Genomic DNA, 110,832 nt, shown 5'->3' on the forward strand with positions numbered 1-110,832 from the left:
GATGCGCAACCATATCAAGACGCTGGGAGACAAGAGCTACCAGAGCCAGTTCGAGAACGCGCCGGACTACGTCATCATGTTCGTGCCGGGCGAGCATTTCATCGCGGCCGCACTCGAACACGATTCGGGTCTTTGGGACTATGCCTTCGACCGGCGCGTGCTGCTGGCCAGCCCGACCAATCTTGTCGCGATCTGCCGCACGATCGCGCAAGTCTGGCAGCAGGAAGGCCTCGCCAAGGAGGCGCGCGAGATCGGCAAGCTGGGCAGCGATCTTTACGACAGTCTCGCCAAGACGCAGGACGATCTCGGCAAGGTCGGTGTTCACCTTGGGCGGGCGGTCAACAGTTTCAACGACTTCGCGCGAACTTATGAGGGCAATGTGATGAGCCGGGCGCGCCGCCTCTCGGACAAGCACATCAAGATCGGCAAGCGCGAGATTACCGATGAGGTCCCGATGGTCGAGACCGCGCCCCGTTTCGCCGATCCTGCGCTTCCCGGTGCGGTGGAGGAAACGCTCGAGAGTTGAGCGCGGCGCGCGACTGCCGGATGGCCCGACCGTTCATTCGTCCGCGCGGACGAGTTCGGCGGAGTGCCCGCCCGACTGGAGAATGAGGCGTTCCTTCTCGAGCCGCATGCGCGGAGCGGCGGCGAGGAGCGAGCTCACGGCTTTTTCCTGGTCCCAGGCGGGAGCCGGGCAGGCCAGTTCGGTCTGGACGAGGGGGCCGGCCAGGAGGCGGCTTTCGAAGATGCGCCAGGGGCCGGAGATCCGGTTGCAGCCGACGAGGACCGAGATCTGGCCATTGTCGAAGCGCATGTCGGCTGCGTCGGAGAAAGGGCGCTGGCCATCGATCAGTGCGAATTCCCAGCGCGTCGCGCTGAGCCGGGCCCCGTGGCTGGCAGGAGCGCAATCGGCGAGGGCGAGCATCAGCAGCGCGGCGGCCATCGCCCGGGGGATGGGAATCAATCCAGGCATGGACGCCACGATGCACTGGGTTGGATGAGACCTCGATGAACGAAGCCTCGGGTAAAACGCTGTTTTGTCAGGCGTCGAGGTGCGCCAGAGCCTCGTAGGCCAGCACCGCGCCCGCGACGGCAGCGTTAAGGCTGTCGGCCCTTCCGCGCATCGGGATGGTCACGCGCAGATCGCATTCGGCTTCGTATTCGGCAGGAAGCCCTTGCGATTCGTTGCCGACCATCAGGAAGCAGGGCGCGGCGTAAGGCGCGCGGCGGTAGTCGGTCGGGTCGCGCAGTGAAGCGGCCACGAGCTGGCCGTCGCCGGAACGCAGCCAGGGAAGGAATTCATCCCAACGTGCCAGCGCCAGCTTCTGGGTGAAGATCGCGCCCATGCTTGCGCGCACGGCTTCGACCGAGAAGGGATCGGCGCAATCATCGATGAGGATGAGGCCGCCCGCGCCCACGGCATCGCCAGTGCGCAGCATGGTGCCCAGGTTGCCAGGGTCGCGCAGCGCCTGCGCTACCAGCCAGATCGGGGCCGCCCCGCGATCGAGCCCGGCGAGGCGCGTGTCGAACTCGGCAAAAACCCCGGCCACGGCCTGGGGGTTGTCCTTGCCGGTGACCTTGGCGAGAATTTCCTCGTCCATCTCGATGACTTCGCCGCCTGCGGCGATCACCGCGTCTTCGAGCTCGTCGAGTAGTGGATGTGGTGCACGGCCGATCGCCATGACGAGCATTTCAGGCAGAATGCCCGACTCGCGCGCATCGGTCAGCAGGCGCAGGCCCTCGGCGAGGAAGCGTTGCTCGCGCTTGCGGTACTTCTTGTCCCGCAGCGAGCGCAGGAACTTGACGAGCGGATTGGAGAAGCCGGTAATCGTGCGGCGCTGGGTCACGGCGGTGTGCCTCTTCAGCCCTGGTCTTCGCCGAAGCCGTCGCGCACGAGCTCGGTCAGACGCAGCAGGGCCGCGTCAGCGCCATCGCCCGCGCAGGCGATCTCGATGGAATCGCCCTTGGCCGCGCCGAGCATCATCAGGCCCAGGATCGAGTTGCCGACCGCGCTCGTCCCGTCCTTGGTGACGGTGACGGCGACGCTGTCGGGAAGTTCGGTGACGTAGTTGACGAATTTGGCGCTGGCTCTTGCGTGCAGTCCGCGCTTGTTGACGATGATCACCGTCTCACGGCATTCATTCATGCATCCTGCCCCAGGTACTCGCTTGCAATGGTTATGTAGTTGCGCCCGGCTTCGCGCGCGGCCGCGGCGGCTTCGCGCACGGACATGCACGAGCGGGCCTTGGCGAGACGGATCAGCATCGGAAGATTGATCCCGGCGATGACTTCGACGGTACCGGCCTCCATCAGCGAAATCGCCAGGTTCGACGGCGTTCCCCCGAACAGGTCGGTGAGAATGATCACACCTTCGCCGCTGTTGACCTTCACGATCGCCTCGGCGATCTCGGCACGCCGGCGTTCCATGTCGTCGTTGGGACCGATGCACACGGTTTCCACCGCAGTCTGATCCCCGACGACGTGCTCCATCGCGTGTACGAACTCTTCGGCCAGATTGCCGTGAGTGACCAGAATCATCCCGATCATCTTGAGGAAACGCTCCGAAATCCCTGCGGTTGCACCTGGTGGTTAGTGCTTGTCGTCACGCCGCGGCTCTCCTTCAAGAAGATCGGCTGCTCGTGAGCCCAGGTTGCGGTGCAGCAATGTGGGGGAAAATCCCGAGTGGCGCAAGGCCGATGCCATCTGTTCGGCGGTAAATACCGAGCGGTGGCGCCCGCCGGTGCAGCCAAATGCGATGTGCACATAGCTTTTCCCCTGGGCCCTGTAGCGCGGGAGCAACAGCAAGATGAGGTCGCGCATGCGCGCGAAGGCCTCGGCAAAGGCCGGATCCTTGCGGATATAGTCGCCCACCGGAGCATCCTGGCCGGTCTGTGGGCGCAAGTCCGGATCCCAATGCGGGTTGTCGAGAAAGCGCATGTCGAACACGAGGTCGGCGAGCGGGGGCGTGCCGCGGGCGAACCCGAAACTCGAGATCGTGAGGGTAAGATCCTCGGGGGCACTCTCGGCGAATCGCTCGCGAATCGCACGCTGGAGATCGTTGGCGGTGAATTCGCTGGTGTCGATCAACAGGTCCGCCCAGCGCCGCAGCGGGGCAAGCAGTTCGCGCTCGGCGCGAATGCCGGTGGCGACCGGTGCGTCGCTGGCCAGCGCATGGCGCCGTCGCGTCTCGTTGTAGCGGCGTTCCAGCTCGCTGCTGTTGCAGTCGAGAAACAGCGTCGAAAGCGCGATCTCGTGGCGTTCGCCAAGCGCCTTCACTTGCGCGATGACGCGCTCGGGGTCGAAGCCACGGGTGCGCGAGTCGAAACCGATCGCGAGCGGCGTGTCGACGTCGCGTTCGGCTTCGGGGGTGCCTTCGAGCAGGCCTTCGAGCATGCGAATCGGGAAATTGTCGATGCTTTCCCATCCCAGGTCCTCGAGGACGCGCAGGGCGGTGGTCTTTCCGGCGCCAAGCATGCCCGTGACCAGAAGCACCTTCTGGCGCTTCTGCGCGGGGAGCGAAGCCGTGTCGGAGTGGGTGTCGTCCACGCCAGCCGGTTCCGGTGACTGGAAGATTGCGTTCATCGCGCCTGTTTGCGCGCGCTGAACGCGAAAGGAAAGGGAGAGATAAGTCTTATTCGACCGATTTTCCCGGGTTCGACTCGAGTCCCGATCAGGGATCGTGCGGTTCGGGCAGACCATATGCGGTGAGTGCACGCTCGACCTTGATCGCGAGCGGGCCGGCATGGGGCCAAAGACGGACCCGGGGAATCGCGTGACCAAACAGGAGGCACCGGTCCGGTGCCTCGATGTACCGCGGTGCCTCGGTGTCGAGGGTGACGAGCAGGCTGACCGTGGCGATCGCGCGGAACGGCTCGGGCAGGAGCCCGAGGTTGCGGACCTCGATCAGGCCTTGCGTGCGCGGATGCGGTCGAACGATCAGGGTTTTACCCGTCCCGTCGAGGACAACGCCGTCGTCGCCCACGAGCACCGCGCCGCGATCGATGAGTTCGAGAGCGAGCGAGGTCTTGCCGCTTCCGGAAGGACCTTCGATCAGCACCGCGCGCGGGCCCAGTGCCACGCAGGTGGCCTGATGGGTGCGCGCGGGGGGCATGGTCAGCTTGGCCATTGGGGCAGGGTCATGACGAAACAGCCCCCGGCCTGCGCGTCGTCACGGTCGGTGGCGAAGAGCGTCCCCGAATGGGCCTCGACAATGGTGCGCGCGATCGACAGGCCGAGGCCCGAATGGCGCCCGAATTCCTCCGAAGCCGGGCGCAGCGAGTGGAAGCGCTCGAAGATGCGTTCGCGTGCGGCGCGGGGTATTCCCGGGCCATGATCGGCGACACTGATGCGCACCTTGCCGCGCGTGCTCTCGAGCGTGACTTCGATCGCAGCGCCTTCGGGCGAGAACGAGACGGCGTTGTCGAGCAGGTTCTGCAGGACGCGCTCCAGTCGGGGTGCGTCGCCCGGAACGACGAGGGGGCCCGCGCCGGTCTGGTGCACGCTCGTCTCGTTCGATCCGTTCACGCCGCGCTGCTGGCGTTCGGCGACGAGCGCACGCACGAGGCTGGTCATGTCGACCGGCTCGAACGTGGTCCGGCTGAGCTGGGCGTCGATCCGGCTGGCATCGGCGATTTCGGTGACCAGGAAGTCGATGCGGCGCACGTCGTCGTTGGCGACGGCGAGCAACTGGCGGTGGAGCGCAGGGTCCTCGACACGGTCGAGGTTTTCCAGTGCGCTGCGCAGCGAGGTCAGGGGGTTCTTGAGCTCGTGTGCAACGTCGGCCGCGAAGCGCTCGACGGCGTCGATGCGCTGGCGCAGCGCACCGGTCATGTCCGAGACCGCGCGGGCGAGCAGGCCGATCTCGTCGCGCCGGTCGGGCAGGCGGGGGACGACCACGGCGCGCTCGCGGCCAAGGCGCACGCGCACGGTCGCGCGCACCAGCTTGCGCAGCGGTTCGACGATGGTGCGGGCAAGGAACAGCGACAGCAGGATCGAGATGACCAGCGCGCCGCCCACGATGATCGCCAGCGTCTGGCGCGCCATGCGCACGTTCTCGGTGATGTCGCGCGCGTTGCGGGTGGCGAGAAGTGCCTCGCCGCTGTTGTCGAGCGCGGTGGCGGCGATGATCACCGGCGTCTGGTCGGGCGCTTCCTTGAGACCGATCACGGTCGCGTGCGAGGACAGCGCCTGCATGACTTCGGGCCAGGCGCGGGCGTTGTGCTGGGCGGGGTCGCGGTAGGGGGGGATGCGCGGAGCCCCGAGCAGGAGGTCCATGCCCCGGTCGAGCAGGCGTGCGGCATCCTGGTACCAGGGTTCGGTCGACGGATCGACGAAGCGGAACGAGGGCGGAGCGAGGTCGAAGCTGTCGGCCGTGAGGCGCCCGTCGGATCCGTAGAGGCGCAAGCGCAGGTTTTGGGCCGTGCCGATCCGGGCGAGCAGCTTCGCGCGCCGCGATGCGCTCTCTCCGGCGAGCGCGTGGGCGAGAATCTCGACTTCGCTTCGTGCGAGGCGATAGCGCTCGTCCAGCAGTTCGCGGCGATAGCTGTCGATGTAGAAAAGGCTGCCCGCGAGGAGGGCGAGTGCGATGATGTTGACCGCAAGAATGCGCGCGGTCAGCGAGACCCGCCAGGACAATCCGAGGCGAACCGAGAGTGGCGCGGCGATCCGGGCGTGCGAACGCTCGGCCATGGTCTCAGTCTTCCTCTCGGGCCAGCGCGGGCGGTTTGCTCACGTCTCGATGCCGGAATGATCGTCGGAGTACGAGTAGCCCGCCCCGTAAAGCGTGTCGATGGCGTTGAAATAGGGGTCGACCGTACGGAACTTGCGGCGCAGGCGCTTGATGTGGCTGTCGATCGTGCGGTCGTCGACGTAGATGTCGTCGTTGTAGGCCGCGTCCATCAACTGGTTGCGGCTTTTCACCACGCCCGGGCGCAGCGCCATCGCCTCGAGGATAAGGAACTCGGTCACCGTCAGCGAAACCGGGCGACCGTCCCATTCGACCTGGTGGCGCGCGGGATCGAGGCGCAGGCGCCCGCGCACGACCGGGTCGGGCAGGTGCTCCTGCGAGGGCTGCTCGGGTCCGGTGCGCACCAGTTCGCTGCGGCGCAGGATGGCGCGGATGCGCGCGGCGAGCAGGCGCTGGCTGAAGGGCTTGGTGATGTAGTCGTCCGCCCCCATCGCAAGGCCGAGCGCCTCGTCGGGCTCTTCGTCCTTCGAGGTCAGGAAGATGACCGGAAGGCTCGACTTCTCGCGCAAGTGGCGCAGCAGTTCGAGGCCGTCCATGCGCGGCATCTTTACATCGAAGATGGCAAGATCGGGCGGGTTGTCGAGGATGGCCTTGAGGGCGGTTTCCCCGTCGGTATAGACGCGCGTGGCAAAACCCTCGGCCTGAAGACCGATCGAGACGGTGGTGAGGATGTTGCGGTCGTCATCAACCAGCGCGATCGAGTGGCGCCGGGTTTCGCCGGCTTCGGGCGTTGGGCCCGCAGGGGATGACGGTGACGATGGCTCGGGCATCGCGGGCGTCCAGGTCCTTTCCATCGCAAGTCGCGAAAGGGGTGCCTAGCCGTTGGCGAAGCCTCTGGCAACGCACTGGTAGTTCATCCCGTTTCTTTCGCTTTTTGGCCCTTTGCGGTTCCATTTGTTCTCAAATTGACGGAAAAGATGTGGTCGATTATCCGCGGCGCGATTCCTGAGGAGGAATTGCTGACACAGTCGCTGGATAAACCGGCAGACATGTCACGTTGGAGGAGATGACATTGACCGCTTCCCTAAGCTACCCGCTCGCCAAACAAGGGATCGCCACCAAGGCGGAGATTTTTGCGAACCTGGGCACCGCGCCCCTGGTTGAGCATGCCATCCGGAACGAGGAGGGGACGCTCGCGGCGGATGGACCTTTCGTCGTCGCGACGGGCAAGCACACCGGCCGTTCGGCGAAGGACAAGTTCATCGTGCGCGATGCCCAGACCGAGGACTCGATCTGGTGGGGAAGCACCAATGTTCCCATGACGCCCGAGCATTTTGCGGCGCTTAAGGAAGACTTCCTGGCGGCGCTCGCCGACAAGGACAAGCTCTACGTTGCCGATCTCTTCGGGGGCTCGCAAAGCGAGCACCGCGTCAACGTGCGCGTGATCAACGAGTTCGCCTGGCACAACCTGTTCATCCGCACCCTGCTGGTGCGTCCGGACGCGGCGCAGCTCGAAAGCTTTGCGCCCGAGTACACGATCATCGACCTGCCCAGCTTCAAGGCCGATCCGGCCCGTCACGGCTCGCGCAGTGAAACCGTTATCGCGGTGAACTTCACCGAAAAGCTGATCCTGATCGGCGGCACCGCCTATGCGGGCGAGATGAAGAAGTCGGTCTTCGGCATCCTCAACTACCTGCTGCCGGTCAAGGGCGTGATGCCGATGCACTGCTCGGCCAACATCGGCCCCGAGGGCGACACGGCCGTGTTCTTCGGCCTTTCGGGCACGGGCAAGACGACGCTTTCGGCCGACGCCTCGCGCACGCTCATCGGCGATGACGAGCACGGCTGGTCGGACACCGCGGTGTTCAACTTCGAGGGCGGCTGTTACGCCAAGATGATTCGCCTTTCGGCCGAAGCGGAACCGGAAATCTTCGCCACCACCAAGCGCTTCGGCACGGTGCTCGAGAACGTCGTGATCGACCCCGAAACGCGCCAGATCGACCTTGACGACAACTCGCTGGCCGAGAACAGCCGCGGTTCGTACCCGATCGACTTCATCCCCAACGCCTCGAAGGACAACCTCGGGCCGGTGCCGAAGAACGTGATCTTCCTCACGGCCGATGCCTATGGCGTGCTGCCTCCGATCGCGCGACTGACGCCCGACCAGGCGATGTACCACTTCCTCTCGGGCTACACCGCGCGCGTCGCGGGCACCGAGATCGGGGTTACCGAGCCTGAGGCTACCTTCTCGACCTGCTTTGGCGCGCCGTTCATGCCGCGTCACCCTTCCGTCTACGGCAACCTCCTCAAGGAGCGCATCGCCAAGGGCGGTGTGAAGTGCTGGCTGGTCAACACCGGCTGGTCGGGCGGCAAGGCGACCATGGAAGGTATCAAGCGCATGCCGATCAAGGCGACCCGTGCGCTGCTCAACGCCGCGCTCGACGGCAGCCTCAACAACGCGGAGTTCAAGGAAGATCCGAACTTCGGCTTCGAGGTTCCGGTCGCGGTGGCCGGTGTCGACAGCGCGCTGCTCGATCCGCGCGGTGCCTGGGCCGATGGCGCCGAATACGACGCCACGGCGCAGGTCCTGGTCAAGAAGTTCATCGACAACTTCACCCAGTTCGAGGCCCACGTCGACGAGGGCGTGCGCCAGGCAGCTCCCGCTTTGGTGTGATGCCTGCGCCCGGTCTCCTGACCGGATGACGCCATCAAAAGGAAAGGGCCCCGGAACCGGCTTGGTTTCGGGGCCCTTTCGTGTCGACAGTCCGCGCGATCAGGCCGGTGGCCGTGGTGGAGTAAAGCGCGCGCGTGCCTCCTGCGCGCTGGCGAAGGCGTGGCATTCGCGCGCGTGGTCGTTGATGAGGCCGGCGGCCTGCAGGAAAGCGTGCACGGTGGTCGGGCCGACGAATTTCCAACCACGCTTGCGCAGGGCCTTGGACAGCGCAACCGAGGCGGGCGAGGTCGACAGGCCACGATGGGCCTCATGTTCGGCTGGCGAAGGCGCAAAGCTCCAGAAGTAGGCGGCAAGGCTCGCGTGGGTTTCCACCAGTTCGCAGGCGCACCGGCCGTTGGCGATCGTCGCCTCGATCTTGCCGCGGTGGCGCACGATGCCCGTATCGCCCAGCAGGCGCGCGACGTCCGCCGCGTCGAAACGGGCGACTTTGGTGAAATCGAAGCCGGCGAAGGCGGCGCGAAAATTCTCCCGCTTGGCAAGGATCGTGCGCCAGCTCAGGCCGGACTGGAAGCTCTCGAGGCACAGCTTTTCGAACAGGCGCGTGTCGTCGGCGACGGGAAAGCCCCATTCCGCGTCGTGATAGGGAATGAAGGCATCAACCGTGGTCGCCCATTGGCAGCGCGGCAAACCATCGGGTCCGGGGGCGGTTGTGGGCATGGCGGGCAATCCTTGGGGCAAGGTCGGTCGTGCCGGGGCATCGCGAACTGGACGTGGGCAGGGGATGCGCCATCGCAGCCTGCGGGGCAAGACCTGTGAAGGGCCAGATGGGCCGTGTCCTCGCCTCGCCGGGCAGTGCGGCTGGACGCTTGTCCTGCCCCGCGCATACGCGCATAAGGCGTGGCGAACACAGGAGAGACGGACATGGGACTTTTGGACGGCATTCTCGGCGGGCAGGTGGACATTGCCAATATGGCGAGCCAGATCGGGATCGACCCCGCGATGGCGGAAAAGGCCGTGGCAGCGCTGGGGCAAGCGCATCAGGAGCCTGGTGATACCGCGAGCCTTGCGGCGCAGAAGACCGGTCTTGATCTGGGCACGATCCAGCAGGTGATCGCCGCCATCGGAGGCGAGGGCTCACTGGCGCAGTTCGCCGGGGAGATCGCCTCCAACCCGCAGATCATGGGCCTGCTCGACCGCGACGGGGACGGTGATCTGAGCGACGAGCTGACGGGGTTGGCCTCGGCGTTCTTCGGCAAGAAATAAGCGCTCTTTTCGCATGAAGAAGGGCCCCGGAAGGTTTGCTTCCGGGGCCCTTCTTCATGGATGAGATCAGGCCTTCGCGGTCTTGATGTAGCGCGTGATGTTGTCGGCCAGCACGTCGAGCGGCACATTGCCGCCATCGACCACGGCCTGGTCGAAATCGCGCAAGTCGTAGGCGCTGCCCAGCTCGGCGATGGCCCGCGTGCGCTGGCGGTTGATCTGGTTGTGGCCCATCTTGTAGCCACAGGCCTGGCCCGCCCACGAGCAGTAACGGTCGACCTCGTTGACCACTTCCTCGCGCTTGTTGCCGTTGCGTTCCATGAAGAAGCGGATCGCGTCCTCGCGGCTCCAGCCCTTGGAGTGGAGCCCGGTGTCGACCACCATGCGGCAGGCCCTGAAGGCGATCGACTGGAGGTAGCCCAGGCGTCCCACCGGGTCCTCGTCGTAGGCGCCCAGTTCGTCGCCGAGCTGCTCGCCATAGAGTGCCCAGCCTTCGGAATAGGCGTTGAAGGCGAGGATCGAGCGGATCAGCGGCAGGCGGTTGGCGTATTCGCCCTGCCAGACGTGCCCGGGGATCGATTCGTGGTGGACCAGCGTGGGCAGGTCGTACTTGCGGTGGAGGTCCGTCGTGCGCAAGTTGATCCACATCTTGCCCGGGATCGAGCCGTCCTTCGAACCCGCGCCGCCATAGGCGGTCGGCGCGCCCGGCTCCTCGGCGAGAGGCAGGCGGCGCACCTCGACATTGCCGGGAACGAGCTGGCGGAAGGCGCGCGGCATCTGCGCCTTGATCCAGTCGATCCGGTGGCGAATGAAGGCGAGAATCTCGTCGCGGCCCTTGTCGCCCTTGGAGAACATGAAGCGCGGGTCGGTGGAGAGCGCGGTCATGCGCTCGCCCACGGTGCCTTGCGTGTAGCCCAGGCTCTTGAGGATCGGGTCCATCCGGCCATGGAGCTCCTCGAGCTGGGCGTGGCCGAGCGCGTGGATTTCCTCGGCGGGCACGCTTGTCGTGGTGCTGGCCTTGAGCGCCCAGGCGTAGAACTGCGCGCCGTCGGGCCGCTCGCGAAGGCCCGGCGCGGAGCTGGCGAGGCCGCGCTGGCGCTGGAGTTCGGCAAGCTGGCGCTGGAGTGCGGGGAGCACCTCACCGGCCACGATGGTGCGAGCCTGCTTGCCCCACGCGCCCTTGAAGCCGGTGGTGCGGCTCTCGACGGAGGCAACGAGGCCGCCGCCGTCCTTGCCGGCCTCGGCGATCGTGCTTTGCATCTGCGCGATCGCTCGGTCGAGCAGGAAGTCGGGTGCGACGAGACCCTTGTCGGTCGCGCTCTTCATCCGCGCGAGCTCACCGTCGAGCTGGTCGTCCATCTGGCCCAGCCGCGCAATGTAGGCGTCGGCGTCCTCGGGGGACTTGATCGGGTGCTCGGCGTCGAGGAAGCGCGGTGTGTCGAGATAGGCGCCCACGTTCTGGATCACCACGTAGGGCGTGTTGCGCCAGCCACCCACCGCGACATCGCCGTAGGGCTGGGCGAACCCTTCGAGCGAGGTCGAGTAGGCGCTCTTGACCACTTCGAGACTGGTGCGGGTGGCGGCATCGAGGTCGGCTTCGGGCACGGCCGAGACACGGGCGAGGTCAGTGCGCAGCGTTTCGGCGAGGCGCGCCACGCCTTCGGGCGAACGGTCCTCCATACGGCTGCGCAGCGCGGCGTGGACGCCGGTGTCGACACCCAGGCTGGTGGCGTTGCCGGGGTTCTGTTCGAGCAGGTTCCAGGCGACCTGGTCGAGCAGGGCACCGGCGGATGCGGAGGGCCCCGTGGCTGGCGTGGCGGCCAGGGCGCGTCCGGCGCCCGGCAGCGCAAGGGCGGCGACGCCGGTGGACAGGACCTGGAGGGCGGTGCGGCGGGAAAGTGGCATCCTTGCCATCGTATCTTGTGTCATGGCTGCGAAACTGGCTCCGCCAGTCGGACAAGTCAAACGTCCCCGGGGATAGTGATCCCCAGTTTCGTGGCTCGCCAGACCTTGCGCCCTGCGCTAGGCAGAGCGGCATGGATGCCGTGCTCTCCCTTCTCGTCCTGACCGCGATCGCCCTCGTCGTGGGGGCCGTGGTCCTGTGGCGGCGTGCGGGCTATCGCAAGCAGGCGGTGCTGATGCTGGTGCTCGCGGCGGTGATGGCGGCCAACGTCACGATCCTCACCGTCCCGACCCGTTCGGGCGAGACGCTGGCCGCGGGCGCCCCAAAGGAAAGGGCGCCGCAGTAGACCTGCGACGCCCTTGGAAAATCCTGACCGGTCCGATCGCTTACTTGATCGGGCAGTCCGGCGCGAGGCGCATGTCGAGGTAGTTGTTGACCGACTTCATGAGGTCGTCGGTCTCGTTCTCGAAGAAGTGGTTCGCACGGCGGATTTCGTCGTGGTGGATGGTGATGTGCTTTTGCGTGCGCAGCTTGTCGACGAGCTTTTGCACCGCGTTGGGCGTCACCACGGTGTCGCCTTCGCCCTGGATGATGATGCCCGAGGCCGGGCAGGGAGCCAGGAAGCTGAAGTCGTACATGTTGGCCGGCGGCGCGATCGAGATGAAGCCGCGGATCTCGGGGCGGCGCATCAGAAGCTGCATGCCGATCAGCGCGCCGAACGAATAGCCCGCAATCCAGGTGGTCGAGCTTTCGGGGTGGATCTGCTGCACCCAGTCGAGCGCTGCGGCCGCGTCCGAAAGTTCGCCGATGCCGTTGTCGAAGCTGCCCTGGCTGCGGCCCACGCCGCGGAAGTTGAAGCGCAGCGTCGCGAAGCCGCGCGCCACGAAGGTCTTGTAGAGGTGCTGCGTGATGCGGTCGTTCATCGTGCCGCCGGCCTGCGGGTGGGGATGCAGGATCATGGCGACCGGTGCGCGCGGGCGCGGTGCCGGCTGGAAGCGGCCTTCGAGACGGCCTTCGGGTCCGGGGAAAATGACTGCGGGCATGGAGCTGGCAAACCTGACTTGTTGAAACTCCCGCAAAAGCGGTGGCGCGAAGCATGGCCAACCAATGCGGGAGTGGAAATAGGAAGGTTCGCTATATAGAAACATTTGTGCCAAAAACAATCATCACGACATTACCGGAGCTGGCCGATTTCCTCCCCCGTCTACCTCGATCACGCCGCAACGAGCCCGCTGCGGCCGGAGGCCCGCGATGCCTGGCTCGAGGGCGCGGCCCTCTGGGCCAATCCGTCCAGTCCCCACAAGGCCGGCCGCGCCGCGCGCGCGGCGCTCGAACAGGCGCGCGAACGGGTGAAGGCCGCGCTCGGCTGGAGCGGCGAACTGATCTTCACCTCGGGGGCGAGCGAGGCGCTGGCGCTGGGGCTTGGCCGTGCGAAGGCGACGCGCAAGCTGGTTTCGGCGGTCGAGCACGACGCCGTCTTTCGCGCGGCCCCCGATGCCCAGGAGATCGCCATGCGCGACGGCGTGCCCGACGCCGAGGCATTGGCGGGGCTGCTGAAGGCGGAGGAGCGCGCCGTCGTGGCGGTCCAGTCGATCAATTCGGAAACGGGCACGGTGCTGTTGCCCTTCGGGGCCAATCCGCTGGCGGAGCAGGTCCGCGCGGCGGGAGGGTTGTTCCTGGCCGATTGCTCGCAGTCGGCGGGTAAGGTCGCGCTGCCTGAGGCGGACATGGTCGTCGTCTCCGGGCACAAGCTGGGCGGTCCCGTCGGCATCGGCGCGTTGCTCGTGCGCGATTATGCGATGCTTGCCCCGACGGGGGGGCAGGAGCGCGGCTACCGCGCGGGGACCGAAAACCTGCCGGGCGCACTGGCGCTGGCTGCGGCGCTCGAGGCGGGCGGGCTGGAGAGCTGGGCAACGAGCGCGGAGCAGCGCATGGCGTTTCGAGAGGCATTGGCCAGGCACGGGGCATTGGTTCAGCCGGGCGAGGCGTGCTCGCACATCTTCGCGCTGGCCGCGCCGAAACTGGCGGCCACGGCCACGCTGATCCGTCTCGATGCAATGGGCTTCGCGATCTCGGCGGGGAGCGCCTGCTCCTCGGGCACGCTCAAGCAGAGCCGCGTGCTCAGGGGCTTCGGCATCGACGAGGACACCGCGCGGCGCACGGTTCGGGTCAGCGTCGGCTGGAACACCACCCCGGCCGATCTCACGGCCTTCCGCGAGGCCTGGGCCGGGATCCACGCATGATCTATCTCGACCACCAGGCAACCACCCCGCTCGCGCCCGAAGCGCGCGAGGCGATGCTGCATTGGCTGGGTGGTCCGGAGACGAGTGGCTTCGGCAATCCGCATAGCCCGCACCGCATGGGCCGTATGGCCGCCGCCGCCGTCGAAGTGGCGCGCGAGCAGGTGGCGGGTCTTTTGCCGCGCGGCGGCCGGGTGATCTTCACTTCGGGCGCCACCGAGGCAATCAACCTCGCGCTCGTGGGAAGCGGCGCGAAGCGGCTCGCGGTCTCGGCGATCGAACATGTCGCCGTGCTCGACACCGCGCGCTGGATCGATCCCGATCTTCAGGTGATCCCGGTCGATGGAGAGGGGCTCGTCTCACCCGATGCGGCGTTTGGGGAAGGCTGTGAACTCGTCTCGGTCATGCAGGTCAACAACGAGATCGGTACCGTCCAGCCGGTCGGGGAACTGGCCGTGCGGGCGAGGGCCCAGGGCGCGCTGTTCCTGTGCGACGCGGTGCAGGGCGCGGGCAAGCTCGCGCCCGTCGAAGGTGCGGACATGATCGCGATCAGCGCGCACAAGCTTTACGGGCCCAAGGGCATCGGCGCGCTGTGGCTGCGCGATGGCCTCGACCTCGAACCGCTGATACGCGGCGGGGGGCAGGAGCAGGGCTTGCGTTCGGGCACGTTGAGCCCGGCCCTGTGCGCCGGTTTCGGGGCAGCGGCCGCGCTCGCGCGGGTTCGTGCGCAAGAGGAAGCGGACCATGTCGCGAAGCTGTGGGACGTGGCGCGGGCCGGACTTGCGGATTGGGAGCTGAACGGGTCGGCCCAGACGCGCTGGAAGGGCAATCTCAACCTGCGGCGCGAGGGCGTGGACGTGGCGCGGCTGATGTCCGATCTTCGCACAGTGGCTTTTTCGGCGGGTTCGGCTTGCGCGAGTGGATCAGGCCGGCCCAGTCACGTGCTGCGCGCGATCGGCCTTTCGGACAGCGGAGCCAAAGCCTCTATCCGTCTGGGATTAGGGCGATATAGTACGCAACGGGAAGTCGAGGATGCCTGCGCTCAAATAGAAGCCGCTGCGGCGGCGCAGGGAGTCTGAACGTGGTAAACGTGCAATTCGTCACGACCGATGGAAACAAGGTCTCGGTGGAGGCCGAGACGGGAGTGCGGCTGCTTGAAGTCGCCCAGGCGGCCGGCATGCCGCTGGAAGGGACGTGCGAGGGCCAGATGGCCTGCTCGACCTGCCATGTCTATCTGTCCGACGAATGGTTCGACAAGGTCGAGCCGGCCTCGATGGACGAAGAGGACATGCTTGATCTCGCCGCAGGGGTCGCGCGCACCAGCCGCCTTGCCTGCCAGATCGAACTCACCGAGGCGCTCGATGGCCTCGAAGTGCGGATCCCGGGCGTTGCGCGCGACATGCAGATCGGCTGACGTCAAGCTTCAACGCGAAACGCCCGCGCGGCCTCGAGGGGCCGGGCGGGCGCTTGCCGAACACCGTGACGGCGGCGTGCTCAGGCCGCTTCGGCGGGCGCGCGCACGGCCGCGATCATGGCTGCGGCAAAGGCCGGGATGTCGTCCGGCTTGCGGCTGGTGATCAGGTTGCCGTCGACGACGACTTCCTTGTCGACCACTTGCGCGCCGGCATTGGCAAGGTCGGTGCGGATCGAGGGCCAGCCGGTGACGGTGCGTCCACGCACGACGTCGGCTTCGACCAGAAGCCAGGGTGCGTGGCAGATCGCGGCCACCGGCTTGCCGGACTGGGCGAAGGCCTGCACCAGCTCGACGGCCGTGGTGTTGTTGCGAAGGATGTCGGGGTTCATCTGGCCGCCGGGCAGGACGAGGCCGTCGAAGGCGCTCACGCGCACGTCGTCGAGCGCCATGTCGACGGGGACGCTGTCGCCCCAGTCGGTGTGCTGCCAGCCCTTGATCTCGCCGGTCTCGGGGCTGGCGACGACGACCTCCATGCCCGCCTCGCGCAGCGCGTCGCGCGGGCCGGTCAATTCGGATTGTTCAAAGCCGTTGGTGGCCAGGATGAGGATGCGCTGGGTCATGGGACCTCCTTTTTCTGTGCGTTCACCTCAAGCAACACGGCTCGGCGGTCTTGCGTTCCCGGCGCGGCCACGCCCCAGCTCGCGCGCAGCACGGACCGGGGAAGGGCGGTCTGGCGCGCTCAGTCCGGGGACGCGTCCGCTTGCGACCGGCGCAGCCGAACGACGGCAAGGCGCACAGCCCAGATCGCAAGCCCAATCGGAATGCCGACCGCCGCGATCAGGATGAAGATCGCGATGAGCGTTCCCAGGATCGTGTCGAGGCTGCCGATGGCCTCGCGGATCGGGGAGAGGAAGCCGCTTTGGGAAGGCGCCTGCGAAACATAGCTGAGGTTCACCGTGCTGTAGTCGACACGACCGTTCATTTCGGCCAGCCAGTTCCGTGCCTGGTCGATTTCCTCGTTGACCTTGGCGACGCCGCGTTCGGCTTCGACCAGTTCGGCCACGGTCCCCTTGCGCGTGGCGAGGATCTCCATCAGCCGGTCGCGCAACACCGTGCGGGCCTTGAGGCGCGCAGTTGTGTCGACGATCGCCTTGGAGAGGTCTTCGCCCGCAATCGAGCTGGAGATCGGCTTGCCTTGCGCGCCGGTGACGATCGCGGCCAGTTCGGCCCCGAAGGCGCGCGCGCGCGGGGCGGCGACGGCGAGCGTCATCGAGCCGCTCGCATAGTCGCCATCGCCGGTGTCCTGCTTCATGTCGATCACGCGGCACACGGCCACCCCCTGCTTTTCGCACAGGTTTGCCTGCCTGTTCTGGACTGTGGCGATCTGGTCGGCCGCCAGCCGGTATTCGTAGCTGTAGGTATAGGCGATCCTGGGGACGCTGACGGCAATCTCCCCGCTGCCTCCGGCATCGCCAGGGGCTTCTTCCTTTACGTCGACCGAGGTGACCTTTTCAGAGGCGTGGTAGCTCTGCCCGCAACCGGCAAGAAGGCTGGACAATATGGCGGCGGAGAAGGCGGCGGGCAGGGCGCTGCGGATGGTTCGTTTCGAGAAGCGCATGAAATCCCCCAATTGATTCGCTGGCGAGCCTAGAGGGAGACGCAAGTTCTGGAAAACGGTGAATTGTCGCTTTGGTGCGAGGGGCGCGGCTGCTAGTCCTTGTGCACCATGGTGACTACTCTCGACGACGATTCCGATCCCTTCGACGCCATTGTCGATGCGCCCTTCGATGCCGCGCTGTCCGAGCGCTACCTCGTCTACGCGCTCTCGACGATCACCGCGCGCTCGCTGCCGGACCTTCGCGACGGACTGAAGCCCGTGCACCGGCGCCTGCTCTGGGCGATGCGCCAGCTGAAGCTCGATCCGGCGAGCGCCTACAAGAAGTCGGCGCGCGTGGTCGGCGACGTCATCGGTAAGTACCACCCCCATGGCGACGCCTCGGTCTACGATGCCATGGTGCGCCTCGCGCAGGACTTCTCGCTGCGCTATCCGCTGGTCCAAGGCCAGGGCAACTTCGGCAACATCGACGGCGACAACGCGGCGGCCTACCGCTACACCGAAGCGCGCCTGACCAAGACCGCGATCCAGCTCATGGCGGGCCTCGACGAAGGCACGGTCGACTTCGTCCCCACGTATAACGGCGAGGACAGCGAACCGGACCTGTTCCCGGGCCTGTTCCCCAATCTCCTCGCCAATGGCGCCACCGGCATCGCGGTCGGCATGGCGACCTCGATCCCCAGCCACAACGTCGCCGAGGTCATCGATGCGACGATGCTGCTGATCGACAATCCGCAAGTCGAGCATGCCGAGCTCATGGAGGTCTTCCATGGCCCCGATTTCGCGACTGGCGGCCTCGTGGTCGACAGTGCCGCGGCGATCAGCCTGGCCTACGAGACCGGCAAGGGCGCCTTCCGCATGCGCGGGCGTTTCTCGAACGGGCGCGACGAGGCGGGCAACTGGGAGGAGACGGGGATCGAGAAGCTGGGCGGCGGCCAGTGGCAGCTCGTCGTTTCGGAAATCCCCTATATGCTCGCCAAGGGCAAGCTGATCGAACAGATCGCCCAGCTGATCGCCGACAAGAAGCTGCCGATCCTCGAGGACGTGCGCGACGAAAGCGACGAGCAGATCCGCATCGTGCTCGTGCCCAAGAGCCGCAACGTCGATCCCGAACTCCTGAAGGAAAGTCTCTATCGGCTGACCGACCTGGAGAGCCGCTTCTCGCTCAACCTCAACGTGCTCGATGCCGAGCGGACGCCGGGCGTGGTGGGCCTCAAGGACCTCCTGCGCCAGTGGGTGGTCAACCAGATCGACATTCTCCAGCGCCGCACCCAGCACCGCCTCGACAAGATCGCGGCGCGCCTGGAACTGGTCGCAGGCTACATCATCGCCTACCTCAACCTCGACCGGATCATCGAGATCATCCGCACCGAGGACGAGCCCAAGTCGGTGATGATGGCCGAGTTCAACCTGACCGACCGCCAGGCCGAGGCGATCCTCAACATGCGCCTGCGCTCCTTGCGCAAGCTCGAGGAAATGGAGCTGCGCCAGGAGCACGAGGAACTGCTCAAGGAGCAGGATGAGCTCACCAAGCTGCTCGAGAGCCCGGCGCGCCAGCGCACCCGCCTCAAGCGCGACCTGACGACGCTGCGCAAGGACTACGCCGAGACGACCGAACTGGGACGCCGGCGCACGACGATCGCCGAGGCCAGGCCCACGGTCGAATTCTCGATGGACGCGATGATCGAGAAGGAGCCGATCACGGTGATCCTCTCGCAGCGCGGCTGGATCCGTGCGGCGCGCGGCCACGTCGCGCTCGACGGTGACTTCAAGTACAAGGAAGGTGACGGCCCGGCCTTCGCATTCCACGCGCAGACGACCGACAAGTTGCTGATCGCGCTCGACAATGGCCGCTTCTACACATTGGGGGGCGACAAGCTTCCGGGTGCGCGCGGCTTTGGCGAGCCGATCCGCACGATGGTCGATCTCGACGCCGATGCGCAGATCATCGCGGCCTTCGCGCACAAGCCCAAGGGGCAACTGCTATTGGCCTCCAGCCTCGGTCGCGGTTTCGCGGTGGAGACGGGCGAAATTCTCGCCGAAACCCGCAAGGGCAAGGCGGTGATGTCGACCAAGCCCGGAGTCAAGCTTGCCGTGGTGCGTGAGATCCCGCCCGAGCACGACCACGTCGCGGTGGTCGGCGACAACCGCAAGCTGGTCGTCTTCAGCCTGGAAGAGCTTCCCTTGATGGCCAAGGGACAGGGCGTCACGCTCCAGCGCTACCGCGATGGCGGCATGGCGGACGTGACCACGCTGAGGCTCGAGGACGGCCTGTCCTGGACGATGGGTGGCGACAGCGGTCGCACGCGCACCGAGAAGGACATCGCGATGTGGAAGGTTGCGCGCGGCGCGGCCGGGCGTCTGCCACCCAACGGTTTCCCGCGCGACAACAAGTTCTGATCCGCGCTTTCCGGCGGTCCTGGGGGGCGGCTTAGACTTCCGCGTCGGGTTGGGGGTGGTTGGGCACGAGGATCAGCGTGCGCCCCTCGACCCGCCAGCTGGCGAGGCGCGAGAGGAAGTTCATCCCGATCACGTTCTGCTCGCCAAGGCCTGGCGCGACGAGCGCGTCGAGATCGCGTGCGACGATGTTGCCAAAGCGCATCTCGTCGATGGTGACGAGATCGGCGGCGACCGTGCCGTTGGCGGTGCGCATGGCGACCGAGCGGCGAACGCTGGGCGGTTCGATGTGGGCGGCGTCGGCCGTGGCGGGGGCGAGTGCGGTGAGGGTCGCGCCGGTGTCGACGAGGAAGTCGCGCTCCACGCCGTTGATCTTCGCGGTGATCCAGAAGTGCCCGTCGCGCGCCATGGGCACGCGGGTCTCGCGTCCCTCGACGCTCTGGCGCTCCATGCCGAGCTGCGGGATGTCGAGATCGAAGCCGGTGTTGAAGCGGGCAAACTGGGCGAGCGTCAGCAGGAAGGCCGCGAGCAGGCCGAGGTTGCCCAGCCCCTTGATGAATCCGCCGAGCAGAGGCAGGGGGGCGCGCAGCAGTCCGCCCAGGATGCTGACGAAAAGCGCGGCGAGCGCGAGCGCGAGCAAGGGCTGGCCGGCGAGAAGCCGGGTCACTTCGTCGAGCTGGGAAGGGATGGCGATGTCCATGCGTTTCCTTCTACACGCGAAGGGCTTGCCGGTTCCTGACCGGCCTCGGTGCTGGCACGGGCGCGTTCACGAGGCATTCGAAGCCGGGCGAGGCGCGAGGATCAGGCGCTGGTCCTCCACCCGCCAACTGGCCAGTTGCGAAAGCAGGTTCATGCCGATGACGGCGGTGTCGTTCTGGGCATCGGGCAGGACGGCCAGCGCCAGACCGCGCGTTTCGATATTGCCGAAGTCGAGCGAACGTGCGCTTGCCATGCGCGCGACGACGGTGCCGTTGGCGGTGTCGAGCAGGCGGCCTTCGCCGTTTTCGGCGAGCGTCAGGCCCGCACGTTCGGCGATCGTCTGGGGCACGGTGGTGTAGGTTGCCCCGGTGTCGATCAGGAATTCGACCGGCTCGCCGTTGAGCGCGGCCTTGACCCAGAAGTGGCCATCCGCGCGCATCGCGACAACGGTCTCGCCGCCCTCTATGAGGGCGGCCTGGGTATGATCGAGCCACAGCGCGGCGTCCGAAGTGCGGTTGTGGCTGGCAAAGCCGACCACGGTCAACAGCCCGGCGACGAGCATGCCAAGGTAGGCTGCGTTGCGCATGCCCACGCCAAGCCCGGGGTGGCGCCGGGCCACCATCTGCGCGGCGACGGCCAGCACGATCGCGCCGATGGTGAGGGCCAGCAGCGGTTGCTGGCCCAGCGTCGAGCCGAGTTCGTCGGCGCTCACGCGCGGACTTCGGCGATGACGGCGTCGAGCAATTCGTGCACGCGGGCTTCTGCAGGAAAGCCTTCGTCGATCCAGAGCGTTTCGACCCGGCGCAAGATGCGCGCGACTTCGGGGCCCGCGCCGATACCCCTGGCGACGATCTGGCCGCCCTTTAGCGGAAAGGTGGGCGGAGTCCAGCCCTCGAGCTCGGACACGTCTGCGCCTGCGATCAGCAGCCGGTCGAGCGCGGCTTCGACGCCGAGGCGGAAGGCGAGGGCGCGCGGCGAGCCGGGTTCGCCATCGCGCGCGGCCGCGAGCGCGAGGCGCTTCTTCTGGGCGCCCGAGAGGCGGAAGCGCGCAGCGATCTGTTCGGCCAGTGCCGGGTCTGCGGGGAGCAGCGCGGCCAGGCGGCGCACCGGATCGGGCGCTACTCCATGCGCCCGTTCGCGGGCGACGAGCGCGGCGAGGGCTGCGGGATCGGCTTCGGGCAGGATGACCGGCAGCACGCCGAGTTCGGCCATGCGGGCAATTGTCGGGGCAGGATCGGCCAGGCCCAGGAGGTTCATCGTCTCCATCCCCACCCGCTCGCGCGAAAGGCCCTTCAGCGTGGCGGCGAGTTCGCGGCAGGCCTGTTCGGCCACAGGATCGGCCGGTTGCGAACCGAAGCGGGCCTGGAAGCGGAAGTAGCGCAAGATGCGCAAGTGATCCTCGCGGATGCGCTGGTGCGCGTCACCGATGAAACGCACGGCGCGCCTGGCAAGGTCGGCCTTGCCGCCGAAATAGTCGAACAAGGTGCCGTCGAGCGGGTCGGCGTAGAGCGCGTTGATGGTGAAATCGCGCCGCGCCGCGTCCTCCTGCCAGTCGCTGGCGAAGGCGACCGTTGCGCGTCGCCCGTCGGTCGAGACATCGTGGCGCACGGTCGTGATCTCGACCGGGCCACCGGCGAGGACGGCGGTAACGGTGCCGTGCTCGATCCCGGTCGGCACGTGGCGGATACCGGCATCGCTCAGGCGCGCGATCACCTCCTCGGGGCGAAGCAGCGTCGCCATGTCGATGTCCTTGACGGGCAGGGCAAGGAGGCTGTCGCGCACCGCGCCGCCCACGTAGCGCGCGTTGTCGCGGCCCAGTGTTCGAACCAGCGCGGCGAGATCCTCGCGGCGCATCCAGTCGGCCTCGAGCCGTTCAGTCATGCCAGTTGAGCCTGTGCGAAAGGGTGGAGATGATGGCGCCGGTGACGCCCCAGATGCGGTGGCCCTGCCAGAGGATCTCGACGTATTCGCGCAGCGCCCCCTCCCATTCCAGGGTCTTGGTGACGTGGTTGGCGCGATCCAGCACGAAATCGACCGGGGCTTCGAACCAGCGCGCGACTTCGGCGGGGTTGGGCACGATCTCGAGGTCGGGCGGGACCACGCCGAGCACGGGGGTGATCTCGTAGCCGCTGCCGGTGCGGTAGAGATCGCCGGTACCGACGACGCGCACCGCCTGCGGGTCGATGCCCAGTTCTTCCTGCGCCTCGCGCAATGCGGCCTCGATGGGCGTTTCACCCGGATCGATGCGGCCACCGGGAAAGGCGACCTGACCCGGATGGGCGCGCATCGAGGACGGTCGGTGCAGCAGGAGCATGCCCGGTTCGGTGCGCTCGGTGAAGGCGACAAGAACGGCGGCAGGAGTGAACTCGGTGATTTGCGCGGTGCGCGGATCGGTGAAGCGGTACGGCACCTCGGCCGCCATGCCGTCCCGGAAGCGGCGGCGGACGTCTTCGAACAGTGGGCTCATGCCGGACGCAGCGAGAAGGTGGCGCCCTGGCTCGTCACGCGAAGCTCTTCGTCTTCGAGCGCGATCTCGGCGAGTTGGGCATAAGTGCTGCGGTTGAGCCGTGCACGGGTGCCGTGGCGCACCTCGAGATAGAGCGCAGGGGTATCGGGATCGCCCTCGGCGAGGATCGCGTGGTCGGGGCCGGCGATGACGAGATCGTCGGTGTTGAGCCGGAAGACGAGAGCGTCGTCCTCGCGCTTCACGTCGATGGCTTGGAAGGGGGCGTCCTCCACCTCGATGGCCTGTCGCTCGTAAGGAGTGACGAGCCAATGCTGTCCCGCCTCGTCGCGCATCAGCAGCGAGGCGAAGGCACGCACCATCGCCGGGCGACTGATCAGTCCGCCCTCATGATACCAGCGCCCATCGGCGGCAATGCGCATGTGGCTCTGCCCCGAGACTTCGGGAGCCCAGGTCTCGACCGGTGGCAGTTTTCGCTCCGCAACGAGGCGGGCGGCCTCGGCCAGAGTCAGGCCGGCAAGGTCGGGTGGGGCTTGGTAGGGCATGGCGTGTGCGATGCCAGATAGGCACGAACGCGCCAAGCGCCAAGTCGAGGCAATCGCTTCGAAGGTCGACCGATCTGTTCGGTCAGCACCGAAACGCGAAGGCGCTTCAGCGCGTCCAGGGGCCGAGGTTGCCTTTCTCGGGGAGCACGGCGGGGTTGGCGCAGCGCACGAGCAGGCGGTGCGCCTCGAACGGTCCGGGCAGCGCCCAGCCACCAGTGGACGCATTGGTGAAGCCCCAGAAGCGGCCGTAGTATTCGGGATCGCCGATGAGCACCTGTGGCAGTGGCGCGCGGTCGTCGATGCAGGCCATTGCCGCCGACATCAGGGCCTGGCCGTAGCCGCGGTTCTGCTGTTCGGGGAGCACGGCCACGGGGCCGACCATGATCATCGGATGCGCGCGGCTATCGTCGTCGGTCAGCGCGACCGGCCAGCACTGGATGGTGCCGACCAGCATGTCGTTCTCGTCCATCGCCGCAAAGCTGAGCGCGGGCAGCCATTCCATGCCCTCGCGCACCTTGTAGGCGGTGCGCTTGTGTCGCTCGGGTTCGAACGCGCGGTCGAGGAGCGCCTCGACGAGAGCGGGGTCGACATTGTCGAGCGGAATGATGGTCGCTGTATCAGACGTGTTGGACATGGCGCGCGCCGATAGGGGTGGGCGCGGCGTTTGTCGATTCAATTCGCGTCGGAGGGTGCTTTTGGAGGTACGAGTTTCAGAAGATGTCCGCTCTCCGGAGCCGGGCCATCCTCGAGCAGCCAGATCGTTCCGCCGGGAGTTTCCTGGATTTCGCGGATGCGGTTGTCGAGCGGGTAGCGCGCTTCCTCCACCCCGGTCGTGCCGTTGAGCGCGACGAGGACGAGCCCGGGCACCGCGAACGAGGCGATCACCGCCTTGCCGTGGAAGCCGGGGTACTTGTCGCCCTTGTAGAAGATGAAATCGCCCGGCGCGATGACCGGGTTCCAGCTGATCGCCGGCGCGGCGAGATCGGGGCGGGTCGAATGCCGCGGGATCGGCTTGCCATCGTAGTGATCGCCGTCCGAGACGAGCGGCCAGCCGTAGTTGAGGCCAGGCTGGATGCGGTTGATCTCGTCGCCGCCGGCAGGACCGTGCTCGAGGTCCCAGAGCGTCCCGTCTCCGTCGAAGGCAAGTCCCAGCACGTTGCGGTGGCCGTATGACCAGATCTGGTCGCTTGGGCTGCCCTTGTCGGCAAAGGGGTTGCCGGGGGCAGGGCGTCCGTCGGGCAGAAGGCGCACGATCGTGCCGAGCGTGTTGGTGATATCCTGCGCGGGCGCCTGCTTCTGCCGCTCGCCCGAGGATATGAACAAGTACGCGTCGTCGGGCGAGAAGGCGAGACGGTGCGAATAGTGGCCATTGCCCGAGACCTTGGGGGTCTGGCGCCAGATCACCTTGAGGCCGGTCAGCGCGCAGGTCGCCGGGGCGGAACAGGCAAGCGTGCCCAGGCCAACGGCGGCGCCGCGCGTATCGCCCGTGCCTTCCTCGGCCCAGCTGAGATAGACGCGCCGTCCGTCGAGAGACCCGTTCGCGGGCGCCTTCCAGTCGGGTTGCGGAGCGAACAGCACGTCGCCAAGGCCACCTTGTCCGGCATAGGCAACCTTGGGGGCGCCGGTGACGGTGCCCTTGCTGCCGTCGGAGAGGTACAGGCGGATCGTCCCCGCCTTCTCGGTGATGATGGCGGTGTCGGTGGCCGGATCGATGTCCATTGCCCAGGGCTCATCGAAGCTGGCGAGAGTCTCGACCGTGAAGGGCACCTGCGCTTGCGCTTGCGATCCGGCAGGGGCGGGGCTCGTGTCTCCGGAAGCCGAGGAACCGCAACTTGCCAGCGCCACGCCGAGCGCCGATAGGGGCAGCAGGCACAAGGATTTTCGCAAGGTCATGACGCGTTCTCCCTCTCGCCCCTCCGGGGGCATCGTATTGGCTCGCCCTCTCGTCATGGGCATCGACGAGGCGGGGCGCGGTCCTCTGGCCGGGCCTGTTGTGGCCGGGGCGGTGCTGCTTGGCAAGCGAGCGCCCGCCGGGCTCGACGATTCCAAGAAGCTCTCGGCGAAGCGCCGGTTGCAGTTGGAAACATTAATTCACGAAACCTGTCATTGGGCGGTCGGCGTGGTCGACGTTGCGACGATCGATCGCATCAATATCTTCGCTGCGACGATGCTGGCGATGACCCGTGCGGCCGAGGCGCTTTGCGAGAAGGCCGGGGTGGAGCCCGAAGCGGTGCTGATCGACGGCAACAAGACCCCGCAGGGGCGCTGCGAGGGCTGGCGCTGGAACGAGGCGCGCGCGATCGTGGGCGGCGATGCCAGCGAGGCGGCGATCTCGGCGGCCTCGATCGTGGCCAAGGAGCACCGCGACAGGATCATGCGCGAATTGGCCCAGGACTATCCCCATTACGGGTGGGAGCGGAACGCGGGTTACGGCACCGCGCAGCACCTGGCCGGGCTTCGCGAACATGGCCCGACCCCGCACCACCGCCGAAGTTTCGCGCCCGTCGCGCAGCTCGCCATGCCGTTTTGAGCCTCGGCTAGAGACACGAATCGAAAGCCTGTCGATAAAAAATTGCGCAGCTCGCATGAACGGGGCGCGCCACAAGATGTTGAGTCCGGGGCGATTCGCAAGACTCTACATCGTGTGTCGGATTCGTTTTGTTCTCCCTTCATGATACCTTGAATCATCAGGAATCCCGGCGAGTCGCGGCTTGACGGGGACTCGTCGAGGAATCATTATGGCCGTCTTTCCACAGTTACATACGCTTTCAGACGGGGACATAATGGGTCAGGTACTGCTCAAGGATCGAATTCGCGCGCGCGCGCCTGCGCCGACGCCGAAAGAGCTGCTGCCGCTCGGCCAGATCATCCCGGGGGACTGCATCGAGGCGATGCGCCAGATTCCCGATGCGAGTGTCGACATGGTCTTCGCAGACCCGCCGTACAACCTGCAGCTGGGCGGCGATCTCGACCGTCCCGACGGCAGCCGCGTCGATGCAGTCAACGACGAATGGGACAAGTTCGACAGCTTCGCGGCCTACGACAAGTTCACCCGTGACTGGCTGACCGAGGCGCGCCGCGTGCTCAAGCCCGAAGGTTCGCTCTGGGTGATCGGCTCGTACCACAACATCTTCCGCCTCGGCGCGATCATGCAGGACATGGGCTTCTGGATCCTCAACGACATCGTGTGGCGCAAGGCGAACCCGATGCCCAACTTCAAGGGCACACGCTTCACCAACGCGCACGAGACACTGATCTGGGCGAGCATGGGGGAAAAGTCGAAGTACACCTTCAACTACCGCGCGATGAAGACGCTCAACGACGAGTTGCAGATGCGTTCGGACTGGCATCTGCCGATCTGCAACGGCGCCGAGCGTCTCAAGAAGGGTGGCCGCAAGGTGCACCCGACGCAGAAGCCCGAAGCGCTGCTCTACCGCGTGTTGCTGGCCACCACCAACAAGGGCGACGTCGTGCTCGACCCGTTCTTCGGCACCGGCACCACGGGTGCGGTCGCCAAGCGCCTGGGCCGCGAATGGATCGGCTGCGAGCGCGAGGGTGACTACCGCGAGGCAGCGCTCGAACGCATCGAGATGGCTCTCGAGCTCGACGAGAGCTCGCTCAAGACGATGCAGTCCAAGCGCTCGGCCCCCAAGGTCGCCTTCGGCACGCTGGTCGAGACCGGCTGGATCGAACCCGGCACGCAGTTGACCGCCAAGAAGGGCAAGTTCACCGCCACCGTTCGCGCCGACGGCTCGCTGGCTTCGGGCACGGTCACCGGATCGATCCACGGCGTGGGCAAGGACTTGCAGGGCGCCCCCTCGTGCAACGGCTGGACCTTCTGGAACATCCAGCACGAAGGCAAGCTCAAGCCGCTCGACGACATCCGCCAGCTCTACATTCTCGCCACCGAACCTTGAGGTTCCGCCCCGGGGTGGCCTGCATTTCGAGGCGGGCCACTCGACAGTCCCGCCCAAGGGGCTAAGGAGCCGCGATGGCCCACAAGATCTACATTCGCCCGATCGCTCTGGTCGACAGTCCCCAGTGCGAGGAGGGCCGGGCCTTGCGGCTCGGTGGCTCGATGGTCTGGGCCAGCCGCTTCGCGCTGATCGAACGCAAGGGGCGCAAGGTCGTCGCCCGCCAGGTCCTGGGCGCGCAGGATGTGCCAGGGGCGATCGAGGCGCTCGCGCCGCCGCTTGCCGCCGAAGCCCGCGCGCAGTGGCAGGCGCTTGCCCGCGTGCATCCGCCGATCCAGTGCGGTGCGCGCACGATCCGGCTCGACCAGCCGCAAGTCATGGGTATTCTCAACGTAACCCCCGACAGCTTTTCGGACGGGGGGCGCTTTCTCGACAACCCCGACGTCGCGACCGACCATGCCGCCGGCATGCTCGAGGAAGGCGCCGCGATAATCGACGTGGGCGGGGAATCGACCCGTCCCGGCGCGGCGGCGGTCTGGGAGGGCGATGAGATCAAGCGCGTGGTGCCGATGGTCGAGCGCCTCGCGATGATGGGGGCGGCGATCAGTCTCGACACGCGCCGCGCGGCGGTGATGGAGGCGGGCCTTGCGGCGGGTGCGCACATCATCAACGACGTATCCGCGTTGCGCTACGATCCGCGCAGCTTCGCGCTTGCGGCCGCCTCGGGGGCGCCGGTGGTCCTCATGCACGCACCGGGCAAGGGCGAGGACCTGCACCGCGACGGCCAATACGACGACGTCGTGCTCGACGTCTTCGACTGGCTTGCCGACGTGCGCGACGAGGCCATCGCGGCGGGGATCGACCGTGCACGCATCGTGCTCGATCCCGGCATCGGCTTCGGCAAGACGCTGGCCGAGAACCTGGCACTCATGAACGCGCTCGCGCTGTTCCACGCGCTCGGCCAGCCGCTGCTTGTCGGGGCGAGCCGCAAGCGCATGATCGGAGCGCTTTCCAACGAGGCTCCCGCGCACGAGCGGCTGGGCGGCTCGATCGCGCTGGCTCTCAAGGCCGTCGAGGCCGGTGCCCACATCGTGCGTGTGCACGACGTGGCGCAAACCGTGCAGGCGGTGCGCGTCTGGCGCGGCATGCGCGATGCCGCGCTGACCGATTTCAGCCAGCTCGCTGACTGAGCGGACGCCCGCAGGCGGAATCCCGCGACAAAGATTGCACTGGCGTGAACCGCAGATTTCTGCGGGATGAACCAGGCATCCAAAGTCTGTGCACCCGGTCACGCAAAGCGCATTTCATCGCGTCATGTGCACTTTTGATCTCTTCGCCGGGAGGGATTTCGCCGCTTCGCCCGTTTACCTCTCGAACGCAAGGCAATCAGGCCTCGCACCAACTGATCGAGAGGGAGAACGTCCCATGACCAAGACTTTTCGTATCGCCGCCGCTGCCGCTGCCCTGGCCATCCCCACCACCGCCGCCGTCGCCGCGATCAATGCGCCCGTGACCGCCGAGCAGAAGATGGCGCAGATCGAGGAATCGTACATCATCAAGGCGCCCATCGCCGGCATCCAGAACTCGCACTGGTACGATTACCGCACCAATATCAACGAGACCAAGAAGGAGCTGGCCAGTGACCTGCGCCGTTCGAGCGACCTCGAGGATACGCGCGATGCCTATGGCGAATACGCCCATGAGCTCAAGCATGAGCGCGTCACCTACGTGAAGTACATGGAAAAGAAGGGCTATTCGGTTCCCCGGGTCTATATCGAGAACTGATTTCTCGAGCTCCAGTCCCGGACTCGGGTGACGTGGCGCCGTCGGCTTTCGAAGTCGGCGGCGTTCGTCTGTCCAGGAGTCTTGAAACGGTCACGAGGTGATGGAAGGGAGTGGGCCCATGAAACCCGTTTCGTCCCGTCGCCAACTGCTCAAGGCCTCCACGCTTGGCATCGTCACCGGTTCGGCCGCACATGCCGGGGCCGCGACCCCCGCGTCCTTGCTCGATCCCTACTATCGCGAAATCGCCCCGGCGATCGATCTGCCGCGAGCGCCCGAAGGACCAAGCCTTGCCGAAGATACGTTGATCACGCGCCTGACGGTGGGCAGTTGCAACAATCAGGAAGGTGACCAGGCCTTCTGGCAGGGTATCCGTTCGCGCGATCCGCAGCTGTTCCTCTACATCGGCGACTGCGTCTACGGCGATCCGGGGTGGGACGGCGGGGCCGACCTGGGCTCGCTGCGCCGCGCCTATGAGCGCCTGAACGGACACGCGCAATTCCGGGCCTTTCGCCAGGCAGTGCCGATGTTGACGGTCTGGGACGACCATGATTTCGGCTTCAACGATGGCGGCACGGTGTTTCCCTTCAAGCGCTGGTCCGAGCACATCTACGAAACCTTCTGGAATTCGCCCGAGGACGTTCGTGGACGTGAGGGCGTCTACCAGGCGCGGACTTATGGTCCGCCCGGACGGCGCCTCCAGATCATCCTGCTCGACACGCGCTTCCAGCGCAGTTCGCTGGTGCCACCGCCCGAGGGCACGACGCTGCCGGTAAATGGCCGCTACGTGCCCGATACCAGCGAAGCCGCGCAGATGCTGGGCGAGACGCAGTGGCGCTGGCTGGCGGCCCAATTGGCGCGGCCGGCCGATGTGCGCATCGTGGTTTCCTCGATCCAGGTCCTCTCCGATGCCCACTTGTGGGAGGGGTGGGAGCTCATGCCGCACCAGCGCGAACGGCTCTATTCGGTGTTGGCCGAAAGGGCCGGTGGTGGACTCGTGCTGCTTTCAGGTGACCGCCACGTCGGCGGGATTTACCGCAAGAACGTTGCGGGCTTCGCGCAAGGGCTCTTCGAAATGACGGCCAGTTCGCTCAACCGTTCCAACGCCTCGAACGCGCAGGCCTCCGAGCGCGAACCCGACGCGGACCGGCTCGGCATGTGCGTGGGCGACGACAACTTCGGCGAAGTCCAGATCGATTGGGCGACGCGCGAGCTGGCCCTCACGCTGTGTCGTTCGGATGGGGTGCCCCTCGTCAGCCACACGCTGGACTGGTCTGCCTGAGCGGGGGTTCAGGCCGCGTTGTCGATGCCCAGTTCGGCCAGCTTGCGGTAGAGCGTGGAACGGCCGATCCCGAGCCTGCGGGCCACTTCGGTCATGCGCCCCCGGTAGAGGCCGATGGCGAGGCGAATGACGTCGGCCTCGATCTCGCCGAGCGGGCGCAAGTTGCCGTCGGCGGTGTAGAGCATGACGCCTGCGCTCTCCTGCAAGGGGTTGCCCGCGACGTTGGAGGGGCCGGGACCGAGGATGTTGAGGAGCTGGGGGAAGTCTTCGGAGGTTAGCGCGTCGCTGTCGCAGAACACCGAGGCGCGGAACAGCGCGGCCTGCAACTGGCGCACGTTCTCGGGCCAGTCGTAGGCGGCGAGCAGCGAGAGCGCGCCATCGGTGATGCCCAGTTCGCGCAGGCCCGGCTGTTCGCCGATGCGGGCGAGGAAGTAGCGGGTGAGAGCGGGAATGTCGCCGGTGCGCTCGCGCAAGGGGGGCAGGTGCACCTTGGTATGGCCGAGCGCTTCGGCGAGTTCGGGAAGGAAATTGCCGGTCGCGGCAAGGTCGCCGAGCGGCAGGTTGCTGGCCGAGATCAACCGCACGTCGACCCGGAACGAGTGGCGCGCGCCGATCGGGCGCACGTCGCTGCGGCGGATCGATTCGAGCAACCGCTCCTGTACCGACATCGGCAGGCGATCGACCTCGTCGAGCGCGAGCGTGGCGCCGTCGCAATGCTGGAGCGCGCCGACCTGGCGTTCGAAGGCCCCAGGAAAGGCGCCTTTCTCATGACCGAACAGGACCGATTCGATCGAGTTCGCCGGAATGCCGCTGATGTTGATGAGCCGCAGCGGCATCTTGGCGCGCGAGGAGGCCGCGTGCATCGCGCGCACCAGCATTTCCTTGCCGGTGCCGCTCTCGCCCTCGATCAGGACCGGGCTGCTGCCGCGCGCGGCCTTGGCGGCCACCGCCAGCGCCTTGCGGAAATTGGGGGCGGCGCCGATCATCGATTCGAAGTCGGGCCGGGCGGGCATCTTCTCGGTAAGCGGGGCGAGTTCGTCGCGCGCGGCCTCGCGCGTGGTGGCCGAGCGCAAGGCGTGCATCAGCCGTTCGGGCGCGACGGGCTTGACCAGATAGTCGCTTGCGCCCGCACGCATCGCCTCGACCGCGAGCAGCGGCGAGGTGCTGGCGGTGATCATCAGGATCGGGAGGGCCGGGCGGCGCGACTTGAGTTCGGCGATGAGCGCGCAGGCATCGTCGCCCGGCACCCACTGGTCGAGAATGATCGCGGAAAGCTGCATCCCTTGCCGCGTGCCGAGCGTCGCGATGGCGGTTTCGGGATCGTTGGCGAGGATCGTGCGCCAGCCCTCGCGCGCAGCCAGCGCCGAGATCAGGCGGCTTTGCGCCGGCTCGTCGTCGATCAGCATGAGGAGGCGTTGCTCGAATTCCGCCATGGTCCGCGTCGCATTCCCTTGGTGTACCGCTTTGATACAGCACCTTAGGTAGCGCAGGTAAAGACGGGATTAAGCCTGTTCCTGAGGTCTCTGGGGGCAAGTCGTACTTTGGGACGAGGGCCCTCGCCGAATACAGAGCTGGTATGTAGACACGTGATCTTTCGTGGATCGCTACACGAATGGTTGAGGCCGGCCGCAAGCCTGTGTAGCATCCAGCCACAGACAGAATAGGGGAAGGACGGGAAATGGCATCGGGGCACGACATCAAGGCTTCGCAGGAAACCTACAACGGCTTCATCAAGGCGGCGACCTGGGGGACCGGTTTTTGCATTCTGGTAGTGGCTTTCGTGGTCGGGCTCATCGCCTCCTGATCGCCCCGCGCGGTTCTTTCATTCAGTAACGGGGGCTCGAACATGGTTGCGAGCAGGAAGATCGCCGTTCTCAAGGAGCGGGCGAGCGGTGAGACGCGCGTCTCGGCAACGCCCGAGACGGTCAAGAAGCTGTTGGCTCTCGGGGCCTCGCTGGCCATCGAAAGCGGGGCGGGGGCAAGTGCCTCGATCGCCGACGACGATTACCGCGTGGCGGGCGCCGAGGTTGGCGACGCGGGTTCGGTGATCGCAGGCGCCGACATCGTTCTGGGCGTGCAGGGACCCGAGCCGGGCTTGCTTGCGGGAATGAAACCGGGTGGTTGGATCGTCGCGGGCCTGGACCCCTTTGGCCAACGCGCGCGGATCGATGCTTATGCGCAGGCCGGGCTCGAGGCGCTGGCGATGGAATTCATGCCGCGCATCACCCGTGCGCAGTCGATGGACATTCTCTCCAGCCAGTCGAACCTCGCCGGCTACAAGGCGGTGATCCTGGCGGCCGACACTTATGGTCGGGCCTTCCCGATGATGATGACGGCGGCGGGCACGATCAGCGCGGCCAAGTGCTTCGTGATGGGCGTGGGCGTGGCGGGCCTCCAGGCGATCGCCACCGCGCGGCGTCTTGGCGCGCAAGTTTCGGCCACCGACGTGCGTTCGGCGACGAAAGAGCAGATCCTCTCGCTCGGCGCCAAGCCGATCTTCGTCGAGAACGTGGCCGGGATCGAGGGCGAGGGTGCGGGCGGCTATGCAACCGAGATGAGCGAGGAGTATCAGAAGGCGCAAGGCCAGCTGGTGTCGAACCATATCGCCAAGCAGGACATCGTCATCACCACCGCGCTGATCCCAGGGCGCCCCGCGCCGCGTCTGATTTCGGACGCGCAGATCGCCTCGATGAAACCGGGCAGCGTGATCTTCGACCTCGCCGCACCGCAAGGGGGCAACGTCGAGGGCACCGTGGCCGACGAGGTCGTCGAGAAGCACGGGGTCAGGATCATCGGGCTATCCAACACGCCCGCGCATCTGCCCGCCGATGCCTCGGCGCTCTTTGCCCGCAACCTCTACAATTTCCTGAGTGCCTTCTGGGACAAGGAGGCGGGCGGACCGGTGCTCGACGAGGAGATCGGCGGCGCCATCCGCCTGACGCAGGGCGGCAGGATCGTCCACGAACGCCTGTTGGGCTGAGGGGGAGGCTTAGGTCATGGATTTCATCAGCATTCTGTCGATCTTCGTGCTGGCCTGCTTTGTGGGCTACTACGTCGTCTGGTCGGTGACCCCGGCGCTGCACACCCCGCTCATGGCGGTCACCAACGCGATTTCTTCGGTCATCATCGTCGGCGCACTGGTGGCGAGCGCGGCGGCCGGTGTGCCCGGGGCCAAGTGGCTGGGCCTCGCCGCCGTGGTGCTGGCCAGCGTCAACATCTTCGGTGGTTTCGCGGTCACCGAACGCATGCTTGCGATGTACAAGAAAAAGGACAAGGCCCCGGCGAAGAAGGAGGCGAAGTGATGGAAGTACATGCCGTCAATCCGCTGGTGGCCTTCGCCTATCTCGTCGCGGGCGTGTGCTTCATCCTTGCCTTGCGTGGACTGTCCTCGCCGGCGACGAGCCGTGCGGGCAACCGCTACGGCATGGTCGGCATGGCCATCGCGGTGGTGACGACGCTCGTCACCCACGAGGTGGCGAGCCTGCCCGAGATCCTCGTTGCCATCGCGATCGGCGCGGTGATCGGCCTGGTCACCGCACGCAAGATCCAGATGACGCAGATGCCCCAGCTCGTCGCCGCCTTCCACTCGCTGGTCGGCCTGGCTGCGGTGCTGGTTGGCGTTGCGGCCTATCTCAACCCCGGCGCCTTCGGGATCCTCGAGCCGGGCGGGCTCGATATCCTCAAGGGCAGCCGGATCGAGATGGGGCTCGGCGTCGCGATCGGCGCGATCACCTTCTCGGGCTCGGTCATCGCCTTCGCCAAGCTCAACGGCAACATGTCGGGCGCGCCGATCCTGCTGCCTGGGCGCCATGCGCTCAACCTGACGGCGCTCGCGGCGATCGTGATCCTCGTAAGCCTGTTCCACTGGGACACGCCCACGCTGTTCTGGGCAATCGTGGCGCTGAGTTTCGTGATCGGGTTCCTGCTCATCATCCCGATCGGCGGGGCGGACATGCCGGTCGTCGTCTCGATGCTCAATTCCTATTCGGGCTGGGCGGCAGCGGCGATGGGCTTCACGCTTCACAACACCGCGATGATCATCACCGGGGCGCTCGTCGGATCTTCGGGCGCGATCCTGAGCTACATCATGTGCCGGGCGATGAACCGTTCGTTCGTCTCGGTGATCGCGGGCGGTTTCGGCGCGGACGCGGGAGGCGCCTCGGGTGGCGGCGCGGCGAAGGAGCAGCGGCCGTGGAAGCGCGGCTCGGCCGAGGACGCGGCGTTTCTGATGAAGGAGGCCGAGAACGTCATCGTCATTCCCGGCTACGGCATGGCGGTGGCGCAGGCGCAGCACGCGCTTCGCGAGATGACCGACCTCTTGAAGGAACATGGCGTCGGCGTGAAGTTCGCGATCCATCCGGTCGCGGGGCGCATGCCCGGGCACATGAATGTGCTGCTCGCCGAAGCCAACGTGCCCTATGACGACGTCTTCGAACTGGAAGACATCAATTCCGAGTTTGCGCAAGCCGACGTCGCCTTCATCATCGGGGCGAACGACGTCGTCAACCCGGCCGCCAAGACCGAGAAGAGCTCGCCGATCTACGGCATGCCGGTGTTCGACGTCGACAAGGCCAAGACGATCTTCTTCATCAAGCGTTCGATGGGCGGGCAGGGCTATGCCGGGGTCGACAACGATGTCTTCTACATGGACCAGACCATGATGCTGCTGGCCGATGCGAAGAAGATGGTCGAGGAGATCAACAAGGCGCTGGCGGACTGAGCAAACCACTTTAAGAGGCGCGCCCATGCTACGTCTCTTGAAGCGGATTCTCATCCTCGTCGGCCTGGTGGCCATCGTCTGGTTCGGCGCGCACGCTTATGCGGCCTGGCGCCTCAAGGCGGCGCTTCGCGACGCGGGCCTTTCTGAACGCGTCGCGACATGCATGACCGGGCGCCTGACGCGGCGGCTCAGCCTGCTTCAGCTTGCCCGGCTGCAGAAGCTGGAAGGTGACAAACCGACGCTGAAAAGCTGGGTGCGCGCGGTCGCGGCGGTGGACGATGGCAAGGTCGTGCTGGTGACCGTCTCGTCTGCGGCCTTGTGCCGGACCGGCCTCGCCCGCTAGGGACGGGGAACTGCCAGACGCCGATTGCAGGAAAGATCTTCAGCCTGATGCTTGCACCCTACGCTTCCGATCCGAGCCGTTCGCGCGGACGTGAATTCCCGATGGAGAACGGCCTCGCGCGCGGCGAGCGCAGCCCTTATCAGCGCGACCGCGACCGCATCATCCACTCGATCGCGTTCCGTCGCCTGCGTTACAAGACGCAGGTCTTCATCGCCCCCGACGGCGACCATTACCGCGTCCGTCTGACCCACAGCCTCGAGGTCGCGCAGATCGCGCGCGTGATCGCGCGCCTGCTCGGGCTCGACGAGGACCTGACCGAAGGCCTCGCCCTCGCGCACGACATCGGCCATCCCCCGTTCGGCCACGCGGGCGAAGAGGCGCTCGACGCCGCGCTCCACAAGGCGGGCGGCTTCGATCACAACGCCAACACCCTGCGCACGCTGATGCGGATCGACAGCCCTTATTGCGAGCACGACGGGCTCAACCTCACCTGGGAGATGCTCGAGGGCCTCGCCAAGCACAACGGGCCGGTCGCCAATCCCAACTGGGCGCTGACCGAGCTGAACACCGCCTACGACCTGGAACTGGGCACCCATGCCTCGCTCGAGGCCCAGGTCGCCGCGCTCTCGGACGACATCGCCTACGACAACCACGACATCGACGACGGCCTGCGTGCCGGGTTCCTCGATCTCGACGAACTGCTCGCGCATCCCTTCATCGTTGCCAACTGGCGCGAGGTGGAGCGGCGCTATCCCGGTGTCCCGCGCGACCGCCAGCTTGCCGAGTTGCTGCGCAGCCAGATCGGGGTCATGGTCAACGATCTGATCGCGGAATCGCGTAGGCGCCTCGCCGGGGTGGAGAGCGTCGAGCAGGTCCGAGCCGCGGGCCGGGCGCTGATCGCCTTTTCCAGCGAAATGGAAGAGGGCGAGCGTGCGTTCAAGCGCTTCATGTACGAGAAGCTCTATTACCATCCCGACCAACTCGAGACGGCACGGCGGGCGAGGGCGGTGCTCGCCGAGCTCTATGCGGCCTACTCGCAGGAACCGGTGCTGATGGAGGAGAGCTGGATCGACACCCTGCCGCGCACCGAGCCCGAGCGCAGCCGCCATATTGCCGACTACATCGCCGGCATGACCGACCGTTACGCGATTACCTGCCACGAGCAGATTTACGGCCGCACACCGGCGGGCCTGCGCAATGTCTGAGGTGCCCGCGCCGAACCCGGACGTTCGGCGCATCTGCCTTGTCGGGGCGAGCGGGCTGATCGGCCAGGCGGTCCTCTCCGAAACGGTCGGGCGTGAGGACGTGCGGGTGGTCGCGGTGGCGCGCGGCGAGGTGTCCTTGCCCGAGGGCGCGCGCATGGAAGTCCTGACGGGACCGGTCGAGCGCTGGGACGAGCTGATCGCCGCCTCGCGGGCCGACGTGCTTGTCTGCGCGCTGGGCACCACCATCGCGCGTGCCGGATCGCAGGCGGCGTTTCGCGCGGTCGACCTCGACCTTGTCCTGACCTGCGCGCGCTCTGCCCGAGCGGCCGGGATCGCGCACATGATCGTCGTTTCCTCGGCTGGTGCGGAGCGGGCCAGTCGCAATTTCTACCTGTCGGTGAAGGGCGAGATGGAGGAAGCTCTGGCCAAGCTGGGCTTCGCACGGCTCGACATTCTGCGCCCCGGATTGCTGCGTGGGGCGCGGGCGGAACGACGTCGGCTGGAAGGGATCGGGCAGGTCGTGGCGCCGCTGGCCGATGCGCTGGTGCTGCACGCAGGTTGGCGACGGTTCCGCTCGGTGCGCGCGCGCGATCTTGCGCGCGTGATTCTGGCGCTAACTTCGGAAAAGCCAGAGGGGCATTTTGTTGCCGAGTACGATGCCTTCCGGAAGGTATTACAAAAAATACCATCATAAACGTGCACGAATGCGCTCGGGCGTTGACTTGGCCGCAAGCCTGAACCAATCGTGAGTGCATCGCTGGCAGCGCGGGAGAGACCCACCCGATTCGCGTGTCCTTTCAGGATGCGGGCATCAAACGGGCGCCGAAGGAGCAACCGCCCCGGAAACTCTCAGGCAAAAGGACCGCGCCTGCCGATAGCGAACTCTGGAAAGTGCCTGCCCCCGAGAAAACGAGGCAGGCCGCCGACGGTGTAACCTCGACGACGGGCTTTCCGCTTTGTCCAAGGGGGAAAACTCTCAGGCTTCCGTGACAGAGGGGGCACCTGAATTGGTGTTACCTGTTGGTTGCGGAGCTATGACTTGAGCGAAATTTCCGAATTCGAGGACGAACTGGGTCTCGAGCCCATCGAGCCGGCGATCCTTCCGCTGGATGCCTGGCATCGCGGCAGGGGCGCGCGCATGGTCGAGTTTGCCGGCTATCCGATGCCCGTGCAGTACGAGGGCATCCTCGCCGAGCACCTGTGGACGCGCGAGAGCGCGGGCCTGTTCGACGTCAGCCACATGGGCCAGCTCTATCTTGCTCCTGCCGAGGGTGCCGAGATCGATCTCGATGCCGCCATCGAAGCCGCGCTGCCGATTGATCTTTCGACGCTCAAGACCGATTCGGTGCGCTACTCGCTGCTGCTCGACGAGGAGGGCGGCATCCTTGACGACCTCATGGTCACGCGCTGGCAGAGCGGTATCTACATGGTCGTCAACGGCGCGACCAAGTGGGACGACATCGGCACCTTGCGCGAATACCTCCCTGACGAGGTCAACATCAACCACCTCGACGACAGCGCGCTGCTGGCGTTGCAGGGCCCCAAGGCGGTGGACGCGCTGGCGCGTCACGTCACCGGCGACACCGTACTTGCCGATCTCAAGTTCATGAAGGGCGCCGCGTTCAAGCTGGCGGGGGTCGACGCCTGGATCAGCCGTTCGGGCTACACCGGCGAGGACGGTTTCGAGATCTCGATTCCCGGCGAAAACGCCGCCGAGATCGCCGAACTGCTTTGCGGCGAACCCGAGGTCAAGCCGATCGGTCTGGGCGCGCGCGACAGCTTGCGCCTCGAAGCGGGTCTGCCGCTCTACGGCCACGACATGACCCCCGATCAGGGGGCCGTCGAGGCCGGGCTCATCTTCGGGGTCAATAAGCGCCGCCGCAGCGAAGGGGGCTTCCCCGGCGCCGCACGCGTGCAGAAGGACCTTTCTGAGGGCACGGCGCGCACGCGCGTCGGCCTTGCGCTCGAAGGCCGCATGGCCGCGCGCGAGGGCGCCAAGGTGCTTTGCGGTGACGCCGAAGTCGGCGTGGTGACCTCGGGTGGCTTCGCGCCTTCGCTCGGACGCCCCATTGCCATGGCCTACGTCGATGCCGCCAAGGCGGCTGACGGAACGGCCCTCCAGATCGAAATGCGCGGCAAGCGGCTCGACGCCACCGTCGTCCCCATGCCCTTCGTACCCAACCGTTATTACCGCTGAGGAGCTTGCCCCATGACTGTCTATTATTCCGAGGATCACGAGTGGATCGAAGTCGAGGGTGACCTCGGTACGGTCGGCATCACCGACTACGCGCAGGGCCAGCTCGGCGACATCACCTTCGTGGACCTTCCCCAGGAAGGCGCCAAGGTCGCCAAGGGCGATTCGGTTGCCGTTGTCGATTCGGTAAAGGCCGCCAGCGACGTCTACACCCCCGTCTCGGGCGAAGTCGCCGAGATCAACGAGGCGCTGGCCGACGAGCCCGAACTCGTCAATTCCGACGCCGAAGTCGGTGGCTGGCTGTTCCGCGTGACGCTGTCCGATCCGTCCGAGCTCGAAGAGCTCATGGACGAGGCGGCCTACAAGAAGTTCGTCGCGGGCCTGTGATGATCCCCGGCCCGTCGCAGCTTGGACGACGGGCCATTCCCGCGCCGTGGAACCCGGTTCACACGGCGCCTCTCTCCCAGCCAGGATTACAAGCCTGATGCGCTATCTCCCCCTCACTCCGGCCGATCGCTCGAGCATGCTCGAGACCATCGGCGCCAGCTCGGTCGACGAGCTGTTCTGCGACGTGCCCGAAGCGGCGCGCCTTACCGGCCCGATCGAGGGCCTGCCGATGCACGCCAGCGAAATGGCTGTCGAGCGCCACCTCTCGGCGCTCGCCGCGAAGAACCTCAACGCCGGTTCGGCCCCGTTCTTCCTCGGCGCGGGCGCCTATCGCCACCATGTGCCGGCCTCGGTCGACCACCTCATCCAGCGCGGCGAGTTCCTCACCGCCTACACCCCCTACCAGCCCGAAATCGCGCAAGGCACGCTGCAGGTTCTCTTCGAGTTCCAGACGCAAGTCGCCGCGCTGTTCGGCACCGACATCGCCAACGCCTCGATGTACGACGGCTCGACCGCGTGCTGGGAAGCCATCCTCATGGCCGCGCGCGTTACCCGCAAGGGCAAGTCGGTCCTCTCGGGCGGCCTGCACCCGCACTACGGCGAAGTCGTGCGCACGATGGCCAAGTTCACGCGCGACGACATCGTCAGCCTTGCGCCTGAACTGACCGCCGAGGCCGACGACGCTGCGGTGATCGCGGCGATCGACGATGGGACCGCCAGCGTCGTGGTCCAGTACCCCGACATCCTGGGCCGCATTCCCGACCTTGCCGCCATCGCCGAAGCCGCGCACGCCAAGGGTGCGCTGCTGATCGCGGTGGTGACCGAGCCGGTCGCGCTCGGCCTGCTCGAAGCGCCGGGTCACCTTGGTGCCGACATCGTCGTGGGCGAGGGCCAGTCGCTCGGCGTCGGCCTCCAGTTCGGCGGTCCCTACCTCGGGCTCTTTGGCTGCCGCGAAAAGTTCGTGCGCCAGATGCCGGGACGTCTGTGCGGTGAGACCGTCGATGCCGAAGGCAAGCGCGGCTTCGTGCTTACCCTCTCGACCCGCGAGCAGCACATTCGCCGCGAGAAGGCCACGAGCAATATCTGCACGAATTCAGGTCTTTGCGCGCTTGCTTTCAGCATTCACATGAGCCTTCTGGGCGGTGAGGGCCTGAGCCAGCTGGCCGCGATCAACCACGATCGCGCGCAGGCGCTCGTTGCGCGGTTGACGCAGATCCCGGGTGTCTCGGCGCTGTCGGAGGCTTACTTCAACGAAGTGACACTCGTCCTTTCGCGTGACGCGCGCGAAGTGGTGCGCGACCTTGCCGATCGCGGCGTGCTGGGCGGTGTTTCGCTCGGCCGCCTGTTCCCCGAGCTTGACGGCCTGCACAAGGGCCTGCTCGTCACGGCGACCGAGACGGTCACCGATGCGGATATCGAAACCTTCGCCACCGAACTGGCGGCGGTCCTGGAAGGAGTGGCGGCATGAGCGGCGTCAACACGGCGGGCTGGCGCCCGAGCATGAACAGCGCCGAGGGCGGCGTCTCGGTACCCGAAACGCAGAGCGGCGACCATGCGCTGATGCTCGAGGAACCGCTGATCTTCGAACTGGGCTGCGAGGGCCAGACCGGCGTCGATTTCGACGCCCCGGCCAAGGCGGTCTCGCCCGCGCTGGCCAAGTTCCGCCGCAAGGCGGCTCCGGCGGTTCCGGGCCTCAGCGAACCCGAGGCGGTGCGCCACTACACGCGCCTCTCGCGTCAGAACTACGGCATCGACCTCGGCCCGTTCCCGCTCGGCTCGTGCACGATGAAGCACAATCCGCGCCTCAACGAGAAGATGGCGCGTCTGCCCGGCTTCGCCGATGTCCACCCGCTCCAGCCGCAAAAGACGGTCGAAGGCGCGCTCGAGGTAATCGAGCAGCTGGCCGACTGGCTGATCACGCTGACCGGCATGGCCTCGGTGGCGATGAGCCCGAAGGCGGGTGCGCACGGCGAGCTGTGCGGCCTCCTGTGCATCCGCGCCGCGCTCGACGCACGCGGTGAGACGCGCGACGTCGTGCTCGTGCCCGAGAGCGCGCACGGCACCAACCCGGCGACCGCCGCCTTCGCGGGCTTCAAGGTCGAGACCATCCCGGCAACGCCCGAGGGCCGCGTCGATCTCGCCGCGCTCAAGGCCAAGCTGGGCCCGGACGTTGCGGGCGTGATGATCACCAACCCCAACACCTGCGGCCTGTTCGAGCCCGAGATGAAGGCGATTGCCGACGCGGTTCACGCGGCGGGTGGCTACGTCTACTGCGATGGCGCCAACTTCAACGCCATCGTCGGGCGGGTGCGTCCGGGTGACCTGGGCGTCGATGCCATGCACATCAACCTGCACAAGACCTTCTCCACCCCGCACGGTGGTGGCGGTCCGGGTGCGGGTCCGGTGGTGCTGTCCGAGGCGCTCGCGCCTTACGCCCCGCTGCCCTTCGTGGCGCGCGGCGAGGACGGCCACGTGCACCTCGTCGAGGAAGAGAACCGGGGCGAGGGCCACGCGCGCGCTTTCGGCCGCATGGTCGCCTTCCACGGCCAAATGGGCATGTTCACCCGCGCGCTCGCCTATATCCTGAGCCACGGCGCCGATGGCCTCAAGCAAGTGGCCGAGGACGCGGTGCTCAACGCGAACTACGTGCTGCGTAGCCTCGAGGACGTGCTTCAGGCTCCCTTCGGCAAGAGCGGTCCGTGCATGCACGAGGCGTTGTTCAGCGACGCGGGTCTGCCTGAGGGCTTCACCACGCTCGATATCGCCAAGGGCCTGATCGACGAGGGTTTCCACCCGATGACGGTCTACTTCCCGCTGGTGGTCAAGGGCGCGATGCTGATCGAGCCCACCGAAACCGAAAGCAAGCCGGGCCTCGACCGCTTCATCGCCTCGATGCGCAACCTGGCGCAGCGCGCGCGTGAGGAGGATGCGAGCCTGCATTCGGCTCCGCACTTCGCTCCGCGCCGCCGCCTTGACGAGACCCGCGCGGCGCGCAAGCCCGTGCTGGTGTGGAAGGCCGACGCGCGCGCCTGAACCACGCGTCACGCCCAATGAAACACGGCCGCGTCCCCATCCGGGGCGCGGCCGTTTTCATGCTCTTGTCTCTCCCGCGCCGGGCGGGGAAATCCGCTCAGTTGATCGCGCGTTCGCCCGCGCGGCCGACCGATTCCACGTCGCGGCCGAGGCCCTTGACGGTGTTGCAGGCGGCAAGGCTGGCAAGAAGGCCGGTGGCGGCGATAAGGGTGAGGATTTTGCCGGTCATGGCGGGGCGTGTCTTTCCGGTTGATGGGGCGTTGCTTCTAGGACAACGCCCGCATCAAGAAAAGTCGCCCAGCTCGCCTTTCACCGCAGGCTTCGCTCGCCAGCCGTGCCAGCCGCCCGCACTGCAGAACAGTCCGGGCGATAAGCTGTCGATCAGTTGATCGCGTTGTCGCCCGCCTGGCCGACCGATTCGATGTCGCGGCCGGCGCCCTTGACGGTGTTGCACGCGCTCGCGCCGAGCACGAGACCGCTGGCGACGAGAGCAAGAGTGAGCTTCTTGAACATGACTTGGGTATCCTTCCTTCCATCCAGTCCGGCCGCAGGCGGCCGACTTGGAAGGAGAAACTCGCAAGCCCGGATCAGGTTCCGGCCGGCTCCTGCGCCTCGGACGCTTCCTCGAGCGCGCTCGAATCCATGGCAGAGGTCGGCGAAATCCGCTTCGCCAGGACGTGCTCGCGCCACGTGATGATGAGGCCCGCCGCGATGATCAGCGGCGCACCGAGCCAGGTCGTTTGCGGCGGCCAGCTGTCGAAGATGAAAAGGCCGTACGTCGTTGCCCAGATCAGCGAGACGTAGTCGATCACCACGACTGTCGCGACGGGGGCCTGGCGCAGCGAGGCCGCGATGAGGAATTGCCCCAGGGTCCCCGCCAGCCCCAACGCCAGCAGGATAAGATAGGCCACCGGATCGTGCCATTGGGCGTAGAAGGGCAGGAACACGCTGGCTCCCAGAGCGCCGAACATCGCGAACCAGAACACCATCGAGATCGGGGTGTCGGTGCGTGCGAGGCTGCGGATCTGGAAGCTGACGGTGGCGACGATCACGCCGGCACCAAGGCCCGCTGCGACGCCAAGGACGGGCACATTGGCGATTTCGCCGGGGCCCGCGATCACGAGCACGCCTGCGAAGCCCGCGATGACCGCCGTCCAACGCCAGCGCCCGACGTGTTCGCGCAAGATGAGGGCGGTGATGAGGACCGCGAAGAGCGGGGCGGTGAAGCCCAAGGTCGTCGCGACGGGAAGAGGGAGCAGCGTCGATGCGGCGATATTGCAGAACAGCCCGGCGGTGCCCACCGCCGCGCGGCCGAAGTGCGCGAAGGGGCGCCGCGTGCCGAGCTTGCCGACTTGCCCGCTTGCAAGCAGCCAGCCGAGGATGAGCGGTACGCTGATCGCCTGGCGCCAGAACATGAGCTCTGGCATCGAAACCCCGTGCGTGCCGGCGAGCTTGATGAGCATGAACATCGTTGCCAGCGCCAGGGTCGAGCCGAGGCGCAAGGCTATGCCGAGCAAGGGGTTATGCGGGCGATCCGGAGAAGGCGCAGTGTGGCGGGCAGGGGAAGAAGTCACAAGGGTGCTTTAACTCCTGCGCGCTTCGGGGCAAGGGCAGGAGATGGATCCGACCGATCAGTTCATGCTCGTAGCCGGGAGCGCCCTTGCCGTCATTGCGGGAATCGCGAGTCTTGCCGAACGACGGCGGGTCAAGCGCCGCGACCTCGAGCGCGTCGGGTTCATGCCCTGGAACGCGATCTTCTTCGTCTCGTTCCTGGGCGCGGTTCTGCTGATCGGCCTGGGCGGCCGACACTGGTTGACCGGCTGAGCCAAGCGACGTCCGGCCCGCGCAAGCGCGCAGGGGCGGCGGATCAGAGGCAGGCCTCGAGGTAGGCCTGGTCGAAGCCGAACTGGCGCGCCTTCTCGAGCGTGTAGGGGCGCAGGCCCGAGGCGCGGAATTCGCCGACGATCTTGCCGTCGTCGGTCTCGTCGAGATACTCGAACTTGAAGAGCTCTTGCGTCACGATCACGTCGCCCTCCATGCCGATCACTTCGGTGATGTTGGTGGTGCGGCGCGAGCCGTCGCGCAGGCGCTTCACCTGCACGATGATGTCGACCGATTCGGCAATCTGACGGCTGATGGCTTCCTTGGGGATCTTGATGTCGCCCATCAGGATCATGTTTTCCATACGGCCAAGGCATTCGCGCGGAGAGTTGGCGTGAAGCGTGCACATCGATCCGTCGTGGCCGGTGTTCATCGCGGCGAGCAGATCGAAGCACTCCGCGCCGCGGATTTCGCCCAGGATAATGCGGTCCGGGCGCATGCGCAGCGCGTTCTTGACGAGATCGCCGATGGTGATTGCGCCCTGGCCCTCGAGGTTGGGGGGGCGGGTTTCGAGCGGCAGCCAGTGCGGCTGCTGCAGGCGAAGTTCGGCGGCGTCCTCGATGGTGAGCACGCGCTCGCCGGGGTCGATCATCTTGGAGAGCGCGTTCAGCATCGTCGTCTTGCCCGAACCGGTACCGCCCGAGATGACGATGTTCATGCGGCATGCGCCCGCGATCTTGAGTGCGGTCGCCATCTTGTCGCTCATCGAGCCGAAGTCCTTGAGCATGTCGATGGTGATCGGCTTCTCGGAGAACTTACGAATGGAGATTGCGGTGCCGCGCAGCGAGAGCGGGGGCACGATGACGTTGACGCGGCTGCCATCCTTGAGACGGGCGTCGGCCAGCGGCGTGGTCTGGTCGACGCGGCGGCCGACCTGGTTCACGATGCGCTGGGCGATCTGGAACAGGTGCTGCTCGTCGCGGAACTTGGTGCTGGCGAGCTGCAGCTTGCCCTTCTTTTCGATGTAGGTCTGGTTGGGGCCGTTGACCATGATGTCCGAGACATCGGGATCGTTGAGCAGTTCCTCGAGCGGCCCGAAGCCAAGCAGTTCGTCGATCAGAACCTTTTCAAGAGCGAACTGCTCGCGCCGGTTGAAGGTGATCTTCAGTTCGGCAAGCACTTCGATGATGATCGGGCGGAATTCTTCGGAAAGCTCGTCCTTGGTGAGCGTCGCGGCGGCTTCGGGATCGACGCGCTCGAGCAGGCGCGGGAGCACCTGTTCCTTGATCTTGTGGATCGAGGCTTCGAAGCTGTCCTGCTCCTGGTTCTCGTGGACGGCGTTGGCGCGATCGGCAAGGCGCGTCATCGCGTCCTCGCGCAGGGCCTGCGCGCTGACCGCCTTGTCGGCGGAAGGGGCGGCGGGGAAGGGCTCGCCGCCGGGAATCGGCGCCGAGCCGGGGCCAGGTGCGGCCTTGTCGAGCCCGGTTGGGCCACCCTTGAGCGGCTTGGCCACACCGAAGGCCGGGCGCGCGCCCTGACCCATGCCGCCAACTCCACTGCGCCGCCCGAATGCCGTCATCTTATGGTCAACCCTAGCCGTACCCGGCCTCGGGGCCGGGCGATTTCTTCATCTCGAATCCGAGATTAAGGTTGAAACTTTGATAACTCCCTAATGGCGCGGACAGCGCGGGAGCCCTTCGCAAGGCCACTGCGATGGCCTAAAGTGCTGAAAATGGATGACCTTGAACACACGTGCTGGCTCTGCGGGCGCGCGCTCGGGCGCAAGGTGGAATGGCACCATCCGGTACCAAAAAGCCGGGGAGGGCGGGCGACCGAGCCCGTCCATCCGATCTGCCATCGCACTTTGCACGCGAGCTTCACCAACGTGCAGCTCGCCCAGTTCGGTGGTGATGCGGCGCTTCTGCGCGCACGTCCCGAGCTGGCGCGGTTCCTGACATGGATTGCGGGCAAGCCACCCGATTTCCACGCGCCCACGCACCGCAAGCGTTGACGGGGGCAAGGCGGGCTCCAGACGGCAAAAGGGCGCCGACGGCCCAGCCGCGACGCCCTTTTGTCAAAATCCAGCGCGGGATGCGCGGGGCAGCGAGCCGGTCAGCTCCCGACGTGTTCAGCCAGCACGGTCAGGCCCTTATCGCCGACTTCGGCGAAGCCGCCCGAGATCACGATCTCTTCGGGAATGCCGTTCTCGGTCTTGTAGACCTTGAGTGCGCCATCGGCGACGGTCGACATGAAGGGGGCGTGACCGGCAAGAACACCGAACTCACCTTCGGTGCCGGGGACGACGACCATGTGGACGTCTTCCGAGCGGACCAGCTTGGCCGGCGTCACGAGTTCGAAATGCAGTGCCATGTTCGGTTTCCTTGAACTTGGAAGAGTGCCCCGTGCCCGCAACGATAGCGGCCGGGGCGTGCCTTCGGGAATGGGCCGGGTGCTCCTCCCTCGCGAGAGGGGCGCACCCGGACACCAAATTCCTTAGGCGTCTTCAGCCAGCTTCTTGGCCTTGGCAACCGCTTCCTCGATGCCACCGACCATGTAGAAGGCGGCTTCGGGCAGGTGGTCGTATTCGCCTTCGACGACGGCCTTGAACGACTTCACGGTGTCTTCGAGCTGGACGAACTTGCCCGAGATGCCGGTGAAGACCTCGGCGACGTGGAACGGCTGCGAGAGGAAGCGCTGGATCTTGCGGGCGCGCGCAACGGTCAGCTTGTCCTCTTCCGAGAGCTCGTCCATGCCGAGAATGGCGATGATGTCCTGCAGCGACTTGTACTTCTGCAGGATTTCCTGGACGGCGCGGGCGGTCTCGTAGTGCTCGGTGCCGACAACGCGCGGTTCGAGAACGCGGCTGGTCGAGTCGAGCGGGTCAACGGCGGGGTAGATGCCGAGCTCCGAGATCGCACGGTTCAGCGTGGTCGTCGCGTCGAGGTGGGCGAACGAGGCAGCCGGGGCCGGGTCGGTAAGGTCGTCCGCGGGAACGTAGATGGCCTGGACCGAGGTGATCGAACCCTTGGTGGTCGAGGTGATGCGCTCCTGCAGCTGGCCCATGTCGGTCGACAGGGTCGGCTGATAGCCCACGGCCGAGGGAATACGGCCGAGCAGGGCCGACACTTCGGCGCCCGCCTGGGTGAAGCGGAAGATGTTGTCGACGAAGAACAGGACGTCCTGGCCTTCCTGATCGCGGAAGTACTCGGCCATGGTCAGGCCCGAGAGCGCGACGCGGGCACGGGCGCCCGGGGGCTCGTTCATCTGGCCGAACACGAGCGCAACCTTCGAACCGTCCGAGGTGGCGTTGCCTTCGGCGTCCTTGGCGATAACGCCGGCATCGAGGAACTCGTGGTAGAGGTCGTTACCTTCACGGGTACGTTCACCGACGCCCGCGAAGACCGAGACGCCGCCGTGGCCCTTGGCGATGTTGTTGATCAGTTCCTGGATGAGCACGGTCTTGCCCACGCCCGCGCCGCCGAACAGGCCGATCTTGCCGCCCTTGGCGTAAGGCGCGAGAAGGTCGATGACCTTGATGCCGGTGACGAGGATCGCCGCGTCGGTCGACTGGTCGATGAACGGGGGAGCCTCGGCGTGGATCGGGGCGTGCATGTCCGAACCGATCGGGCCGCGCTCGTCGATGGGCTCGCCCACGACGTTCATGATGCGGCCGAGCGTCTTGGGGCCCACGGGCACCGAGATCTGCTTGCCGGTCGAGGTCACGTCCTGGCCGCGGGTCAGGCCGTCGGTGCCGTCCATGGCGATCGTGCGAACGGTGTTCTCACCCAGGTGCTGGGCAACTTCGAGCACCAGCTTCTGACCGTTGTTGTAGGTCTCGAGCGCGGTGAGGATGGGGGGCAGTTCGCCTTCGAAGATGACGTCGACGACGGCGCCGATGACCTGGCTGATCTTGCCGGCGGTGGTCTGGTTGTACACGGGTGCAGTGGCCATGTTAGGTTTCCTTGCCTGCGATGTCTTAGAGCGCTTCCGCGCCCGCGATGATTTCGACGAGTTCGGTGGTGATCGCGGCCTGGCGGCTGCGGTTGTACTGGATCGTCAGCTTCTGGATCAGGTCGCCCGCGTTGCGCGTGGCGTTGTCCATGGCCGTCATCGACGCACCCTGTTCGGATGCGGCGTTCTCCAGCAGGGCACCGAAGATCTGGGTCTTGAGGTAGCGCGGCAGCAGCGCGGCGAGGATTTCCTCCTCTTCCGGCTCATACTCGGTGACCGCGTCGGCAGCGGCGGGCGCGGCCGTTGGAGCGGGAACGGGGATGATCTGCTGGCCGGTGGGCTCCTGGACCAGCGCCGAGCGGAACTTGGCGTAGAACAGGTGCGCGATGTCGAAGGTGCCCTTGTCGTAGAGGGCGACCAGTTCGTCGGCGATCTGTTCGGCTTCGTTGAAGCCCGGTTCGCGCACGCCGGTCGTGTCGAACTCGTGCACGATCTGCTTGGGGAATTCGCGCTTGATCACCGCGCGGCCCTTGCGGCCCACGAGGTAGAACAGCACGGTCTTGCCCTCGGCCTCGAGCTTGCGGGCCTTGATCAGCGCCGCCTTCACGATGTTCGAGTTGAACGCGCCGCACAGGCCCTTGTCCGAGTTGGCGACGACGAGGAGATGAACCTGGTCGCTGCCGGTCCCGGCGAGGAGCTTGGGGCTGTTCTCGCTGATCGTGATCTTGCTCGCGAGCGAGCCCATCACTTCGGCGAGGCGTGCGGCATAGGGGCGCGCCTGTTCGGCGGCTTCCTGAGCCTTGCGCAGCTTTGCGGCCGCGACCATCTGCTTGGCCTTGGTGATCTTCTGGGTCGACTTGACCGAGTTGATACGGCCCTTGAGTTCCTTGAGCGATGCCACTCAATTTTCTCCATTCGTCATCCCGGACGAGGCCGGGATCGTGTGCGTCCCGGGCTTGCGCCCGGGCCGGGTGCGGCCCCGGCTTGCACCGGGGCGACGCAAAGGCTCAGGCGAAGGTCTTGGCGAACGTGTCGAGCGCGGCGACGGTCTTGTCCTTGATCTCGCCTTCGAACTTCTTGCTCTCGCGGATCTCGGCCAGGACGCCGGCGTGCTCCGAGCGCATGTAGCCGAGCATCTCGGCTTCGTAGCGCACCACGTCGCCCACCGCGATCGTGTCGAGGTAGCCGTTGGTGCCCGCGAAGATCGAGACGGTCTGCTCTTCGAAGGGCAGCGGCGAGAACTGGGGCTGCTTGAGCAGCTCGGTCAGGCGCGCACCGCGGTTGAGCAGCTTCTGGGTCGAGGCGTCGAGGTCCGAGCCGAACTGCGCGAAGGCCGCCATTTCACGGTACTGCGCGAGCTCGAGCTTGATCGAGCCGGCCACCTTCTTCATCGCCTTGGTCTGGGCCGAACCGCCCACGCGGCTGACCGAGAGGCCGACGTTGATGGCCGGACGCACGCCCTGGTAGAACAGGCCGGTCTCGAGGAAGATCTGGCCGTCGGTGATCGAGATCACGTTGGTCGGGATGTAGGCCGAGACGTCGCCCGCCTGGGTCTCGATGATCGGCAGTGCGGTCAGCGAGCCCGAACCGTTCTCGTCGTTCAGCTTCGCAGCGCGCTCGAGGAGACGGCTGTGGAGGTAGAACACGTCGCCGGGGTAGGCTTCGCGGCCCGGGGGACGGCGAAGGAGCAGCGACATCTGGCGGTAGGCGACGGCCTGCTTGGAAAGGTCGTCGTACACGATCACGGCGTGCATGCCGTTGTCGCGGAAGAACTCGCCCATCGCGGCGCCGGTGTAGGGCGCGAGGTACTGCAGCGGAGCGGGCTCCGACGCGGTCGCGGCGACGACGATCGAGTATTCCATCGCGCCGTTCTCTTCGAGCTGGCGCACGATCTGGGCGACGGTCGAACGCTTCTGGCCGACGGCGACGTAGATGCAGTAAAGCTTCTTGCCTTCGTCGTCGCTCTGGTTCGGACCCTTCTGGTTGATGAAGGTGTCGATCGCGACGGCGGTCTTGCCGGTCTGGCGGTCACCGATGATCAGTTCGCGCTGGCCACGGCCGACGGGGACGAGGGCGTCGATCGCCTTGAGGCCGGTCTGCACGGGCTCGTGCACCGACTTGCGCGGGATGATGCCGGGAGCCTTGGTCTCGACACGGCGGCGCTCGGTGTAAATGATCGGGCCCTTGCCGTCGATCGGGTTGCCGAGTGCGTCGACCACGCGGCCGAGCAGGCCCTTGCCGGTCGGCACGTCGACGATGGTGCCGGTGCGCTTGACGGTGTCGCCTTCCTTGATCTCGGCGTCCGAGCCGAAGATCACGACGCCGACGTTGTCGGCTTCGAGGTTGAGGGCCATGCCCTGAACGCCGTTGGCGAATTCGACCATTTCGCCGGCCTGGCACTTGTCGAGGCCATGAATGCGGGCAATGCCGTCACCGACCGAGAGCACCTTGCCGACTTCCGAAACCTGGGCTTCGGTGCCGAAGTTGGCGATCTGGTCCTTGATGACCTTCGAGATTTCTGCTGCGCGGATATCCATTGCGTTTAGTTCCTCTTGGGCCTTTCTCAGCCCTTCATGGCCTGGGCGAGCGAATTGAGACGGGTGCGGATCGAGCTGTCAATGCGCTTCGAGCCGATGGTGACGACGAGGCCACCGAGCAGGTCCGGATCGACGCTCGTCGTGATCTTGACGTTGCGGCCTTCGCGCGCTTCGAGCTTCTGGCGAAGCTGTTCGACCTGGGTTTCGTCGAGCGCATGGGCCGAGGTGACTTCGGCGGTCGCCTCGCCACGCTCGGCGGCGGCGATGGCACGGAAGGCACGGATGATTTCGGGAAGCGCGGCCAGGCGACGGTTTTCCGCCAGCACGCCCAGGAAGTTCTTGGTCAACGGCGAGAGGCCGAGCACGTCGGCAACGGCTTCGACGGCCTTGCCGGTAGCTGCACGGCTGACTTCGGGGTTGCGAATCAGGCTGGCCAGATCTTCGCTCGCGGCGATCGCCACGCCGGTCTTGTCGAGATCGCTTTCGACTGTCGTTACGGTGCCGTTCTCGCTGGCAAGTTCGAACAGCGCCGAAGCGTACCGTCCTTGCAAGCTGGCCTTGATTCCGCCGGAGTTCTCCACGCGTGTCCTATCCTTACATCGGGTGGGCTGAGACACTTTGGGGAAACCTGAAAGAGCAAGTCCCCCCGGCCTGCAGACGGGGCGCGCATAGCGGCGATAATGCGACTATGCAAGGTGCCCCGATGCCCTTGCTGACGATCAATTGGGAACTTAGCCGCAAATCGCGCGCGGCGGTAGCGTTCACAGTATTGTCGCAGCGATGCGTTAGGCTCGCCTTGGACTAATAGACGATCGCAAGCTGAAATTCGTGATTTCGCTTAGGAATTACACGGATGCTCGTGATCGTGAGGTTCGGTAGGACGGTTCTCAGCTGCGATAGTCTGCCTTGCGTCTGAAGCGCAGGGCCGGCTTTTGGGCCATCGGTTAAAGTTGTTCACGCCTGCGGCTTGTTCTTTTGTCCAAGCTTCCGGTTCGCTGTCCACAGCCCTGTCGCCGCGCATGGGGAAAGGGGCTAGACGAAGCTGTAGGGATCGACGTCGACGTGGACGCGCACCCCGCGCGGGAACTGGAGCGGCGAGAGCCAGGCGCGCACGATCTTCTGGAGCTCGGCCGAGCGCCTTGCGTTGATCAACAGGCGAAAGCGGTGGCGTCCGCGCAGCAGCGAGAGTGGGGCGGGGGCTGGGCCGAGCACGAGCATGTCGGGCAAGTCGGGCGCGGTGCCACCGATCGCGCGGGCCGCGTCGCGCGCTTCGGCAAGGTCTTCGGACGAGACGATGATCGCCGCCCAGCGGCCGAACGGCGGGGCGCCGGCATCCCGGCGGGCCTCGGTTTCGGCGGTGTAGAAGGCGTCGCGGTCGCCTGCGGCAAGTGCGGCGATCACCGGGGCTTCGGGGTGGCGGGTCTGGATCAGCACTTCGCCCGGCTTCTCGCCGCGTCCGGCGCGGCCCGCAACCTGGGCGACCTGCTGGTAGGTGCGCTCGGCCGCGCGCAAGTCGCCGCCCTCGAGGCCAAGGTCGGCGTCGATCACGCCGACGAGGGTCAGGTCGGGGAAGTGGTAGCCCTTGGTGACCAGCTGGGTGCCGACGATCACGTCGATGGCCTTGCCTTCGGCCTTCTCGACGAATTCGGCGATCGCCTCGGGCGTGTTCATCGTGTCGGAGGTGACGAGCGCCACGCGCGCCTCGGGGAAGAGTTCGGCCACTTCGTCGGCGATGCGCTCCACGCCCGGGCCGCAGGCAACGAGGCAATCGTTCGCGCCGCATTCGGGGCAGGCTTCGGGCACCGGCTCCTCGTGCCCGCAATGGTGGCAGGCCAGGCGCCGCGAGAAGCGGTGCTCGACCAGCCAGGCGGTGCAGTGCTTGCACTGGAAGCGATGGCCGCAGTTGCGGCACAAGGTGAGCGGGGCATAGCCGCGCCGGTTGAGAAAGAGCAGCGACTGCTCGCCGCGCTCCAGGCGCAGTTTCATCTGCTCCACCAGTGGCCCGGCGATCCAGCGGCCCCGGTCGGGTACGTCCTTGCGCAAGTCGAGGATCTGGATATCGGGCAGCTGTGCACCGCCGAAGCGGGCGGGCAGCTCGATCTTGCGGTAGATCCCGGCTTCGGCCAGCTGCATCGATTCCAGCGCGGGCGTGGCGCTGGCGAGGATTACCGGCGCCTTCTCGAAGCGGGCGCGGATGACGGCGACATCGCGCGCGTTGTAGCGCACGCCCTCGTCCTGTTTGAAGGAGACTTCGTGCGCTTCGTCGACGATGATGAGGCCGAGGCGCGCGTAAGGCAGGAACAGCGCCGAGCGCGCGCCGACCACCACTTGCGCGCCGCCGTTCGCCGGTCCCTTGACGATCGCGCGCCAGGCCCGGCGTCGTTCGCTCGACTTGAGCGAGGAGTGCCACTGGATCGGGGCAACCCCGAAGCGGTCCTCGAAACGGCGCAGGAAATTCTCGGTAAGCGCGATCTCGGGCAGGAGCACGAGCACTTGCTTGTTGGCTGCGATCGCGGCGGCGACCGCTTCGAAATAGGTTTCGGTCTTGCCCGATCCGGTGACCCCGTCGAGGAGGAAGGGGGCGAAGGCATCGGCGTTGACAGCCTCGACGAACGTGTCGGCCGCGCGGCGCTGGTCGTCGCTGAGCGCGGGGGCGTTGTGGTTTGGATTGGCCGCAGGGTAGGGCCGGTCGAGGTCGACGGTGACGGGTTCGAGCAGGCCGGCGCCGACCATGCCGCGCAGCACCCCCTCGGAAACCGAAGCCAGTTCGGCCAGTTCGCGGATCGAGGCCTGTTCGTGTTGCAGCGCGTCCATCGCGGCGGCGCGCTGCGGGGTCAGGCGGCTCGGTTCGAGGCCGGTCAGGCGGTACTCGGTTGTCGTCCCGCCACCGCGCAGCGCTGCCATCGAGCCTAGCGCCATGCGAGCGACCGAGGAGAGCGAGGCGCAGTAGTAGTCGGCGGTCCACTCGATCAGGCGGCGCAGTTCGCTCTTGAGTGGAGGGACGGGAAGCGCCTCCAGCAGGCCTCGCAGCTTCTCGGCGGGCACGTCCTGCGCCTCCAAGCGTTCGGGCTCCCAGACGATGCCGAGCACCTGGCGCGGGCCAAGCGGGGCGATCACCACCGATCCCGGCTCGACCTGCATCCCCTCGGGGACCCGGTAGTCGAGGATGCCGAGCGCGGCGTTGAAGACAATGAGGCGGACGCGGTTCATGGCCGGGCCGTATTGGCATCCCGGGTCGCGGACGTGAAGGCGCGGGGGCTTCGATCTTGGGGATCAATGGTTTCGCGCTCGTACCGGCCGAGCAATGGTCCGGCTCTGTGTGCACGGTGCAACACAGTGGCAAAGCCCTGCAAAAGACGCGGAACACGGGTGTTACGTCAGCCCATTAAGACCTCCGGCTCGCAGAATGGCAGGAGATTTGCGGGCATGCGGGTGGGATCGAGCGGGCGCGAACGGAGCATGGGGCTTGGTGCAGCCGCCCGCCGGCCAACCCGGATATGGGCGACGGCGCCGGTGGTGTCGCTGTTCGTGGTCGCATTGTCGGGCTGCATGACCCTGCTTCATTCCGACGAAGCCATGCGCGAGCGCGTCGAACGCAACGCCGAAGCGCAGGACCATCCCGATACACCTGTCGCCACCAAGGAACTGGTGCCGGTGCTCCCCGAACGCAAGGCCGTCCCGCTCGATCCGGTGCCTGTCGCCAAGGCCGCTCACGCCGAGGCAGCCACGCGCGCGCAAGGCGCGGCTTTCGGGCAGGATTATGCGCATAGTGCCGGGCCCAAGGGGCGCAAGTTGCTGCGCGCTTCGGTCGACCAGGCCTTCGTCGCCCTGCACAAGGACGGCGAAGCCGCGATCGGGTCGGAGGTGGTCAAACACCCCGAAGCCCTGCCGGCCGGAGTGACCTCGGCGGCGCTCCAACGTGCGCTGCGCCATAGCGAATTTGCGGTGGCGCTCGGGATGGAGTCGTTTCTCGGCGAAGCGGCGAGCGAGGTCCCGATGAAGTTCGGCGCGCAGAGATACAAAGGGCAGATGCCGATTACCGAGTTCTTCCACCGCACGCTTGGAAGCGCCTCGTTCAACACGGTGGAATCGCGGCTCTACGGTGCGCTGGCGGAGAGCCGCGATCCCGAGATCGCGCGCTACCTGCAGGGCCTCGATCGGGCCGGACGCGAGGCGCTGGTGGTGCAGATGGCGCACGTCGTCGACGACATGATCTGGAGGAAGGTGACGCACTCGGAGTTGGCCTTGCGCCACGGGACGAGCGTCGCGCTCGATTGAAGGCGGCGGCCGCCGGTGATCGCGGGGCCCGGCATGCATGGTCTTTCAAGGCCTAGCCGAGGTGGGGCGCGGGGCCTATAGGGACGGCAGATTCGCCGAATCCACAGGCCCACCGTGCCCGTGGCACGAACCGACGAGCGGAAGCGCGCAGCGCGCGACCGACGCGGTGCCACGGCCCAGTCAGGATTACTCGTCCCATGAAATTCTTCGTCGACACCGCTGAAATCGCCGACATCAAGGAACTGGCCGACACCGGTCTGCTCGATGGCGTGACCACCAACCCCTCGCTCATCGCCAAGTCGGGCCGTGACTTTATGGAGGTCACCAAGGAAATTTGCGCCATCGTCGATGGACCGGTGAGCGCCGAAGTCATTTCTCTCGACCACGCGGGCATGATGCGCGAGGCCGAAATCCTGCGCAAGATCGCCGACAATGTCTGCATCAAGGTGCCGCTCACCGTCGACGGCCTCAAGACCTGCAAGGCCCTGACGAGCGATGGCACCAAGGTCAACGTGACCCTGTGCTTCTCGGCCAATCAGGCGCTGCTCGCCGCCAAGGCCGGTGCCTCGTTCATCTCGCCGTTCATCGGCCGTCATGACGACAACGGCTTCGATGGCATTCAGCTCATCGAAGACATCCGCATCATTTATGACAATTACGCCTACGAGACCGAAATTCTCGCGGCGTCGATCCGTCATCCGATCCACTTGCTCCAGTGCGCCAAGATCGGCGCCGACGTCGCCACGATGCCGCCCAAGGTGATCCTGGGTCTGTTCAAGCATATCCTCACCGACAAGGGTATCGAGGGTTTCCTGGCCGATTGGGCCAAGACCGGTCAGACGCTTTGAACTTCAGGCTTGAGTGCGAATTGTATTGCGCTCACTGATTAATACTAAAAAACGCCGCAGGAGTTCGATTGTATACTCTTCTGCGGCGTTTTTTATTTGGGGATTTTGGAATTGTCGGATGATGCAGTTGTAAATCTGCAACAGTCATTTGTGCGGTCGTTCCTTTAAAATTTTGAAATGGTGGGCTTTTGGTTTTTACAGGCCGAGTTGCTCCGATTGTGAACCATTTTCTCCCAAACAACCCCGATTCCGGCACCTGCAAGCTGTGGTAGTCTGTTCCACGGACCTTCGGTTGATTCGAAGAATCCGAAGACTCCACCGTCTGTCTTGCTTCCGGTTTGGGAGAATTAAATGGCTCGAGTTATTGAAGCCTACGTTGACGAACGAGGACATCTTCATACCTCCGCGTCGACGGCGATCGTCGCCGATATCGCCGCCATACTCGGGCGAGTGGGGGACGAAGGTGGCCTGACCAGCGGTGTTGCTGCGCTGATCCTCGAAAAGCGCGAGGCCATCGAAAAGGCCTTCGCCGATTTCGATCGCCTAACCGCCAACGGTGGAGAGGTGATCGACGCCTCCGACCGTCTTCGCTGGCATGCGAGCGCCGACAAGCGCCTCTGACGCACGGCGCGTTCGAATTGCGGGGTTGGCAGTCCCGAAGCGGGCTTATTTGTTTCGTGTCCGTGCCGTTCTTCGTCGTGCGTGAGTCTCGCCACGGAGCGAATCCAAAGGTTTGTCCGCGCGAAGCCGTTTGAGGCCCGGCGCTGGATGCGCTAGCTGTCATGATTATGTCCGACGAATCCCCTGCAGATCGCTTCAAGTCCGCCCTTGCCGTCGCCTCGCGCGCCATTGCGAAGGACGATGCGATCGAGGTCAACTGGACGGCCGACAGCCCCAGTTCCTCCGGCTCCCTGTTCCGCATCCCCATGCCCGGCCGCAACGTTCCGCTCGAGGCGGCGATGCGCGCGCGCGGCGACGCCGACCGTTTCGCGCTTCGCCTGCGTTACCACAACGACAAGGCGCACATGCGCGAGGCGCCCAGCGAGCCGGTCGCACGCGCATGCTACGATGCGGTGGAGGCGGTGCGCTACGAGGCGCTGGGCAGCAACGCCTATGCGGGAATGCGCGCAAATCTTGCCGCGGCGATGGATGCGCGCATCGCGACCGATCCCATTGCCCGCGCCGAAGCGCCCGACGAAGTGCCGATTGCGACCGCGCTTTCACTGCTCCTGCGTGAACGCCTGACGGGGGAGGACATTCCCGAGGTTGCCCGTCTCGGCGTCGACATGGTGCGCAACTGGATCGAGAGCAAGGCAGCGTCCGATTTCGACGCGCTTGCAGGTTCGATCGAGGACCAGGCCGCGTTCCAGTCGCTCTCGCTCGACATGCTCCAGCATCTCGAGCTGACCCGCATGGAACCGACGGATGTCCCGCCCGAGGACACCGACGATCTCGACGGCGATGAGGAGACCGAGGAAGACCAGCAGGGCGACGATGCCGGGGAAGAGCCGCAACCCTCCGAAATGGCGGCCGAGCCCCAGATGGGCGAGAACGAGGGCGAAAGCGACGCCGAGGGTGACGCTTCGGACGACATGGAGGAAGGCCAGGAAGGTGACGAGGGCGAGGAGGGCATGATGCCCGTGCGCCCCAACCGCGCCTGGACCGACATTCCCGCCGATTTCGACTACGCGGTGTTCACCGAGGCCTTCGACGAGGTGGTGAGCGCCTCGGACTTGTGCGACGAGGCCGAACTGACGCGTCTGCGCGCCTATCTGGACGCGCAGCTCAAGGGCTTGCAGGGCGTCGTCACGCGCTTGGCCAACCGCATGCAGCGCCGCCTCATGGCGCAGCAGAACCGCTCCTGGGACTTCGATCAGGAGGAAGGAATGCTCGATGCCGCGCGCCTTGCCCGCGTGGTCGTCTCGCCCGGCCAGTCGCTCTCCTACAAGATCGAGCGCGACGTCGAATTCAAGGACACCGTGGTCACGCTGCTGCTCGACAACTCGGGCTCGATGCGTGGAAGGCCGATCTCGATCGCGGCGATCAGCGCCGACGTGATGGCGCGAACGCTGGAGCGCTGCGGGGTGAAGGTCGAGATCCTCGGCTTCACGACGCGCGCCTGGAAGGGCGGACAGAGCCGCGAGAACTGGCTTGCCAACGGCAAGCCGGCGCACCCCGGCCGCCTCAACGACCTGCGGCACATCATCTACAAGAAGGCCGACGAGCCCTGGCGCCGCGCGCGCAAGAACCTGGGCCTGATGATGCGCGAGGGCCTGCTCAAGGAGAACATCGACGGCGAGGCGCTGCTCTGGGCGCACGAGCGCCTGCTGGCCCGTCCGGAAGACCGCCGCATCCTGATGGTCATTTCCGACGGTGCGCCGGTCGACGATTCGACGCTCTCGGTGAACTCGGCGGGCTACCTCGAGGCGCACTTGCGCCGGGTCATCGAGTGGATCGAGAGCAAGTCTCCGATCCAGCTCGTCGCCATCGGCATCGGCCACGATGTCACGCGCTACTATCGGCGCGCGGTGACGATCATGGACGCTGAACAACTGGGCGGCACGATGATCGAGCAGCTCGCCGGACTGTTCGAGGACGAAAAGAAGAAATAGCATGAACGTGACCGAGGCCGTCCTCAGCCGCCGTTCGATCCGCACCTATAGCGAGGAACCGGTCAGGCTCGAGGTCCTTCGCCGGGTGCTCGATACTGCGCGAATGGCGCCTTCGGGCTGCAACTTCCAGCCCTGGGAGGCAACCGTGCTGACTGGCGCGCCGCTGGCCGCGCTCCAGGCCAGGATGCTGGCGAGCGCACCGCAGGACCCGATCGAATACAGCTACTCCGAACCACAGAAGTCCGAAGTCTATCTCCCGCGTCTCCGGAGTCTGGGGGCTGCAATGTATGGCGCGATGGGGATCGCGCGCGCGGACAAGGCAGCGCGGGCGGCCTTCGCCGAGGCCAATGTGCGCTCTTTCGGGGCACCGGTCCTGCTGCTCGTCCACATCGATCGTCTCCACGCCGCGCCGCAGTGGGCCGACGTGGGCATGTGGCTCCAGACGATCATGCTTCTTTTGCGCGAGGAAGGGCTCGATTCCTGCCCGCAGGAGTGGATGAGCGACTACGGTCGTCTCATCAAGGATCACATCGGTGTGAGCGACGAGACGCACATCCTTTTTTGCGGCCTCGCCATCGGGCACGGCGATCGCGAGGCCCCGGTCAACACCTTCGCGCGCGAGCGCGTGCCGCTGGACGAACAGGTCCGCTTCGACGGCTTCTGACCGTCCGTTTGAAGGCATTGAAATCATGATCGAGACGTACCTGTGGGTGCCGTTCACACTGGCGGCAGCGCTGGCGCAAGTCTTTCGCAACGCGTTCCAGTCGCGCCTTGCTGGCCGGATCGGCACGGCGGGCGGCACGCAGGTCCGCTTCGTCTACGGCCTTCCTTTCGGCGCCGCGCTGCTCGCGCTCTTCGTGGGTGTGACCGGGCAGGCCATTCCCACCATTCCGGCTGGTGCCTGGGGCTGGGCGGCGCTGGGCGGCGTGCTCCAGATCGCCGCCACGGCGCTGATGCTGGTGGTCATGGCCAAGCGCGACTTCGGCGTTGCCTATGCCTACATCAAGACCGAACCGGTGACAGTGGCCGTGCTCGGGCTCGTGCTGATCGGAGACCAGCTTGCGCCGCTCGGCTGGTTCGCGGTGATGGTGGTGACCGTGGGTGTGGTCCTCGCCTCGCTCAAGCCCGATCACGGGGCCGGAGCGCTCGCCGACTGGAAGTCGTTGCTGGTGGGGGTGACGAGCGGGGCGCTTTTCGGGCTCACCGCGATCTGCTTTCGCGCCTCGATCGGCGCGGTCGGCGAGGGCACCTTCATGATGCGCAGCCTGCTGATCCTGGTCGCCTCGCTGGGCATCCAGACCCTGGTCATGGCAGTCTGGTTCGTCGTTCGTGACGCGCGGGCCTTCACCCAGTCCTTGCGCGAGTGGCGCCTCAGCGTGCCCGCAGGCGCGCTGGGGGCGCTCGCCTCGGCGGGCTGGTTCATCGCCTTTTCGCTGACCATGGCGGCGAACGTGCGCACGCTGGCGCTGATCGAGATGCCGGTTGTCGCGCTCGTCTCGCGCTATATGTCGGGGCGCTGGCTCACCTCGCGCGAATGGGCAGGCTTCATCCTGATCACGATTGGTGTCAGCGTACTGATGATCGCGCACGCTTGACTGTACGCGTCGCCTGCCTAATGCCGCTGGCATCATGACCGATCTTCCCGCACTTACGCTGTTCAACAGCCTGACCCGCCAGTTGGAACCCTTCCAGCCCGTCCACGCCGGCGAGGCGAAGGTCTATACCTGCGGGCCGACGGTCTACAATTACCCGCATATCGGCAACATGCGCGCCTATGTCTTCGCGGACATCCTCGGGCGAACGCTCAGCCATCGCGGCCTCAAGCTCACCCACGTCATCAACATCACCGACGTCGGCCACCTGACCGACGATGGCGATGCGGGCGAGGACAAGATGGAGAAGATGGCGGCGCAAAAGGCCCAGTCGATCTGGGACATTGCCCGCCACTACACCGAGGCCTACTGGGCGGACATTCAGGCGCTGAACATTCGCCAGCCCGCGCATTGGTCGATCGCGACAGATTATGTCGAGCAGATGATCGACTTCGCGAAGGAAATCGCGCCCAAGCATTGCTACGAACTCGAGAGCGGGCTTTACTTCGACGTTTCGACCGTGGCCGATTACGGTCGGCTTGCGCGTGCCGTCACCGAAGAGGGTGAGGGGCGCATCGAGGCGGTCGAGGGCAAGCGCAACGCGGCCGATTTCGCGATCTGGCGCAAGACGCCCGCAGGCGAGACGCGCCAGATGGAATGGGATTCGCCCTGGGGCAAGGGGGCGCCTGGCTGGCACCTGGAATGCTCGGTCATGTCGGGCAAGCTGCTGGGCTTTCCGTTCGACATTCACACCGGCGGCATCGATCACCGTGAGATCCACCACCCCAACGAGATCGCGCAGAATCAGGCGTTCTGCTGCACCAACGGTCTCGACGTGCCCGCCAATTCGGGCGCGAAGGTGTGGATGCACAACAATTTTCTGGTCGAACGCTCGGGCAAGATGAGCAAGTCCTCGGGAGAGTTCCTGCGCCTTCAGTTGCTCATCGACAAGGGCTACCACCCGCTCGGCTACCGCATGATGTGCCTTCAGGCGCATTATCGCTCGGAACTGGAGTTTTCCTGGGATGGGCTCGGCGCGGCGCTCACGCGCCTCAAGCGCATGATCATGGCGGCCGAACGGCTCACGGACGTGCCGGCCGGCGAACCCGTGCATCCCAAGCTCGCGCCCATGATCGAGACGTTCGAGAAGGCGCTCGCCGAGGACCTCAACACCCCCGTCGCATTGACTGCGCTCGAGGATGTGCTGGCGGCCAAGAAGGTCGACCCTTCCGCCAAGCGGGCGGTGGTGGAGATGATGGACGCGGTCTTCGGACTTGGCCTGTTCGAGACCGGGCGGGAAGACTTGCGCCTGCGCCCGGTTTCGGTCGCGATCGACGAAGCGGAGATCGAGGCGGTGCTCGAGCGGCGCAAGCAGGCCCGGATCGAAAAGGATTTCGCCACCTCCGACACGCTGCGCGACGATCTCGCGGCAAAGGGTGTCGAGGTCATGGACGGCGATCCGCTCGGCTGGGAATGGAAGTTGGCCTGAACGCCCGGCCGGGATGGCGCGTTGCCTGGGCCGGTTCGCCCCGGACGCTGACCGGCATGCAGAAAACGCGCTTGAAACCGGTGCGCATCGGGTTCGTTATCGGAGGCAAGACCTTTTGCCTGCCACCGCCAGCCCGATGGATGATCCGTGACCCGCGCTCTCGTACATGCCCGTTTCCGCCCCTTTCTCGAAGCTGACGTGCCCGAAGGGGCCGAACTGGTCTGGTACGAGGATGCAGACCAGTTTCGCGACACGGTTTCGACGTGCCCAGTGGTCTGGCCCGACGTCACGATCAAGGCCGCCGCACGCGAAGGGCTTGCCAAGGCGATAGGGGCGGGCAGCGGCCTTGCCTGGTGCAGCGTAATGTCGTCGGGAGTGGACTGGCTGCCGCTCGATCGCCTGGCTAGAGGGGGAATCGCGCTGACCAACGGAGCCGGGCTTCACGCGCACAGCGTGGCGGAGTTCGCCGTGCTTGGCATGCTCTCGCTCAACAAGAAATGGCGCACGATCCTGCGTGCGCAGGATCGGGGGGAGTGGCTCGTGCAGCCTCCGGGGCGCGAGGAACTTCTCGATGCGCGGGTGCTCGTGATCGGCGCTGGTGAGATCGGGCAGCGCCTTCGCGCGATTCTCGAAGCGTTCGATGCAAAGGTCACTCTGGCCCGGCGTACGGCGCAAGGGAGCGACCTTGGTGAGGACCAATGGCGCGCCGTTCTGGGCGAATTCGATTGGGTGGTGCTCGTCGTGCCCTCGACGCTTGAGACCAGGAGCATGTTCGGAGCCGAGGAACTTGCGGCGATGAAGCCCGGAGCCGGGCTCGTGAACATCGCGCGGGGCAATGTCGTGGTGCAGGAGGCGCTCGTCGCGGCGCTTTCCTCGGGGCATCTGGGCAAGGCCTATCTCGACGTCACCGATCCCGAACCGTTGCCCGAGGGGCACCCGCTCTGGGGGTTCGATAACGTCGAGATCTCCATGCATTGTGCGGGGCTGGCCCAGGATAGCCTGCTGCGCCGCGCGGCGGCCCGCTTCGCCGGTAACCTTGCAAGGTTCATCGCGGGCGAACCGCTGATGCATCAGGTGGACTACGCAAGGGGCTATTGAGACGGGCCACAGGCCCGTGCACCCGGTGAAGCCCGCGCCCTGGCGCCCGATTACCTCAGACGTCTTCGAGTAGGAGCATCTCGATCTCGAGGCTCATCTGCGGCTCGGGCCCATTGACGTGCTCGATGCCGCGAAGTGTCGAATCGGCCACGAGATGGCCGGCGATCGCGAATTCGTGTTCGGGCAGCGCCTCCACGAAAGCCTCGCCGTCGACCAGCGCGTCCTCTCCGGTGAAGGAGAGGGCGATGGTGTGGCGCGCGCCGGAGAAGGTTGCGCTCGCCCAGGGACGTTCGCCATGGCGCAGGAATTCGGCCCGGGGACCGGCCAGTTGCAGCACTTGCGTGACGATCTGAAGCCAGGGGCCCCGGCGTGCACCGGTGCGGGTCCGGGCAGGGCCCTCGTTCTTGACGGGGAGCGTGGCGGGCTTGGCGGCAGGGTTAACGAGATCAACGAACATGGATGGTGTTCTCCGCAGTGGCGGCAAGATAGCCGGTCATGAAGCCTTCGATGCGCTTGGTCATTGCCGCGCGCGGTTCGCGCCCATTGCGCAAGTCGCTTACCAGCCGTGGATCGCCCACGGACAGGCGGCCGAACTTGGTCCGCGACATCCGGGTCGTCCGGAGAAAGCGTTCGATCTGGCAGATCAACATGAAGGGCTCTTCCCTTTCTTCTTCGAGGTGGGGGGATTGCTTGGCGAAATTCCTTAACTGATGTTCATGCTATGTTCCTTTTCAAATCCTACTTGTCTAGGAAAAATCCTTCGGCTATGGATTACATTATGGCAAGCGATCCCGTCCGCACCCGACTTCTCGAACTGGCCGAGGCGCGCGGTGCGAGCCTTTCCGCGCTTTCGCGGATGCTCGGCAAGAACCCTAGCTATCTTCAGCAGTTCATCCGGAAGGGCAGCCCGCGCAAGCTGGAAGAAGTCGACCGAGCGGCGCTGGCGCGTTTCTTTCGCGTGAGCGAGCAGGAGCTTGGTCGGCCGGAGGAATTTTCCTTACCCGGGAGCGGCAAGGGCGATTCCGATTGGGTCGCCGTTCCACGCCTCTCGCTCGGAGCCTCGGCGGGGCCGGGTGCCGTGGATTCGCAGGAGGTCGCGTTCGATTCGCTGCGCTTTTCCGCGCGCTGGTTGCGCGCGATGGGCTTGCGTGCCGATCGTCTCGCGGTGATCGAGGTGCGGGGCGACTCGATGGAGCCGACCTTGCGCGACGGCGACGAGATTTTGGTCGATCGCGAGACGCGCCGACTTCAAGACGGGATTTGCGTTGTGCGGCTCGACGATGTCGTGCTGGTCAAGCGCGTCGAGATGGGGCGCTCGGGCCGGGTCTACCTGCGCAGCGACAACCCGGCCTACCGCCTGATCGAATGCGCCATCACGGACCTGTCGGTGATCGGCCGAGTGGTCTGGAAGGGCGGGCGCATCTGATTCGCGCTTGGTGCATGCGTCCAGGTCGCGTCAGGTCGGGGCATGGTTGCATTCGCGGGGCGGGCGAGTCATGTCGGCAGGCATGACCGAAACGACCCAGCCCATGCGCGTCGGGATCATTCCCGTTACGCCGCTCCAGCAGAACTGCTCGCTCCTGTGGTGCACCAAGACGATGCGTGGCGCGCTCGTCGATCCCGGTGGCGAATTGCCCAAGCTCAAGCAGGCCCTCGAAAGCACGGGCGTCACGCTCGAGAAGATTCTCGTGACCCACGGCCATCTCGACCATTGCGGTCAGGCGGGCGTCCTCGCCAAGGAGATGGGCGTGCCGATCGAAGGGCCGCACGAAGACGATCGCTTCTGGATCGCGCAGCTTGATGATGACGGTCCGCGCTGGAACATGGAGGCGCACACCTTCGAGCCCGATCGCTGGCTCGAAAACGGCGATACCGTGACGGTGGGCGAGCTCGTGCTCGACGTCGTCCACTGCCCCGGGCACACGCCGGGGCACGTCGTGTTCCACCACGCGCCGAGCCGTTTTGCGATGGTCGGCGACGTGCTGTTCCAGAACGGGATCGGTCGTTGGGACTTTCCGCGCGGCAATTTGGAGGATCTCGTCAATTCGATCACCCAGCGGCTCTGGCCGCTGGGCAACGACGTGACGTTCGTTCCCGGCCATGGGCCGGTCAGCACTTTCGGCGACGAGCGCAGGACCAATCCTTACGTGAGTGACGCGGCGCTCGCGCGGGGTTTGCCGATGAGTTGAGCGGCCAGGCGCCTCAGAAGCGCCCGAGCGCGATCAGCACGGCGACGACTGCGAGGCCGAGCGAGATCAGCAGGCCGATGCCGAACCCGCCGGCGCGCAGCGGATTGATCGTCGTGCGATCCATCCCGAATCCATGCGCGATGCGGGCGACCATGTAGACCCCGCCCGCCAGCGCCAGCCAGGTGCCGCCCTTGCCGGTCAGTTCAATCGCTGCGACCAGCAGCAGAAGGAACGGCGTGTTCTCGATGAAATTGGCCTGTGCGCGCATGCGCTGCATGAGCAAGGGGTTGTCGCCGTCACCATGCAGGATGTGCTCCTTGCCCCGGATCTGGCCGATGCGAAGCCCCAGCCAGAGGTTTACCAGCACGGCGCAGGCGCATAGACAAAGGGTGGTTGGAAGTATCATGGGTCCAATCGATCTCCTGAAGTCATCAACTTTACCCGATGATGACGAACGGCTTGCAACTCTCGCGAAATAGGGTATAGGCCCGCCTTCGCAAGCCGCCGGTCCGAAGACGGTCCCTGGCGGCCTTTTTGACATTAACGCATTTCCAGGAACAGGTGCCGAGATGGCAGTCCCCAAAAGAAAAACCACCCCGTCCCGCCGGGGTATGCGTCGCAGCCATGACGCGCTCAAGGTCGAGGCCTTTCACGAGTGCCCGAACTGTGGCGAACTGAAGCGCCCGCACAACCTCTGCAACGCTTGTGGCCACTACAACGGCCGTGAGATCGTCGCGGTCGAAATCTAAGACCACGTACGAGTTCGGAGATTGCCCATGAGTTTGCCGCGTATCGCCATTGACGCGATGGGCGGCGACGAGGGGGTGCGCGTCATGATCGAGGGCGCTGCACTTGCGCGCCGTCGTCATGACCGGTTCAAGTTCCTCCTCGTCGGCGACGAGGAGCGGATCAAGGCCGCGTTGCAGGATCATCCGAACCTGCGGGCCTCTTCCGAGATCATCCATACCGATGGTGTGATCAGCGGAGAGGACAAGCCCAGTCAGGCCCTGCGACGTTCCAAGGGGACGTCGATGGGGCGTGCGATCGAGGCGGTCAAGGCAGGTGATGCCGGGGCCGCCGTGAGCGGCGGAAATACCGGCGCGCTCATGGCGATTGCCAAGCTCACCTTGCGTACGATGCCCGGCATCGATCGTCCGGCGTTGGCAGCCTTGCTGCCCACGCTCGGCGATAACGACCTGATCATGCTCGATCTCGGTGCCAATACCGAGTGCGACAGTCGCAACCTGGTCCAGTTTGCGATCATGGGTGCGGCCTATGCGCGCGTGGCCACCGGCCGCTCGCAGCCGCGTGTGCGTCTGCTCAACATCGGAACCGAAGAAATCAAGGGCACTGAGCTCCTGCGCGACGCGTCCGCGATCCTGCGCGAGGCGGCCAAGGATCTTGCCATTTCCTTCGACGGCTTCACCGAGGCCGACAAGATGGCGCGTGGCGACGTCGACGTCGTCGTGACCGACGGTTTTTCCGGGAACATCGCCCTCAAGGCGGTGGAAGGGACCGCGCGGTTCGTCGCGGATCTCCTGCGTCGCAGTTTCGCAAGTTCGCTGCGCTCCAAGATCGGCTTCCTGATCTCGCGCCCGGCAACCGAACTGCTCAAGCACCATCTTGATCCCAACAATCATAACGGCGCGGTCTTCCTCGGGCTCAACGGCATTGTCGTGAAGAGCCACGGTGGAGCGAACGCGGCGGGTGTCGCCAATGCGGTGGCCGTGACCGCACGCCTTCTGGAGGAACGAGTGACCGAGCGTATCAGTGCCGACCTTGCCCGCGTGGGCGAGTCTTCGCTCTGGATGCCTGGCCAGCAGGAAGAGCGGGCCTGATGCGCCGTTCTGTCCTGGTCGGAACGGGCTCCGCACTTCCCAAGAAGGTCGTTACCAACAGCGAACTGGCCCAGCGGGTCGACACCAGCGACGAGTGGATCGTCGAGCGCACCGGGATTACCCAGCGCTATATCGCGGACGAAGGCGAGACGACCTCGAGCCTGGCGACCGACGCGGCGCGCAGGGCAATCGAGGCTGCAGGCTTTGAGCCCGCGTCCATTGACCTCATTGTCCTGGCAACCGCCACCCCCGACCAGACTTTCCCCGCGACCGCCACGATCGTCCAGCACAACCTGGGCTGTGGCGGGGGCATCGCGTTCGATGTGGCCGCGGTGTGTTCGGGCTTCCTCTATGCGCTGGGCGTCGCCGACTCGATGCTGCGCACGGGTATGGCCAAGCGCGCCGTGGTGATCGGCTCGGAGACTTTCAGCCGCATTCTCGATTGGGAGGACCGCACGACGTGCGTCCTGTTCGGCGATGGTGCGGGTGCGGTGGTTCTCGAGGCCCAGGAACAGGCCGAGGGCGAGACGCCGCGCGGCGTCCTTGCCACCAAGCTTCATGCCGATGGGGCGCACAACCAGCTTCTCTTCGTCGACGGCGGGCCGTCGACGACCGGCACGGTCGGGCAGCTGCGCATGAAGGGGCGCGAGGTATTCCGCCATGCGGTGGTCAACTTGGCCGATGTCCTCAACGAGGTTCTCGAAAGCGAAGGGCTCGGCACCGCGGACATCGACTGGCTCGTTCCGCACCAGGCCAATGCGCGTATCCTTGATGGCACGGCAAAGAAGCTTGGCCTGCCGCCGGCAAAGGTCGTGAAGACGGTCGATCAGCACGCGAATACCTCGGCCGCCTCGGTGCCGCTCGCGCTCGACCAGGCCGTTCGCGACGGGCGCATCAAGGCCGGTGATCTTGTCGTCCTGGAAGCCATGGGCGGGGGCTTCACCTGGGGTGCAAGTCTACTTCGCATCTAAACTCGATCAGACGCACTGCGATTGCGCTCAGTACTCGACCCAGCATTGCATTTTTCGTTGATTTTCATATCATCCTTTCAGGCAAAGCGTATGAAGGGGATGCAGGCTTGATGGGGTCAGTGGATACATTGACGCGGGCGGAACTCGCCGATGCCATTCATCGTCAACTCGGACTTTCGAGGGCGGAATCGTTGACCATGGTGGAGGCTATTCTCCAGCACATGGTGACGGCTCTCAGCGACGGCGAGAATGTGAAGATCTCGGGCTTCGGAACGTTCCTTCTGCGTGACAAGGGTGAGCGAATGGGGCGTAATCCCAAGACCGGGGTGGAGGTTCCGATCACGCCGCGCAGGGTGCTAACGTTCCGGGCCAGCCAGATGCTGAAAGACCGGATTTCCGGAATCTGAGGCATTTTGGAGAAATTATTCTGAATAATTCCAATGTTTTGATGAATTCCTCGGAGAAAGCTTTGGGGAAGCGGCCGGGTGCCATGCGCACGATTGGCGAGGTCAGCGATGCCCTTGGCATCCGTCAGCACGTGTTGCGGTATTGGGAAACCCAGTTTCCCATGCTGCAGCCCGTAAAGCGCAGTGGATCGCGCCGGTATTACCGCCCCGAAGACATCACACTGCTCGCGACGATCGATCGGCTCGTGCACCAGGAAGGGTATACATTGAAGGGGGCCTGCCAGCTGATAGAGGCAGGTCAGGCTGGTAATGCGGCCGCGTTGCAATCGAAGGCCGCAACGGTGCCCGCCGATCCCGATGGCGAATCTCTACATGATTCGCTCAAGAAATTGCGCGATCGCTTGGCTGTTTCGCTCGCTTCCAGCTAGTAAATTGATAGTATTTTCCGAAGGGAAGGACCTTAAATCACTTCGGGAATGGACCTGAAACGAGCCGGTGTTGAATCAGTATTCGGCGTTGGGGCCAAGCTCGGGGTCCAGGTCGCGTGGCCTCTGGAGATGGACGAGCTTCGCGCAGGCCATATCGACTTGGTCCCAGCGCTCGATATCGAGTTCGAGGACGGCGTAGGCGGCTGTCGGCAGCTTCTCTTCTACGACGTCGCGCAGCGGCGAGCGGCCATCGTCGGGGACGAGATCGAAGATCAGGTCTTCCAGTCCGGGGTTGTGGCCCACCATCATGATCGAGCGGGGGTCACCGTCCTGTTCGCGCAGGATATCGATGAGGGTCGCTGAACTGGCGAGGTAGATGCGCCGGTCCCAAGTAATCGGCGGCGTCTCGCCAGCCGCCTCGCAGGCGATTTCCAGCGTTTGTGTCACACGGACGGCGGGTGAGGCGATCACGCGGCTCCAGCCTACCGCATGATCGCGGATGTGCAGCCCCATGATCGCGGCGCCCTTGCGACCGCGGTTGTTCAAGGGGCGATCGAAATCGCGCAAGCGGGCATCGTTCCAGTCGGACTTGGCGTGGCGAAATATTCCAAGGGTCTTCATGGGGTCTGCCGCTTTCTAGACGTGTGTTCGTCGGCCAGGGGGTCGCAGCGCCAAGCCATCATTGGTGGGCGGCCGGATCGGTCCTGTCCGATATCGCATTCCCTGAAGCATGACCGGCAACGCGCTGTAAAGCCTCGTCGAGCGAAATGCGATGGATGGGAGTGCCTTCGGGGAAGGCATCGAGCAGCCGCGAGGGGAACGCCGAGGACAGCACCACGAAATGCCCACGGTCCCCCTTGCTGCGGATCAGGCGGCCAAAGGCCTGCGCGAGGCGAGCCCGGATGATGCTGTCGTCATAGGCCGATCCGCCACCGGCCAGCCGCCGGGCGCGATGCAGGATCGTGGGGCGGGGCCAGGGCACCTGTTCCATCACGACCGTACGCAGCGAATGGCCCGGCACGTCGACGCCGTCGCGCAGCGCGTCGGTGCCCAGCAGCGAGGCCGATGGATCGTCGCGGAAAATGTCGACGAGCGTGCCGGTGTCGATGGGATCGACGTGCTGCGCGTAGATCGGCAGGCCGCCGCGTGCGAGGCGATCGGCGATGCGCCCGTGAACCGCGCGCAGGCGTCGGATCGCGGTGAACAGGCCAAGTACGCCACCTCCCGAGGCCTCGATGAAGCGGCCGTAAGCAGCCGCGAGCGCGGCGATATCACCGCGCGGCACGTCGCGCACGATCAGCACTTCGGCCTGGCTGGCGTAGTCGAACGGGCTCGGGCTGAGCGAGAGACGGGGCGTGACCTCGATATGCGCGACGCCCGAGCGGGCGATGGCGTTGTCCCAGTTGTCACCGTCGCGCAAGGTGGCCGAAGTCATGACCACGCCGTGAGCCGGTTCGAGGACGACGCGGGCGAAAGGCTTCATCGGGTCGAGCCAGTGGCGGTGAATGCCGATATCGAATTCGCGGGCTTCGGAGCGATCGAGCGCGAGCCAGTCGACGAATTCGGGGTCGGTGGGGCCACCCAGGCGTTCCAAGATTGCCTCCCAGGCGAGGAGCAGGTCGATCCGCCAATTGAGCGAATGGCGCGCACCTTCGATCCTCGCACGGCCCTGGCCGTCGAGCCAGTCGGGCCCGTCTTCAAGCAGGGCCTCGAGCCGCAGTCCGAGCTGGATGAGTGGCTGGCGCAGTTCGGTGAGGGCAAGGCGCGCAGCCTGCGCGACTTCGACGAAGGAGCCGTCGAGCGCGGCGGCCTCGGTCTCGAGCCCGTAGCCCGCTTCCTGCCCGCCACTTTCGTCGCGCGCATAGACCGTGGCACGCACGGCGGCGAGCAGTTCCTCAAGCGGGCCCGAGGGTTCGCCATCGGTGATGCGCTGGAGCCAGCCGTCGCTGGGCAAGGCCTCGGCGGCGGACAGCGCGGTAAGAATGGCCTTGTCGCCGGCATCGTCGTAGCTGGCGACGTCGGCGAGGCGCGCGGCGAGGCCTCGGCGTCGGCCCCGGGACTTCTTCTCGGGGCCGATGACCCAGCGGCGCAATTCGATCATCTCGCTGCCCGAGAGTTCAGCGGCAAAGGTCGAGTCGGCGGCGTCGAAGACGTGATGGCCTTCGTCGAAGACAATGCGGGTCGGGCGCGAAGCGGGATCGCGTCCGCGCGCGGCGTTGATCATGACCAGCGCATGGTTGCCGATGACGAGATCGGCGCCCACACTGGCACGGGTCGCGCGCTCGATGAAGCATTTGCGGTAATGCGGGCACCCGGCATAGACGCATTCGCCGCGCTGGTCGGTGAGCGCGGCGATCCCGCGCTTGCGAAAGAGCGTGCCCAGCCAACCGGGAAGATCGCCCCCGATCATGTCGCCGTCCTGGGTGTAGGCTGCCCAACGCCCGACCAATTGCGCGAGGATTGCCGCGCGTCCCGCAAAGCCGCCCTGGAGGGCATCTTCCAGGTTGAGCAGGCACAGGTAGTTCTCGCGGCCCTTGCGCACGACGACGGGCTGGCTGCCGTCGGGGCGGCGCTCGGGCCAGGCGCGGCGGCTTTCCTTGCGCAATTGGCGTTGGAGGGCCTTGGTGTAGGTGGATACCCAAACCGTGCCACCGCTCGCCTCGGTCCAGACCGAGGTCGGGGAAAGGTAGCCCAGCGTCTTGCCCACACCTGTTCCGGCCTGGGCCAGAACCACATGCGGCTGGCCCGCGTTGGTGCGCGGTGCGAAGGCCTTGGCCGCGGCGAGTGCGAAGGCCTTCTGCCCTTCGCGCTCCTCGGCGCCGCTGCCGGTGAGCTCGGACAGCCGATCGAGCACCGCGCCGTCGGGCATGAGCACCTGGCGGGGCTGGGCGGGTTCGGGCTTTTCCTCCCATTCGGGCAGGCGGGTGAATATCCAGCGCTCGGCGCGCAGCGGTTTGGCGATCCGCTGGACGAGTAGCGAAGCCCAGGGCCAGCGCATCTTGATAAGCGACTGGAGCGAGGTCCAGGCGCCTTCGCGCTCTGCCCAGTCTGGCTCCTCGCACGTGCGCAGGAGCCGTTCTGCGGCGCGTTGGAGAAGGTGCGCGACTCGCGCGTCGCTATCCGCTCGATCGATGCCCAGCGCGTCGGCGAGGCCCTTGGGCGTGGGCACCACGAAGCGGGCTGGGTGGATGAAGGCAAAGAGTTCGAGGAGGTCGAGTCCGGCAAGGTCGGGATAGCCAAGACGCGTCGCCAGCAGCGGGGCGTTGAGGATGAGGTGCGGGCTGTCCGCAACCGCCGTTACCGCCTGGCCCTTGGAAATGCCGCGCGCATGTCCGCCCGCGTCGGCGATCCAGCAACCTCCATGGCTGGCGTGAAGGGCAGGGAGGAAAGGGCCGGACATCTCTCCATCCTTAGGAGCGGTGCTGGACGATGGGAACATGCCTCGGCGGTCTATCCGCACCTGATGCGACGGCCTGATACAATTTTACTCTTGTTAAATTGCTTACAAGATATATCTTGAAACCATCATGAAGAATATGGATATGAAGATGCGAAGCAAGCATGGACAGCGCCGCGATGGCGCATTCGAATTTGACGGTCCGCGAGGCATGCACGGCCATGGCGGTCGGTGGGGCGGTCGCCATGGCGGCGCGCGCGGCCCGTTTGGCGGGGAAGGATCCGGCTTTCGGGGTGACCCGATGGGCGGTGGCTTCGGCGCAGGTGGTTTCGGAGGCGGCGGTGGCCGCGGACGCGGTGGCCCCGGTGGTGGGCGTGGCATGGGCGGAGGGCGCCGTCGCCGGGTCCTGGACCAGGGGGAGCTTCAGGTGCTGATCCTGTCGCTGCTCATCGAGGCCCCGCGCCACGGTTACGACCTCATCCGCGAAATCGAGGCGCTCACGGGGGGCGAATACGCTCCGAGCCCGGGCGTGGTCTACCCTGCGCTCACCTACATGGAAGAGAGCGGTCTGATCGCGATCGCGACCGACGAAGGCGCGCGCAAGTCCTATGAGGCGACGCCGGAGGGGCGCGCAAGGGCGCAAGAAGACGCGGAAAAGGCCGAAGGTCTGCGCAAGCGCCTGGCGGCGCTTGCCGATGCGCGCGAAAGGACGGACCCGGCCCCCGTGCGGCGCGCGATCCAGGCGCTGCGGACCGCGGTCTTCGATCGCCTCTCGCAGGAAAATGCCAGTCGCGAACATGTCCTCCAGATCGCCGATGCGCTTGATGAGGCGACCCGCAAGATCGAGAGGATCGAGGTATGAACACAATCGCGGCGCGGGTCGCTACGCCCAATGGCGGCAAGTACGTGCGGCAACTGTGCAAGCACTGGAGCCACAAGCTGGAGACGACCATCGAGGGCGACGTGGGGACGGTAACGTTCCCCGGCGCCCGGGCGGTGATGGCAGCGGACGAAGAGGCGATCGCCATATCGATCAGCGGAGTTTCCCGCGAGGAAGTTGAGCCGCTTACCGATGTCGTCGCGCGCCACATCGATCGTTTCGCGTTTCGCGAAGCGCCGCTCGTCTACGAGTGGAACTGGGTCGAAACGGCAGACTGACCGTCTCGACTTGCTCGAGGTCTCGTGCCTTGCCGCCATCTGGCGGCAGGGCACGAGACCCGATCACTGTTTTGGGGAGAACGCCTCATGGAACATGTGCACTACGTACCCCGTCCGCATTCACGCCGCGCCGTGCTGCTCCAGCGCCTTCGGGCGCTCCATGCGCAGCGGCTCCTTGAAGGTGTTGGTGACGTAGGGGAAGGGAATCTCGATCCCGGCGTCGTCGAGCGCGGCCTTGACGGCGAAGATCACCTGGCTGCGGGTTAGGCGCAGATCCTGGATCGAGGTGTCGTTCCACCACTGGACCAGGAAGTCGATCGAACTGGCGCCGAAGGCCTGAGCGAATACGACGGTGCCTTTTTCAGCGTCGATTGCCTCGACCGTCTGGAGCGCGCTTTCGATGATCGCGCGGGCCTGGTCGAGATCGGTGTCGTAGGAGACGCCCACGATCACCTCGTTGCGACGCAAGTGCTGGTCGGTCAGGATCTCGACAGGATTCTTGAACAGCATCGAGTTTGGCATCACCGTCAGCTCACCGCTGAACTGGCGCACGTAGGTCTCACGCAAAGTGATGCGTTCGACTTTGCCGGTGAGGCCGTTGCACTTGATGGAATCGCCGATGTTCATCTTCTCGCGCAACATGATCAGGACGCCGGCGAGGAAGTTTTCAAAGATGTCCTGGAACGCAAAGCCGATCGCCAGGGCGCCGACGCCGAGGCTGGCGAAGGCACCGGCCGGCGTGAAGCTCGGGATGGCGACGGTCATCGCGATAAGCGCACCCACGATCCAGACAGCGAGCTTGGTGATCGTCTCGGTCAACTGCTGGAGGTCGGTGCGCAGATTGGCGCGCTGGGTAACCCGGCCGATGATCCGTACGACGACGCGGGCCATGATCCAGGTCGCGACAAGCACGAGAACTGCGATGGCAAGCGATGGCAGAAGCTGGATGAAGCCCTTGGCCATGCCCTCGATTTCCTTGCTCAGGGTATCGAAATAATTCACGTAAGATTTCCGTCCTTCTGGTGCCTTCTGCACCTAACTGTTCAGCAGCGCTGAGGGTTCCTTGTGCGTTTTGACGCCCGAAGGCGCTTGCGAAATCGCGCGGGATCGCAGATGAGCGCGCGCATGACTGAAAACGACCTCATCGAAGCCGCCCGTGTGTCCAAGGCCTGGCCCTTCCAGGAGGCCCAGAAACTGCTCAAGCGCTATCCGAATGGCAAGAGCGGTGCGGACGGTTCTCCAGAACCGATCCTGTTCGAGACCGGTTACGGTCCTTCGGGCCTGCCGCATATCGGCACGTTCCAGGAAGTGCTGCGCACGACGCTCGTTCGCCGCGCCTACGAAGCCCTGGTCGGAGCGAAGCCCGAGGACGGCGTCACCCGTCTGGTTGCCTTTTCGGATGACATGGACGGCCTGCGCAAGGTCCCCGACAACATTCCCCAGCCCGAACTGCTGGCCGCGAACCTGGGCAAGCCGCTTAGCCGGATTCCCGATCCGTTCGGCAAGTTCGAGAGTTTCGCGCATCATAACAATGCGATGTTGCGTGATTTCCTCGACCGGTTCGGCTTCGACTACGAGTTCGTCTCGGCAAGCGATCGCTACAATTCGGGCCAGTTCGACGCGGCGCTGAGCGGGGTGCTGACCCATTACGACGCCATCATGGGCGTCATGCTGCCGACCTTGCGCGAAGAGCGTCGCAAGACCTATTCGCCGGTCCTGCCGGTCTCGCCGAGCACGGGCGTCGTCCTGCAAGTGCCGATCGAAGTGCTCGATCCGGCCACCGGCCTGATCCGCTTCACCGACGAGGACGGCACAAGCGTCGAGCAGAGCGTGTTCGGCGGGCAGGCCAAGCTGCAGTGGAAGGTCGACTGGGCGATGCGCTGGGTGGCGCTCGGTGTCGACTACGAGATGTGCGGCAAGGACCTGACCGACTCGGTCACGCAATCGGGCAAGATCGCCAAGATCCTGGGCGGCCGCCGTCCCGAAGGCTTGATCTACGAGCTGTTCCTCGACGAGAACGGCGAGAAGATCTCCAAGTCCAAGGGCAATGGCCTCACGATCGAGCAGTGGCTGACTTACGGCACCGAGGAATCGCTCGGCTTCTACCTGTTCCGCGAGCCCAAGAGCGCCAAGCAGCTGCACATCGGCGTCATTCCCAAGGCGGTTGACGAGTATTGGCAGTTCAGCGGCAATCTTGCCGGGCAGGCGCTCGACAAGCAGCTCGGCAACCCGGTCTGGCACCTCACGCGCACGAACGGCATTGGCGACGCGCAAGCGGCGGTCCCGCCGGTGACGTTTGCGCTGTTGCTCAATCTCGTCGGCGTGCTCGGCGCCAATGCGACGCGCGAGCAGGTCTGGTCCTACCTTTCGAATTACGTCGAAAGCGCCGATCCGGCTGCGCACCCCGCGCTCGATGCGATGGTGACTGCTGCGCTCAATTACAACCGCGACTACATCGCGCCCACTCTCCAGCGGCGCAAGCCGGAGGGCGGCGAAGTGGCCGCGCTCGCCGCGCTCGATGCGCAGCTTGCGGCAATCGCGGCCGATGCCTCGGCGGAGGACTTGCAGAATATCGTCTACGAGATCGGCAAGGACCCGCAGTACGGCTTCGAGAGCCTGCGCGACTGGTTCAAGGCGCAGTACGAGACGCTTCTGGGCTCGTCGCAAGGGCCGCGCATGGGCAGCTTCATCGCGCTCTACGGCATCCCCGAAACGCGCAAGCTGATCGCCGAAGCGCTTTCGGCCGATTGATCGCTAGCGGGCTTGCCGCGCGGGGGGAGCGCCCGCCTGCGCGGCAAGCCAGCGCTCGACCCGCTCCTGGAGCACGTCGAGCGGCAGGGCGCCCGATCCGATGACCTCCTGGTGGAAGGCGCGGATGTCGAAACGGCTGCCGAGCCGCGTCTCGGCCTCGCGGCGCAGCTTCTGGATCTCGAGCGCGCCGATCTTGTAGGACAGCGCCTGTGCGGGAAGCGCGATGTAGCGATCGACTTCGGTCTCGGCGTCGCTGCGCCCCATGCCCGAATGCGTCAGCATGTAGTCGATCGCTTGTTGGCGCGACCAGTGCCTTGCATGGATGCCGGTATCGACGACGAGCCGCATGGCCCGCAGCATCTCGTCGTCGAGCGTGCCCCAGTGTTGGAGCGGATCGGCGTAGAGGCCCATGTCGTAGCCCAGCGTCTCAGCGTAGAGTGCCCAGCCCTCGACGAAGGCGTTGTTGTCCGCTTCGCGCTGGAAGGCGGGCAACCGCGTGTTCTCCCGGGACAGGCTGATCTGGAGGTGGTGCCCGGGCATGCCCTCGTGGAGGTAAAGCGTCGTCACGCCAGAGACGAAGCGATGCTTCAGGTCGTAGGTGTTGTAGAAGAAGGTCGCGGGCGCTCCGCTCTGCACCCCGCCTTCGGAATAAGACCCGCCCGCCTCGAAGCGTGCGCGGAATGCGGGATAGGGTTCGACGAGCAGCGGGGTGCTGGGCACATGGGCGAAGAAGCGCGGTAACTGCGCATCGACGATCCGGGCGACGGCTTCGTAACGCTGTTGCAGATCCTGGGCCGAGTGGGGGTGGAAGCGCGGATCGCTGCGGATGGCCTCGAAGAAGTCGTGCAGCGATCCGGTGTTGCCCAACTGGTGCGAGACGTGATCCATCTCGCCCTCGATCCGGGCAACCTCCGCCAATCCCAGAGCATGGACCGCGTCAGGGTCGAGCGGCAGGGTCGTCTCGCGCGCGATCAGCGAACGGTAGTAGGCGTTGCCGCCGGGAAGGTCGGACAGGCCGATGCTCTCGCGCGCCGCGGGAAGGTATTCGCTCTGGAGGAATTGGCGCAGGCGCTGGTAGGCGGGAAAGACGTCGTGGGCGGTCGCATCGCGAAACTCTCCGGCGATCGCGTCGCGCGTGCCCTTTGCAAGGCTCGCGGGCAGGGCCGCGATGGGGGCGAGAAACGGGGCGCCGGCGTCGGGACTGTCGAGCAGCGCATCCAGTTGCAGGAGCAGATTGGCAACGGTCAGGCGTGGTTCGACGATACGCTTCGCCATGCCTTCGCGAAAGCGCGCGATCGCGTTGTCGATGATCACGGGATAGGCGCGGTAGAGACGAAGGGCCTTCGCGAAATCCTGCGGTGTCTCGTAGGCAAAGGCGCCACCCGGCGCGACGAGCGAGGGCAGCTCGAGGTCGATGCCGCCGAAATGGTTGAAGGGTTGGACGCCTTCGAACACGCGCACTTCGGGGCGCAAGCGATCGATTTCGGCACTCTTGTCGCGCATGAAGAGGATGCGCGAGAGGCGCATGTCCTCGCTCAGTGCGCAGGCGTCGACCGCTCCGGCCTCCATCAGGCTGCGCTGCGCGGAGGCAAGCCGGTCGCGTTCGAGCGCGTCAGTGAAGATCCGCTCGAGCGCGGTGTCCTGCGTGACGTCGCCGCGGTAGATGGCGGCAAGCGGATGAAGCTGCTCCTCGCGCAGGCGGTCCTGCGTGAAAAGGTTCAGGAGCGTGGTTTCCGCAGTCGGCTGGGAGACTTGTGGCGATCGGCCGGCACGTGACGGGCACGCCGGCTCGGCCGCATAGGACGGGGTTCCCAGCAGCAGAAGACCCCCCGCGGCAATCCCGGCGAGACGCGTAAGTAGGCGAATTTTCGAAGCGCGGGCCACGCGGATCATTGCCAGGTGTGCGTGCGGAACCATTTGGTGACGATATATTTGCAGCCCCGGAGCACCGGGCGCGCGGCATGAAGTGTGAAGGGGTTGGGATGCCCGTCGGGGCGCGCGTTGTTCCAGAGCAATAGCCCGCCGGTCCAGGGCGAGATCGTCAGGGGCAGCCGGGTGAATTCGGTCGAGCCGCCTTCCTCGACGGCATTGAGGTAGACCATCGCCGTCCAGCTGCGCTGACCCCCGCACGATTTTTCGCGCGACCAGTAGTCGGCGGTGGTGTCGAACCAGTCGCAGTGCTCGCGAAAGAATTGGCCGCACTCGTAGCGCTGACCCTGTACGGCCTCGCTGCGTCGGCCGGAGAGGCCGGTGAGAGCGCAAAGCCTGGCCTCGAGCTGGCGTACGACCCGGTCCTGCGGATCGATGTCGCTCGACGAACTGGTTCGGGTGTCGCGGCGCTCCGAATCGTCAACCAGGCATGAAGGCGTAGCTTGCGCGTCGATCAGCTTGATGAGGTGCGCACAGCAGTCGGCGTCGAGAAAGGAATCGACCGCATATATCTCTGCGCGGGCATCGGCCAGTCGGCGTACCGAATGCGTCGAGTCCAGACGGTTGCGGACCCGTTCGCCGAGGCGGGCGAGGGTGGAACAATCGGAGGGCGCGGGGCTGTCCATTGCCACCAGCGTACAGGCTCGATCGAAAGGATCAATCGCGGATTCGCGGCGAGCTGTTGGTCGGCAATACGCAAAGCCCCTCGGGATCGGGGTCCCGAGGGGCTTTGGCTATCGATCCGCTCCGGGCTTACCAGAAGAAGTCGTAGATCACGTCGACCACTTCGCCGGTATAGACATTTACCAGGAGAACGTCGTCGTAGTAGCGGACCCAGCGATAGGGGCCATAGACGGCGGGAAGGCGATAGGACCAGGGATCGTTGATCCAGTAACGGTTGCCGTAGAACAGCGAGCTGAGGAAGAACCCGGTGCTCAGGCGGCGGTAGCTATAGCCGCGGTACGGCGAGTAGTAGCGCCCCAGGCGATAGGTCGTGCGATGGCTCGAGCGGTAGTCGCGCCAGTCGTAGCGGTTGTCCCGCCGCCAGCCGTCGCGATCCCAGCGACGGTCCGAATGGCCATCGTAGCGGCCATCCCGGCCGTTGCCGCGCCCATCGTAGCGGCCATCCCGGCCGTTGCCGCGCCCATCGAAGCGGCTATCCCGGTCGTTGCCGCGCCCATCGAAGCGGCCATCCCGGCCATTGTCGCGACCGTCGTTTCGACCGTCCCGACCGTCGGGGCGGCCATCCCGGCCATTGTTGCGACCGTCGTTTCGACCATCGTAGCGACCGTCCCGACCGTCGGGGCGCCCGCCGCGACCGTCGTCTCCCCGGTTCGGGGGGCGCGAGTCGGGTCGATTGTTCCGGCTCTGCGGCATGGGACGCGTTACGCCATCGCGCCAGTTTCCGGGCTGTTGCGCACGGTTGGGCTGGGAGGGGCGCTGTTCCGGACGCGATTGTCGCGGTTGGGGTGCCTGGCGCTGTTGGGGCGCCTGGCGCTGCTGCGGAGCGGAGCGCTCCTGGCGCGGCGCCGACGAACGGCCGCCACCGCCACCGCCGCCATGCCGATCCGAACCGCTGCCCTGGTGACCACCACGGTCGTGGTTGCCTTGCTGGGCTGCCGCCATTTCGGGCAGGACCATGCCGGTCGTTGCGAGAAGCATGGCGCCCCAGGCGCCTGCCTTGAAGAATGTTCGTGCCATTGTCGCCGCACCCTTTCGTTTCCGGTCCGCACGGGGGCACGATGGCGTGCTCTGTCTGGAACCGGGGCGTTCTTGTCGCTGAAAAATCACTATGAACGTCTGCTTAGGCCTCGGTGACTGACTTAAGGATGAATTGCCCGGTTGGCGGCTGTTCATGTTGCAATGATTTTTTATGAACATGATTGAGCGGGCGAGCTTGGGTGCGAAATGGCGTCGCCGCTGGCCGCGCGCGGAACACTCGGCCTTCCCCCAAAACAAAACGGCCCGCGCGAGGGCGGGCCGTTCGTAACCGATCGAAGGGTCAGGCTCAGCGGGTGAGCTTCTTGTAGGCCAGCGCGGTCGGACGATCCGCCGCATCGCCCAGGCGACGGCGCTTGTCCTCCTCGTAGGCCTCGAAGTTACCCTCGAACCATTCGACGTGACTGTTGCCCTCGAAGGCGAGGATGTGCGTCGCCAGACGGTCGAGGAAGAAGCGGTCGTGGCTGATGACCACGGCGCAACCCGCGAAGTTCTCGATGGCTTCTTCGAGTGCACCCAGGGTTTCGACGTCGAGGTCGTTGGTCGGTTCGTCAAGCAGCAGCACGTTGCCGCCCTGCTTGAGCATCTTGGCGAGGTGGACGCGGTTGCGTTCACCGCCCGAGAGCTTGCCGACGTTCTTCTGCTGGTCCTGGCCCTTGAAGTTGAACGCACCGACATAGGCACGCGTCGAGGTGTCGTGGCCGTTCACCTTCATGTAGTCGAGCCCGTCCGAGATTTCCTCCCAGACGTTGTGCTTGTCGTTCAGGTGGTTGCGGTTCTGGTCGACGTAGCCCAGGTGCACCGTCTGACCGATCTCGATCGTGCCGGTATCGGGCTGCTCCTGGCCGGTGATCAGCTTGAACAGGGTCGACTTGCCCGCGCCGTTGGGGCCGATGACACCGACGATGCCGCCCGGCGGCAGGATGAACGAGAGGTCCTCGAACAGCAGCTTGTCGCCAAAGGCCTTCGAGATACCCTTGGCCTCGATGACCTTGCCGCCCAGGCGCTCGGGCACCTGGATGACGATCTGCGCCTTGCCGGGGGTGCGCTGGTCCTGCGCGTTCTGCAGTTCCTCGAACTTGCGGATACGGGCCTTGGACTTGGTCTGGCGGCCCTTGACGCCGGCGCGGATCCACTCGAGCTCGTCCTTGAGCGCCTTCTGGCGTCCGGTCGCCTCGCGGTCTTCCTGCTCGAGGCGCTTGGCCTTCTTCTCGAGGTAGGTCGAGTAGTTGCCCTCATAGGGGAAGTACTTACCGCGGTCGATCTCGAGGATCCAGCCCACCACGTTGTCGAGGAAGTAGCGGTCGTGGGTGATCATCAGCACCGCGCCGTGGTATTCCTTGAGGTGGTTTTCCAGCCAGTCGACGCTTTCGGCGTCGAGGTGGTTGGTCGGTTCGTCGAGCAGCAGGATGTCGGGCTTCTGGATGAGCAGGCGGGTCAGCGCGATGCGGCGCTTTTCACCGCCCGAGAGGCTCTTGACGTCCCAGTCACCCGGCGGGCAGCGCAGCGCTTCCATGGCGACTTCGAGCTGGTTGTCGAGCGTCCAGCCGTCCACGGAATCGATCTTGTCCTGCAGCGTGCCCATTTCCTCCATGAGCGCGTCGAAGTCGGTGTCGTCCTGGGGATCGCCCATCTCGGCCGAGATCGCGTTGAAGCGGTCGACCATGTCGGCCACTTCGCGCGCGCCGTCCTTGACGTTCTCAAGCACGGTCTTGGTCTCGTCGAGCTGGGGCTCCTGCGGCAGGTAGCCGACGGTGATGTTCTCGCCCGGCCAGGCTTCGCCGGTGATGTCGGTGTCGATGCCCGCCATGATCTTCATGAGGGTCGACTTACCCGCGCCGTTGGGGCCCACGATGCCGATCTTGGCGCCCTGGTAGAACTGCAGGTTGATGTTCGAGAGCACCGGCTTGGGTGCGCCCGGGAAGGTCTTGGTCATGTCCTTCATGACGTAGGCGTATTGCGCGGCCATGCGGTCCTCGAATGTCTGGTTGGTTGGAAACTTGGTCTTGGCCCTTACAGAGCCTCTCGGGGCGCTGCAAGCGGGGGGATCGCCGTCGCGTCCTCGTGCAGGACGCGAATTCGGGATCCGGCTCAGCCGATGGCGGCGATCTGGTGGGCCACGGCCAGGACCTGGCGGGCCTGGTCGAGGTGGAGCAGTTCGGTCATCTTGCCGTCGACCCGGATCGCGCCCTTGCCGGCGTTTTCGGGCAGGTCGAAGGCGGCGATGACCGCTCGGGCCCAGTCCAGTTCCTCGGCGTCGGGGCTGAAGACGGTGTTGCACGGCGCCACTTGCGCGGGATGGATCAGGCTCTTGCCGTCGAAACCGAATTCGAGCCCTTGCCGGGCTTCGGCCTCGAACACGTCGAGATCGCGGAATTCGTTGCACACGCCATCGAGAATGGTGAGGCCGTGGAGGCGCGCGGCGGCGACGGCTTGCGCCAGGAAGGGCAGGAACGGGGTGCGCTGGGGCGTCAGGCGGGCGCGCATTTCCTTGGCCAGATCGTTGGTGCCCATGATCCACAGCGACAGGCGGGTGGAGGCGGCCATCGCGGCGATCGGCTCGAGATTGAACACCGAGCCGCAGGTCTCGATCATGGCCCACAATTGCATCGCTTCGGGCGCGCCTTCGAGCGCTTCATGGTAGCGTCCGATATCCTGCGTGCAGGCGACCTTGGGGACGAGCACCGCGTCGGCCTTGGATCGGGCGAGGGCGGCGAGGTCGTGTGCGCCCCATTCGGTATCGATGCCGTTGACCCGCACCGCCACTTCACGGTGGCCGAAACCGCCTTGCTCGAGCGCGGCGACAGCCGCTTCGCGCGCACCGGCCTTGGCTTCGGGGGCGACCGCGTCCTCGAGATCAAGCACCACGATGTCGCACGGCAGGCCGCGGGCCTTTTCAATTGCCCGGGCGTTGGATGCAGGCAGGTAGAGGGCGCTGCGGCGCGGGCGGGGCTGGGCGTTTGCGGGCATCGGGAAATCTCCTTTGGCCCGCTTCCTTGCGGCGACGGCCCTGTCGGGTCAAGCCGGTGGACCCGGGCTGATCGTCCTGCGGGGCGGGGTGCTCATGGCCCCGTTATTTTTGCGTAAACCGAAAGTTCTAGTGCAAACGTTTGAGCATCGTCTATAAGACTCATCAGTCGATGCCGTTTCCTCCACGGCAATCGGTGAAAACAAGAAAACCCTGTGTCGCGGTCTCTCTCACTCTCTCTCCTGCTCGACACGGGAAACTTTGCGGGTCGCTCGCACCGCCCTGTCGGTCACGTCATGCGACGTGGATCGGTGGGGCGGTTTCTCTTTGGGGCATGCGCATTGCAACGCGGTTTGAGACTGGACAGGCGATAATCGTCGGGCCAGACTGAGGGCATGCGCAAGATCGTCCTCCCGTTCGCCGCCCTCGGGCTTTCCCTCATGCCGGTTGCCGCGCTGGCGGACCTTCCGGTCGGCGCCAAGGCCCCGACGTTCGTGACCAAGGGGGCCAAGGGCGGCAAGGAGATCTCTTTCGATCTTGCCGCTGCGCTCAAGAAGGGACCGGTGGTCCTCTATTTCTACCCCAAGGCCTTCACCCAGGGGTGCACGCTGGAGGCACACGCCTTCGCCGAGGCGACCGACGATTTCGCGAAGATGGGGGCCACTGTGATCGGCATGTCGGGCGACGACCTGCCCACTCTCAAGAAGTTCTCGACCGAGGAATGCCGCGACAAGTTCGCGGTTGCTACCGCCTCGCCCAAGGTGATCGGCGAATACGACGTCGCGCTCAAGCGGGAGGGCGTTCCCGATGGCCTGACCAAGCGCGTAAGCTACGTGATCGCGCCCAGTGGCAAGATCGTCATGGTACATGCCGACAGCGATTACCGCGATCACGTCAAGCTCACGCTCGAGGCCGTGCGTAAGCTCGCCAGCTGAGGCCAGGTACCTCTCCCTGTCCGATTTGACGGGCAGGGGGCTTGAACAAGCTTCCCTTCCGCGGATATGGGGCTGGATTTTCCGGCTCGCGTTTTCGCGCGCGGCTTTGCAACAGGCCGCTTGCGCGTTAGAGCGAGCGCCGCAGTTTTTTGGAGAATCGCGCCATGCGTGCCGAGGGCCAGGCCCACATTGATCGTATCGAAAAGGCACTCGCACTCGTGCGCAAGTCGCTCGACTGGGACCGTGCGCTGCGGCGATTCGATGAGCTGAACGCGCGCGTCGAGGATCCCACGCTCTGGGACAAGCCCAAGGAAGCCGAAGCGGTGATGCGCGAGCGCCGTCGCCTCGAGGCCTCTATCGGTGCCGTCAACGGCATCACCGCGGAAATGAACGATGCGGTCGAGTTCGTCGAGCTGGGCGAGATGGAAAGCGATGACGAAACCATCGCCGAGGGCCTCTCGACGCTCGCCGCGCTTGCCGAGCGCGCCGACCGGGACAAGGTCCAGGCCCTGCTCTCGGGCGAGGCGGACGCCAACGATACCTACCTTGAAGTCCACGCCGGGGCGGGCGGTACCGAAAGCCAGGACTGGGCCGAGATGCTCCAGCGCATGTACACGCGCTGGGCCGAGCGCAAGGGCTACAAGGTCGAGTTGGTCGAATACCACTCGGGCGAAGCCGCGGGCATCAAGAGCTGCACGCTGCTCATCAAGGGCGAGAACGCCTACGGCTGGGCGAAGACCGAGAGCGGCGTCCACCGCCTCGTCCGCATCAGCCCCTATGATAGCTCGGCGCGCCGTCACACGAGCTTCTCGTCGGTCTGGGTCTACCCGGTGATCGACGACACCTTCGAGATCGACATCAACCCGGCCGACCTGAAGATCGACACCTACCGCGCTTCGGGCGCGGGCGGTCAGCACGTCAACACGACGGACTCGGCCGTGCGCATCACCCACCAGCCCTCGGGCATCGTGGTGGCCAGCCAGATCGACCGTTCGCAGCACAAGAACCGCGAAATCGCGCTGGGCATGCTCAAGTCGCGTCTGTTCGAGGAAGAGATGCGCAAGCGTGAGGAAGCGGCAAGCGCCGAGCACGCGAGCAAGAGCGACATCGGCTGGGGGCATCAGATCCGCTCCTACGTGCTGCAGCCCTATCAGCAGGTGAAGGATCTTCGCACCGGCGTGGTTTCGACCGCCCCCGACGACGTGCTCGACGGTGAGCTCGATCCGTTCATGGCCGCAGCCCTGTCGCAGCGCGTGACGGGCGAGAAGGTCGAGGTCGAGGACGTCGATTGATCGTCGATGGCGCCGCCGGGTTCCTCACCTTCCAAGAAGCGGTGGGGGCTAGCGCGGTGATTGCGGCGGATTTTGCCAAGAACGATGGGAAACGCTAAAGAGCCTCATGGCCCGTACCGTTCGTAAGTCCTGGCTGGCCACGGCCGTGTTGGCGATCGCGTTGCAGCCGCTGGCGGCGTGTGAGCGCGGCAAGTCCGATTCTTCCCGGCCGGAAGCGGTGCGCGCCTTTCCGGTCGCGGACCGTCCGGTCTCGCCGGGCGGGATGGATTCCTTCTCCAGCGAAGTGCAGCGCGATAGCGTGAACGAGGCGAAGGTGGTCATGGACCTCGCCCGGATCGACAAGGGCATGACCGTTGCCGACATAGGTGCGGGCGAGGGCTACTATACCGTTCGCCTCGCGCAGCGCGTCGGCGCGAAAGGTCGCGTGCTGGCCGAGGACATCGACCCCAAGGCCATCCAGGGACTGGGCCTGCGCGTCGAACGCGAGCGGTTGGAGAACGTCTCGATCAAGCTTGGGACACCCGACGATCCGCGCCTGCCGGAAAGCAGCTTTGATCGCATCTTCCTGGTGCACATGTACCACGAGGTAAGCGAGCCTTACGCGTTCCTCTGGCATCTGCGCCCCGCCCTGCGGCCAGGTGGCAAGGTCATCGTCGTCGATGTCGACCGGCCGACGGGTGAGCATGGCATCCCGCCGGCACTTCTCTTCTGCGAATTTGCAGCGGTAGGCTTCCGTTTGAGCCAATTTGTCCGTAAGCCCGAGCTTCAAGGCTACTACGCTCAGTTCGAAGCCTCCGGAGGGCGACCGGGACCGGAGGCGATCGTACCATGCCGTATGTCCAGTAGCGCAGACATGAAATAAGACTGGACCAGGGTTCGGGCAGGATAATTCCATTCACGGGCGTTGAATGGCTGATCCGACGTATTAAGTCGGGAACTTCGACGCCGAGGGGGAAAGATAAGAGTTACGATGGGTTTCAAGGGTTTAAAGCCGATTAACTATGGCGGACGCGAAGTCTGGCCGCTGATTGAAGGCGGCAAGGGTGTTTCTGCGACCAACCACATGAGTTCGGGCGCTTGGGCGGCCGCTGGTGGTATCGGCACGGTGAGCGCGGTCAACGCGGACAGCTATGACGCCGAAGGCAAGATCGTGCCTCAGGTCTACAACGCGCTGACCCGCAAGGAGCGGCACGAGGAATTGATCCGTTACGCGATCGACGGCGGTGTCGAGCAGGTCAAGCGCGCGTACGAGATCTCGAACGGCCAGGGCGCGATCAACATCAACGTGCTGTGGGAAATGGGCGGCGCCCAGCAGGTCCTCGAGGGCATTCTCGAGCAGACCCCGGGCCTCGTGACCGGCGTGACCTGCGGCGCGGGCATGCCCTATCGCCTTTCGGAAATCGCGGCGCGCTTCAACGTCAACTACCTGCCGATCGTGAGCTCGGGCCGCGCCTTCCGCGCGCTCTGGAAGCGTGCCTACCACAAGGTGGCCGATCTGATGGCGGCGGTCGTCTACGAGGATCCCTGGCTGGCGGGCGGCCACAACGGCCTGTCCAACGCCGAGGACCCGCTCAAGCCCGAAGATCCCTATCCGCGCGTGAAGGCGCTGCGCGACGTCATGCGCAAGGAAGGGATTTCGGACGAGGTGCCGATCATCATGGCGGGCGGCGTCTGGTTCCTGCGCGAGTGGGAGAACTGGATCGACAATCCCGAACTCGGCTCGATCGCCTTCCAGTACGGCACGCGTCCGCTGCTGACCAAGGAAAGTCCGATCCCGCAGGCGTGGAAGGACGAACTGCGCAACCTCGAGCCGGGCGACGTGCTTCTCCACCGTTTCTCGCCGACGGGCTTCTATTCCTCGGCCGTGCGCAACCCGTTCCTGCGCAGCCTCGAGGCACGTTCGGAGCGCCAGATTCCCTACTCGAAGGTCGAGGCGGGCGAACATACGGTCAAGCTCGACGTCGGCGTGAAGGGCAAGAACTTCTGGGTCGCTCCCAAGGATCTCGACCGCGCGCGGGCGTGGTCGGGCGAAGGCTTCACCGATGGCCTGCGTACGCCCGACGACACGATCGTCTTCGTGGGACCCGAGGAGCGCGACGAAATCCGCAAGGACCAGGCCGACTGCATGGGCTGCCTATCGCACTGCGGTTTCTCCTCGTGGAAGGATCATGACGACTACACCACCGGCCGTCTCGCCGACCCGCGCAGCTTCTGCATCCAGAAGACGCTGCAGGACATCGCGCATGGTGGTCCGGTCGAGCAGAACCTGATGTTCGCGGGCCACGCGGCCTACCACTTCAAGACAGACCCGTTCTACTCGAACGGCTTTACACCCACGGTCAAGGAGCTCGTCGATCGCATCCTGACGGGCGATTGATCGGGTTGCGTTCCATTTGAGAAAAGCCCTGCAAGGTTCTCTCCTTGCAGGGCTTTTTTGTTCAGGCTTCGCCGTTTGATGCCGTGTCTAGGCCATTCGCCTCGCGATCCTGTGATACCCGCATGGGCAGGGCAACCGAGACCATGGTGGCGAGAACGAGGCTGGCGATCATCGACCAGGCCGCCGCGACGAGGACGCCGAAACCTTGTGCCAGAAACGGGCTTGCGAAAGCAAAGTGCGGATCGAAGCCGGTTCCGCCCAGAGCGGGAGAGAGGAACGGTACGGCCAAGAGTGAACCGGAAATGCCCGCGCCCGCGAAGATTGCGATGACAAGGCCGGCGTCGTGAATGCGCGCGGAGCGGTGCAGGAGGCAGGCCACCTGATGGCCAGCGATCGTACCAAGGAGCGCAACCACGGTCGCGCCGCCGGGCGAAACGTAGCCTGCGCTCGTGGCTACGGCCGCAAGGCCAGCCAATGTGCCGCGCGCGAGGGAAAGCGCGCCAGCCGTTGCCGAGCGCCATTGGGTGAGAGCGCTCCAGACGAGGGCTCCGGTGGCCCCGGCGAGCAGGGTTGAAAGCATCGCGGCCGCGGCATCGTCGTTCGCGGTCATCGCGCCTGCGCCGGCGCTTGCGACACGTCCGACCATGAACAGGAAGGCGCCGAGCACGGTGAGGACTTGCCCCAGCGGCGCGATCGCGGTCTGGCGTCGGGGGCCGACGATGAGGGCGAGCGTGACGGCGCTCGTCCCGCAGGTCGTCGCCAGGACGATGCCGCCATTCCAGTCGAACGTGCCGAACGAGGCGGCAAGCCACCCGCCGCCCCAGATCCAGTGCGCCATCGGAGCGTAGACGACGAGCGACCACAGGCCGGTGAAGGCGAGCAGCCAGCGCGTGCGCACGCGCCCGGCGAGCGCCCCCGCGACAAGCGTGGGCGCGAGGGTCGCTCCGATCATCTGGAACAGGGCATAGGCGCTCTCGGGAATCTGTGTGCCCGCGCGAATATTGGCGAGGTTCGCCAGCATCCATGCGTTTCCGCTGCCCAATATGCCCCCGCTGACCGAACCGAAGGCGAGGGTGTAGCCGACGAGCGTCCACGAAAGCACGCCCAGCAGTGCGACCTCAATACATTGAAAAAGCACGGTTGCCTGGCTTCGCCCTGGGGTTTGTCCGCTTGCAAAGAGTGCGAAGCCGGGCAGGCTGGTGAAGAGTGCGAGGCACGTCGCGGCCAGGAGCCAGGCGGTGTCGCCGCCATTGGCCATGTCGTAGGCTCCGTCCTGGGCCAATGCCGGCGCGCTCGAAGTCAAAAGCAGGAGTGCGAGCGGTCCGATCCAGGCGCGCCTCCAAGATGCGAAGCCGCGCTGTCTGCCGTGCCAATCCATCCGCCCACTCCCGATCCGGCCAAGGCCAGCCCCTGACCGTTGGGGAACGCTTAGAGCACAGCAACATTGGAAGACAAGTGCTTGGTCAAGCGGGTAAAAGTGCCTGGCTCCAGAATCTCGACGATCTACGCTGGCAACACCTGGTCGGGTGGCCGGTGGCCATCGACCCAGAAGCGGATATTGGCGATGACCTTCTCGCCCGCGGTTTCGCGCCCTTCGAGAGTTGCGCTTCCCAGATGGGGGAGGGCGACGAGGTTGGGAGCGGCCAGCAGGCCCGGATCGACGTTAGGTTCGCGGGCGAAGACGTCGAGGCCCGCGCCCGCGATACGTCCGGATTGCAGGGCTTCGATCAGGGCAGCCTCGTCGACCAAAGCGCCGCGTCCGGTATTGATCACGCAGGCCTCGCGCTTCATCTCGTTGAGCCTCTCGGCATTGACGAGGTGGTGCGTCGCGGGTGTGAGCGGGCAATGCAGGGTGACCGCATCGGCCTCGCGAAAGAGGCGCTCGACATCCGGCTCGAACCGGGCCGCGAGGATGTTCTCGAGCGCTTCGGGCAGGCGGTGGCGATTATGATAGAGCACGTCCATCCCGAAAGCACGGGCGCGGTGGGCCACGGCCTGGCCGATGCGCCCCATTCCCACGATACCCAGTTTCTTGCGGGCGAGGCTGCGGCCGAGCATGCTGGTCGGGCTCCAGCCTTGCCATTCGCCGTTCTTCAGGGTCTGCGCGGCCGGCTGTAAGCGGCGCATCACGAAAATGAGCAAGGCGAACGTGAGGTCCGCGGTGTCGTCGGTGAACACGCCCGGGGTGTTGGTGACGAGGATTTGACGCGCGCGCGCGGCGCGCAAGTCGATATGTTCGGTTCCAGCGCCGAAACTGGCGATCATGCCCAGGCGATCCCCCGCGCCTTCGATCAACGCCTCGTCGATCGTGTCGGTCACCGTAGGCACGAGCACATCGCAGGACGCCATGGCCTCAGCGAGTTGGTCGCGGCTGAAAGGGGTATCGGTTTCGTTGAGCGTAACGTCGAAGAGTTCGCGCATGCGCTGTTCGATCGAAGGCGCGAGCCGGCGGGTTACCACCACGCTTGGGCGGATGGGTACGGAACGCTCCGGAAACGGGGTCGCGGGCTCGATCATTGCGAATTCGGGCTATCGCCGTCCACAGTCTCCGGGTCAAGACGTCTTGATGCGGGTGGGCAAGCGGCGGTAAGCCGGGGCGATGTGGTGTAGATCCCTAATTCCGGCGGTGCTCGCCGTCTCCTTCCTCGCCCCGTCCGCGCAGGCCGCCGATGACGACAAGGTGCCCTATTGGGCCTCGATCGACGTCGACGAGGCCAACTTGCGCGTGGGGCCGGGCAACAGCTTCCGGATCGACTGGGTCTATCATCGGCCGCATCTGCCGGTAAAGGTGATCCGTCGCGAAGGGCCCTGGCGCCAGATCGAGGATCCCGACGGGACGCGCGGCTGGATGCGCGATCTGCTGCTCTCGCGGCAACGCGCCGGGATCGTGCGCGGCGAAGGCCTTGTCGAAATGCACGCGGAGGCGAGTTCCGCTTCCGCGGTGCTCTGGAAGATCGAACCGGGTGTCGTAGGCTTGCTGGGGGAATGTGAGCACGACTGGTGCGCCTTCAATATCCAGGGGCATCGCGGCTTCGTGCCCGAGGACGATCTGTGGGGTTCGGGGGAACCCTGATCCTCGCGGCCCAACCTGATGCAGGAACGAAAGAGCCCCGCAAGGTCCGGACCTTGCGGGGCTCTCTCGTTCGGGTGCAATAGCTAAGATCAGGCGATTTCGACGGCGATTGCGGTGGCTTCACCGCCGCCGATGCAGAGCGATGCGATGCCCCGCTTCAGCCCGCGCGCCTTCAGGGCGTTGACCAGCGTCACGATGATGCGGGTGCCCGAGGCGCCGATCGGGTGGCCGAGTGCGGTCGCGCCGCCGTTCACGTTGACCTTCTCGTGGGGGATGGCGAGGTCCTTGATCGCAAACATCGCGACGCAGGCGAAAGCCTCGTTCACTTCGAAGAGGTCGACGTCGTCCACGCTCCATCCGGTCTTCTTCAAGAGCTTGCCGATCGCGCCGACGGGGGCCGTGGTGAAGTCCTTGGGCTCCTGCGCATGGGCTTCGACGGCAACGACCGTGGCGACCGGTGCCAGGCCCTTGGCTTCGGCCACGCTCTTGCGGGTGAGTACCAGGGCTGCGGCACCGTCCGAGATCGAGCTTGACGAGGCGGCCGTGATCGTGCCGTCTTTGGCAAAGGCGGCGCGCAAAGTGCGGATCTTGTCGGGATTGCCCTTGGGGGGCTGTTCGTCGGTGTCGACGAGGATTTCGCCCTTGCGGGTCTTGACCGTGACCGGAACAACCTCGCCGGCGAAGGCGCCCGATGTGATCGCTTCGTTGGCGCGGCGCAGCGACTCGATCGAGTATTCGTCCTGCATGTCGCGCGTGAGCTGGTATTCATCGGCCGTCACTTGCGCGAAGGAGCCCATCGAGGCGCCTTCGTAAGCGTCTTCAAGGCCGTCGAGGAACATGTGGTCGTAGATCGTGTCGTGTCCCGCGCGGGCACCCGCGCGGTGCTTCTTGGAGAGGTATGGCGCGTTGGTCATCGATTCCATGCCGCCAGCAATGGCGAGATCGATCGAGCCCGAAGCGAGCGCTTCGGCGCCCATGATCACGGTCTGCATGCCCGAGCCGCAGACCTTGTTGACCGTGGTGGCCTGGACCGACTTGGGCAGCCCGGCCTTGAGTGCGGCCTGGCGGGCAGGAGCCTGGCCAAGCCCGGCCGGAAGCACGCAGCCCATGTAGATCCGCTCGATGTCCTCTCCGGCCACGCCGGAGCGCTCGACGGCGGCCTTGACCGCGGCGGCGCCAAGCTGCGTCGCGTCGACATCGGCCAGGGCTCCCATCAATCCGCCCATGGGGGTGCGCGCGTACGAAAGGATGACGATGGGGTCGGATGCGGAAATCTGGTTCATGGCTCGGAGCCTCTCCTGCTCGATTGTAGAATGCCTTGTTCACGGATAATGCTGCGCTGCGCCATTTTCAATGTGGCATGGTGCACGTGCCGCTGTTTCCCGAGCCTCATTACGCCCGCGATGCTGAGATCCGATGACACTTGCCGGCGAGCGTGGGGTGGGCTTCGCAATCCGGACCGCGCCGCCCACTTGTACTTCGGATCGTAGTCCATGTTCTTCTGCAAATAAGTCGCAATAGCACTAAATGGCGGCGAAAGCAGAGGAAAGCGGGGCGAATCGTCTATAGTGGGCTTGCAAAAAGGTCATCTACATGTGCGCGCAAATGCAGTTTATTACAGCGAATGCGGGGTGAACGCAGGGGGCGCCGCGATCGGATCCGCGAAATCGGGCCATTTTGTTGCAGCGCAGTGCGCTCGCGAGGATTATTCCCCACGAGTACCTTGCGGAGTACCAAGGGGTGGCCTAAGGACCCGCTCATCAATGATGGAGCTGCCAATTGGGCAAACTGTCCAGCGGCATTCCGACCCGGTAAGAGGCAAGAGAGCATTGACCGATCTGTCGCAATATCTGCCGATTCTGATTTTCCTCGTGATCGCGCTCGGCCTGTCCGCGGTGATTGTTTTCCTGCCCATGGGCGTGGCGCACCTGACCGGCGCGGCCAAGCCGAACGCCGACAAGCTGAGCGAGTATGAATGCGGTTTTCCCGCCTTCGAGGATCCGCGTAGCCAGTTCGACGTGCGCTTCTACCTGGTCGCGATCCTCTTCATCGTCTTCGATCTCGAGGCTGCGTTCCTGTTTCCCTGGGCCATTTCGCTCGACGTCACCCGCTGGGCCGGGTGGGGTACGATGATGGTGTTCCTCGGTGAGCTGGCCATCGGCCTCGCCTATGCATGGAAGAAGGGAGCTCTGGACTGGGAATGAGCACGCTCGTGAACGCATCCGGACAGCCGCTCGCATCGGGGCAGGGGGGAGCGATCACCCCTCCCGATCAGGCGTTTTTCAACGACCTCAATCAGGAAGTCTCCGATAAGGGCTTCCTCGTTACCTCGACCGAGGATCTCTTCCAGTGGGCCCGTACCGGTTCGCTGTGGTGGATGACCTTCGGTCTGGCCTGCTGCGCGGTGGAGATGATCCACGTCAACATGCCCCGCTATGACATGGAGCGCTTCGGTGCTGCCCCGCGCGCCTCGCCGCGCCAGTCGGACGTGATGATCGTCGCGGGAACGCTGTGCAACAAGATGGCCCCGGCGCTGCGCAAGGTCTACGACCAGATGTCGGAGCCCAAGTACGTCATCTCGATGGGCTCGTGCGCCAACGGTGGCGGCTACTACCACTACAGCTACAGCGTCGTGCGCGGTTGCGACCGCATCGTTCCCGTCGACATCTACGTCCCGGGCTGCCCGCCGACCGCCGAGGCGCTGCTTTACGGCATCATGCAGTTGCAGCGGAAGATCCGCCGCGTCGGCACGGTCGAGCGTTGAGAGAGGACCGAGACATGCCCGTTCTTCACTCCGCTCCCCGCTACGCCTCGAACGAGGGCGTCATCGAGAGCCTCGCCACCGCGCTTGGCGCGATGCTGGTTTCGGCCACCGAGCAGCACGGCGAGATCGTGCTCACGATCGCCCGTCCCGAGATCGCCAATGCCCTCAAGCTGCTTCGTGACGAGCACGAATACCAGCAGCTCATGGAAATGGCCGGTGTCGACTATCCCTCGCGCGCGGAGCGCTTCGAGGTGGTCTACATGCTGCTCTCGGTGACCAAGAACCACCGCCTGCTCGTCAAGTGCACGGCTTCGGAAAGCACTCCGGTGCCGACCGTGACGACGCTCTGGCACAACGCGGGCTGGCTCGAACGCGAAGTCTTCGACATGTACGGCGTCATCTTCGCCGGCAACAAGGATCTTCGCCGCATCCTCACCGACTACGGTTTCGAGGGGCATCCGTTCCGCAAGGACTTCCCGCTCACCGGCTATGTCGAACTGCGCTATTCGCAGGAAGATAAGCGCGTGGTCTACGAGCCGGTCAAGCTGGCGCAGGACTTCCGCACCTTCGACTACATGAGCCCGTGGGAAGGATCGGACTACATCCTTCCGGGTGACGAGAAGGCCGCTCCGGCCTCGCCGCCGGTCGAGCAGAAGAAGACGACGGATTCGCCCAAGGACACCGGTGCCGACAAGGGCGCGGATGCGAAGGCGGCCGACAAGGCTTCCGCGCCCGCGCCTGCGACGGACGCGAAGGGAGACAAGGCATGAGCATGCAGCTCGAGCAGTCGCCGACCACCGGCGATGACGTCATCACCAACTACACGATCAACTTCGGCCCGCAGCACCCCGCGGCCCACGGCGTTTTGCGCATGGTCATGGAGCTCGACGGCGAGATCATCGAGCGCATCGACCCGCACGTCGGCCTGCTGCACCGTGGCACCGAGAAGCTGATCGAGAACAAGACCTATCTCCAGGCGCTGCCCTACTTCGACCGGCTCGACTACTGTTCGCCGCTCGGCATGGAATACAGCTACGTCCTGGCGATCGAGAAGATGCTGAACGTCGAGGTTCCGCTGCGTGCGCAGTACTTGCGCGTGCTCTTCGCGGAACTGACCCGCATCTCGAACCACATGATGAACATCGGCAGCCACATCATGGACATCGGCGCGATGACGCCGAACCTGTGGCTATTCGAGATTCGCGAGGATTGCCTCAACTTCTTCGAGCGCGCCTCGGGTGCACGCATGCACTCGGCCTGGTTCCGCCCCGGTGGCGTGCACCAGGACGTGCCGCTCAAGCTGCTCGCCGATCTCGGCGAATGGCTCGATACGCGCCTGCCCGAACTGTTCGAGGACGCCATGAGCCTCGTCATCGACAACCGCATCTTCAAGCAGCGCAACGTCGACATCGCCGTTGTCAGCAAGGAAGACGCGCTGGCCTGGGGTTTCTCCGGCCCGATGATCCGCGGTGCGGGCATCCCCTGGGACATCCGCAAGAGCCAGCCCTACGACGTCTACGACCGCATGGAATTCGACGTGCCGGTCGCGACCGAGTCCGACTGCTACGGCCGTTTCATGGTCCGCGTCGAGGAAGTGCGCCAGTCGGCCAAGATCATGAAGCAGTGCCTCGCGCAGATGCCCGAAGGCCCGATCATGACCGCCGACCGCAAGGTTGGTCCGCCCAAGCGCGCCGAGATGAAGAGCTCGATGGAATCGCTGATCCATCACTTCAAGCTCTACACCGAAGGCTTCCACGTGCCTGCGGGCGAAGTCTACGTCGCGACGGAAAGCCCCAAGGGTGAATTCGGCGTCTATCTGGTCTCGGATGGCTCCAACAAGCCGTACCGCTGCAAGATCCGTCCGACCGCGTTCAGCCACCTCCAGGCGATGGACTTCATGTGCAAGGGCCACATGCTGCCCGACGCGACCGCGATCCTGGGCGCTCTCGACATCGTGTTCGGGGAGTGTGACCGTTGAGCAAGCTTGAAATCGCCAAGGCCATGATCGCGGCCTACAACGCGCAGGACGCCGACCTATACGTTTCGTACATGACCGAGGACGCTTGTGAGGCGGGCTACCGCGGTGCCGTTGTTCGTGAGGGCAAGGAAGGCACGCGCACGGGGCTCAAGGATGCCTTCGCCAAGTGGCCACACAACCACGCCGAGATCGTCTCGATCGAGGAAACCGACAACTTCGTCGTGTTCCGTGAGCACGTGACACGCGGCGAAGCCTCGGATGGCAGCGAACTCGTCGCGCCGTTCGACGTGCTGGCCGTCTACAGCTTCGAGGGCGACAAGTGCGCGCGCGTGGAGTTCATCCGATGAAACTCTCGCAAGTGCAGATGCTGCGCGTCTGGGCAGGGCTTACGGGCCTCTGCCTCGTCGCGTTTTATTTCGGCATCCTGTCGGTTGGCGGTGCGCCGTCGCCGACGGTGGCGATGCTCGCGACTGCGATCGCGGGTTTTGAAATTTTCTTTTTCGGCCAGGAACAGTGGCTGAAGCGCAGAGGTAAGCATGGCTGACCGCTATATCGAACCGGATACGCCGGAACTGCGGGCGCGCTGGGGCAATTTCGCCTGGACGCCCGAAAACGCCGACAAGGCCAAGGACGTCCTTTCGCGCTATCCCGAAGGGCGCCAGCGCTCGGCGGTGATGCCTTTGCTCGATCTGGCCCAGCGCCAGGTGGGTGCCGAAGAGAACACGCAAGGCTGGCTCCCCATCCCGGTGATGGAATATGTGGCCGCCTATCTCGACATGCCGATCATCCGCGTCGTCGAGGTCGCGACCTTCTACACGATGTACAACATCGCGCCGATCGGTCGGTTCCACGTCCAGGTCTGCGGCACGACGCCCTGCATGCTGCGCGGGTCGGACGACATCATCTCGGCCTGCAAGAAGCGCGGCATGAAGGCCGGGCACATCACCGCAGACGGCCTCTGGTCGTTCACCGAGGTGGAGTGCATGGGCAACTGCGCCTCGGCCCCGATGGTGCAGATCAACGACGACAACTACGAGGACCTCAACGTCGAGAACTTCGATAAGGTGCTCGATGCCCTGGCTCGCGGCGAGACGCCCAAGGCGGGCACGCAGGATCCCAACCGCCACACGGTCGAGCCGACCGGCGGTCCGACCACGCTGACCGCGATGGTCAGCGAAAACCACGATTACCGAGGGGAGTGGTAAGTCATGGCACTCGCCGACAAGGATCGTATCTTTACCAATCTCTACGGGTTCCAGCCCTGGAACCTGAAGGAAGCCATGGCGCGTGGCGCCTGGGACGGCACCAAGGACATTCTCGCCAAGGGCAAGGAAGCCATCATCGAGGAAATGAAGGCCTCGGGCCTTCGCGGACGCGGTGGTGCAGGCTTCCCGACCGGCCTCAAGTGGTCGTTCATGCCCAAGCAGGCGCCGCTCGACCAGAACGGCAATCCCAAGCCCAGCTTCCTCGTCATCAACGCCGACGAATCCGAGCCGGGTTCGTGCAAGGACCGCGAGATCATGCGTCATGATCCGCACCTGCTGTTTGAAGGCGCGCTCGTGGCAGGTTTCGCGATGGGGGCCCGCGCGGCCTACATCTACATCCGCGGCGAATACATCCGCGAAGCCGAAGTGCTCTTCGCCGCGCGCGAGGAAGCCTATGCGGCGGGTCTGCTGGGCAAGAACGCCTGCGGCTCGGGCTACGACTTCGACGTCTTCGTCCACCGCGGCGCCGGCGCCTACATCTGCGGCGAAGAGACCGCAATGATCGAGAGCCTGGAAGGCAAGAAGGGCCAGCCCCGCCTGAAGCCGCCGTTCCCGGCCGGCGCGGGCCTCTATGGCTGCCCGACCACGGTCAACAACGTGGAATCGATCGCGGTTGCGCCCACCATCATGCGGCGCGGTGCGGCCTGGTTCTCGAGCTTCGGCAACGAGAACAATCGTGGCACCAAGCTTTTCCAGATCTCGGGCCACGTCGACAAGCCGTGCGTCGTGGAAGAAGAGATGTCGATCTCGTTCCGCGAATTGATCGAGAAGCACTGCGGCGGCATTCGCGGCGGTTGGGACAACCTGCTTGCGGTCATCCCGGGCGGTTCCTCGGTTCCGCTGGTGCCCGCCAAGGACATCATCGACTGCGCGATGGACTATGATGGCCTCAAGGCGGTCGGCTCGGGCCTCGGCACCGCGGCGATCATCGTCATGGACAAGTCGACCGACATCGTGCGCGCGATCAGCCGCATCTCGTACTTCTACAAGCACGAGAGCTGCGGGCAGTGCACGCCGTGCCGTGAAGGCACGGGCTGGATGTGGCGCGTCATGGAACGCCTGCGCACCGGCAACGCCTCGGTCGAGGAAATCGACATGCTGTTCCAGGTGACCAAGCAGGTCGAAGGCCACACCATTTGCGCCCTGGGCGACGCGGCCGCCTGGCCGATCCAGGGCCTGATCCGTCACTTCCGCCCCGAGCTGGAACGACGGATTGCCGAACACATGCCGGAGGCTGCTGAATAATGCCCAAGGTCAAAGTAGACGGCGTAGAACTCGAAGTCCCGGCAGGCGCGACCGTCCTGCAGGCCTGCGAGCTCGCCGGCAAGGAAATCCCGCGCTTCTGCTACCACGAGCGCCTGAGCATCGCCGGCAACTGCCGCATGTGCCTGGTCGAGGTGAAGCCCGGACCGCCCAAGCCGCAGGCGAGCTGCGCGCTTCCCGCCGCCGAAGGCCAGGAAATCCGCACGGATTCCGAGATGGTCAAGAAGGCGCGCGAAGGCGTGATGGAATTCCTCCTGATCAACCACCCGCTCGACTGCCCGATCTGCGATCAGGGCGGCGAGTGCGACCTGCAGGACCAGTCGGTGGCCTACGGTCGTGGCGGCTCGCGCTACGACGAGAACAAGCGCGCGGTGACGTCCAAGAACATGGGACCGCTCATCAAGACCACGATGACGCGCTGCATCCACTGTACCCGCTGCGTGCGCTTCTCGGAAGAGATCGCCGGCGTGGACGAGATCGGCGCGATCTATCGCGGCGAGAACATGCAGATCACGACCTACCTCGAGAAGGCCGCGACGCACGAGATGTCGGCCAACGTGATCGACCTGTGCCCGGTCGGCGCGCTGACCTCGCGTCCCTATGCCTTCGAGGCGCGCCCCTGGGAGCTCAAGAAGACGCTCGGCATCGACGTCTCGGACGCGACCGGTGCCAACATCCGCATCGACAGCCGTGGTCGCGAAGTGCTGCGCGTGCTTCCGCGCATCAACGACGACGTCAACGAGGAATGGATCTCGGACAAGGCGCGCTATCAGGTCGATGGCCTGACCAAGCGTCGCCTCGACAAGCCGTTCCTGCGCAAGGACGGCAAGCTCGTTCCGGTCAGCTGGCAGGAGGCCTTCTCGGCGATCGCCACGCTCAATCCGGGCAATTCGATTGCCGCCGTCGCGGGCGACATGGTCGACTGCGAAACGATGTTCGCCGCCAAGAAGCTGCTTGGCGCGCTCGGCTCGTCGCTTCTTGAAGGTCGCCAGACCGGCATGGACTACGATTGCTCGAGCCTTGCCGCGGTGAACTTCAACTCCGGCTTCAACGGCATCGAGACCGCCGACGCGATCCTGATCGTGGGCAGCCAGGTCCGCACCGAGGCTCCGCTCGTCAATGTCCGCCTGCGCAAGGCGGTCAAGCGCGGCGCGAAGGTCTTCCTGGTCGGCCCGGCTTGGGAAACCACCTTCGGTGGCGAGTTCCTCGGTGAAGACCTTTCGGTCCTCAACCAGCTTCCTCAGCACGTCTGGGATGCCCTTTCGGGTGCCAAGCGTCCGGCGGTGATCGTCGGCGGGGCAGGGCTGGGCCGTGGTGGTCTGGAAGCTTCGCTTTCGATCGCCGGTCAGCTCAAGCTCGTGCGCGAGCTCGAGGACGGTTCGACCTGGAACGGCTTCAACGTCCTGCATCTGTCGGCGGCCCGCATGGGCGGCCTGATGCTGGGCTACGCGCAGAAAGGCGGCATCGCCGACCTCGCCGCAGCTGCGCCCAAGGTCGTGCTCGCTCTGGGCGCCGACGAAGTGGACTTCACCAAGTTCGCCAACTCGATGGTGGTCTATATCGGTCATCACGGTGACAAGGGCGCGCACGCGGCCGACGTCGTGCTGCCGGCCGCCGCCTACACCGAGAAGAACGGCACTTACGTCAACACCGAAGGGCGTGTTCAGCTTTCGGACAAGGCCGTCTTCGCACCGGGCGATGCCCGCGAAGACTGGACGATCCTGCGCGCGATGGCCGATGCCTTCGGCGTCTCGGTCGGTTTCGACAGTTTCGAGGAGCTTCGCGCGGCAATGGCCGCCGAAGTCCCCGCGCTGGGTGTCGAGGGCCTCGCCGACTACGGGCAGGACCTGCCCGCCGGCGGTGGTTCGGCTTCGGGCGTGATCGCCTATCCGATCAAGGATTTCTATCTGACCAACCCCATCGCGCGCGCCAGCGCCGTGATGCAGCAGTGTTCGGCTGAGCTGCTTCATGGGGAAGAGATCGCGGAGGCCGCAGAATGACCGCCTTCTTCCAGTCCCTCGGGATGACCTATGACTGGGCGTGGTTCGTCTCGACCGTCTGCGGCATCCTCCTGATCGCGCTGCCGCTGATGCTTGCGGTGGCCATGATCATCTACGTCGACCGCAAGATCTGGGCCGCCATGGCGCTTCGCCGTGGCCCCAACGTGGTCGGCCCGTTCGGCCTGCTGCAGTCCTTCGCGGACGGCCTGAAGGTTTTCCTCCAGGAAACAATCGTCCCTTCGGCCGCGAACAAGGGCATCTTCCTGATCGCCCCGGTGATCACCTTCACCGTCGCGCTGATGGCCTGGGCGGTAATCCCGTTCAACTCGGGTGCGATGCTCGCCAACATCAATGTCGGCCTGCTTTACATCCTCGCGATCAGCTCGCTGGGGGTCTACGGCACGATCATGGCCGGTTGGGCGTCGAACTCGAAGTATCCCTTCTTCTCGGCGATGCGCGCCTCGGCGCAGATGATCTCGTACGAAGTCTCGATCGGCTTCATCATCGTGTGCGTCGTGCTTTGGGCAGGTACGTTCAACTTGAACGACATCGTCAAGGCGCAGCAGGGCCATGTCTTCGGCATCTTCAACGGCTTCGTGTTCAACCCGTTGCTGTTCCCGATGTGGGTGATGTTCCTCATCTCCTCGCTCGCCGAGACGCAGCGCGCGCCGTTCGACCTGACCGAGGCGGAATCGGAACTCGTGGCCGGTTACCAGACCGAATATTCGTCGATGGCCTTCGCCGCCTACTGGCTGGGTGAATACGCGAACGTGCTCCTCATGTGCGCGCTCAACACCACGCTGTTCTTTGGTGGCTGGCTGCCCCCGCTCGACTGGGCGCCACTGTACCTTGTTCCGGGCTTCATCTGGTTCCTGCTCAAGGTCTTCTTCTTCTTCTTCGTCTTCTCGTGGGTGAAGGCGACCGTGCCCCGCTACCGCTACGACCAGCTCATGCGTCTTGGCTGGAAGATCTTCCTGCCGACATCGCTTCTCTTCGTGGTCCTGGTCTCGGGCTACCTGATGCTGACGAGGTATTCCTGATGAGCGTCGCTCAACTCGTAAAATCCTTCACGCTCTACGAGTTCGTGAAGGCGCACGCCCTGACCTTGAAGTACTTCTTCAAGCCCAAGGCCACGATCAACTATCCCTTCGAGAAGAACCCGCTCTCGCCCCGCTTCCGCGGCGAACACGCGCTGCGCCGTTATCCCAACGGCGAGGAGCGCTGCATCGCGTGCAAGCTGTGCGAGGCGATCTGCCCGGCACAGGCGATCACGATCGAGGCCGCGCCGCGCGAGGACGGCTCGCGCCGCACCACGCGCTACGACATCGACATGACGAAGTGCATCTACTGCGGCTTCTGCCAGGAAGCTTGCCCGGTGGACGCGATCGTCGAGGGGCCGAACTTCGAATACGCGACCGAAACGCGCGAGGAACTGCTCTATGACAAGGCTAAGCTACTGGCGAACGGGGACAAGTGGGAGCGTGCGATCGCCGCTAACCTTGAAGCCGACGCGCCGTACCGGTAGGGGCTCGCCCAGGGGAAACATGGTCTCATGATTCACGTAATAGCCTTCTATCTCTTCGCGGTGATGACCGTTGCGAGCGCAGCGATCACGATCCTGTCGCGCAATCCGGTCCACTCGGTGCTCTGGCTGATCCTGGCGTTCTTCAACGCCGCGGGCCTGATGGTCCTGACAGGGGCCGAGTTCATCGCGATGCTGCTTGTCATCGTCTACGTGGGCGCGGTGGCGGTCCTGTTCCTGTTCGTCGTCATGATGCTTGACATCGACTTCGCCGAACTGCGGGCCGGTTTCGTGCGCTACTTCCCGCTGGGTGCGCTCGTCGCGCTCGTGCTGCTGGCCGAAATGGTCCTCGGGATCGGCGCCTACCGCGTCGGTTCGATCCAGCTCGGGACGCCGGACGGCACCGCTGCGGTCGCCGAGGGTGTCTCGAACACCGCCGCGATCGGTGCGCTTCTCTACAGCCGCTACCTCTTCCTGTTCGAGGCGGCCGGCATCATCCTGCTTGTCGCGATGATCGGCGCGATCGTGCTGACCCACCGTCAGCGCAACGACACCCGCGGTCAGAAGATCAGCAAGCAGAACGCACGTCGTCCCGAAGAGGCGACGGTCAACGTCAAGCCCGAAGTGGGCAAGGGGGTAACGCTGTGATCGGCGTCGAACACTATGTCGTGGTGAGCTCGATACTCTTCGTGCTCGGCGTCCTCGGCATCTTCCTCAACCGCAAGAACGTCATCGTTCTGCTCATGGCGATCGAACTGATCCTGCTTGCGGTGAACATCAACCTCGTCGCGTTCAGCGCCTTCCTGGGCGACCTGACCGGTCAGATCTTCGCCATGTTCGTCCTGACCGTGGCGGCCGGTGAGGCTGCCGTGGGTCTCGCGATCCTCGTTATCTACTTCCGTGGCCGCGGCTCCATCGCCGTCGACGACGTCAACCGGATGAAGGGATAAGGCCGTGCACCCGATCCTGATCATCGTATTCCTGCCGCTTCTGGCAGCGATCATCACCGGCCTTGGCAACAAGGACCTGGGCGCGATGCCGGCCAAGCTCATCACCACGCTGGGCCTGTTCGTCTCGGCCGCCCTGTCCTGGTCGGTCTTCATCCCCTACCTCACCGGTTCGGCGACCCCCGAAGTAGTCCCGGTCCTCAAGTGGGTAGCCTCGGGCAGCTTCGCGTTTGACTGGGCTCTGCGCGTCGACACGCTGACGGCGGTCATGCTGGTGGTTGTGACCTCGGTCTCCTCGCTCGTGCACCTCTACTCGTGGGGGTACATGGACGACGAGCCGGACAAGCCGCGCTTCTTCGCCTACCTGTCGCTCTTCACCTTCATGATGCTCATGCTGGTGACCGCCGACAACCTCGTGCAGATGTTCTTCGGTTGGGAAGGCGTGGGCCTCGCCTCGTACCTCCTCATCGGCTTCTACCTGCGCAAGCCTTCGGCCGGCGCGGCAGCGATCAAGGCCTTCGTCGTCAATCGCGTGGGTGACCTTGGCTTCATGCTCGGCATCTTTGCGACCTACCTCGTGTTCGGCACCGTCTCGATCCCCGCGATCCTCGACGCCGTTCCCGGTGTGGCCGGTTCGACGATCGGCTTCCTCGGCCTGCGCGCCGACACGATGACCGTGATCACGCTGCTGCTGTTCGTGGGCGCTATGGGCAAGTCGGCCCAGCTGGGCCTCCACACCTGGCTTCCCGACGCGATGGAAGGCCCGACCCCGGTTTCGGCTCTCATCCACGCCGCGACCATGGTCACCGCCGGCGTCTTCATGTGCTGCCGCCTCTCGCCGATGTTCGCCGCGTCCGAGACGACGATGACCGTGATTACGTTCATCGGCGCCGCGACCTGCTTCTTCGCCGCGACGGTGGGCTGCACTCAGTGGGACATCAAGCGCGTGATCGCCTACTCGACCTGTTCGCAGCTGGGCTACATGTTCTTCGCGATCGGTGTCGGCGCCTTCGGCTCGGCGATGTTCCACCTCTTTACCCACGCCTTCTTCAAGGCCCTGCTGTTCCTCTGCGCCGGTTCGGTCATCCACGCGATGCACCACGAGCAGGACATGCGGTTCTACGGCAACCTTCGCAAGAAGATCCCGGTGACCTTCGTCGCTATGACGCTGGGCACCCTCGCGATCACCGGCGTCGGCCTCTTCGGCTTCGGTTTCGCGGGCTACTTCTCGAAGGACTCGATCATCGAGGCCGCTTACATGAGCGGCACCAAGATGGGCCTGTTCGCCTACTGGATGGGTATTGCCGCCGCTCTGATGACGAGCTTCTACTCGTGGCGCCTGGTGTTCCTCACCTTCTTCGGCAAGCCGCGTTGGGCCGGTTCGGAGCACATCCAGCACGCCGTCCACGACGCGCACGGTCACGGTGATCACGGCCACGGCCATGACGACCATGCCCATGGCCACGACGATCACGGCGACGGCACGGCGGGTTACCACCCGCACGAGAGCCCGCTGGTCATGACCATTCCGCTGATCGTTCTGTCGGTGGGTGCCGTCCTCGCGGGCGCGGTGTTCCAGCACTACTTCGTCAGCGAAGGCGAGGGCGCGTTCTGGATGAACGGTCTGGTGTTCCACGAGCACCTGATCCACGCGATGCACTCGATCTCGGGTGTCGCCAAGTACATGCCCTTCATCGTCATGCTGATCGGCCTGGTCATCGCCTGGTACGGCTACATCAAGAACACGTCGTTCCCCGCCAAGGTCGTCGAGCAGATCGGTCCGGTCTACACCTTCGTCTACCGTAAGTGGATGTTCGACGAGCTCTACAACGTCCTGTTCGTCAAGGGCGCCTTCAAGTTCGGCAAGCTGTTCTGGAAGGTCCTCGACATCGGGATTATCGACCGGTTCGGACCGGATGGTGCGGCCTGGGTCGTGTCGAAGGGTTCGACTTACGCGCAGAAGGTCCAGACGGGCTACCTGTATAGCTACGCTCTTGTCATGCTGCTGGGCCTTGTCGGCGCCATCAGCTGGGTGATCGCGGGATAAGATGATGAGTGGTTTTCCGATCCTCAGCCTGATGCTCCTGGTGCCGCTTGCGGCGGCACTGGTGTGTCTTTTCCTTGAAGCCAAGGCGGCGCGCTGGCTCGCGCTGGCCGCTACGCTGGTGGACCTCGCCCTGGGTGTCGTCCTGTGGCTCAACTTCGATGTGGGCGGTGCCCAGTGGCAATTCCAGGAGAGCCATGCGCTCTTCGCGGGGTTCAAGTACGCCCTGGGTATCGACGGCATTGCTCTCCTCCTGATCATGCTCTCCGTCTTCCTCATGCCGATCTGCATCGGTGCGAGCTGGAAGTCGGTCGAGAAGCGGGTGGGTGAGTACATGGCCGCGTTCTTGCTCGTCGAGACGCTCATGATCGGCGTCTTCGCGGCGCAGGACCTGTTCCTGTTCTACATCTTCTTCGAAGCCGGCCTGATCCCGATGTACCTCATCATCGGCATCTGGGGTGGTGCGGACCGTATCTACGCCTCCTACAAGTTCTTCCTCTACACGCTGCTCGGCTCGGTCCTGATGCTGATTGCGATGATGTGGATGGTGAACACGGCGGGCACGACCGACATCCCCACGCTCATGGTCTACGACTTCCCGGCGCAGGCGCAGACCTGGCTCTGGCTGGCCTTCTTCGCGAGCTTCGCGGTGAAGATGCCGATGTGGCCGGTCCACACCTGGCTTCCTGCCGCGCACGTCCAGGCCCCGACCGCTGGTTCGGTCATCCTCGCGGGCGTGCTCCTGAAGATGGGCGGCTACGGCTTCATCCGCTTCTCGCTCCCGATGTTCCCCGAAGCCTCGGCGTACTTCGCGCCGCTGATCTGGGGCCTGTCGATGGCCGCCGTCGTCATCACCTCGCTCATCGCGCTGGTGCAGGACGACATGAAGAAGCTGATCGCCTACTCGTCGGTCGCGCACATGGCGATCGTGACGGTCGGTCTCTTCGCCTTCAACACTCAGGGTCTCGAGGGCTCGATGCTGGTCATGCTCAGCCATGGTCTCGTCTCGGGCGCGCTGTTCCTGTGCGTGGGCATCATCTACGAGCGCCTGCACACCCGTGAGATCAGCCGCTACGGCGGTCTTGCCATCAACATGCCGCGTTACTCGCTGTTCTTCCTGCTCTTCACGATGGCCTCGATCGGCCTTCCGGGCACCAGCGGTTTCGTCGGCGAGTTCCTGAGCCTTGCGGGCATCTACCAGGCATCGAGCTGGGCAGCCTTCATCTGCACCACCGGTATCATCCTGGGCGCCGCCTACATGCTCTACCTTTATCGCCGGGTGGTCTTTGGCCCCCAGAACAATGCCGATGCCGCCGCCATGCCGGACCTGGACGCACGCGAGATCCTGATGGTTCTCGTCCTGGGTCTCTCGGTCCTTTGGATGGGCGTCTATCCCGAGAGCTTCATGGCTCCGATGCGCAGCGACATTGCCGCGCTCGAAGCCCGGATCGCCCGTGCGGCGCCCGAAGGTGACGCGAAGGTAACGGCAGGACATGCTAAGCCTGCGCACGAAGACGTCTCTGCGCATGAGGGGGCACACTGATGGACTGGTCGCAGTCGCTGCGCCTGATCGCGCCGGAAGAAACAATCACCGTTGCAGGTCTGGTTCTGCTCCTTGTCGCCGCCTGGGGCGGTGACAAGGCGAGCCGCCTCATTTCCATCCTGGCCTCTGTCGTCCTCGTGGGCGCCATGGTTCTTGTCGCACCGGCCCTTTGCGGCCAGGCGATGGGGCCCGAGACTTCGGCCTTCTTCGGCCAATTCAAGGCTGATGCCTTCGCGAGTTTCGCCAAGATCCTGATCTACGGCTCGGCCGTGATCACCTTGATGCTCGCGCCGCGCTATTTCGAGCGTTTCAATTCGATGCGCGCGGAATTCCCGCTCCTGGTCATGTTCGCGTCGGTCGGCATGGGCATGATGGTTTCGGCGACCGATCTCCTGACGCTCTACATCGGGCTCGAGATGATGTCGCTCGCCTCCTACGTGATGGCTGCCATCCTGCGCAACGACGGGCGCTCGGCCGAAGCGGGCCTCAAGTACTTCGTGCTGGGCTCGCTGGCTTCGGGCATCCTGCTCTTCGGCATGAGCCTGACTTACGGCTTTGCCGGCTCGACCTCGTTCGCCGGCATCAGCGCGGGCGTGTCGGGTGGTCTCTCGAACGGGGCGCTGTTCGGAATCGTCTTCATGCTGGCTGGGCTTGCTTTCAAGATCAGTGCGGTGCCGTTCCACATGTGGACGCCCGACGTCTACGAAGGCGCACCGACGCCGGTCACGACGTTCTTCGCGACCGCGCCCAAGGTGGCGGGCCTCGGCCTCATCATGCGCGTTCTGCTCGATGCCTTTGGCGACCAGGCTGCCGCCTGGCAGCAGATCATCGTGTTCATCTCGCTGGCCTCGATCGTGGTCGGTGCGCTGGGTGCGATTGGCCAGAAGAACATCAAGCGCCTGATGGCCTATTCTTCGATCAACAACGTCGGCTTCATCCTCGTTGGTCTGGCGACCGCGACGCAGGCCGGTGCTTCGGGCATGCTGGTCTACGTCACGATCTATGTCGCGATGTCGGTTGCCGGTTTCACCGCGATCCTGATGCTCAAGGACGAGAACGGCAACTACGTCGAGGACGTTCCGATGCTTGCGGGGCTCTCGCGGACCCGTCCGGCTATCGCGCTGGCGCTCGCTACGGTAATGTTCAGCCTTGCCGGTATCCCGCCGCTGTTCGGTTTCTGGGGCAAGTTCGTGGTCTTCCAGGCCGCGGTTCAGGCCGACATGCTTCCGCTCGCGTTCCTGGGCATCGCCGCCTCGGTCATCGGTGCCTTCTACTACCTCAAGGTCGTCAAGGTCATGTACTTCGACGAACCCGCCGACGTGGTGAAGGGCGAGAGCGACATCTGGCACAAGGCGATCCTGACCATTGCCTGTGTTTTCATCTCGCCGCTCGGCTACCTGCTGACCTCGTGGCTGGGTGATACCGCGAACAAGGCGACCACCGCTCTGTTCGCAGCGCTCTGAGCCGTATCCGGCCTTGATCCGGTACGTTGAGGAAACCGGGTCGACCAACCAGGATCTGGTCGACCGGTTGAAGCATGCAGATTACGTCCCCGAGGGCGATTGGCTTGTCGCCGATCGCCAGTCTCGGGGACGGGGTCGTTTGGGGCGGGACTGGTTCGACGGTTCGGGCAACTTCATGGGCTCCACCGTCGTGCGTTGCGCGCCAGGGCAGCCGAGCCCCGCCACGCTCGCCTTCGTCGTCGGCCTTGCGGTCCACGATGCGGTCCAGGCCTTTCTTCCGGCGGGGAGCGGCCTGCGCTTGAAATGGCCCAACGATCTGCTTCTGGACGGCGCGAAGCTTTCGGGTGTCCTGCTCGAAATGATCCGCGACACGGTTGTTGTCGGCGTGGGCGTCAACCTGAAGGTTGCGCCCGATGTGCCAGATCGGCGGACCGTCAGTCTCGAGGAGCGGGGCATTACGGTCGATCGCGATGCATTCGCGGAGAAGTTGGCCGCGTCGCTGGATCGCGAACTCGAACGCTGGCGCGGGGCTGGACTTGCCCCACTGCTGCGCCGCTGGCAAAGTGCCGCGCATCCCGAGGGAACGCCCTTGCAGGTGCATCCGCCCGGAGAGCCTCCCGTGACGGGCACGTTCGCCGGCCTTTCTTCGGAAGGCAGCTTGCGGCTGCGCGTCGCGGACGGGACAGTTCGCCTGATCCATGCCGGTGATGTATTCCTGCCCGATGCCCCGGGTTGAACGAGAGGTTGGCTGTCATGCTACTTGCCATTGATGCCGGAAACACCAATGTCGTGTTCGCTCTGTTCGAGGGCCGCACGGTGCGCGGACGCTGGCGGATCGCCACGGACCCCCGGCGCACGGGCGATGAATACGCCGTGTGGTTGATGCAATTGCTTGCGATCCGGGGAATTGATCGAGCCGAGATCGATGCCATCATCATCTCGACTGTCGTTCCGCGCGCGCTCCACAACCTGGAAATTCTGTGCCGCCACTATTTCGACGTCGAGCCGCTCGTGGCGGGTGTCGGAAAGGCGGATTACGCCATAGACATCGACGTGGATGAACCGCGTTCGCTCGGTGCAGACCGGGCAGTGAATGCGATCGGCGCGCACGCCAAGTACGAGGGCGACCTGATCGTGGTCGATTTCGGCACGGCGACGACGTTCGACGTCGTTGATTTCAACGGTGCCTACAAGGGCGGCATCATCGCGCCCGGCATCAATCTTTCGCTCGATGCCCTCGTCGGCAACACGGCCAAGCTCCCGCGCATCGCGATCGCCGTGCCGGAGACAACTTCGGTCATCGGTCGCAATACCGAAGACCAGATGCTGATCGGCGTCTTCTGGGGCTATGTGGCGATGATGGAAGGCCTGATCGCGCGGATGCGCGCCGAAATCGGGCGTCCGGCCAAGGTCATCGCGACCGGCGGTCTGGCCGTCCTGTTCGACAAGGCGAGCGACATTTTTGATGCCGTGGAAGCCGACCTCACGCTCGAGGGACTGGCGATACTGGCAGAGAGGGCTTTGAATACGTGATTCCCGGTAAGGAACTGATTTTCTGCGCGCTTGGCGGCTCAGGCGAGATTGGCATGAACGTCAATCTCTACGGCTGCCACGGCAAGTGGTTGATGGTCGATCTTGGCATGACCTTCGGCATGAACGAGTATCCGGGGATCGATCTCGTCTTCGCCGACCTCGAGTTCATCGAGGCCGAGCGGGAGAACCTGCTGGGCATCGTGCTGACCCACGCGCACGAAGACCATATCGGGGCCGTGCCCTATTTCGCACAGGACCTGGGCGTGCCGATCTACGCGACGCCGTTCACGGCCAAGCTCGTCGCGGCCAAGCTCGAGGAAGCGGGTATCCTGGGCGAGATCGAACTGATCGTCGTCGAGGATCTCGAAAGGTTCGAACTCGGGCCCTTCGGAATTCGCTACGTCCCGCTCGCGCATTCGATCGCGGAAGGCAATGCGCTCGTGATCGAGACGCCGTACGGGCGGATCTTCCACACCGGCGACTGGAAGCTGGACGACGATCCGCAAGTCGGCGTGCCAGCGACCGAAGAGGAACTGCGCGCGATCGGCGACGAAGGCGTTCTCGCGCTGGTCTGCGATTCCACGAACGTCTTCAATCCTTCGGCATCCGGTTCGGAAGGGGCGGTCTTCGAAGGCCTGCTCGAGGAAGTCTCGCGCCATGAGGGCCGCCGCGTGCTGGTGACGACGTTCGCCTCGAACGTGGCGCGTCTCCAGACGCTGGGCGAGGTCGCGTTGCGCACCGGGCGCCAGCTCTGTGTCGCGGGCCGTTCGCTCGACCGGATCATCGGCGTCGCCAAGGCCTGCGGCTACCTGCCGAACTTCCCCGAGGTGATCGATGCCGACGAGGCGATGGACCTGCCGCGCGACGATGTGCTGATCATCGCCACGGGCGGGCAGGGCGAGGCGAGGGCGGCTTTGGCCCGCATTGCCGAAGGCAACCACGCGATCAAACTTGAACGGGGCGACGTGGTGCTGTTCTCGAGCCGCCAGATTCCCGGCAACGAAATTCCCATCGGTCGCATCCAGAACCGTCTTGCCGAGGCGGGCGTGCGGGTCGTGACCGATCGCCAGAGCCTGATCCACGTTTCGGGGCACCCCGGGCGTCCCGAACTCGAAGCGCTCTATAGCTGGCTGCGACCGCAGATCCTGATGCCGGTCCATGGCGAAGTGCGGCACATGAAGGAGCAGGCAGCGCTTGGCCGTTCCTGCGGAATTCCCAAGTCCGTCTTCCAGAAGAACGGCGATCTGGTCCGCCTCGCCCCTGGAAATCCGGGCAAGTTCGGTGAGGCTCGAGCCGGACGGCTGATCCTCGATGGTGACATCATCGCTCCGGCCGACGGGGAATCGATGGTCATGCGCCGGCGTATTTCGTTCCAGGGTGTTGTTTCGGTGGCCGCCACGCGCGAGGGGCAGGTAAAGGTGGGCGCGATCGGCCTGCCGCTCGACGAGGACTACGCCGATTTCGTCGCCGAAGCCGAGGAAGATGTCCGCCAGGCGCTGCGCCGCACGGTCAAGGCTAGCCCGGATGACCGGCACGAGGCGGTGCGTCTCGCGGCCCGGCGCGCGGCGACGCGCTGGTCGGGCAAGAAGCCGCAGGTCCAGGTGCTGCTGATCGACAACGAATGATACCGGCCGATGCCGGCAGACCCGCGAGGAGGCGGGCGGGCTAAGGAGAGGATGCCGAAATGCAATGGACGTCGCTTGTCGCGATCTTTGGACTGTTCTGGGTCCTAGGCGCCCTGGTGGCGCTGCCGATCGGTCTGCGAACTCCCGACGAGGTGTCGGGGCATCAAGTTGAGCCTGGCCACGCCGATTCCGCGCCGGTCAATTTTCGTCCAAAGAAAGTCGTTTTTCGAGCGACGGTAATGGCGGCCGTATTGACCGGGCTGTTCTACCTGAACTGGATGAATGGCTGGGTTACCCGCGACCAGCTCAACATCTTCGGCGATCCCCCGGTGAAGGATCTGGGTTACTGACCACCGGAGCGCTCCGGTGGTCGGTGCCGGGCTGCCTTAATTGCGCAGGCGTTCGATGCCCTGTGCCAGCGCGACGTAGAGCTTGCCCATGTCGGACGAGAGCAGGGTGACGCCCATGGCGTTGCCGTCGCGGGTCGAGAGGACCTGGCGCAGCAGCGACTCGAAGTCATGGATGTAGCGGCTCACATGTTCACGAAAGGCGTCGTCGCGCTCGAAGGTCTGATGGATTGCCTTGGCATCGCTGGCATCGATCAGGTTGACGGCGCGGCGGGTGAAGATGCCGCGGTCGCCCCGCAGATAGGATGCCCAGGCCGTATCGGAGACTTCGCTCGACAGGGCGGCGGCGATGTCGATCGCGTTCGAGTTGAGCGACTCGGTGATGAGCGCGGCGCGGCGGGCGAAGTCGTTGTTGACTTGTTCGCTGGCGCGTTCGCGGGCTTCGTCGAGGCGCGTCTCCAGATTGGCGACGAGTTCGGTGACCTTTTCCATCTGCTCGCGCAACTGGACGGTTGCCTCGCGGCTGACCCCCGAGGCATGGGCGACGGCTTGTTCGAGCTGTCCGGAAATCTCCGCGACGGTTGTGCGCATGGCTTTGTCGATGGCCTTGCCGCTGGTGTCTCCAAGCGATTGGGAAACCGCATCCACGCGCGCGGGCGCGTCGGTTTCGATCGCGCAGATCGCTTCGTCGAGGGAGCTTCGCAAGGTCTGGACGGCGGTGCTCAGTTCGCCTTGTGCACGATCCGAGTTCTGGAGAAGAGCGCTCTCGATGTCCTGTAGCGTTGCCCGCAGCCGGGCGAAGTGTTCGGCATGTTCCTCGCCGCGCTGGGTGATCGCGTGCTGCGTGGACGTGAGTTGATCGTTGAGCCCGGCGAGGCTTGCGCTCGAGGTCTCCAGCGAACCCGACAGGGCATAACCGTTGACGGCGGCGTCCTCGAGTTTGGCGCGGACCTCGTTGATACCGGCGTCGAGCCGGATCAACCGGTCTTCCGAAACGGAAATGGCTTCGGGGAGCTCGCCATGGGCGAGGTGCGATCCGGCACGAAGCAGGTCGAGCAGGCGCAGGCTGTCCTCGGTGAGCTTGGCGACATCGGTGTCGGCCGAGGCCAGGGATGCCCGGCTC

General features: G+C 65.3%; 115 protein-coding genes and 1 riboswitch (2 of these 116 running past the window's edge). Of the genes, 69 read left to right on the top strand and 46 right to left on the bottom strand.

Annotated features, from left to right (window positions below; genetic code table 11):
* On the top strand, nt 1-526 hold the 3' portion of the coding sequence (locus HT136_RS14710; protein WP_214200555.1) for a DNA recombination protein RmuC. The gene continues 1,013 nt to the left of window position 1, outside the view; the window shows 526 of its 1,539 coding nt (coding positions 1,014-1,539); its start codon lies off the left edge, out of view; the stop codon is at nt 524-526.
* A gap of 33 nt (nt 527-559) precedes the next feature.
* Here HT136_RS14710 and HT136_RS14715 read toward each other — a convergent pair whose 3' ends face one another.
* The 8 genes from HT136_RS14715 to HT136_RS14750 form a co-directional block, all read right to left on the bottom strand.
* On the bottom strand, nt 560-973 hold the full coding sequence (locus tag HT136_RS14715; RefSeq protein WP_246543737.1) for an META domain-containing protein: 414 nt from the start codon (nt 971-973) through the stop codon (nt 560-562).
* A 67-nt stretch (nt 974-1,040) separates the two neighbouring features.
* Nucleotides 1,041-1,847, bottom strand: coding sequence for a TrmH family RNA methyltransferase (locus HT136_RS14720; RefSeq protein ID WP_214200556.1), 807 nt, complete (start codon nt 1,845-1,847; stop codon nt 1,041-1,043).
* A gap of 14 nt (nt 1,848-1,861) precedes the next feature.
* On the bottom strand, nt 1,862-2,146 hold the full coding sequence (locus tag HT136_RS14725) for an HPr family phosphocarrier protein (protein WP_214200557.1): 285 nt from the start codon (nt 2,144-2,146) through the stop codon (nt 1,862-1,864).
* Nucleotides 2,143-2,547 (bottom strand): PTS sugar transporter subunit IIA, encoded by a 405-nt coding sequence (locus HT136_RS14730; protein WP_214200558.1) that lies wholly within the window; start codon nt 2,545-2,547, stop codon nt 2,143-2,145. The genes HT136_RS14725 and HT136_RS14730 overlap by 4 nt, the downstream gene beginning before the upstream one ends.
* Nucleotides 2,548-2,589: 42 nt before the next feature.
* Nucleotides 2,590-3,582, bottom strand: coding sequence for an RNase adapter RapZ (gene rapZ, locus HT136_RS14735; RefSeq protein ID WP_214200559.1), 993 nt, complete (start codon nt 3,580-3,582; stop codon nt 2,590-2,592).
* Between the two features lie 88 nt (nt 3,583-3,670).
* Entirely contained in the window at nt 3,671-4,126 is a 456-nt protein-coding gene (locus HT136_RS14740) for an HPr kinase/phosphorylase (RefSeq protein ID WP_246543738.1), read from the bottom strand.
* Complete coding sequence (locus HT136_RS14745) at nt 4,114-5,688, bottom strand: sensor histidine kinase (RefSeq protein WP_214200560.1); 1,575 nt, start codon at nt 5,686-5,688, stop codon at nt 4,114-4,116. Before HT136_RS14745 ends, HT136_RS14740 begins: the two co-directional genes overlap by 13 nt.
* 39 nt (nt 5,689-5,727) lie before the next feature.
* Nucleotides 5,728-6,516 (bottom strand): response regulator transcription factor, encoded by a 789-nt coding sequence (locus tag HT136_RS14750; protein WP_214200561.1) that lies wholly within the window; start codon nt 6,514-6,516, stop codon nt 5,728-5,730.
* A 242-nt stretch (nt 6,517-6,758) separates the two neighbouring features.
* On the opposite strand from HT136_RS14750, the gene HT136_RS14755 reads away from it, so the two are divergent.
* A complete protein-coding gene (locus HT136_RS14755; protein ID WP_425516897.1) occupies nt 6,759-8,360 on the top strand; it encodes a phosphoenolpyruvate carboxykinase in 1,602 nt (533 codons plus the stop codon).
* Nucleotides 8,361-8,459: 99 nt separating this feature from the next.
* Here the strand turns inward: HT136_RS14755 and HT136_RS14760 are convergent, their stop codons facing one another.
* Entirely contained in the window at nt 8,460-9,077 is a 618-nt protein-coding gene (locus tag HT136_RS14760; RefSeq protein WP_214200563.1) for a DNA-3-methyladenine glycosylase I, read from the bottom strand.
* 204 nt (nt 9,078-9,281) lie between these two features.
* On the opposite strand from HT136_RS14760, the gene HT136_RS14765 reads away from it, so the two are divergent.
* Nucleotides 9,282-9,623 carry a hypothetical protein gene (locus tag HT136_RS14765; RefSeq protein WP_214200564.1) on the top strand — a complete coding sequence of 114 codons (342 nt, stop codon included), beginning with the start codon at nt 9,282-9,284 and terminating at the stop codon, nt 9,621-9,623.
* Between the two features lie 66 nt (nt 9,624-9,689).
* Here the strand turns inward: HT136_RS14765 and HT136_RS14770 are convergent, their stop codons facing one another.
* Nucleotides 9,690-11,525 carry a DUF885 domain-containing protein gene (locus tag HT136_RS14770; RefSeq protein WP_214200565.1) on the bottom strand — a complete coding sequence of 612 codons (1,836 nt, stop codon included), beginning with the start codon at nt 11,523-11,525 and terminating at the stop codon, nt 9,690-9,692.
* A 131-nt stretch (nt 11,526-11,656) separates the two neighbouring features.
* Here HT136_RS14770 and HT136_RS14775 point away from each other — a divergent pair, with 131 nt between their 5' ends.
* Nucleotides 11,657-11,869, top strand: coding sequence for a hypothetical protein (locus HT136_RS14775; RefSeq protein ID WP_214200566.1), 213 nt, complete (start codon nt 11,657-11,659; stop codon nt 11,867-11,869).
* 40 nt (nt 11,870-11,909) lie between these two features.
* Here the strand turns inward: HT136_RS14775 and HT136_RS14780 are convergent, their stop codons facing one another.
* Nucleotides 11,910-12,566, bottom strand: a complete 657-nt coding sequence (locus HT136_RS14780) for an alpha/beta hydrolase (protein ID WP_214200567.1) — start codon at nt 12,564-12,566, stop codon at nt 11,910-11,912.
* A gap of 105 nt (nt 12,567-12,671) precedes the next feature.
* Here HT136_RS14780 and HT136_RS14785 point away from each other — a divergent pair, with 105 nt between their 5' ends.
* Genes HT136_RS14785 through HT136_RS14795 form a run of 3 tightly spaced genes read left to right on the top strand, consistent with a single transcriptional unit; the run spans nt 12,672 to nt 15,177 of the window.
* Nucleotides 12,672-13,766: a cysteine desulfurase family protein gene (locus HT136_RS14785; protein ID WP_246543739.1), complete on the top strand. Its 1,095-nt coding sequence runs from the start codon at nt 12,672-12,674 to the stop codon at nt 13,764-13,766.
* Nucleotides 13,763-14,842: a cysteine desulfurase family protein gene (locus HT136_RS14790; protein WP_214200568.1), complete on the top strand. Its 1,080-nt coding sequence runs from the start codon at nt 13,763-13,765 to the stop codon at nt 14,840-14,842. The genes HT136_RS14785 and HT136_RS14790 overlap by 4 nt, the downstream gene beginning before the upstream one ends.
* A gap of 2 nt (nt 14,843-14,844) precedes the next feature.
* Nucleotides 14,845-15,177 (top strand): 2Fe-2S iron-sulfur cluster-binding protein, encoded by a 333-nt coding sequence (locus HT136_RS14795; protein ID WP_214200569.1) that lies wholly within the window; start codon nt 14,845-14,847, stop codon nt 15,175-15,177.
* 80 nt (nt 15,178-15,257) lie between these two features.
* On the opposite strand, the gene HT136_RS14800 is transcribed toward HT136_RS14795, so the two are convergent.
* Together HT136_RS14800 and HT136_RS14805 are read right to left on the bottom strand one after the other, a co-directional pair.
* Nucleotides 15,258-15,797 (bottom strand): type 1 glutamine amidotransferase domain-containing protein, encoded by a 540-nt coding sequence (locus HT136_RS14800; RefSeq protein WP_214200570.1) that lies wholly within the window; start codon nt 15,795-15,797, stop codon nt 15,258-15,260.
* Between the two features lie 119 nt (nt 15,798-15,916).
* The gene (locus HT136_RS14805; protein ID WP_214200571.1) at nt 15,917-16,795 is read right to left on the bottom strand and encodes a DUF4349 domain-containing protein; all 879 of its coding nucleotides are present in this window, start codon (nt 16,793-16,795) and stop codon (nt 15,917-15,919) included.
* Between the two features lie 108 nt (nt 16,796-16,903).
* Between HT136_RS14805 and parC the strand changes: the two genes are divergently transcribed.
* Nucleotides 16,904-19,192, top strand: coding sequence for a DNA topoisomerase IV subunit A (parC, locus tag HT136_RS14810; protein WP_214200572.1), 2,289 nt, complete (start codon nt 16,904-16,906; stop codon nt 19,190-19,192).
* Between the two features lie 31 nt (nt 19,193-19,223).
* On the opposite strand, the gene HT136_RS14815 is transcribed toward parC, so the two are convergent.
* The 7 genes from HT136_RS14815 to HT136_RS14845 form a co-directional block, all read right to left on the bottom strand.
* The gene (locus HT136_RS14815; RefSeq protein ID WP_214200573.1) at nt 19,224-19,889 is read right to left on the bottom strand and encodes a retropepsin-like aspartic protease family protein; all 666 of its coding nucleotides are present in this window, start codon (nt 19,887-19,889) and stop codon (nt 19,224-19,226) included.
* Nucleotides 19,890-19,955: 66 nt separating this feature from the next.
* A complete protein-coding gene (locus HT136_RS14820; protein WP_214200574.1) occupies nt 19,956-20,600 on the bottom strand; it encodes a retropepsin-like aspartic protease family protein in 645 nt (214 codons plus the stop codon).
* On the bottom strand, nt 20,597-21,769 hold the full coding sequence (locus tag HT136_RS14825) for a CCA tRNA nucleotidyltransferase (RefSeq protein WP_214200575.1): 1,173 nt from the start codon (nt 21,767-21,769) through the stop codon (nt 20,597-20,599). The genes HT136_RS14820 and HT136_RS14825 overlap by 4 nt, the downstream gene beginning before the upstream one ends.
* A complete protein-coding gene (locus HT136_RS14830; RefSeq protein WP_214200576.1) occupies nt 21,762-22,355 on the bottom strand; it encodes a CoA pyrophosphatase in 594 nt (197 codons plus the stop codon). Before HT136_RS14830 ends, HT136_RS14825 begins: the two co-directional genes overlap by 8 nt.
* The gene (locus HT136_RS14835; RefSeq protein ID WP_214200577.1) at nt 22,352-22,897 is read right to left on the bottom strand and encodes a DUF1285 domain-containing protein; all 546 of its coding nucleotides are present in this window, start codon (nt 22,895-22,897) and stop codon (nt 22,352-22,354) included. Before HT136_RS14835 ends, HT136_RS14830 begins: the two co-directional genes overlap by 4 nt.
* 106 nt (nt 22,898-23,003) lie before the next feature.
* Nucleotides 23,004-23,531: a GNAT family N-acetyltransferase gene (locus HT136_RS14840; protein ID WP_214200578.1), complete on the bottom strand. Its 528-nt coding sequence runs from the start codon at nt 23,529-23,531 to the stop codon at nt 23,004-23,006.
* Nucleotides 23,532-23,569: 38 nt separating this feature from the next.
* Nucleotides 23,570-24,790 (bottom strand): PQQ-dependent sugar dehydrogenase, encoded by a 1,221-nt coding sequence (locus HT136_RS14845; RefSeq protein WP_214200579.1) that lies wholly within the window; start codon nt 24,788-24,790, stop codon nt 23,570-23,572.
* On the opposite strand from HT136_RS14845, the gene HT136_RS14850 reads away from it, so the two are divergent.
* From HT136_RS14850 to HT136_RS14870, 5 genes are all read left to right on the top strand, one after another.
* Nucleotides 24,789-25,427, top strand: coding sequence for a ribonuclease HII (locus tag HT136_RS14850; RefSeq protein WP_214200580.1), 639 nt, complete (start codon nt 24,789-24,791; stop codon nt 25,425-25,427). The two genes, HT136_RS14845 and HT136_RS14850, sit on opposite strands and share 2 nt — an antisense overlap.
* Nucleotides 25,428-25,680: 253 nt before the next feature.
* A complete protein-coding gene (locus HT136_RS14855) occupies nt 25,681-26,814 on the top strand; it encodes a site-specific DNA-methyltransferase (RefSeq protein WP_214200581.1) in 1,134 nt (377 codons plus the stop codon).
* 74 nt (nt 26,815-26,888) lie between these two features.
* Nucleotides 26,889-28,001, top strand: a complete 1,113-nt coding sequence (gene folP, locus HT136_RS14860) for a dihydropteroate synthase (RefSeq protein WP_214200582.1) — start codon at nt 26,889-26,891, stop codon at nt 27,999-28,001.
* Nucleotides 28,002-28,236: 235 nt separating this feature from the next.
* Nucleotides 28,237-28,596 carry a hypothetical protein gene (locus tag HT136_RS14865; RefSeq protein ID WP_214200583.1) on the top strand — a complete coding sequence of 120 codons (360 nt, stop codon included), beginning with the start codon at nt 28,237-28,239 and terminating at the stop codon, nt 28,594-28,596.
* A gap of 118 nt (nt 28,597-28,714) precedes the next feature.
* Nucleotides 28,715-29,875 (top strand): alkaline phosphatase D family protein, encoded by a 1,161-nt coding sequence (locus tag HT136_RS14870; protein ID WP_214200584.1) that lies wholly within the window; start codon nt 28,715-28,717, stop codon nt 29,873-29,875.
* An 8-nt stretch (nt 29,876-29,883) separates the two neighbouring features.
* On the opposite strand, the gene HT136_RS14875 is transcribed toward HT136_RS14870, so the two are convergent.
* On the bottom strand, nt 29,884-31,308 hold the full coding sequence (locus tag HT136_RS14875) for a sigma-54-dependent transcriptional regulator (RefSeq protein WP_214200585.1): 1,425 nt from the start codon (nt 31,306-31,308) through the stop codon (nt 29,884-29,886).
* A 245-nt stretch (nt 31,309-31,553) separates the two neighbouring features.
* On the opposite strand from HT136_RS14875, the gene HT136_RS14880 reads away from it, so the two are divergent.
* The 11 genes from HT136_RS14880 (at nt 31,554) to gcvPB (ending at nt 41,757) form a co-directional block, all read left to right on the top strand.
* Nucleotides 31,554-31,679, top strand: a complete 126-nt coding sequence (locus HT136_RS14880; RefSeq protein ID WP_214200586.1) for an aa3-type cytochrome c oxidase subunit IV — start codon at nt 31,554-31,556, stop codon at nt 31,677-31,679.
* 42 nt (nt 31,680-31,721) lie between these two features.
* On the top strand, nt 31,722-32,855 hold the full coding sequence (locus tag HT136_RS14885; RefSeq protein ID WP_214200587.1) for an NAD(P) transhydrogenase subunit alpha: 1,134 nt from the start codon (nt 31,722-31,724) through the stop codon (nt 32,853-32,855).
* 16 nt (nt 32,856-32,871) lie between these two features.
* A complete protein-coding gene (locus tag HT136_RS14890; RefSeq protein WP_214200588.1) occupies nt 32,872-33,177 on the top strand; it encodes an NAD(P) transhydrogenase subunit alpha part 2 in 306 nt (101 codons plus the stop codon).
* Entirely contained in the window at nt 33,177-34,595 is a 1,419-nt protein-coding gene (locus HT136_RS14895; RefSeq protein ID WP_214200589.1) for an NAD(P)(+) transhydrogenase (Re/Si-specific) subunit beta, read from the top strand. The genes HT136_RS14890 and HT136_RS14895 overlap by 1 nt, the downstream gene beginning before the upstream one ends.
* A 25-nt stretch (nt 34,596-34,620) precedes the next feature.
* A complete protein-coding gene (locus tag HT136_RS14900; RefSeq protein ID WP_214200590.1) occupies nt 34,621-34,938 on the top strand; it encodes a hypothetical protein in 318 nt (105 codons plus the stop codon).
* Between the two features lie 44 nt (nt 34,939-34,982).
* The gene (locus HT136_RS14905) at nt 34,983-36,143 is read left to right on the top strand and encodes a deoxyguanosinetriphosphate triphosphohydrolase (protein ID WP_214200694.1); all 1,161 of its coding nucleotides are present in this window, start codon (nt 34,983-34,985) and stop codon (nt 36,141-36,143) included.
* A complete protein-coding gene (locus HT136_RS14910) occupies nt 36,136-36,837 on the top strand; it encodes an NAD(P)H-binding protein (protein ID WP_214200591.1) in 702 nt (233 codons plus the stop codon). Before HT136_RS14905 ends, HT136_RS14910 begins: the two co-directional genes overlap by 8 nt.
* A gap of 62 nt (nt 36,838-36,899) precedes the next feature.
* A riboswitch (glycine riboswitch) is annotated at nt 36,900-37,018 on the top strand.
* Nucleotides 37,019-37,182: 164 nt separating this feature from the next.
* The gene (gene gcvT / locus HT136_RS14915) at nt 37,183-38,340 is read left to right on the top strand and encodes a glycine cleavage system aminomethyltransferase GcvT (RefSeq protein WP_246543740.1); all 1,158 of its coding nucleotides are present in this window, start codon (nt 37,183-37,185) and stop codon (nt 38,338-38,340) included.
* Between the two features lie 12 nt (nt 38,341-38,352).
* Nucleotides 38,353-38,724, top strand: coding sequence for a glycine cleavage system protein GcvH (gene gcvH, locus HT136_RS14920; protein WP_214200592.1), 372 nt, complete (start codon nt 38,353-38,355; stop codon nt 38,722-38,724).
* A 97-nt stretch (nt 38,725-38,821) separates the two neighbouring features.
* Nucleotides 38,822-40,192: an aminomethyl-transferring glycine dehydrogenase subunit GcvPA gene (gene gcvPA / locus HT136_RS14925; RefSeq protein ID WP_214200593.1), complete on the top strand. Its 1,371-nt coding sequence runs from the start codon at nt 38,822-38,824 to the stop codon at nt 40,190-40,192.
* Nucleotides 40,189-41,757: an aminomethyl-transferring glycine dehydrogenase subunit GcvPB gene (gcvPB, locus tag HT136_RS14930; protein ID WP_214200594.1), complete on the top strand. Its 1,569-nt coding sequence runs from the start codon at nt 40,189-40,191 to the stop codon at nt 41,755-41,757. The genes gcvPA and gcvPB overlap by 4 nt, the downstream gene beginning before the upstream one ends.
* 97 nt (nt 41,758-41,854) lie before the next feature.
* Here the strand turns inward: gcvPB and HT136_RS14935 are convergent, their stop codons facing one another.
* From HT136_RS14935 to HT136_RS14945, 3 genes are all read right to left on the bottom strand, one after another.
* Nucleotides 41,855-41,986: an entericidin A/B family lipoprotein gene (locus tag HT136_RS14935; protein WP_214200595.1), complete on the bottom strand. Its 132-nt coding sequence runs from the start codon at nt 41,984-41,986 to the stop codon at nt 41,855-41,857.
* A gap of 152 nt (nt 41,987-42,138) precedes the next feature.
* On the bottom strand, nt 42,139-42,270 hold the full coding sequence (locus HT136_RS14940) for an entericidin A/B family lipoprotein (RefSeq protein WP_214200596.1): 132 nt from the start codon (nt 42,268-42,270) through the stop codon (nt 42,139-42,141).
* A gap of 74 nt (nt 42,271-42,344) precedes the next feature.
* Complete coding sequence (locus HT136_RS14945) at nt 42,345-43,331, bottom strand: DMT family transporter (protein WP_343222203.1); 987 nt, start codon at nt 43,329-43,331, stop codon at nt 42,345-42,347.
* A gap of 43 nt (nt 43,332-43,374) precedes the next feature.
* Here HT136_RS14945 and HT136_RS14950 point away from each other — a divergent pair, with 43 nt between their 5' ends.
* Nucleotides 43,375-43,581, top strand: coding sequence for a hypothetical protein (locus HT136_RS14950; RefSeq protein WP_214200597.1), 207 nt, complete (start codon nt 43,375-43,377; stop codon nt 43,579-43,581).
* 43 nt (nt 43,582-43,624) lie between these two features.
* Here the strand turns inward: HT136_RS14950 and HT136_RS14955 are convergent, their stop codons facing one another.
* Complete coding sequence (locus HT136_RS14955) at nt 43,625-45,157, bottom strand: TadA family conjugal transfer-associated ATPase (protein WP_214200598.1); 1,533 nt, start codon at nt 45,155-45,157, stop codon at nt 43,625-43,627.
* Nucleotides 45,158-45,310: 153 nt separating this feature from the next.
* Between HT136_RS14955 and HT136_RS14960 the strand changes: the two genes are divergently transcribed.
* Nucleotides 45,311-45,589 (top strand): HNH endonuclease, encoded by a 279-nt coding sequence (locus tag HT136_RS14960; protein ID WP_214200599.1) that lies wholly within the window; start codon nt 45,311-45,313, stop codon nt 45,587-45,589.
* A 101-nt stretch (nt 45,590-45,690) separates the two neighbouring features.
* Here the strand turns inward: HT136_RS14960 and HT136_RS14965 are convergent, their stop codons facing one another.
* From HT136_RS14965 to HT136_RS14990, 6 genes are all read right to left on the bottom strand, one after another.
* A complete protein-coding gene (locus tag HT136_RS14965) occupies nt 45,691-45,948 on the bottom strand; it encodes an ATP synthase F1 subunit epsilon (RefSeq protein ID WP_214200600.1) in 258 nt (85 codons plus the stop codon).
* Nucleotides 45,949-46,071: 123 nt separating this feature from the next.
* Entirely contained in the window at nt 46,072-47,529 is a 1,458-nt protein-coding gene (atpD, locus tag HT136_RS14970; RefSeq protein WP_214200601.1) for a F0F1 ATP synthase subunit beta, read from the bottom strand.
* Nucleotides 47,530-47,554: 25 nt separating this feature from the next.
* Nucleotides 47,555-48,430: a F0F1 ATP synthase subunit gamma gene (locus HT136_RS14975; RefSeq protein ID WP_214200602.1), complete on the bottom strand. Its 876-nt coding sequence runs from the start codon at nt 48,428-48,430 to the stop codon at nt 47,555-47,557.
* Nucleotides 48,431-48,536: 106 nt separating this feature from the next.
* Complete coding sequence (gene atpA / locus HT136_RS14980) at nt 48,537-50,066, bottom strand: F0F1 ATP synthase subunit alpha (protein WP_214200603.1); 1,530 nt, start codon at nt 50,064-50,066, stop codon at nt 48,537-48,539.
* 26 nt (nt 50,067-50,092) lie between these two features.
* The gene (locus tag HT136_RS14985) at nt 50,093-50,647 is read right to left on the bottom strand and encodes a F0F1 ATP synthase subunit delta (protein WP_214200604.1); all 555 of its coding nucleotides are present in this window, start codon (nt 50,645-50,647) and stop codon (nt 50,093-50,095) included.
* A 451-nt stretch (nt 50,648-51,098) separates the two neighbouring features.
* Complete coding sequence (locus tag HT136_RS14990; protein ID WP_214200605.1) at nt 51,099-53,276, bottom strand: primosomal protein N'; 2,178 nt, start codon at nt 53,274-53,276, stop codon at nt 51,099-51,101.
* Between the two features lie 216 nt (nt 53,277-53,492).
* On the opposite strand from HT136_RS14990, the gene HT136_RS14995 reads away from it, so the two are divergent.
* From HT136_RS14995 to HT136_RS15030, 8 genes are all read left to right on the top strand, one after another.
* Complete coding sequence (locus HT136_RS14995; RefSeq protein ID WP_214200606.1) at nt 53,493-54,344, top strand: hypothetical protein; 852 nt, start codon at nt 53,493-53,495, stop codon at nt 54,342-54,344.
* A 197-nt stretch (nt 54,345-54,541) separates the two neighbouring features.
* Nucleotides 54,542-55,192: a fructose-6-phosphate aldolase gene (gene fsa / locus HT136_RS15000; protein WP_214200607.1), complete on the top strand. Its 651-nt coding sequence runs from the start codon at nt 54,542-54,544 to the stop codon at nt 55,190-55,192.
* A 351-nt stretch (nt 55,193-55,543) separates the two neighbouring features.
* Nucleotides 55,544-55,813: a hypothetical protein gene (locus tag HT136_RS15005; RefSeq protein WP_214200608.1), complete on the top strand. Its 270-nt coding sequence runs from the start codon at nt 55,544-55,546 to the stop codon at nt 55,811-55,813.
* A 167-nt stretch (nt 55,814-55,980) separates the two neighbouring features.
* Complete coding sequence (gene cobT, locus HT136_RS15010; RefSeq protein WP_214200609.1) at nt 55,981-57,804, top strand: cobaltochelatase subunit CobT; 1,824 nt, start codon at nt 55,981-55,983, stop codon at nt 57,802-57,804.
* A gap of 1 nt (nt 57,805) precedes the next feature.
* On the top strand, nt 57,806-58,468 hold the full coding sequence (locus HT136_RS15015) for a nitroreductase (protein ID WP_214200610.1): 663 nt from the start codon (nt 57,806-57,808) through the stop codon (nt 58,466-58,468).
* 25 nt (nt 58,469-58,493) lie between these two features.
* Entirely contained in the window at nt 58,494-59,399 is a 906-nt protein-coding gene (locus HT136_RS15020) for an EamA/RhaT family transporter (RefSeq protein WP_214200611.1), read from the top strand.
* 34 nt (nt 59,400-59,433) lie between these two features.
* On the top strand, nt 59,434-60,885 hold the full coding sequence (gene cysS, locus HT136_RS15025; protein WP_214200612.1) for a cysteine--tRNA ligase: 1,452 nt from the start codon (nt 59,434-59,436) through the stop codon (nt 60,883-60,885).
* A gap of 147 nt (nt 60,886-61,032) precedes the next feature.
* Complete coding sequence (locus tag HT136_RS15030; RefSeq protein ID WP_214200613.1) at nt 61,033-61,983, top strand: D-2-hydroxyacid dehydrogenase; 951 nt, start codon at nt 61,033-61,035, stop codon at nt 61,981-61,983.
* A gap of 55 nt (nt 61,984-62,038) precedes the next feature.
* On the opposite strand, the gene HT136_RS15035 is transcribed toward HT136_RS15030, so the two are convergent.
* Together HT136_RS15035 and HT136_RS15040 are read right to left on the bottom strand one after the other, a co-directional pair.
* Nucleotides 62,039-62,440 (bottom strand): hypothetical protein, encoded by a 402-nt coding sequence (locus HT136_RS15035; protein ID WP_246543741.1) that lies wholly within the window; start codon nt 62,438-62,440, stop codon nt 62,039-62,041.
* Nucleotides 62,430-62,591 (bottom strand): hypothetical protein, encoded by a 162-nt coding sequence (locus tag HT136_RS15040; protein WP_343222204.1) that lies wholly within the window; start codon nt 62,589-62,591, stop codon nt 62,430-62,432. Before HT136_RS15040 ends, HT136_RS15035 begins: the two co-directional genes overlap by 11 nt.
* A 170-nt stretch (nt 62,592-62,761) precedes the next feature.
* Between HT136_RS15040 and HT136_RS15045 the strand changes: the two genes are divergently transcribed.
* Both HT136_RS15045 and HT136_RS15050 read left to right on the top strand, forming a co-directional pair.
* Nucleotides 62,762-63,409 (top strand): LexA family transcriptional regulator, encoded by a 648-nt coding sequence (locus tag HT136_RS15045; protein WP_214200615.1) that lies wholly within the window; start codon nt 62,762-62,764, stop codon nt 63,407-63,409.
* An 82-nt stretch (nt 63,410-63,491) separates the two neighbouring features.
* Complete coding sequence (locus HT136_RS15050) at nt 63,492-64,172, top strand: MBL fold metallo-hydrolase (RefSeq protein ID WP_281423429.1); 681 nt, start codon at nt 63,492-63,494, stop codon at nt 64,170-64,172.
* Between the two features lie 13 nt (nt 64,173-64,185).
* Here HT136_RS15050 and HT136_RS15055 read toward each other — a convergent pair whose 3' ends face one another.
* Complete coding sequence (locus HT136_RS15055; RefSeq protein ID WP_214200616.1) at nt 64,186-64,578, bottom strand: MAPEG family protein; 393 nt, start codon at nt 64,576-64,578, stop codon at nt 64,186-64,188.
* A 163-nt stretch (nt 64,579-64,741) separates the two neighbouring features.
* Between HT136_RS15055 and rpmF the strand changes: the two genes are divergently transcribed.
* From rpmF to HT136_RS15080, 5 genes are all read left to right on the top strand, one after another.
* A complete protein-coding gene (rpmF, locus tag HT136_RS15060; RefSeq protein WP_013833797.1) occupies nt 64,742-64,921 on the top strand; it encodes a 50S ribosomal protein L32 in 180 nt (59 codons plus the stop codon).
* 27 nt (nt 64,922-64,948) lie between these two features.
* The gene (gene plsX, locus HT136_RS15065) at nt 64,949-66,010 is read left to right on the top strand and encodes a phosphate acyltransferase PlsX (RefSeq protein ID WP_214200617.1); all 1,062 of its coding nucleotides are present in this window, start codon (nt 64,949-64,951) and stop codon (nt 66,008-66,010) included.
* Nucleotides 66,010-66,981 (top strand): beta-ketoacyl-ACP synthase III, encoded by a 972-nt coding sequence (locus HT136_RS15070; RefSeq protein ID WP_214200618.1) that lies wholly within the window; start codon nt 66,010-66,012, stop codon nt 66,979-66,981. Before plsX ends, HT136_RS15070 begins: the two co-directional genes overlap by 1 nt.
* Nucleotides 66,982-67,091: 110 nt before the next feature.
* Entirely contained in the window at nt 67,092-67,388 is a 297-nt protein-coding gene (locus HT136_RS15075) for an integration host factor subunit alpha (protein ID WP_214200699.1), read from the top strand.
* Nucleotides 67,389-67,429: 41 nt separating this feature from the next.
* A complete protein-coding gene (locus HT136_RS15080) occupies nt 67,430-67,816 on the top strand; it encodes a MerR family transcriptional regulator (protein ID WP_214200619.1) in 387 nt (128 codons plus the stop codon).
* Nucleotides 67,817-67,891: 75 nt separating this feature from the next.
* Here HT136_RS15080 and HT136_RS15085 read toward each other — a convergent pair whose 3' ends face one another.
* Both HT136_RS15085 and HT136_RS15090 read right to left on the bottom strand, forming a co-directional pair.
* A complete protein-coding gene (locus HT136_RS15085; protein ID WP_214200620.1) occupies nt 67,892-68,437 on the bottom strand; it encodes a SixA phosphatase family protein in 546 nt (181 codons plus the stop codon).
* A 58-nt stretch (nt 68,438-68,495) separates the two neighbouring features.
* A complete protein-coding gene (locus HT136_RS15090; RefSeq protein ID WP_214200621.1) occupies nt 68,496-71,216 on the bottom strand; it encodes an ATP-dependent DNA helicase in 2,721 nt (906 codons plus the stop codon).
* A 148-nt stretch (nt 71,217-71,364) separates the two neighbouring features.
* On the opposite strand from HT136_RS15090, the gene HT136_RS15095 reads away from it, so the two are divergent.
* On the top strand, nt 71,365-72,075 hold the full coding sequence (locus tag HT136_RS15095; RefSeq protein WP_214200622.1) for a PadR family transcriptional regulator: 711 nt from the start codon (nt 71,365-71,367) through the stop codon (nt 72,073-72,075).
* Nucleotides 72,072-72,371: a DUF2218 domain-containing protein gene (locus HT136_RS15100; RefSeq protein WP_214200623.1), complete on the top strand. Its 300-nt coding sequence runs from the start codon at nt 72,072-72,074 to the stop codon at nt 72,369-72,371. The genes HT136_RS15095 and HT136_RS15100 overlap by 4 nt, the downstream gene beginning before the upstream one ends.
* Before the next feature lie 120 nt (nt 72,372-72,491).
* On the opposite strand, the gene HT136_RS15105 is transcribed toward HT136_RS15100, so the two are convergent.
* Nucleotides 72,492-73,373 (bottom strand): mechanosensitive ion channel family protein, encoded by an 882-nt coding sequence (locus tag HT136_RS15105; protein WP_214200624.1) that lies wholly within the window; start codon nt 73,371-73,373, stop codon nt 72,492-72,494.
* A 123-nt stretch (nt 73,374-73,496) separates the two neighbouring features.
* Here HT136_RS15105 and HT136_RS15110 point away from each other — a divergent pair, with 123 nt between their 5' ends.
* Nucleotides 73,497-75,122 carry a lysine--tRNA ligase gene (locus tag HT136_RS15110; protein ID WP_214200625.1) on the top strand — a complete coding sequence of 542 codons (1,626 nt, stop codon included), beginning with the start codon at nt 73,497-73,499 and terminating at the stop codon, nt 75,120-75,122.
* A gap of 3 nt (nt 75,123-75,125) precedes the next feature.
* On the opposite strand, the gene HT136_RS15115 is transcribed toward HT136_RS15110, so the two are convergent.
* The 5 genes from HT136_RS15115 to HT136_RS15135 all read right to left on the bottom strand — a co-directional run bounded on the left by HT136_RS15115 (nt 75,126) and on the right by HT136_RS15135 (nt 81,740).
* The gene (locus tag HT136_RS15115; RefSeq protein ID WP_214200626.1) at nt 75,126-77,006 is read right to left on the bottom strand and encodes a DUF885 domain-containing protein; all 1,881 of its coding nucleotides are present in this window, start codon (nt 77,004-77,006) and stop codon (nt 75,126-75,128) included.
* Nucleotides 77,007-77,011: 5 nt separating this feature from the next.
* A complete protein-coding gene (locus HT136_RS15120) occupies nt 77,012-77,677 on the bottom strand; it encodes a 2OG-Fe(II) oxygenase (RefSeq protein ID WP_214200700.1) in 666 nt (221 codons plus the stop codon).
* A gap of 127 nt (nt 77,678-77,804) precedes the next feature.
* Nucleotides 77,805-78,752: an RcnB family protein gene (locus HT136_RS15125; protein WP_246543743.1), complete on the bottom strand. Its 948-nt coding sequence runs from the start codon at nt 78,750-78,752 to the stop codon at nt 77,805-77,807.
* Between the two features lie 307 nt (nt 78,753-79,059).
* The gene (ettA, locus tag HT136_RS15130; protein ID WP_214200627.1) at nt 79,060-80,739 is read right to left on the bottom strand and encodes an energy-dependent translational throttle protein EttA; all 1,680 of its coding nucleotides are present in this window, start codon (nt 80,737-80,739) and stop codon (nt 79,060-79,062) included.
* Between the two features lie 122 nt (nt 80,740-80,861).
* The gene (locus tag HT136_RS15135; RefSeq protein ID WP_214200628.1) at nt 80,862-81,740 is read right to left on the bottom strand and encodes an HpcH/HpaI aldolase/citrate lyase family protein; all 879 of its coding nucleotides are present in this window, start codon (nt 81,738-81,740) and stop codon (nt 80,862-80,864) included.
* 393 nt (nt 81,741-82,133) lie between these two features.
* Between HT136_RS15135 and HT136_RS15140 the strand changes: the two genes are divergently transcribed.
* The 4 genes from HT136_RS15140 (at nt 82,134) to HT136_RS15155 (ending at nt 86,342) form a co-directional block, all read left to right on the top strand.
* Nucleotides 82,134-82,673 carry a peroxiredoxin gene (locus HT136_RS15140; RefSeq protein ID WP_214200629.1) on the top strand — a complete coding sequence of 180 codons (540 nt, stop codon included), beginning with the start codon at nt 82,134-82,136 and terminating at the stop codon, nt 82,671-82,673.
* A 164-nt stretch (nt 82,674-82,837) separates the two neighbouring features.
* Nucleotides 82,838-83,965 carry a peptide chain release factor 2 gene (gene prfB / locus HT136_RS15145; protein WP_214200630.1) on the top strand — a complete coding sequence of 376 codons (1,128 nt, stop codon included), beginning with the start codon at nt 82,838-82,840 and terminating at the stop codon, nt 83,963-83,965.
* Nucleotides 83,966-84,071: 106 nt separating this feature from the next.
* Nucleotides 84,072-84,827: a class I SAM-dependent methyltransferase gene (locus HT136_RS15150; protein WP_214200631.1), complete on the top strand. Its 756-nt coding sequence runs from the start codon at nt 84,072-84,074 to the stop codon at nt 84,825-84,827.
* 108 nt (nt 84,828-84,935) lie between these two features.
* Nucleotides 84,936-86,342 carry an NAD(P)H-dependent flavin oxidoreductase gene (locus HT136_RS15155; RefSeq protein ID WP_214200632.1) on the top strand — a complete coding sequence of 469 codons (1,407 nt, stop codon included), beginning with the start codon at nt 84,936-84,938 and terminating at the stop codon, nt 86,340-86,342.
* Nucleotides 86,343-86,403: 61 nt separating this feature from the next.
* Here the strand turns inward: HT136_RS15155 and HT136_RS15160 are convergent, their stop codons facing one another.
* Together HT136_RS15160 and HT136_RS15165 are read right to left on the bottom strand one after the other, a co-directional pair.
* Nucleotides 86,404-87,624: an ammonium transporter gene (locus tag HT136_RS15160; protein ID WP_214200633.1), complete on the bottom strand. Its 1,221-nt coding sequence runs from the start codon at nt 87,622-87,624 to the stop codon at nt 86,404-86,406.
* 221 nt (nt 87,625-87,845) lie between these two features.
* Entirely contained in the window at nt 87,846-88,859 is a 1,014-nt protein-coding gene (locus HT136_RS15165; RefSeq protein WP_214200634.1) for a 2-hydroxyacid dehydrogenase, read from the bottom strand.
* Nucleotides 88,860-88,941: 82 nt separating this feature from the next.
* Here HT136_RS15165 and HT136_RS15170 point away from each other — a divergent pair, with 82 nt between their 5' ends.
* Nucleotides 88,942-89,415, top strand: a complete 474-nt coding sequence (locus HT136_RS15170; protein WP_214200635.1) for an SH3 domain-containing protein — start codon at nt 88,942-88,944, stop codon at nt 89,413-89,415.
* Between the two features lie 89 nt (nt 89,416-89,504).
* Here the strand turns inward: HT136_RS15170 and HT136_RS15175 are convergent, their stop codons facing one another.
* A complete protein-coding gene (locus HT136_RS15175; RefSeq protein WP_214200636.1) occupies nt 89,505-90,698 on the bottom strand; it encodes an acetyl-CoA C-acyltransferase in 1,194 nt (397 codons plus the stop codon).
* 546 nt (nt 90,699-91,244) lie between these two features.
* Between HT136_RS15175 and ndhC the strand changes: the two genes are divergently transcribed.
* The 20 genes from ndhC to HT136_RS15275 are packed head-to-tail and all read left to right on the top strand — an operon-like array spanning nt 91,245 to nt 109,712.
* Nucleotides 91,245-91,619: an NADH-quinone oxidoreductase subunit A gene (ndhC, locus tag HT136_RS15180; protein WP_214200703.1), complete on the top strand. Its 375-nt coding sequence runs from the start codon at nt 91,245-91,247 to the stop codon at nt 91,617-91,619.
* The gene (locus HT136_RS15185) at nt 91,616-92,179 is read left to right on the top strand and encodes a NuoB/complex I 20 kDa subunit family protein (protein ID WP_246543744.1); all 564 of its coding nucleotides are present in this window, start codon (nt 91,616-91,618) and stop codon (nt 92,177-92,179) included. Before ndhC ends, HT136_RS15185 begins: the two co-directional genes overlap by 4 nt.
* 14 nt (nt 92,180-92,193) lie before the next feature.
* Nucleotides 92,194-92,949, top strand: a complete 756-nt coding sequence (locus tag HT136_RS15190) for an NADH-quinone oxidoreductase subunit C (RefSeq protein ID WP_214200637.1) — start codon at nt 92,194-92,196, stop codon at nt 92,947-92,949.
* Nucleotides 92,946-94,157 carry an NADH-quinone oxidoreductase subunit D gene (locus tag HT136_RS15195; RefSeq protein WP_214200638.1) on the top strand — a complete coding sequence of 404 codons (1,212 nt, stop codon included), beginning with the start codon at nt 92,946-92,948 and terminating at the stop codon, nt 94,155-94,157. Before HT136_RS15190 ends, HT136_RS15195 begins: the two co-directional genes overlap by 4 nt.
* Nucleotides 94,154-94,504, top strand: a complete 351-nt coding sequence (locus tag HT136_RS15200; protein ID WP_214200639.1) for a nuclear transport factor 2 family protein — start codon at nt 94,154-94,156, stop codon at nt 94,502-94,504. The genes HT136_RS15195 and HT136_RS15200 overlap by 4 nt, the downstream gene beginning before the upstream one ends.
* A complete protein-coding gene (locus HT136_RS15205; RefSeq protein ID WP_214200640.1) occupies nt 94,501-94,701 on the top strand; it encodes a hypothetical protein in 201 nt (66 codons plus the stop codon). The genes HT136_RS15200 and HT136_RS15205 overlap by 4 nt, the downstream gene beginning before the upstream one ends.
* The gene (locus HT136_RS15210; protein ID WP_214200641.1) at nt 94,694-95,362 is read left to right on the top strand and encodes a complex I 24 kDa subunit family protein; all 669 of its coding nucleotides are present in this window, start codon (nt 94,694-94,696) and stop codon (nt 95,360-95,362) included. The genes HT136_RS15205 and HT136_RS15210 overlap by 8 nt, the downstream gene beginning before the upstream one ends.
* A gap of 3 nt (nt 95,363-95,365) precedes the next feature.
* On the top strand, nt 95,366-96,667 hold the full coding sequence (gene nuoF, locus HT136_RS15215) for an NADH-quinone oxidoreductase subunit NuoF (RefSeq protein ID WP_214200642.1): 1,302 nt from the start codon (nt 95,366-95,368) through the stop codon (nt 96,665-96,667).
* A complete protein-coding gene (nuoG, locus tag HT136_RS15220) occupies nt 96,667-98,685 on the top strand; it encodes an NADH-quinone oxidoreductase subunit NuoG (protein ID WP_214200643.1) in 2,019 nt (672 codons plus the stop codon). The genes nuoF and nuoG overlap by 1 nt, the downstream gene beginning before the upstream one ends.
* On the top strand, nt 98,682-99,725 hold the full coding sequence (gene nuoH / locus HT136_RS15225; RefSeq protein ID WP_214200644.1) for an NADH-quinone oxidoreductase subunit NuoH: 1,044 nt from the start codon (nt 98,682-98,684) through the stop codon (nt 99,723-99,725). Before nuoG ends, nuoH begins: the two co-directional genes overlap by 4 nt.
* Nucleotides 99,725-100,210: an NADH-quinone oxidoreductase subunit NuoI gene (nuoI, locus tag HT136_RS15230; RefSeq protein WP_214200645.1), complete on the top strand. Its 486-nt coding sequence runs from the start codon at nt 99,725-99,727 to the stop codon at nt 100,208-100,210. Before nuoH ends, nuoI begins: the two co-directional genes overlap by 1 nt.
* Before the next feature lie 27 nt (nt 100,211-100,237).
* On the top strand, nt 100,238-100,855 hold the full coding sequence (locus HT136_RS15235; RefSeq protein WP_214200646.1) for an NADH-quinone oxidoreductase subunit J: 618 nt from the start codon (nt 100,238-100,240) through the stop codon (nt 100,853-100,855).
* Complete coding sequence (nuoK, locus tag HT136_RS15240) at nt 100,852-101,157, top strand: NADH-quinone oxidoreductase subunit NuoK (RefSeq protein ID WP_214200647.1); 306 nt, start codon at nt 100,852-100,854, stop codon at nt 101,155-101,157. Before HT136_RS15235 ends, nuoK begins: the two co-directional genes overlap by 4 nt.
* 4 nt (nt 101,158-101,161) lie before the next feature.
* Complete coding sequence (gene nuoL, locus HT136_RS15245) at nt 101,162-103,201, top strand: NADH-quinone oxidoreductase subunit L (RefSeq protein ID WP_214200648.1); 2,040 nt, start codon at nt 101,162-101,164, stop codon at nt 103,199-103,201.
* 4 nt (nt 103,202-103,205) lie between these two features.
* A complete protein-coding gene (locus HT136_RS15250) occupies nt 103,206-104,741 on the top strand; it encodes an NADH-quinone oxidoreductase subunit M (protein ID WP_214200704.1) in 1,536 nt (511 codons plus the stop codon).
* Complete coding sequence (gene nuoN / locus HT136_RS15255; protein ID WP_214200649.1) at nt 104,741-106,204, top strand: NADH-quinone oxidoreductase subunit NuoN; 1,464 nt, start codon at nt 104,741-104,743, stop codon at nt 106,202-106,204. Before HT136_RS15250 ends, nuoN begins: the two co-directional genes overlap by 1 nt.
* Nucleotides 106,205-106,217: 13 nt before the next feature.
* Entirely contained in the window at nt 106,218-106,940 is a 723-nt protein-coding gene (locus HT136_RS15260) for a biotin--[acetyl-CoA-carboxylase] ligase (protein WP_214200650.1), read from the top strand.
* Between the two features lie 17 nt (nt 106,941-106,957).
* On the top strand, nt 106,958-107,737 hold the full coding sequence (locus HT136_RS15265) for a type III pantothenate kinase (RefSeq protein ID WP_214200651.1): 780 nt from the start codon (nt 106,958-106,960) through the stop codon (nt 107,735-107,737).
* Entirely contained in the window at nt 107,734-109,362 is a 1,629-nt protein-coding gene (locus tag HT136_RS15270; protein WP_214200652.1) for a ribonuclease J, read from the top strand. Before HT136_RS15265 ends, HT136_RS15270 begins: the two co-directional genes overlap by 4 nt.
* A 59-nt stretch (nt 109,363-109,421) precedes the next feature.
* On the top strand, nt 109,422-109,712 hold the full coding sequence (locus tag HT136_RS15275) for a DUF1467 family protein (protein ID WP_214200653.1): 291 nt from the start codon (nt 109,422-109,424) through the stop codon (nt 109,710-109,712).
* A 36-nt stretch (nt 109,713-109,748) separates the two neighbouring features.
* On the opposite strand, the gene HT136_RS15280 is transcribed toward HT136_RS15275, so the two are convergent.
* Nucleotides 109,749-110,832 carry the final stretch of a coiled-coil domain-containing protein gene (locus HT136_RS15280; RefSeq protein WP_214200654.1) on the bottom strand. Its footprint extends 1,688 nt past the window's final position, so 1,084 of the gene's 2,772 nt are visible here — the last part of the coding sequence; the start codon falls outside the window, past its right edge; its stop codon occupies nt 109,749-109,751.

It is taken from the genome of Novosphingobium profundi, assembly GCF_018491765.1.
Lineage (GTDB): Bacteria > Pseudomonadota > Alphaproteobacteria > Sphingomonadales > Sphingomonadaceae > Novosphingobium > Novosphingobium profundi.

Coding starts and splice junctions, on each gene's coding strand:
- rapZ (WP_214200559.1), bottom strand. CDS start 3,582: ATGAACGCAATCTTCCAGTCACCGGAACCGGCTGGCGTGGACGACACC.
- HT136_RS14910 (WP_214200591.1), top strand. CDS start 36,136: ATGTCTGAGGTGCCCGCGCCGAACCCGGACGTTCGGCGCATCTGCCTT.
- HT136_RS14765 (WP_214200564.1), top strand. CDS start 9,282: ATGGGACTTTTGGACGGCATTCTCGGCGGGCAGGTGGACATTGCCAAT.
- HT136_RS14965 (WP_214200600.1), bottom strand. CDS start 45,948: ATGGCACTGCATTTCGAACTCGTGACGCCGGCCAAGCTGGTCCGCTCG.
- HT136_RS14805 (WP_214200571.1), bottom strand. CDS start 16,795: ATGCGCTTCTCGAAACGAACCATCCGCAGCGCCCTGCCCGCCGCCTTC.
- HT136_RS14825 (WP_214200575.1), bottom strand. CDS start 21,769: ATGACTGAACGGCTCGAGGCCGACTGGATGCGCCGCGAGGATCTCGCC.
- HT136_RS14835 (WP_214200577.1), bottom strand. CDS start 22,897: ATGCCCTACCAAGCCCCACCCGACCTTGCCGGCCTGACTCTGGCCGAG.
- HT136_RS14880 (WP_214200586.1), top strand. CDS start 31,554: ATGGCATCGGGGCACGACATCAAGGCTTCGCAGGAAACCTACAACGGC.
- HT136_RS14870 (WP_214200584.1), top strand. CDS start 28,715: ATGAAACCCGTTTCGTCCCGTCGCCAACTGCTCAAGGCCTCCACGCTT.
- HT136_RS15120 (WP_214200700.1), bottom strand. CDS start 77,677: ATGGACAGCCCCGCGCCCTCCGATTGTTCCACCCTCGCCCGCCTCGGC.
- HT136_RS15075 (WP_214200699.1), top strand. CDS start 67,092: ATGGGGTCAGTGGATACATTGACGCGGGCGGAACTCGCCGATGCCATT.
- cysS (WP_214200612.1), top strand. CDS start 59,434: ATGACCGATCTTCCCGCACTTACGCTGTTCAACAGCCTGACCCGCCAG.
- gcvH (WP_214200592.1), top strand. CDS start 38,353: ATGACTGTCTATTATTCCGAGGATCACGAGTGGATCGAAGTCGAGGGT.
- fsa (WP_214200607.1), top strand. CDS start 54,542: ATGAAATTCTTCGTCGACACCGCTGAAATCGCCGACATCAAGGAACTG.
- HT136_RS14725 (WP_214200557.1), bottom strand. CDS start 2,146: ATGAATGAATGCCGTGAGACGGTGATCATCGTCAACAAGCGCGGACTG.
- folP (WP_214200582.1), top strand. CDS start 26,889: ATGGCCCACAAGATCTACATTCGCCCGATCGCTCTGGTCGACAGTCCC.
- HT136_RS14745 (WP_214200560.1), bottom strand. CDS start 5,688: ATGGCCGAGCGTTCGCACGCCCGGATCGCCGCGCCACTCTCGGTTCGC.
- HT136_RS15080 (WP_214200619.1), top strand. CDS start 67,430: ATGAATTCCTCGGAGAAAGCTTTGGGGAAGCGGCCGGGTGCCATGCGC.
- HT136_RS14840 (WP_214200578.1), bottom strand. CDS start 23,531: ATGTCCAACACGTCTGATACAGCGACCATCATTCCGCTCGACAATGTC.
- nuoH (WP_214200644.1), top strand. CDS start 98,682: ATGACCGCCTTCTTCCAGTCCCTCGGGATGACCTATGACTGGGCGTGG.
- HT136_RS14940 (WP_214200596.1), bottom strand. CDS start 42,270: ATGTTCAAGAAGCTCACTCTTGCTCTCGTCGCCAGCGGTCTCGTGCTC.
- HT136_RS14845 (WP_214200579.1), bottom strand. CDS start 24,790: ATGACCTTGCGAAAATCCTTGTGCCTGCTGCCCCTATCGGCGCTCGGC.
- HT136_RS15210 (WP_214200641.1), top strand. CDS start 94,694: ATGGCTGACCGCTATATCGAACCGGATACGCCGGAACTGCGGGCGCGC.
- nuoN (WP_214200649.1), top strand. CDS start 104,741: ATGGACTGGTCGCAGTCGCTGCGCCTGATCGCGCCGGAAGAAACAATC.
- HT136_RS14890 (WP_214200588.1), top strand. CDS start 32,872: ATGGATTTCATCAGCATTCTGTCGATCTTCGTGCTGGCCTGCTTTGTG.
- HT136_RS15190 (WP_214200637.1), top strand. CDS start 92,194: ATGCCCGTTCTTCACTCCGCTCCCCGCTACGCCTCGAACGAGGGCGTC.
- HT136_RS15140 (WP_214200629.1), top strand. CDS start 82,134: ATGCGCAAGATCGTCCTCCCGTTCGCCGCCCTCGGGCTTTCCCTCATG.
- HT136_RS14800 (WP_214200570.1), bottom strand. CDS start 15,797: ATGACCCAGCGCATCCTCATCCTGGCCACCAACGGCTTTGAACAATCC.
- HT136_RS14955 (WP_214200598.1), bottom strand. CDS start 45,157: ATGACGGCATTCGGGCGGCGCAGTGGAGTTGGCGGCATGGGTCAGGGC.
- HT136_RS14995 (WP_214200606.1), top strand. CDS start 53,493: ATGCGGGTGGGATCGAGCGGGCGCGAACGGAGCATGGGGCTTGGTGCA.
- HT136_RS14830 (WP_214200576.1), bottom strand. CDS start 22,355: ATGAGCCCACTGTTCGAAGACGTCCGCCGCCGCTTCCGGGACGGCATG.
- HT136_RS15095 (WP_214200622.1), top strand. CDS start 71,365: ATGCGAAGCAAGCATGGACAGCGCCGCGATGGCGCATTCGAATTTGAC.
- HT136_RS15165 (WP_214200634.1), bottom strand. CDS start 88,859: ATGATCGAGCCCGCGACCCCGTTTCCGGAGCGTTCCGTACCCATCCGC.
- HT136_RS14895 (WP_214200589.1), top strand. CDS start 33,177: ATGGAAGTACATGCCGTCAATCCGCTGGTGGCCTTCGCCTATCTCGTC.
- HT136_RS14855 (WP_214200581.1), top strand. CDS start 25,681: ATGGGTCAGGTACTGCTCAAGGATCGAATTCGCGCGCGCGCGCCTGCG.
- HT136_RS15090 (WP_214200621.1), bottom strand. CDS start 71,216: ATGTCCGGCCCTTTCCTCCCTGCCCTTCACGCCAGCCATGGAGGTTGC.
- gcvPB (WP_214200594.1), top strand. CDS start 40,189: ATGAGCGGCGTCAACACGGCGGGCTGGCGCCCGAGCATGAACAGCGCC.
- HT136_RS15055 (WP_214200616.1), bottom strand. CDS start 64,578: ATGATACTTCCAACCACCCTTTGTCTATGCGCCTGCGCCGTGCTGGTA.
- HT136_RS14715 (WP_246543737.1), bottom strand. CDS start 973: ATGCCTGGATTGATTCCCATCCCCCGGGCGATGGCCGCCGCGCTGCTG.
- HT136_RS14885 (WP_214200587.1), top strand. CDS start 31,722: ATGGTTGCGAGCAGGAAGATCGCCGTTCTCAAGGAGCGGGCGAGCGGT.
- HT136_RS15250 (WP_214200704.1), top strand. CDS start 103,206: ATGAGTGGTTTTCCGATCCTCAGCCTGATGCTCCTGGTGCCGCTTGCG.
- HT136_RS15005 (WP_214200608.1), top strand. CDS start 55,544: ATGGCTCGAGTTATTGAAGCCTACGTTGACGAACGAGGACATCTTCAT.
- atpA (WP_214200603.1), bottom strand. CDS start 50,066: ATGGATATCCGCGCAGCAGAAATCTCGAAGGTCATCAAGGACCAGATC.
- HT136_RS15170 (WP_214200635.1), top strand. CDS start 88,942: ATGTGGTGTAGATCCCTAATTCCGGCGGTGCTCGCCGTCTCCTTCCTC.
- plsX (WP_214200617.1), top strand. CDS start 64,949: ATGAGTTTGCCGCGTATCGCCATTGACGCGATGGGCGGCGACGAGGGG.
- HT136_RS15040 (WP_343222204.1), bottom strand. CDS start 62,591: ATGTCGCGGACCAAGTTCGGCCGCCTGTCCGTGGGCGATCCACGGCTG.
- HT136_RS14790 (WP_214200568.1), top strand. CDS start 13,763: ATGATCTATCTCGACCACCAGGCAACCACCCCGCTCGCGCCCGAAGCG.
- atpD (WP_214200601.1), bottom strand. CDS start 47,529: ATGGCCACTGCACCCGTGTACAACCAGACCACCGCCGGCAAGATCAGC.
- HT136_RS15185 (WP_246543744.1), top strand. CDS start 91,616: ATGAGCACGCTCGTGAACGCATCCGGACAGCCGCTCGCATCGGGGCAG.
- HT136_RS15015 (WP_214200610.1), top strand. CDS start 57,806: ATGAACGTGACCGAGGCCGTCCTCAGCCGCCGTTCGATCCGCACCTAT.
- HT136_RS14990 (WP_214200605.1), bottom strand. CDS start 53,276: ATGAACCGCGTCCGCCTCATTGTCTTCAACGCCGCGCTCGGCATCCTC.
- HT136_RS15020 (WP_214200611.1), top strand. CDS start 58,494: ATGATCGAGACGTACCTGTGGGTGCCGTTCACACTGGCGGCAGCGCTG.
- HT136_RS14850 (WP_214200580.1), top strand. CDS start 24,789: ATGACGCGTTCTCCCTCTCGCCCCTCCGGGGGCATCGTATTGGCTCGC.
- HT136_RS15085 (WP_214200620.1), bottom strand. CDS start 68,437: ATGAAGACCCTTGGAATATTTCGCCACGCCAAGTCCGACTGGAACGAT.
- HT136_RS14770 (WP_214200565.1), bottom strand. CDS start 11,525: ATGCCACTTTCCCGCCGCACCGCCCTCCAGGTCCTGTCCACCGGCGTC.
- prfB (WP_214200630.1), top strand. CDS start 82,838: ATGCGTGCCGAGGGCCAGGCCCACATTGATCGTATCGAAAAGGCACTC.
- HT136_RS15045 (WP_214200615.1), top strand. CDS start 62,762: ATGGCAAGCGATCCCGTCCGCACCCGACTTCTCGAACTGGCCGAGGCG.
- HT136_RS15135 (WP_214200628.1), bottom strand. CDS start 81,740: ATGCCCGCAAACGCCCAGCCCCGCCCGCGCCGCAGCGCCCTCTACCTG.
- rpmF (WP_013833797.1), top strand. CDS start 64,742: ATGGCAGTCCCCAAAAGAAAAACCACCCCGTCCCGCCGGGGTATGCGT.
- HT136_RS15035 (WP_246543741.1), bottom strand. CDS start 62,440: ATGTTCGTTGATCTCGTTAACCCTGCCGCCAAGCCCGCCACGCTCCCC.
- HT136_RS14740 (WP_246543738.1), bottom strand. CDS start 4,126: ATGGCCAAGCTGACCATGCCCCCCGCGCGCACCCATCAGGCCACCTGC.
- HT136_RS14815 (WP_214200573.1), bottom strand. CDS start 19,889: ATGGACATCGCCATCCCTTCCCAGCTCGACGAAGTGACCCGGCTTCTC.
- HT136_RS15205 (WP_214200640.1), top strand. CDS start 94,501: ATGAAACTCTCGCAAGTGCAGATGCTGCGCGTCTGGGCAGGGCTTACG.
- HT136_RS15125 (WP_246543743.1), bottom strand. CDS start 78,752: ATGGCACGAACATTCTTCAAGGCAGGCGCCTGGGGCGCCATGCTTCTC.
- HT136_RS14730 (WP_214200558.1), bottom strand. CDS start 2,547: ATGATCGGGATGATTCTGGTCACTCACGGCAATCTGGCCGAAGAGTTC.
- HT136_RS14900 (WP_214200590.1), top strand. CDS start 34,621: ATGCTACGTCTCTTGAAGCGGATTCTCATCCTCGTCGGCCTGGTGGCC.
- nuoF (WP_214200642.1), top strand. CDS start 95,366: ATGGCACTCGCCGACAAGGATCGTATCTTTACCAATCTCTACGGGTTC.
- HT136_RS14875 (WP_214200585.1), bottom strand. CDS start 31,308: ATGGCGGAATTCGAGCAACGCCTCCTCATGCTGATCGACGACGAGCCG.
- ettA (WP_214200627.1), bottom strand. CDS start 80,739: ATGGCCGCGCAATACGCCTACGTCATGAAGGACATGACCAAGACCTTC.
- HT136_RS14750 (WP_214200561.1), bottom strand. CDS start 6,516: ATGCCCGAGCCATCGTCACCGTCATCCCCTGCGGGCCCAACGCCCGAA.
- HT136_RS14960 (WP_214200599.1), top strand. CDS start 45,311: ATGGATGACCTTGAACACACGTGCTGGCTCTGCGGGCGCGCGCTCGGG.
- HT136_RS15100 (WP_214200623.1), top strand. CDS start 72,072: ATGAACACAATCGCGGCGCGGGTCGCTACGCCCAATGGCGGCAAGTAC.
- nuoG (WP_214200643.1), top strand. CDS start 96,667: ATGCCCAAGGTCAAAGTAGACGGCGTAGAACTCGAAGTCCCGGCAGGC.
- HT136_RS14775 (WP_214200566.1), top strand. CDS start 11,657: ATGGATGCCGTGCTCTCCCTTCTCGTCCTGACCGCGATCGCCCTCGTC.
- HT136_RS14760 (WP_214200563.1), bottom strand. CDS start 9,077: ATGCCCACAACCGCCCCCGGACCCGATGGTTTGCCGCGCTGCCAATGG.
- HT136_RS15155 (WP_214200632.1), top strand. CDS start 84,936: ATGGGTTTCAAGGGTTTAAAGCCGATTAACTATGGCGGACGCGAAGTC.
- HT136_RS15150 (WP_214200631.1), top strand. CDS start 84,072: ATGGCCCGTACCGTTCGTAAGTCCTGGCTGGCCACGGCCGTGTTGGCG.
- HT136_RS15235 (WP_214200646.1), top strand. CDS start 100,238: ATGATTCACGTAATAGCCTTCTATCTCTTCGCGGTGATGACCGTTGCG.
- HT136_RS15275 (WP_214200653.1), top strand. CDS start 109,422: ATGCAATGGACGTCGCTTGTCGCGATCTTTGGACTGTTCTGGGTCCTA.
- HT136_RS14950 (WP_214200597.1), top strand. CDS start 43,375: ATGGATCCGACCGATCAGTTCATGCTCGTAGCCGGGAGCGCCCTTGCC.
- HT136_RS15265 (WP_214200651.1), top strand. CDS start 106,958: ATGCTACTTGCCATTGATGCCGGAAACACCAATGTCGTGTTCGCTCTG.
- nuoI (WP_214200645.1), top strand. CDS start 99,725: ATGAGCGTCGCTCAACTCGTAAAATCCTTCACGCTCTACGAGTTCGTG.
- HT136_RS15050 (WP_281423429.1), top strand. CDS start 63,492: ATGACCGAAACGACCCAGCCCATGCGCGTCGGGATCATTCCCGTTACG.
- HT136_RS14865 (WP_214200583.1), top strand. CDS start 28,237: ATGACCAAGACTTTTCGTATCGCCGCCGCTGCCGCTGCCCTGGCCATC.
- gcvPA (WP_214200593.1), top strand. CDS start 38,822: ATGCGCTATCTCCCCCTCACTCCGGCCGATCGCTCGAGCATGCTCGAG.
- parC (WP_214200572.1), top strand. CDS start 16,904: ATGGTGACTACTCTCGACGACGATTCCGATCCCTTCGACGCCATTGTC.
- HT136_RS15110 (WP_214200625.1), top strand. CDS start 73,497: ATGACTGAAAACGACCTCATCGAAGCCGCCCGTGTGTCCAAGGCCTGG.
- HT136_RS14935 (WP_214200595.1), bottom strand. CDS start 41,986: ATGACCGGCAAAATCCTCACCCTTATCGCCGCCACCGGCCTTCTTGCC.
- cobT (WP_214200609.1), top strand. CDS start 55,981: ATGTCCGACGAATCCCCTGCAGATCGCTTCAAGTCCGCCCTTGCCGTC.
- HT136_RS15175 (WP_214200636.1), bottom strand. CDS start 90,698: ATGAACCAGATTTCCGCATCCGACCCCATCGTCATCCTTTCGTACGCG.
- HT136_RS14780 (WP_214200567.1), bottom strand. CDS start 12,566: ATGCCCGCAGTCATTTTCCCCGGACCCGAAGGCCGTCTCGAAGGCCGC.
- HT136_RS15195 (WP_214200638.1), top strand. CDS start 92,946: ATGAGCATGCAGCTCGAGCAGTCGCCGACCACCGGCGATGACGTCATC.
- HT136_RS15070 (WP_214200618.1), top strand. CDS start 66,010: ATGCGCCGTTCTGTCCTGGTCGGAACGGGCTCCGCACTTCCCAAGAAG.